90 protein-coding genes and 2 pseudogenes (1 of these 92 running past the window's edge) are annotated in these 115,343 nt (G+C 71.3%); 36 read left to right on the top strand and 56 right to left on the bottom strand.

Features of this window, described 5'->3' with window-relative positions:
• Both AP234_RS12660 and AP234_RS12655 read right to left on the bottom strand, forming a co-directional pair.
• Positions 1 to 829, bottom strand: the 5' portion of a protein-coding gene (locus AP234_RS12660) for a fumarylacetoacetate hydrolase family protein (protein ID WP_055479822.1). 5 nt of this gene lie to the left of the window's left edge; only the first 829 of its 834 coding nucleotides appear in the window; it begins with the start codon at positions 827 to 829; the stop codon falls past the left edge of the window.
• Positions 830 to 871: 42 nt separating this feature from the next.
• On the bottom strand, positions 872 to 1,918 hold the full coding sequence (locus AP234_RS12655) for a hypothetical protein (protein WP_083502045.1): 1,047 nt from the start codon (positions 1,916 to 1,918) through the stop codon (positions 872 to 874).
• 381 nt (positions 1,919 to 2,299) lie between these two features.
• Between AP234_RS12655 and AP234_RS12650 the strand changes: the two genes are divergently transcribed.
• The 3 genes from AP234_RS12650 to AP234_RS34920 all read left to right on the top strand — a co-directional run bounded on the left by AP234_RS12650 (position 2,300) and on the right by AP234_RS34920 (position 5,538).
• Positions 2,300 to 3,775 (top strand): hypothetical protein, encoded by a 1,476-nt coding sequence (locus tag AP234_RS12650; RefSeq protein ID WP_063842884.1) that lies wholly within the window; start codon positions 2,300 to 2,302, stop codon positions 3,773 to 3,775.
• Positions 3,776 to 3,794: 19 nt separating this feature from the next.
• Positions 3,795 to 4,568: an SDR family oxidoreductase gene (locus tag AP234_RS12645; RefSeq protein ID WP_055479820.1), complete on the top strand. Its 774-nt coding sequence runs from the start codon at positions 3,795 to 3,797 to the stop codon at positions 4,566 to 4,568.
• 64 nt (positions 4,569 to 4,632) lie between these two features.
• Positions 4,633 to 5,538 (top strand): helix-turn-helix transcriptional regulator, encoded by a 906-nt coding sequence (locus AP234_RS34920; RefSeq protein WP_235558142.1) that lies wholly within the window; start codon positions 4,633 to 4,635, stop codon positions 5,536 to 5,538.
• On the opposite strand, the pseudogene AP234_RS12635 reads toward AP234_RS34920, so the two are convergent.
• From AP234_RS12635 to AP234_RS12625, 3 genes and pseudogenes are all read right to left on the bottom strand, one after another.
• A pseudogene (locus AP234_RS12635) lies at positions 5,490 to 6,719 on the bottom strand (MFS transporter); the annotation flags it as partial. The gene AP234_RS34920 and the pseudogene AP234_RS12635 sit on opposite strands and share 49 nt — an antisense overlap.
• The gene (locus tag AP234_RS12630; protein ID WP_055479818.1) at positions 6,719 to 7,546 is read right to left on the bottom strand and encodes an alpha/beta fold hydrolase; all 828 of its coding nucleotides are present in this window, start codon (positions 7,544 to 7,546) and stop codon (positions 6,719 to 6,721) included. The pseudogene AP234_RS12635 and the gene AP234_RS12630, both read right to left, overlap by 1 nt.
• Entirely contained in the window at positions 7,536 to 10,769 is a 3,234-nt protein-coding gene (locus AP234_RS12625) for a non-ribosomal peptide synthetase (RefSeq protein ID WP_055479817.1), read from the bottom strand. Before AP234_RS12625 ends, AP234_RS12630 begins: the two co-directional genes overlap by 11 nt.
• A gap of 206 nt (positions 10,770 to 10,975) precedes the next feature.
• Here AP234_RS12625 and AP234_RS12620 point away from each other — a divergent pair, with 206 nt between their 5' ends.
• Positions 10,976 to 12,487, top strand: a complete 1,512-nt coding sequence (locus AP234_RS12620) for a hypothetical protein (protein WP_055479816.1) — start codon at positions 10,976 to 10,978, stop codon at positions 12,485 to 12,487.
• 109 nt (positions 12,488 to 12,596) lie between these two features.
• On the opposite strand, the gene AP234_RS12615 is transcribed toward AP234_RS12620, so the two are convergent.
• The 16 genes from AP234_RS12615 to lysW all read right to left on the bottom strand — a co-directional run bounded on the left by AP234_RS12615 (position 12,597) and on the right by lysW (position 31,599).
• A complete protein-coding gene (locus tag AP234_RS12615) occupies positions 12,597 to 13,601 on the bottom strand; it encodes an acyl-CoA dehydrogenase family protein (RefSeq protein WP_055479815.1) in 1,005 nt (334 codons plus the stop codon).
• Positions 13,602 to 13,606: 5 nt separating this feature from the next.
• Positions 13,607 to 14,764, bottom strand: coding sequence for an acyl-CoA dehydrogenase family protein (locus AP234_RS12610; protein ID WP_055479814.1), 1,158 nt, complete (start codon positions 14,762 to 14,764; stop codon positions 13,607 to 13,609).
• A 68-nt stretch (positions 14,765 to 14,832) separates the two neighbouring features.
• Entirely contained in the window at positions 14,833 to 15,633 is an 801-nt protein-coding gene (locus AP234_RS12605; RefSeq protein ID WP_055479813.1) for an alpha/beta fold hydrolase, read from the bottom strand.
• A complete protein-coding gene (locus AP234_RS12600) occupies positions 15,630 to 16,892 on the bottom strand; it encodes a cytochrome P450 (protein ID WP_055479812.1) in 1,263 nt (420 codons plus the stop codon). Before AP234_RS12600 ends, AP234_RS12605 begins: the two co-directional genes overlap by 4 nt.
• Before the next feature lie 362 nt (positions 16,893 to 17,254).
• Positions 17,255 to 18,046, bottom strand: coding sequence for a sulfotransferase family protein (locus tag AP234_RS12595; RefSeq protein ID WP_268778051.1), 792 nt, complete (start codon positions 18,044 to 18,046; stop codon positions 17,255 to 17,257).
• Positions 17,983 to 18,879 (bottom strand): lysine biosynthesis protein LysX, encoded by an 897-nt coding sequence (gene lysX, locus AP234_RS12590; RefSeq protein ID WP_200926491.1) that lies wholly within the window; start codon positions 18,877 to 18,879, stop codon positions 17,983 to 17,985. Before lysX ends, AP234_RS12595 begins: the two co-directional genes overlap by 64 nt.
• 47 nt (positions 18,880 to 18,926) lie before the next feature.
• Positions 18,927 to 19,946, bottom strand: a complete 1,020-nt coding sequence (locus AP234_RS12585) for a BtrH N-terminal domain-containing protein (RefSeq protein ID WP_055479810.1) — start codon at positions 19,944 to 19,946, stop codon at positions 18,927 to 18,929.
• Positions 19,943 to 20,608, bottom strand: coding sequence for a hypothetical protein (locus AP234_RS12580; RefSeq protein ID WP_152990386.1), 666 nt, complete (start codon positions 20,606 to 20,608; stop codon positions 19,943 to 19,945). The genes AP234_RS12585 and AP234_RS12580 overlap by 4 nt, the downstream gene beginning before the upstream one ends.
• Before the next feature lie 11 nt (positions 20,609 to 20,619).
• Positions 20,620 to 21,366 carry a 2OG-Fe dioxygenase family protein gene (locus AP234_RS12575; RefSeq protein WP_055479808.1) on the bottom strand — a complete coding sequence of 249 codons (747 nt, stop codon included), beginning with the start codon at positions 21,364 to 21,366 and terminating at the stop codon, positions 20,620 to 20,622.
• A gap of 533 nt (positions 21,367 to 21,899) precedes the next feature.
• Positions 21,900 to 27,242 (bottom strand): type I polyketide synthase, encoded by a 5,343-nt coding sequence (locus tag AP234_RS12570; protein WP_235558141.1) that lies wholly within the window; start codon positions 27,240 to 27,242, stop codon positions 21,900 to 21,902.
• Entirely contained in the window at positions 27,235 to 27,453 is a 219-nt protein-coding gene (locus tag AP234_RS12565) for an MbtH family protein (RefSeq protein ID WP_431998488.1), read from the bottom strand. Before AP234_RS12565 ends, AP234_RS12570 begins: the two co-directional genes overlap by 8 nt.
• A 57-nt stretch (positions 27,454 to 27,510) precedes the next feature.
• Complete coding sequence (locus AP234_RS12560) at positions 27,511 to 28,332, bottom strand: SDR family oxidoreductase (protein ID WP_055479806.1); 822 nt, start codon at positions 28,330 to 28,332, stop codon at positions 27,511 to 27,513.
• Entirely contained in the window at positions 28,332 to 29,465 is a 1,134-nt protein-coding gene (locus AP234_RS12555) for a M20/M25/M40 family metallo-hydrolase (protein ID WP_083502041.1), read from the bottom strand. The genes AP234_RS12560 and AP234_RS12555 overlap by 1 nt, the downstream gene beginning before the upstream one ends.
• Entirely contained in the window at positions 29,458 to 30,318 is an 861-nt protein-coding gene (argB, locus tag AP234_RS12550) for an acetylglutamate kinase (RefSeq protein ID WP_235558140.1), read from the bottom strand. Before argB ends, AP234_RS12555 begins: the two co-directional genes overlap by 8 nt.
• A gap of 48 nt (positions 30,319 to 30,366) precedes the next feature.
• Positions 30,367 to 31,347 (bottom strand): N-acetyl-gamma-glutamyl-phosphate reductase, encoded by a 981-nt coding sequence (gene argC / locus AP234_RS12545; protein WP_055479805.1) that lies wholly within the window; start codon positions 31,345 to 31,347, stop codon positions 30,367 to 30,369.
• 72 nt (positions 31,348 to 31,419) lie between these two features.
• The gene (lysW, locus tag AP234_RS12540; RefSeq protein ID WP_055479804.1) at positions 31,420 to 31,599 is read right to left on the bottom strand and encodes a lysine biosynthesis protein LysW; all 180 of its coding nucleotides are present in this window, start codon (positions 31,597 to 31,599) and stop codon (positions 31,420 to 31,422) included.
• A 373-nt stretch (positions 31,600 to 31,972) separates the two neighbouring features.
• Here lysW and AP234_RS12535 point away from each other — a divergent pair, with 373 nt between their 5' ends.
• The 5 genes from AP234_RS12535 to AP234_RS12515 all read left to right on the top strand — a co-directional run bounded on the left by AP234_RS12535 (position 31,973) and on the right by AP234_RS12515 (position 36,890).
• Complete coding sequence (locus AP234_RS12535) at positions 31,973 to 33,328, top strand: DegT/DnrJ/EryC1/StrS family aminotransferase (RefSeq protein ID WP_235558139.1); 1,356 nt, start codon at positions 31,973 to 31,975, stop codon at positions 33,326 to 33,328.
• 45 nt (positions 33,329 to 33,373) lie between these two features.
• Positions 33,374 to 34,255 (top strand): transketolase, encoded by an 882-nt coding sequence (locus AP234_RS36175; RefSeq protein WP_235558138.1) that lies wholly within the window; start codon positions 33,374 to 33,376, stop codon positions 34,253 to 34,255.
• Positions 34,252 to 35,271 carry a transketolase C-terminal domain-containing protein gene (locus AP234_RS36170; protein ID WP_152990385.1) on the top strand — a complete coding sequence of 340 codons (1,020 nt, stop codon included), beginning with the start codon at positions 34,252 to 34,254 and terminating at the stop codon, positions 35,269 to 35,271. Before AP234_RS36175 ends, AP234_RS36170 begins: the two co-directional genes overlap by 4 nt.
• A gap of 101 nt (positions 35,272 to 35,372) precedes the next feature.
• Positions 35,373 to 35,645: an acyl carrier protein gene (locus tag AP234_RS12520; protein ID WP_160330425.1), complete on the top strand. Its 273-nt coding sequence runs from the start codon at positions 35,373 to 35,375 to the stop codon at positions 35,643 to 35,645.
• Positions 35,646 to 35,702: 57 nt separating this feature from the next.
• Positions 35,703 to 36,890, top strand: coding sequence for an acyltransferase family protein (locus AP234_RS12515; RefSeq protein WP_055479802.1), 1,188 nt, complete (start codon positions 35,703 to 35,705; stop codon positions 36,888 to 36,890).
• Positions 36,891 to 36,973: 83 nt separating this feature from the next.
• Here AP234_RS12515 and AP234_RS12510 read toward each other — a convergent pair whose 3' ends face one another.
• The 5 genes from AP234_RS12510 to AP234_RS36165 form a co-directional block, all read right to left on the bottom strand.
• Positions 36,974 to 40,753 (bottom strand): SDR family NAD(P)-dependent oxidoreductase, encoded by a 3,780-nt coding sequence (locus tag AP234_RS12510; RefSeq protein WP_055479801.1) that lies wholly within the window; start codon positions 40,751 to 40,753, stop codon positions 36,974 to 36,976.
• Complete coding sequence (locus tag AP234_RS12505; protein ID WP_055479800.1) at positions 40,750 to 41,574, bottom strand: thioesterase domain-containing protein; 825 nt, start codon at positions 41,572 to 41,574, stop codon at positions 40,750 to 40,752. Before AP234_RS12505 ends, AP234_RS12510 begins: the two co-directional genes overlap by 4 nt.
• Positions 41,571 to 44,879 carry a non-ribosomal peptide synthetase gene (locus AP234_RS12500; protein ID WP_055479799.1) on the bottom strand — a complete coding sequence of 1,103 codons (3,309 nt, stop codon included), beginning with the start codon at positions 44,877 to 44,879 and terminating at the stop codon, positions 41,571 to 41,573. The genes AP234_RS12505 and AP234_RS12500 overlap by 4 nt, the downstream gene beginning before the upstream one ends.
• Before the next feature lie 303 nt (positions 44,880 to 45,182).
• Complete coding sequence (locus AP234_RS12495) at positions 45,183 to 45,947, bottom strand: thioesterase domain-containing protein (RefSeq protein WP_055479798.1); 765 nt, start codon at positions 45,945 to 45,947, stop codon at positions 45,183 to 45,185.
• Positions 45,947 to 48,946 carry an AMP-binding protein gene (locus AP234_RS36165; protein WP_160330424.1) on the bottom strand — a complete coding sequence of 1,000 codons (3,000 nt, stop codon included), beginning with the start codon at positions 48,944 to 48,946 and terminating at the stop codon, positions 45,947 to 45,949. The genes AP234_RS12495 and AP234_RS36165 overlap by 1 nt, the downstream gene beginning before the upstream one ends.
• 193 nt (positions 48,947 to 49,139) lie before the next feature.
• Between AP234_RS36165 and AP234_RS12485 the strand changes: the two genes are divergently transcribed.
• Positions 49,140 to 52,511 carry a condensation domain-containing protein gene (locus AP234_RS12485; RefSeq protein WP_055479797.1) on the top strand — a complete coding sequence of 1,124 codons (3,372 nt, stop codon included), beginning with the start codon at positions 49,140 to 49,142 and terminating at the stop codon, positions 52,509 to 52,511.
• A gap of 228 nt (positions 52,512 to 52,739) precedes the next feature.
• Here the strand turns inward: AP234_RS12485 and AP234_RS12480 are convergent, their stop codons facing one another.
• Positions 52,740 to 53,993, bottom strand: a complete 1,254-nt coding sequence (locus AP234_RS12480) for an MFS transporter (RefSeq protein WP_055479796.1) — start codon at positions 53,991 to 53,993, stop codon at positions 52,740 to 52,742.
• Positions 53,994 to 54,809: 816 nt separating this feature from the next.
• On the opposite strand from AP234_RS12480, the gene AP234_RS12475 reads away from it, so the two are divergent.
• Positions 54,810 to 56,072, top strand: a complete 1,263-nt coding sequence (locus tag AP234_RS12475; RefSeq protein ID WP_235558137.1) for a cytochrome P450 — start codon at positions 54,810 to 54,812, stop codon at positions 56,070 to 56,072.
• A gap of 105 nt (positions 56,073 to 56,177) precedes the next feature.
• Here AP234_RS12475 and AP234_RS12470 read toward each other — a convergent pair whose 3' ends face one another.
• From AP234_RS12470 to AP234_RS12430, 9 genes are all read right to left on the bottom strand, one after another.
• Positions 56,178 to 57,737 (bottom strand): amino acid adenylation domain-containing protein, encoded by a 1,560-nt coding sequence (locus AP234_RS12470; RefSeq protein WP_055479795.1) that lies wholly within the window; start codon positions 57,735 to 57,737, stop codon positions 56,178 to 56,180.
• Positions 57,734 to 61,372 (bottom strand): condensation domain-containing protein, encoded by a 3,639-nt coding sequence (locus tag AP234_RS12465; RefSeq protein ID WP_055479794.1) that lies wholly within the window; start codon positions 61,370 to 61,372, stop codon positions 57,734 to 57,736. Before AP234_RS12465 ends, AP234_RS12470 begins: the two co-directional genes overlap by 4 nt.
• Before the next feature lie 54 nt (positions 61,373 to 61,426).
• On the bottom strand, positions 61,427 to 62,536 hold the full coding sequence (locus AP234_RS12460; RefSeq protein ID WP_055479793.1) for a zinc-binding dehydrogenase: 1,110 nt from the start codon (positions 62,534 to 62,536) through the stop codon (positions 61,427 to 61,429).
• Positions 62,533 to 63,336, bottom strand: a complete 804-nt coding sequence (locus AP234_RS12455) for a phytanoyl-CoA dioxygenase family protein (RefSeq protein WP_055479792.1) — start codon at positions 63,334 to 63,336, stop codon at positions 62,533 to 62,535. The genes AP234_RS12460 and AP234_RS12455 overlap by 4 nt, the downstream gene beginning before the upstream one ends.
• A gap of 90 nt (positions 63,337 to 63,426) precedes the next feature.
• Positions 63,427 to 64,167, bottom strand: a complete 741-nt coding sequence (locus AP234_RS12450) for an SDR family NAD(P)-dependent oxidoreductase (RefSeq protein ID WP_200926490.1) — start codon at positions 64,165 to 64,167, stop codon at positions 63,427 to 63,429.
• A 75-nt stretch (positions 64,168 to 64,242) separates the two neighbouring features.
• Positions 64,243 to 65,067, bottom strand: coding sequence for a 2OG-Fe(II) oxygenase (locus AP234_RS12445; RefSeq protein WP_055479790.1), 825 nt, complete (start codon positions 65,065 to 65,067; stop codon positions 64,243 to 64,245).
• Between the two features lie 388 nt (positions 65,068 to 65,455).
• Positions 65,456 to 65,983, bottom strand: coding sequence for a DinB family protein (locus AP234_RS12440; RefSeq protein WP_055480059.1), 528 nt, complete (start codon positions 65,981 to 65,983; stop codon positions 65,456 to 65,458).
• Between the two features lie 133 nt (positions 65,984 to 66,116).
• Positions 66,117 to 66,515 (bottom strand): PaaI family thioesterase, encoded by a 399-nt coding sequence (locus tag AP234_RS12435; protein WP_055479789.1) that lies wholly within the window; start codon positions 66,513 to 66,515, stop codon positions 66,117 to 66,119.
• A gap of 53 nt (positions 66,516 to 66,568) precedes the next feature.
• A complete protein-coding gene (locus AP234_RS12430; protein WP_235558136.1) occupies positions 66,569 to 67,681 on the bottom strand; it encodes a winged helix DNA-binding domain-containing protein in 1,113 nt (370 codons plus the stop codon).
• Positions 67,682 to 68,413: 732 nt separating this feature from the next.
• Between AP234_RS12430 and AP234_RS12425 the strand changes: the two genes are divergently transcribed.
• The gene (locus AP234_RS12425; protein ID WP_055479787.1) at positions 68,414 to 71,857 is read left to right on the top strand and encodes a non-ribosomal peptide synthetase; all 3,444 of its coding nucleotides are present in this window, start codon (positions 68,414 to 68,416) and stop codon (positions 71,855 to 71,857) included.
• 432 nt (positions 71,858 to 72,289) lie between these two features.
• Positions 72,290 to 72,763 carry a hypothetical protein gene (locus AP234_RS12420; protein WP_152990382.1) on the top strand — a complete coding sequence of 158 codons (474 nt, stop codon included), beginning with the start codon at positions 72,290 to 72,292 and terminating at the stop codon, positions 72,761 to 72,763.
• A 68-nt stretch (positions 72,764 to 72,831) separates the two neighbouring features.
• Here AP234_RS12420 and AP234_RS37210 read toward each other — a convergent pair whose 3' ends face one another.
• Positions 72,832 to 72,987: a hypothetical protein gene (locus AP234_RS37210; RefSeq protein ID WP_160330423.1), complete on the bottom strand. Its 156-nt coding sequence runs from the start codon at positions 72,985 to 72,987 to the stop codon at positions 72,832 to 72,834.
• A gap of 944 nt (positions 72,988 to 73,931) precedes the next feature.
• Here AP234_RS37210 and AP234_RS12415 point away from each other — a divergent pair.
• The 8 genes from AP234_RS12415 (at position 73,932) to AP234_RS12380 (ending at position 79,155) form a co-directional block, all read left to right on the top strand.
• Positions 73,932 to 74,528 (top strand): ABATE domain-containing protein, encoded by a 597-nt coding sequence (locus AP234_RS12415; protein ID WP_200926489.1) that lies wholly within the window; start codon positions 73,932 to 73,934, stop codon positions 74,526 to 74,528.
• 299 nt (positions 74,529 to 74,827) lie between these two features.
• Positions 74,828 to 75,313, top strand: a complete 486-nt coding sequence (locus tag AP234_RS12410) for an Asp23/Gls24 family envelope stress response protein (protein ID WP_055479784.1) — start codon at positions 74,828 to 74,830, stop codon at positions 75,311 to 75,313.
• A 212-nt stretch (positions 75,314 to 75,525) separates the two neighbouring features.
• Positions 75,526 to 75,741 (top strand): hypothetical protein, encoded by a 216-nt coding sequence (locus AP234_RS12405; RefSeq protein WP_235558135.1) that lies wholly within the window; start codon positions 75,526 to 75,528, stop codon positions 75,739 to 75,741.
• Positions 75,738 to 75,923: a hypothetical protein gene (locus tag AP234_RS12400; protein ID WP_055479783.1), complete on the top strand. Its 186-nt coding sequence runs from the start codon at positions 75,738 to 75,740 to the stop codon at positions 75,921 to 75,923. Before AP234_RS12405 ends, AP234_RS12400 begins: the two co-directional genes overlap by 4 nt.
• Entirely contained in the window at positions 75,920 to 76,969 is a 1,050-nt protein-coding gene (locus tag AP234_RS34900) for a DUF6286 domain-containing protein (protein ID WP_055479782.1), read from the top strand. The genes AP234_RS12400 and AP234_RS34900 overlap by 4 nt, the downstream gene beginning before the upstream one ends.
• A 33-nt stretch (positions 76,970 to 77,002) precedes the next feature.
• The gene (gene amaP / locus AP234_RS12390) at positions 77,003 to 77,578 is read left to right on the top strand and encodes an alkaline shock response membrane anchor protein AmaP (protein ID WP_063842881.1); all 576 of its coding nucleotides are present in this window, start codon (positions 77,003 to 77,005) and stop codon (positions 77,576 to 77,578) included.
• Positions 77,579 to 77,798: 220 nt separating this feature from the next.
• Positions 77,799 to 77,993 carry a CsbD family protein gene (locus tag AP234_RS12385; protein ID WP_055479780.1) on the top strand — a complete coding sequence of 65 codons (195 nt, stop codon included), beginning with the start codon at positions 77,799 to 77,801 and terminating at the stop codon, positions 77,991 to 77,993.
• A gap of 340 nt (positions 77,994 to 78,333) precedes the next feature.
• Complete coding sequence (locus AP234_RS12380) at positions 78,334 to 79,155, top strand: sulfite exporter TauE/SafE family protein (protein WP_235558134.1); 822 nt, start codon at positions 78,334 to 78,336, stop codon at positions 79,153 to 79,155.
• A gap of 15 nt (positions 79,156 to 79,170) precedes the next feature.
• Here AP234_RS12380 and AP234_RS12375 read toward each other — a convergent pair whose 3' ends face one another.
• Complete coding sequence (locus AP234_RS12375) at positions 79,171 to 79,755, bottom strand: XRE family transcriptional regulator (protein WP_055479779.1); 585 nt, start codon at positions 79,753 to 79,755, stop codon at positions 79,171 to 79,173.
• Between the two features lie 91 nt (positions 79,756 to 79,846).
• On the opposite strand from AP234_RS12375, the gene AP234_RS39500 reads away from it, so the two are divergent.
• Together AP234_RS39500 and AP234_RS12365 are read left to right on the top strand one after the other, a co-directional pair.
• Positions 79,847 to 81,424: a bifunctional NAD(P)/FAD-dependent oxidoreductase/class I SAM-dependent methyltransferase gene (locus AP234_RS39500; RefSeq protein WP_055479778.1), complete on the top strand. Its 1,578-nt coding sequence runs from the start codon at positions 79,847 to 79,849 to the stop codon at positions 81,422 to 81,424.
• A 653-nt stretch (positions 81,425 to 82,077) separates the two neighbouring features.
• A complete protein-coding gene (locus tag AP234_RS12365) occupies positions 82,078 to 82,878 on the top strand; it encodes a hypothetical protein (protein WP_055479777.1) in 801 nt (266 codons plus the stop codon).
• 250 nt (positions 82,879 to 83,128) lie between these two features.
• Here AP234_RS12365 and AP234_RS12360 read toward each other — a convergent pair whose 3' ends face one another.
• On the bottom strand, positions 83,129 to 83,743 hold the full coding sequence (locus AP234_RS12360; protein WP_055479776.1) for a TetR/AcrR family transcriptional regulator: 615 nt from the start codon (positions 83,741 to 83,743) through the stop codon (positions 83,129 to 83,131).
• 183 nt (positions 83,744 to 83,926) lie between these two features.
• Between AP234_RS12360 and AP234_RS12355 the strand changes: the two genes are divergently transcribed.
• Both AP234_RS12355 and AP234_RS12350 read left to right on the top strand, forming a co-directional pair.
• On the top strand, positions 83,927 to 84,340 hold the full coding sequence (locus tag AP234_RS12355) for an ArsR/SmtB family transcription factor (protein WP_055479775.1): 414 nt from the start codon (positions 83,927 to 83,929) through the stop codon (positions 84,338 to 84,340).
• Positions 84,340 to 85,239: a cation diffusion facilitator family transporter gene (locus AP234_RS12350; protein WP_055479774.1), complete on the top strand. Its 900-nt coding sequence runs from the start codon at positions 84,340 to 84,342 to the stop codon at positions 85,237 to 85,239. Before AP234_RS12355 ends, AP234_RS12350 begins: the two co-directional genes overlap by 1 nt.
• Before the next feature lie 136 nt (positions 85,240 to 85,375).
• Here the strand turns inward: AP234_RS12350 and AP234_RS12345 are convergent, their stop codons facing one another.
• Positions 85,376 to 85,876 (bottom strand): DUF6653 family protein, encoded by a 501-nt coding sequence (locus AP234_RS12345; protein WP_055479773.1) that lies wholly within the window; start codon positions 85,874 to 85,876, stop codon positions 85,376 to 85,378.
• Positions 85,877 to 86,482: 606 nt separating this feature from the next.
• Between AP234_RS12345 and AP234_RS12340 the strand changes: the two genes are divergently transcribed.
• The 3 genes from AP234_RS12340 (at position 86,483) to AP234_RS37205 (ending at position 88,021) form a co-directional block, all read left to right on the top strand.
• Entirely contained in the window at positions 86,483 to 87,211 is a 729-nt protein-coding gene (locus AP234_RS12340) for a glycine-rich domain-containing protein (RefSeq protein ID WP_055479772.1), read from the top strand.
• A gap of 332 nt (positions 87,212 to 87,543) precedes the next feature.
• Positions 87,544 to 87,783, top strand: coding sequence for a hypothetical protein (locus AP234_RS12335; RefSeq protein WP_055479771.1), 240 nt, complete (start codon positions 87,544 to 87,546; stop codon positions 87,781 to 87,783).
• A 76-nt stretch (positions 87,784 to 87,859) separates the two neighbouring features.
• Positions 87,860 to 88,021, top strand: a complete 162-nt coding sequence (locus AP234_RS37205) for a hypothetical protein (protein WP_160330422.1) — start codon at positions 87,860 to 87,862, stop codon at positions 88,019 to 88,021.
• Positions 88,022 to 88,117: 96 nt separating this feature from the next.
• Here AP234_RS37205 and AP234_RS12330 read toward each other — a convergent pair whose 3' ends face one another.
• The gene (locus tag AP234_RS12330) at positions 88,118 to 88,864 is read right to left on the bottom strand and encodes a hypothetical protein (RefSeq protein WP_055479770.1); all 747 of its coding nucleotides are present in this window, start codon (positions 88,862 to 88,864) and stop codon (positions 88,118 to 88,120) included.
• 366 nt (positions 88,865 to 89,230) lie between these two features.
• Here AP234_RS12330 and AP234_RS12325 point away from each other — a divergent pair.
• A pseudogene (locus AP234_RS12325) lies at positions 89,231 to 89,715 on the top strand (transposase); the annotation flags it as partial.
• Complete coding sequence (locus AP234_RS12320) at positions 89,712 to 90,209, top strand: HAD domain-containing protein (protein WP_055479769.1); 498 nt, start codon at positions 89,712 to 89,714, stop codon at positions 90,207 to 90,209. The pseudogene AP234_RS12325 and the gene AP234_RS12320, both read left to right, overlap by 4 nt.
• 339 nt (positions 90,210 to 90,548) lie before the next feature.
• Here AP234_RS12320 and AP234_RS12315 read toward each other — a convergent pair whose 3' ends face one another.
• A complete protein-coding gene (locus AP234_RS12315) occupies positions 90,549 to 91,241 on the bottom strand; it encodes a TetR/AcrR family transcriptional regulator C-terminal domain-containing protein (protein ID WP_055479768.1) in 693 nt (230 codons plus the stop codon).
• Between the two features lie 53 nt (positions 91,242 to 91,294).
• Between AP234_RS12315 and AP234_RS12310 the strand changes: the two genes are divergently transcribed.
• A complete protein-coding gene (locus tag AP234_RS12310; protein WP_055479767.1) occupies positions 91,295 to 92,467 on the top strand; it encodes an FAD-dependent oxidoreductase in 1,173 nt (390 codons plus the stop codon).
• Between the two features lie 309 nt (positions 92,468 to 92,776).
• Positions 92,777 to 93,574, top strand: a complete 798-nt coding sequence (locus tag AP234_RS12305) for a thymidylate synthase (RefSeq protein ID WP_055479766.1) — start codon at positions 92,777 to 92,779, stop codon at positions 93,572 to 93,574.
• 19 nt (positions 93,575 to 93,593) lie between these two features.
• Here AP234_RS12305 and AP234_RS12300 read toward each other — a convergent pair whose 3' ends face one another.
• The 5 genes from AP234_RS12300 to AP234_RS37200 form a co-directional block, all read right to left on the bottom strand.
• Complete coding sequence (locus AP234_RS12300) at positions 93,594 to 94,487, bottom strand: alpha/beta fold hydrolase (protein WP_200926488.1); 894 nt, start codon at positions 94,485 to 94,487, stop codon at positions 93,594 to 93,596.
• A 484-nt stretch (positions 94,488 to 94,971) separates the two neighbouring features.
• The gene (locus AP234_RS12295; protein ID WP_055479765.1) at positions 94,972 to 95,577 is read right to left on the bottom strand and encodes a hypothetical protein; all 606 of its coding nucleotides are present in this window, start codon (positions 95,575 to 95,577) and stop codon (positions 94,972 to 94,974) included.
• A 175-nt stretch (positions 95,578 to 95,752) separates the two neighbouring features.
• Positions 95,753 to 98,293 carry an FtsX-like permease family protein gene (locus AP234_RS12290; protein WP_152990381.1) on the bottom strand — a complete coding sequence of 847 codons (2,541 nt, stop codon included), beginning with the start codon at positions 98,291 to 98,293 and terminating at the stop codon, positions 95,753 to 95,755.
• Between the two features lie 5 nt (positions 98,294 to 98,298).
• Positions 98,299 to 99,099 (bottom strand): ABC transporter ATP-binding protein, encoded by an 801-nt coding sequence (locus AP234_RS12285; RefSeq protein ID WP_055479763.1) that lies wholly within the window; start codon positions 99,097 to 99,099, stop codon positions 98,299 to 98,301.
• Between the two features lie 68 nt (positions 99,100 to 99,167).
• A complete protein-coding gene (locus AP234_RS37200; protein ID WP_160330421.1) occupies positions 99,168 to 99,329 on the bottom strand; it encodes a hypothetical protein in 162 nt (53 codons plus the stop codon).
• A 208-nt stretch (positions 99,330 to 99,537) separates the two neighbouring features.
• On the opposite strand from AP234_RS37200, the gene AP234_RS37195 reads away from it, so the two are divergent.
• On the top strand, positions 99,538 to 99,777 hold the full coding sequence (locus tag AP234_RS37195) for a cation transporter (RefSeq protein ID WP_160330420.1): 240 nt from the start codon (positions 99,538 to 99,540) through the stop codon (positions 99,775 to 99,777).
• A 229-nt stretch (positions 99,778 to 100,006) separates the two neighbouring features.
• Here AP234_RS37195 and AP234_RS12270 read toward each other — a convergent pair whose 3' ends face one another.
• From AP234_RS12270 to AP234_RS38580, 3 genes are all read right to left on the bottom strand, one after another.
• The gene (locus AP234_RS12270; RefSeq protein ID WP_055479760.1) at positions 100,007 to 103,132 is read right to left on the bottom strand and encodes a BTAD domain-containing putative transcriptional regulator; all 3,126 of its coding nucleotides are present in this window, start codon (positions 103,130 to 103,132) and stop codon (positions 100,007 to 100,009) included.
• Between the two features lie 164 nt (positions 103,133 to 103,296).
• A complete protein-coding gene (locus AP234_RS12265; protein WP_055479759.1) occupies positions 103,297 to 104,358 on the bottom strand; it encodes a flavin-containing monooxygenase in 1,062 nt (353 codons plus the stop codon).
• 38 nt (positions 104,359 to 104,396) lie between these two features.
• Positions 104,397 to 104,594, bottom strand: coding sequence for a heavy-metal-associated domain-containing protein (locus AP234_RS38580; RefSeq protein ID WP_055479758.1), 198 nt, complete (start codon positions 104,592 to 104,594; stop codon positions 104,397 to 104,399).
• Between the two features lie 245 nt (positions 104,595 to 104,839).
• Here AP234_RS38580 and AP234_RS12255 point away from each other — a divergent pair, with 245 nt between their 5' ends.
• Positions 104,840 to 108,160 (top strand): heavy metal translocating P-type ATPase, encoded by a 3,321-nt coding sequence (locus AP234_RS12255; protein WP_055479757.1) that lies wholly within the window; start codon positions 104,840 to 104,842, stop codon positions 108,158 to 108,160.
• Here the strand turns inward: AP234_RS12255 and AP234_RS36160 are convergent.
• Together AP234_RS36160 and AP234_RS12245 are read right to left on the bottom strand one after the other, a co-directional pair.
• Positions 108,141 to 108,674, bottom strand: coding sequence for a hypothetical protein (locus AP234_RS36160; RefSeq protein ID WP_152990380.1), 534 nt, complete (start codon positions 108,672 to 108,674; stop codon positions 108,141 to 108,143). The genes AP234_RS12255 and AP234_RS36160 overlap by 20 nt on opposite strands.
• A gap of 265 nt (positions 108,675 to 108,939) precedes the next feature.
• The gene (locus AP234_RS12245; protein WP_055479755.1) at positions 108,940 to 109,890 is read right to left on the bottom strand and encodes a TIGR01777 family oxidoreductase; all 951 of its coding nucleotides are present in this window, start codon (positions 109,888 to 109,890) and stop codon (positions 108,940 to 108,942) included.
• Positions 109,891 to 110,552: 662 nt separating this feature from the next.
• Between AP234_RS12245 and AP234_RS34885 the strand changes: the two genes are divergently transcribed.
• Complete coding sequence (locus tag AP234_RS34885; RefSeq protein ID WP_431998477.1) at positions 110,553 to 110,714, top strand: hypothetical protein; 162 nt, start codon at positions 110,553 to 110,555, stop codon at positions 110,712 to 110,714.
• Between the two features lie 133 nt (positions 110,715 to 110,847).
• Here the strand turns inward: AP234_RS34885 and AP234_RS12235 are convergent, their stop codons facing one another.
• On the bottom strand, positions 110,848 to 111,150 hold the full coding sequence (locus AP234_RS12235) for a PadR family transcriptional regulator (protein WP_055479753.1): 303 nt from the start codon (positions 111,148 to 111,150) through the stop codon (positions 110,848 to 110,850).
• A 508-nt stretch (positions 111,151 to 111,658) separates the two neighbouring features.
• Here AP234_RS12235 and AP234_RS12230 point away from each other — a divergent pair.
• Positions 111,659 to 112,921 (top strand): APC family permease, encoded by a 1,263-nt coding sequence (locus AP234_RS12230; RefSeq protein ID WP_268778055.1) that lies wholly within the window; start codon positions 111,659 to 111,661, stop codon positions 112,919 to 112,921.
• A gap of 389 nt (positions 112,922 to 113,310) precedes the next feature.
• Here the strand turns inward: AP234_RS12230 and AP234_RS37190 are convergent, their stop codons facing one another.
• Genes AP234_RS37190 through AP234_RS12215 form a run of 3 tightly spaced genes read right to left on the bottom strand, consistent with a single transcriptional unit; the run spans position 113,311 to position 114,981 of the window.
• On the bottom strand, positions 113,311 to 113,805 hold the full coding sequence (locus AP234_RS37190; RefSeq protein ID WP_055479751.1) for an HIT family protein: 495 nt from the start codon (positions 113,803 to 113,805) through the stop codon (positions 113,311 to 113,313).
• A gap of 16 nt (positions 113,806 to 113,821) precedes the next feature.
• Positions 113,822 to 114,202 (bottom strand): VOC family protein, encoded by a 381-nt coding sequence (locus tag AP234_RS12220; RefSeq protein ID WP_055479750.1) that lies wholly within the window; start codon positions 114,200 to 114,202, stop codon positions 113,822 to 113,824.
• On the bottom strand, positions 114,199 to 114,981 hold the full coding sequence (locus tag AP234_RS12215; protein WP_055479749.1) for an ArsR family transcriptional regulator: 783 nt from the start codon (positions 114,979 to 114,981) through the stop codon (positions 114,199 to 114,201). Before AP234_RS12215 ends, AP234_RS12220 begins: the two co-directional genes overlap by 4 nt.
• Positions 114,982 to 115,343 lie beyond the last annotated feature (362 nt).

Here is a 115,343-nt window from a genome sequence, read left to right as displayed (position 1 = left end):
CCTTCACCACGTGCGAGAGCGTGCCGACGCGCTCGACCACGGACTTGACGGTGTCCCCGGATCGGAGCGGGACGGCGCCGGGGGTGCCCGTGCAGATCACGGTGCCGGGCGCGAGGGTCCGGCCGGCGGTGAAGTACTCGACCAGGTACCCCAGGTCGTACTTCATGTCCGAGACCAGCGCGGTGGCGACGACCTCGTCGTTCCGCACCGTCGACACCCGGAGGGAGGCGAGCTCGTCCGGGGCGAACTCGTCCATCGTCACCAGCTGCGGGCCGATGCTGCAGAAGGTGTCGAAGCCCTTCGCCCATGGGATGTAGCGCGGGTTCTCCCGAATGACGTCCTCCGCGGTCAGGTCGAGGACGGCGGTGACGCCCGCGATCACCGACCGCCACTCGTCGCGCGGCACGTCCTTGCACTCGCGGCCGATGACAAGCCCGAGCTCCGCCTCCGCCGTCACCGTGCCGGCCCGGGCGGGCAGCACGATCTGCCCGCCGTTGTCGATCAGGCAGTTCCGCGGCCGCAGATAGGAGCCCGGCCCGGACTTCGGCTGCTCGGTGTTCAGATCCTCGGAGTGGCCGCGGTAGTTGAGGCCGGCCCCCCAGATGTCCCCGTGGTCGGAGACCGTCAGCGCGGACTCGAGCGGATCCTCGGCCGGGGCGGTGGATTCCGGCGCCGCGTCGAGCAGCGCCTCGAGTCTTGCCCGTGCGGGGTCCCGCAGCAGGTCCGTGAGGTGGACCGGACCCTCCGTGCCGGAGACCGGCAGCCAGTCTCCGCCGCGGCTCACGCGCACCTCGTCGCCGCGGGCGGTCGCGAATCTAGCCAGTCTCATGCGTTCCTCCAGGGCACCTTGGGCTTTCGGGGTTCACGGTGTTCACAGGGAAGCGCCGGCCGCGTCCCGGCGGGAGATCCGCTCCGCGGCCGCGTGGATGTCGTTCTTGCCGACGCTCGTCTGCGCGAGGCCGGCGGCCGTCTCCATGAGCGAGGCCGCGTCGACCTCGCACTTGACGCACAGCTGCTCGATGAGGGGGAAGAACCCCGAGTGGACGCCGATCACTCCGCCGAGCACCTGCATGTTCCGGTCGTCCGGAATCACCTGCAAGGTGGTGCGGCACAGCTCCGCCAGCCGGGCGAGCTCCTTGTAGTCGAAGCGGTCCTCACCGGTGACCTGCAGGATGCCGGCCAGCGACTCGAGCTGGGCGTTGCCCGCGCCGCGGCCGATGCCGTTGAGCGTGCCGTCGACGATCGTGGCGCCCGCCTCGATCGCGGCCACGCTGTTCGCGGTGGCCATGCCGAGGTTGTCGTGACCGTGGAAACCGACGACGTCGAACAGCTCACCAGCGACCGTCACGTACTTCCGGACGTCGTCGGGAAGCATCGAGCCGTACGAGTCGACGATGTACAACCCGGCGATCCCGGAGGGCACACCGCTGAGCAGGCCGGGCAGGTTCTCGGCGGGCGTGACGCTGGTCTTCATCAGGTTGAGGTAGACCTGGTCGCAGAGCTCCATGGCCTGCCCGATGTAGTCGAGGTTGTCGGCGACCTGCTCCGCCTCCATGCCGATGCGGACGAAGGACATGCCGGCCGAGCACACCTCCGCCAGCGTGCTCAGCCGGCTGAAGCCCGGTTGGGCGAACATGCCCCAGTCCGTGTGCGTGAGCTCGGCTCCGGCGATCTCACACCAGCGGTGGACGTCGATGTTGCACGGGGTGATACCGGTCCGCTCAGCCTCCAGGCCAAGCCCGTGTCCCAACTCGACCTTCCGGATCGGCGTCAGGTCGAGGCGGCCGAGCAGCTCAATCACGAACTTCTCGTCGAGCTGGAAGTCGACGGCATAGGAGCCGTCCCGCAAGGTGGTGTCCAGAAGCTCCACGCCTGCCGTTGTGAGCTTCGGTGTCAGCACGCTTCCCAGTTCGGGCATGATTGCACTCCAAAAGCCGAAGGTCCATGATTGGCCAACTGAAGGCGACGCGAATAAAGGGCGACCGAAAGTCGTTTTCGGAGTTCACCTGCGAAGCCTCGAATTGCGAGTGACGAACGGCGGCAGCTCCAGAGAAGCTAGCACGGCCTCAACAGGGTAATCAACGCATCCGAAGTGAAATCGTCAAAGCACTCTCGGTATACGGCGACGACAACGGCGCAGGTATTCGGCGATCCATGACGCCGGGTCTGGACAGATCATCAACACCTATGATTGGCTGGCCCGGCATGTAAATCGAGGACACGTCAGTTCTCATTATTCGAACTCTGATACCTCTGACCTGGGGTGTTGATTCGGTATACCGTTCTGTGAAGGGTTTCGATGCGTACTACGTTATTAGATGACCTGCGGACCGCCCTCCCCGAACAGGACGTGCCGGCGGTCGAAGAGTGCGCCACCAAGCTCCACAACAGCCTGCCCCGGCCCGACGACCTCCCCTCGAACACGGTGATGGTCGCGTACGGCGGCGGCAAGGACAGCGCGTATGCGGTCGCGTTCATGCGCGCGGTCCATCTCGCGCTCGCCGAACGTCACGGCGCCACATTCCGACTCCGCGTGGTGACCATGCGGCACGGCGGCATGCCCTACCAGGTCATGCTCAACATCGACCGCACCTATCAGGCGCTCGGCCTCTACGGCGACCCCGACGCCGAACTGCTGCTCATCGAGGGCGACCAGGTCAGGCCCTTCGAGCGGGACCGCGGCATGCCCCACCGGCTCATCGAGTTCAACCGGGTCGACATCCTGATGTCCGGTCACCGCACCTACGGCGACGGCCGTGCGACGTTCTGCAACGCCTGCAACGTGAACGTGGCCAACTCCTTCGGTGTGGCGGCCCGGCACGGCGAGGGCGTGGACCTGATCATCACCGGGGACTCGCCGCAGGAGCAGCGGGACTACGCCCTGTGGATCCGGCAGCTCGCCCGCGGCGCCAAGCTGAAGCCCGCCGACAGCCGGAAGGGTTTCAAGGGCACTCTGGAGACCATCGACGGCCTGGCACGCGGCTACTTCGAGGAGATCCACGGCGCGAAGAACGCGGAGCGGGTGCGGGAGCGCGGGGTCGACCACGACATCTCCGAGCGCCTGGAGTTCTTCTCCATCTACGACTACACCAGCTACGCCTCGGGAGCGCACTGGAGCCTGCTGACGGACTTCCTCGGCTTCGTCTTCGACGAGATCGCGTTCAACTTCACCGAGTCCGACTGCGCCAACCCCGCGCTCATGGCCCATCTGCGCGGGCTGCGCACCGAGCACGTGTACAAGCGCGGCTACGACGAGGGCATCGCCCAGTACGCGGACTTCGCGCTGGAGCTGATGCGGCGCAAGCACTTCCCCGAGCACCTCGTCGAGCAGATGCGGCAGCGCTACGCCACCGAGGTCGGGATCAAGTCGATGCGCGAGGCCGCGACCCGGTACGGCGAGGACGCGTTCAACCTGACCACCTCGCACCTGGTGTGCATGGTGTACTCACCCTTCGCCGGACAGGCCGAGAACCTGCACGACTACCTCGCCGGGGAGCACCCCGAACTGCTGCCCGACGAGGACCGGATCCGCGCGCTGCTGGCCGGCGGCGAGGAGGACCGCGAGCTCGCCGCCCGCCTGGAGTGGATCAGCGGTCTGAGCATCACCGACCTGCGGGCCCTGTACGACGGGCCGCTGTGGTCGCCGTTCACCGAGTCCCCAGAGCTGCCCGGGCTGCTACCGAAGATCATGAGCAGCGACCCGCACCAGAAGCGCATCAAGGTCAAGCGCAACCCCCAGGGCGACCAGGTCATGGACCGGGTCGCGGGCCGCTAGCCATCGCCGGGACACGCCCATGGATCTAGGACTTTCCGGGCGTACCGCGCTCGTATGCTCCTCGACGAGCGGGCTGGGAGAGGCGATCGCCCGGACGCTGGCGGCGGAGGGGGCCAGGACGGTGGTCTGCGGACGGCGCGGGGAGCTGGCCAGGCGGATCGCCGCCCGGCTACCCGCCGCCGCGGGCGTCGAGGTGGATCTGCTGGCCGAGGACGGCCCGGCCCGGCTGCTGGAGGCGACGGTCGCCGCCTTCGGCCCGCCTGACGTGCTCGTTCTCAACGGACCCGGCCCCAAGCCGGGTCCGGCGAGCGGTCTCGGCCTGGCCGAGGTGGACGCCGCGCTGGACGCCACGCTGCGTCAGCAGCTGCGCCTGGTGGCACTGGCGCTGCCGGCGATGCGGGAACGGGGCTGGGGCCGCATTCTCGCGGTCGGGTCCAGCGGGATCGCCGCTCCGATCCCCGATCTGGCGCTCTCCAACCTGGGCCGCGCCGCCCTGGCCGGCTATCTCAAGACCCTGGCCGCCGAGGTCGCGGCGGACGGGGTGACGGTGAACCTCCTGCTGCCCGGCCGGGTCGAGACCGAGCGCACCACGGCGATCGACACCGCCAACGCCGAGCGCACCGGCCGCAGCCTCGCCGAGGTGCGGCGGGCCTCGCTCGCGGCCATTCCCGCGGGTCGCTACGGCCGACCGGCCGAGTTCGCGGCGGCCGCCGCCTTCCTGTGCAGCGAGCAGGCCTCCTACATAACGGGGACCGCGATGCGCTGCGACGGCGGCTACGTTCGCAGCCTGTGACGCGGCCGGCGGCGGAGCACACATCGCGTTTATCGGAAATGCGCATTCTTGATAAAATTCGATCGTGCCCACGGTCAAGAGCCGGGAGGTCGCCGCCTGGCGGCCTCCCGTATGCGGAATCAGAGAAGTGCTTCATGCGCGGATAACCGATCACGTCTATCCGATGCACACGCATACGGCGTGGACGCTCCTCATCGTCGACGACGGCATTGTTCGTTTCGATGTGGACCGCCATGAACACAGCGCGCTGGACCAGCTCGTCACGCTTCTCCCGCCGCAGGTCGCGCACAACGGCGATTCGGTTTCCCCGCACGGGTTCCGGAAGCGGGTGGTGTATCTGGATCCGGCTTTGCTGGGCGACGAACTCATCGGCGCCGCCGCGACCAGGCCGGTGATCGTGGACCCGAAGCTGCGGCAGCGGATCGATCTGCTGCACGTCGCGCTGAACCGGGACGGCGAGGCCCTGGAGGCCGAGAGCCGGCTGGGGTTCATCGCGGAACGCCTGCGCGAACATCTGAGGGGTGCCCCGCACAGGTCGCGCAGGCCGACCTCGACGATCGCGCGGCGGCTCCGCGATCTGATCGACGCCCGGCTGGTGGAGGGCCTGACCCTGGCGGAGGCGTCGGAACTGCTGCACACGCACGCCACGCAGCTCGTCCGCTCATTCACCAGGGAATTCGGCCTGGCCCCGCATCAGTACCTGACGAGCCGCCGGGTGGACCGGGCGCGGGAACTGCTGCTGGAGGGCATGCCACCGGGACTCGTCGCGGCTGCCACCGGCTTCTACGACCAGTCGCACTTCGCCCGCCACTTCCGCAACACGCTGGGAACCAGCCCGGGCCGTTACGCACGCTCGGTCTCCGGCTCGGCCTCCGTCTCCGGCATCGACCGCAAGCGGCTGAGCGGCGAGAGCAGCACCCCGCACAGGACGAAGACCACCGAGCCTGCGGTCGACGCCCACAGGGTCTGATGCACCCCGAGGCCGCCCGCGAGCAGCCCCGCGAGCAGGCCGCCGAGCGCGCCGAGCCCGAACATCACGGCACGCACCGCCGCGTTCATCCGCCCGAGGAGGACGGGCGGCGTGACGTTCTGCCGGATACTGATGATCAGGATGTTGACGGTCGTCAGTCCCAGCGGCCCGAGGAACCACGCGATCGTGAACAGCGTGTCCACCAGGACATCCGGGCCGGCCGCGGCCGGCAGGAGCAGCATCGGCACGAACGCCACGACCAGCGCCCAGGCGTAGACGCGCCCGAGAGGCAGCCGCTGGGTCAGCCGCCGGCACACGATGCCGCCGATGATCCCGCCGCAGGCGCCGACAGAGAAGATCAGGCCCAGCACCGAGGCCGGGACGTTCCGATCGCGCACGGCGTACAGGATGAACATCGGCTGCGTCGCGGAGAGGAAGAAGTTCGCCAGGCCGCCGACCAACGCGATCCACCGCACCAGGCGGTTGCCCACGACGAACTTCAGTCCCTGCACCAGCTCGGTGCTGATCCGCCGCCCAGGCGCGGCCGGAGCCGGGGGCTCCTCCCTGGCGCGGATCAGCAGCAGCGAGATCACCGAGCCGAGGTACGTCCCGGCGTTGACGGCCATCGCGACCGGTGCCGTCAGCAGGTTCACCAGCGATCCCGCCAGGCCGGGCCCGACCGCGTCCGCGCTCGCGGAGGTGGTCGCCAGCTTGGAGTTGGCGTCGACCAGGTAGTCGGGGTCGCGGATCAGCGTGGGAACGAACGACATCCAGCTGATGTCGAAGAGCACCGCGCCGATGCCCACACCGAAGGTGATCACCAGCAGCCACGGCATGTCCAGCCGGCCGAGCCAGGCCAGCAGCGGCACCAGCCCGATCAGCACCAGGCGGAGGGTGTTCGCCCCGATCATCGCCGTACGCCGGCGATGGCGGTCGACCCAGACCCCGAACAGCGGCCCGAGCAGCAGATACGGAATCATCTGCAGGAACCGCAGGACGCCGAGCTCCTCGGGCTGCGCGTCCAGGGTGATCACCGCGGTCAGCGGCAGCGCCAGCACGGTGATCTGGGCGCCGAACAGCGAGAAGGTCTCCCCGGACCAGAAGGTGAGGAAGTCCCGGTTGCGCCACAGGCTCGGTCCGGCCGTGGTCCCGTCCGTGGACGCGGGGGTCTGCGTGGTCATCACCGCGCTCCTTCCGGCCGCATGGACGACACCTCGCGCAGCGTCTCCCGGACGGCCGCGCCCAGCGCCGTCAGGCCCGCCCCGCGCCACATCGAGAAGTGGTCGCCGGGCACGGTGACCGTGCGCACGTCCCGCGCCACGTCCGTCCACCGCAGCGGCCCGCGCGGCGAGCCCTCGCTCTCGACGACCAGCACCGGCCCGGGGTAGCCGGGCTCGGGCGCGTACCCGTGCAGGGCCTCGACGTTGCGCCGGAAGACCTCGAACCGGCGGCCCAGGGTCTCGCCGTCCAGATCCTCGGGGATCAGACCGGCCCGGCGGAGGAGACGCCAGGCGTCCTCGGCCGGCGCGTCCGCCGGCCACGCACGCAACGCGTCGGCCACGGCCTCCCCGGCCCGGCCCTCCCCCGCCTCCCTGACCAGGTTGACGGCGAACCCGGCCAGCACCGCCTCCCTCGACGGGACCGGTTCCGCGTGGTGCATCAGTGCGTCGACCAGCACCACGAGGGCCACCGGACACCCCCTGGCCAGCAGCCGGTGGGCCATGGCCCAGGCGACCGAGCCGCCCATCGACCAGCCGAGCAGGCACACCTCCCGCCCCGCGCGATCGTCGTCGACCGTGCGGGCGTATCCGTCCGCGAGCCGGCGCAGATCGGTGGGCGGCAGGCCGTCGCCGTCGTAGCCGGGCGCCTCGATGCCCACCACCGGCCGGCCGCCGAGCAGCCCGGCCAGCGGCAGGTAGGTGTAGGCGGAACCGGAGGCGGAGTGCACGCAGTACAGCGGCGGCAGTTCGTCGCCGCCGCAGAACGGCAGCAGGAGATCAGCGGACACGGCCGGTCCCCACGCCGGCGCCCGTCTGTTTCGCGGACTTCGCCGCCACCAGCCGGTCCACCTCCGCCGCGACCGAACGCGCCGTGGCGTCGGCGAACATCGCCCGCAGCCGGATCTTCACCCCGAACTCCTTGCCGAGGCGGCTGACCACGCGCATCGCCTGCAGCGAGTTGCCGCCGACCGCGAAGAAGGCCGCCGTCGCGCTCACCCGCTCCACCTCGAGCACCTCGGCGTAGATGCGGGCGACCGCCTCCTCCGTACGGCCCCGCGGGGCGACGTAGTCCTCCTCGGGGTCGGCGTCCTCCGGATCCGGCAGGGCCTTGCGGTCCACCTTCCGTGCCGTGGTCAGCGGCAGGCTGTCCAGCGCCACCCACGCGGTCGGGATCATGTACTCGGGCAGCCGCTCGGCCAGATACGCGCGCAGCTCGGCCGCGTCCGGGACCCGGTCGGCGGCCGGCGACGTATAGCCGACCAGGCGGTTCTCACCCCGCCGGTCCGGCCGCAGCGTCACCGCGCCGACGCCGACGTCGGGATGCGACATCAGCGCGGACTCGATCTCCTCCAGCTCGATCCGCAGTCCCCGCAGCTTCACCTGGCCGTCGCCCCGGCCGAGGACCTCCAGCTGGTAGTCCCGGTTCCAGCGGACGAGGTCGCCGCTGCGGTAGACCCGGCCGCCGGGGTGGAACGGGTCCTCGACGAACGCCTCGGCCGTCAGGTCCGGCCGGTTGAGGTACCCGCGTGCCAGGCCCTCCTCGCCGCCGATCAGCAGCTCTCCCGGGACACCGCGCGGCACGAGCCGGCCGGCCTTGTCGACCACGTACATGCGCCGGTCGGTGAACGGCGTGCCGATCGGCGGCGCGCTGCGGGCCGGCTCGTGCGGGCACTCGTAGGAAGTGCAGCCGACGGCGGCTTCGGTGGGCCCGTAGCAGTTGATCAGCCGGCGCCCCGGCAGGTTCCACTTGGCGACCATCTCGGCGGGCACCGCCTCACCGCCCGCCATGATCTTCCGCAGCCGCGGGTACGGCCCGCCCTCGACCAGCGCCAGCATCGCCGGCGACATGCATATGTAGGTGACCTCCCGCGCCCGCATGAGCGCCGCGAGCGCGTCGGGCGAGGCGCCGGTCTCCTTGTCGACCAGGACCAGACTCGCCCCGGCGGTGAGACCCGCGAAGATCTCACCCTGGGACATGTCGAAGGCCAGCGCGGCCAGCTGGAGCATCCGGTCGTCCGGTCGGAGGTCGAACACTCGACGGTAGGAGGCGATGAACGACTGCAGCGCCCGGTGCTCGATGAGCACCCCCTTGGGCCGGCCGGTCGAGCCGGAGGTGTAGATCACATAGGCCAGGGAGTCGCGACCGGCCTCCTCGGCCCACACCTCGCAGTCGATTCCCGCCTTGGCGATCGCCTCCCGCTCCCGGTCGACCTCGATGACCGACCAGCTCTCCGAGTCCGGTATGCCGTCCCGCACCCGGCTCTGCGTCAGCACCAGCGGCGCCGCGGTGTCCCTGAGCATGTACTCCAGCCGGCTCGTGGGATGCGAGGGGTCCAGGATCGCGTACGCCGCTCCGGTCTTCAGCACGGCGAGCAGCGTGACGAGCGCGTCGAGGTCGCGCTCCATGGCCACCGCGACGACCTGTCCGTGCCGCACCCCGCGGCCGCGCAGGAACGCGGCGAGCTCGAACGCCCGCTGCTCCAGCTCCCGGTAGGTCAGGCTGTCGTCCTCGTACATCGCGGCGACGTGGTCGGGCTGCTCCAGCGCGCGCCGGGCGATCGCGGCGTGCACCGGCTCGTCGGCGTGGGCGAGCATCTCGCCGGTGCCGGCGGCGAGAAGCTCCTCGATCTCCTCGTCGTCGAGCAGCGCCAGCTCCGACACCCGCCGGGAGGGCTCCGCGCAGGCCGCCCTCAACGCCTGTGCCAGGTGGCGGGCGAGCGCCTCGATCCGCCAGTCGTCGAAAAGGTCGAGGGCGTACTCGGCGAGCAGCCGCAGCTTGTCGGCCGACTCGACGAAGGTCAGCGCGAGATCGAAGCGCGCACCGAGCGACGGCATCTCGACGGGTTCGGTGGTCAGCCCCGGCAGGTCCAGCCCGGTGCCGGCGGTCTGCTCGGTCAGGAACTGGACGCAGACGCCGAACAGCGGGTTGCGGCCGGGATCGCGATGCGGCCGGAGGCGGTCGACGACGCGTTCGAAGGGCACGTCCTGGTTGTCGTAGGCGTCCAGCAGGGTGTCGGAGATCCGGGCCAGCAGCTCCCGGAAGGTGGGGTCGTCCTGGAGGCCGGTGCGGAGCACCACCATGTTGGTGAAGTACCCGACGACCTGCTCGAGTTCCGGGTCGGTCCGGCCGAGCGTCGCGGTGCCGAACGAGACGTCCTCCTCGCCGGTGTACCGCCCCAGGACCACGGCCAGCGCGGCGGCCAGGACCATGAACAGCGACACGCCCTCGGCCTCGGCGAGCGCGCGCGCCGCCGCGAGCAGCTCCGGCGGCAGGTCGGTGCTCGACGTACCGGCGGCGAAGCTGGGTTCCGCGGGGCGCGGCCGGTCGGCCGGCAGCTCCAGCGGAGTGACGCCGTCCAGCCGCTGCCGCCAGTACTCGAGCTGCTCCTCCAGCTCACCGCTGTCGAGGGCGGCGCGCTGCTCGGCGGCGAAGTCGGCGAAGCGCACCGACGCCGGCTCGTCCGCCGCCGCGCCGCCCGGCTCGCCCTCCGGTGCTTCGGCGCGGAGCGCCGCGGCGTAGGCGTCCTGGAGCTGCCGCAATATCAGGCTGGTCGACCACCCGTCGGTGACGATGTGGTGGAAGACGAGCGACAGCACATGCTCCTCCGCCGAGAGGCGGAACAGCTTGAACCGGTACAACGGCCCGCCCACCAGGTCGAAGGACCGGGAGACGTGCTCGCGCAGCTCCTTCGAGAGCCGGGCCTCGCACGCCTCGGGGGTCTCCTCGTCGAGCAGGCCGACCGGCAGGTCCACGGCGGACGGCGGGGCGAACACCATTCCGGGCGTCCCGTCGAGCGTGCTCACGGTCCCGCGCAGCGACTCGTGCCGCCGTACCAACTCGGTGAGGGCGGCGCCCAGCGCCCGACGGTCCAGCGGGCCGTGAATCCGGTGGGCGACCGCGACGTTGTACGTCGCGAGCCCGGGCGCCATCTGCTCCAGAAACCAGAGCTGCTCCTGTCCGACCGACAGGGGAACCCGCGCTGACGCCTGCGAAACCTGATCAACGACCACTGTGCCCGCTCCAAACCGGTGAGACCTCGGGCAGTCCTGTCGGCTCTGCCCGCTCTACCGTGCCGACTCCCGGCGGCCACGTCTTGTACGTTCTTGACGCTCACCGCGTCGGATCCCGCACCTCCCTCGACGTTTCGTCGGCCGACATGTCGTCAGACGCTTTAACATGCCTGCGTAAACTCGAAGGCACCCGTGTGGAGACGAACATGACGAGTAAGGTCCTGGTGATCGGCACGCCGGTCGACGACCTGCACGAGCGGCGGCTGAGGGCCGTCGCGGCCGCCGGCGAGAGGCTCGGTGCGCTCACCGGCTCCCCGGCTCCGAAACCCTCCGCCCCCGTCGTCGAGCTGCTGCGGGCGCTGGCGTCCGCCGGTCGGATCGCGGTGAGCGCCGACAACGACGACGCCGGGCCGTGGACGCTCTCCTACGTGCCTTCGCCGGCCGCGCTGGCGAGCGTGGCCTCGGGTTCCGCGCCCTCCTGGGGGGCCCGGGTGGACGCCAAGCAGCAGAAGACGCTGCGCCGGACCCGGGGCGCCGAGTTCCGGCTCCCCTTCGCAGATCCCGCGACCGGCGCGGCGAGCGGCGGCTTCCTGAGCACCTTCACCACCGACTGGTCGCCGTTCACCGCGGCCTGCGCCGTCGTGGTCCACCCCGACCACGAGGCGCTGGCGGGCACCGAGGTGCGGCCGCGTCCCTACTTCAGCGGCCGGTTCGTACGCCACCCGCTGCACGGCGATCTGCTGCCCGTCTGGGTCGCGGACTGGGCCAAGCCCGAGTTCGGCACCGGTGCGGTCATCGTCAACCCGGCGCACTCGGTCGCCGACCTTGAGTTCGCGCACGCCATCGGGCTGCCGATCCGTTTCGGCCTCGGCGAGCACGAGCCCGGCGCCGACCCGGAGAGCTGGCTGACGCCACCGGTCATCAAGACCGGCGTGGCCGTACGGGCCGGCCGGCACGACGGCCTGACCCCGGAGGAGACGATGCGGGCCTACCTCGCCGACCTGGTGGCCGCCGGGCACGGCGAGGCCGCCGAGTCCGTCTCACTCGGCCGGGCGCCGCTCGCCGTGCTGAGCGCGGACCCGGCCGGCGAGGTGCGCTGGGCGCCCGCGCTGCGGGCCCGCAGCCTCACCGAGGCGGCGGACGGGACCGCCGCGGTGTCCGTGTCGGTCGAGCCGACGCCGCTGCTCACCGCGGTGGCCGAGTACGCGGCGGGGGCGGCGACGCTGGTCTCCTCGTCGGAGGCGGTCGCGGCCGATCTGCTGTGGCTGCGCCTGCTGACGCTCGACGTCGAGGTCGAGAGCCCGCCGGTCGCGGTGCTGCCGGTGGCCCGGGTCGGCTCGGCGCAGAGCGTGGAGCCGAAGTGGCTGGACGGTTCCCTGCTGGTGGCGGGGCGGATGGACGAGACCGTGTCGGTCAAGGCCCAGCTGGGCGAGCAGATCGGGCGGATCGCCGGTGATCACGAGACGGCGGCCGCGGCCTCCGGAGAGCCGGAGCCCACGGCGTCCAAGGCCGCCGTGAAGATCTGTGCGGCGCTCTCCGCCGCCGACTTCCCCGGCGCCTTCGGCTTGGCCGCCGCCACCGCCAAGACGGTCCGGCGCGGGGGCGCGATCGGCGAGTCGGAGCGCAACGCGTTCCTCGCCGCCCTGCATGTGCTCTTCGGGCTCCCGCTGCCCGAGAACTTCTCCGCGGCGGCGCTGGACGGCTCGTTCGGCAAGTGAGCGTCCGGCGCGGCGACGGAATCGCTCGCCCCGCCCACGACGGCGGTGCCGGGGTCCCGGGGCCCCGGCACGTCGTCGCCGTGCGGATCAGCACGGCGTCCGAGGCGGTTCAGGTGGCGGATGCCGCCTCCAGCCACAGGTCGGCGGGAGTGCCCAGCCGGACGGATTCCACGGCTATCGCCCGGTAGGCGGTCGCGGTCGTCGAATGCGCCAGCATTCCCCGTACGCCGTGCAGCTGGAGCGCGGTACGGCTGGCCAGGCGCGCGTGTTCGGCCGCGACGGCCAGGACCTCCGCCGTGGAGCACCGTTCGCCGCGGTCGATCTCCCATGCCGCTTTGTGCAGGACCAGTCGCCAGCCGACCGCTTCGCCCATCAGCGTCGCGAGCCGATGCGCGACCGTCTGGTGCCGCACGAGCGGTTTGCCGGACTGTATTCGCGTGTTGACGTGTGCCCGGGCCACATCCAGGATCCGGTCGGCCATGCCCAGCAGCAGCGCCGCCTGGCGGATTCTCGCCGCGGCGAGGGCACGCTCCCAGTGAGCCGTGCTCACCGTCAAGGGCCGGGCCGCGGCTCCGTCGAACCGCAACCGCGAGGCGGGCATGCCGAAGTGGTCGATGGACTCGACGGAGCAGGTGCCGGTCTCCGGCACCACCAGGTGCCACCCGACGGTGCCGTCATCGCGTACGGCCCGCGCCACGCACAGTCCAATGTCGCCGCGAGGCAGCGGCTCCGACTCGCCCCACAGCCTCCCGTCCGACGCCACCCGCGCGCTCGCGGGGCCGGGCGCGCCGACCACCACCGCGTGCCGTGCTCCCTTGTTCAGGTCGGCGACGACCTCCGCGAGGTGTTCCGTGGGCATGTCGTCGCCGTCGAGCAGGTCGAGTGCGAACGCGGTCGCGCGGTAACAACCGAGCGGTTCCAGCCCGTACCCCAGGCGTTCGTTCACGACGATGTCGGCGCTGAGCCCCAGCGCGAGGCCGCCGAAACGTTCCGGTGCGTTGAGTGTGGGCACGCCGATGGTCGCCAACTGGGCGTACGGCTCGCCGGTGCGGGTCAGCACCGCGTCCACCGCGTCCCGCAGACGCTCCTGAAGCGGATCGAGTCGCAGGTCCATGGCGGTCAGTCCCCCGTACGGCCGTGGTCGAATACGTGTGCGCTGCTCGCTATGTCGAGCATCACCTCGGAGGCACCGCCGGAGATCGTCATTCCGGGCGCCTCCCGGAACGCCGCCTCGAGCACTCGATCGCCCGCGTCGGGTCCTGGCTCCAGCAGTTCCAGCCCGAGCGTGTCGGACGCCCACCACGCGATTCGCTGGGCGGTCTCGCTGCAGTGCCATTTCGCGAACGACGACTCGGCGATGTCGGCGTCGCCCTCCTGCAGGTGCTGCATGACCTGGCAGCTCAGCAGCTTGCTGGCCGCGATCCTCGTCCGGTGACGCGCCAGGTCGGCGCCGACGAGGCCGGTCGGCGGGCCGTCTCGGGTGAGGCGCTCGGCGGCCACGTCCAGCCAGTGCTTTCCCCGCGCGTAGTAGTCCAGCCCGGTGCGTTCCGCGGCGAACATCTGCGTGATCAGCGACCACCCCGCGCCGACCCGGCCGAACAGCGCGTTCTCGTCCACGTGCACATCGGTGAACCAGATGTCGTGGAACTGCTCGTCGGCCAGGCTGGGGAGGGGGCGGACGACCACGCCGGGTGCGTCCATCGGCACCAGGAACAGGCTGATCCCCTCGTATCGGCTGCCCTGCGGATCGGTGCGCACCGCGCAGAGCGCCAGGTCGGCGTAGGCGCTCTTGAGGTTGTAGGTCTTGCGTCCGTTGATGACCCATCCGGTGCCGTCGCGAACCGCCGTCGTGGTGATGCCCGCCAGGTCGGAACCATGCTCCGGTTCTGTGAACAGGATGCACGCGGTGACGTCCGTGGCGGCCATCGCGGGCAGCAGCGTCCTGCGCTGCCGTTCGCTGCCCGCCGCCAGGATCAGAGAGCCGACGTTCTGCACCGAGATGCAGTACAGGTTCTGTGGTATGCCGTAGGCGACGAGTTTCTCCAGCAGCGCCACGGTCGCGGTGAAATCGGCGTTCCTGCCGCCGTACTCGACCGGCCACGATGGCGCGAGGATGCCCGCGCCGCCGAGGTGCCGGTACAGCTCGCGGACGTCGCCGTCCATCCCGTCATGCCGTTCGCGGACGTCCCGCAGCAGCCGCGCGGTCTGTGGCGCCCTCAGGACCTCGTCGACCTCGGCCGCGAACTCGACGGTCTCCGGTGGGACATCGAAATCCATTGTCGAGAGCTCCTCGTCGGTAGTCTGCCTGGTTCCGCTGATCGCCGTTTCCGGCGCACCCGGACGGCTCAGGAATGCTCCACGACATCGGCGGAGCGGGGCGTCCCCTGAGCCTCCCGGACCGCCGCGTGGACGGCCCGCACGATCTCGGACCGGTTCTCGGTGAGGAAGAAGTGCCCGCCCGGCAGCACGGTGAGCCGGAATCCGCCCGAGGTGTGGTCCGCCCAGGGCCGCATCGCCTCCGGTGACACCTCGGGGTCGCCGTCCCCGCACCACGCGGAGATCGGACACGACAGCGGCGGTCCCGGGCGGTACCGGTAGCGCTCGATCATCGCGAAATCCGCCCGGATCATGGGCATGAGCACGTCCAGCAGGTCGTCGTGTTCGAAGATCGCCTCGTCGGCGGCGCCGTACTCGCGCAGCATCTGGACGAACTCGGGGCGGGGCAGGTCGCTGACGGGGGCCGGCGGGCGGACGATCGTCGGCGTGGGGCGACCGGTCACGAACAGGTGCCGGACCGGCCGGCCGAGGGCGCCGAGCCGCCGGGCGACCTCGAACGCGAGGATGGCGCCCATGCTGTGCCCGAACAGCAGGACCTCGGTCGGCTCGCGCACGATCACGTCGGCGATCTCGTCGGCGAGCGGATGCATGTCGGTCGCCGGCGGCTCGCTCATCCTGGCGCCGCGGCCGGGCAGCTGCACCGGCACCAGCTCGATCGGCCCGGTGAAGTATCGCTTCCAGTCGGCGTAGTAGTTCGAGGAGCCGCCCGCGAAGGGAAAGCAGTACAGACTGTGACTCGCGGCGGCGGAGCGGAGCCGATGGTCGAACCACGACCGCGCGTCGCCGCGCTGGGTCGAGTGGCCGCTCACCGCACGGCCGCTTTCCTCGGCGTCAGCCGCAGCGGCATGCTCTTGTAGCCCGACACGAAGTGCGAAGCGACGTGCTTGACCTCACCGGCGATCTCGACGGTCTCCACCAGGTCGAGCAGCTCGTCGAGGAAGATCTTCAGGCTCGTTCTGGCCAGGCCGGCGCCGATGCAGTAGTGCGGTCCCACTCCGAAGGCGACGTGCCGGTTCGGGTTCCGCGCGACGTCGAACGTGTAGGGATCCTTGAAGACCCGCTTGTCGCGGTTGGCCGCGCCGAGCCAGGCGGTGACCGGTTCGCCGGCCCGGATGGTCTGCCCCCGCAGCTCCACGTCCCGGACGGCGTAGCGCATCAGTGCCGTGACCGGCGACGCCCAGCGCAGGACCTCCTGAAGGCACGTCGGGCGGAGGTCCGGATTCTCACGCACCGCCTGGAACTTCTCGGGGTGCTGGGCCATCAGCGTGAACAGGGTGCCCAGCGCGTGCGGCATGGTGACGTTGGCGCCGATGAGCAGCACGAAGCCGTTCAGCACCGCCTGCCGTTCCGACAGCGGTCCCTCGGTCAGGTCCATCGCCCGCAGCACGCCGATGACGTCGGGGTCGGCGTCGTCACGGGAACGGCGCGCGAACTCGTCGCGGAAATGCTCGAACAACTCGTGCCGGGCCTGGCGGACGGTCGCCTGCGCGCTGCCGACGGAGTAGGACGGGTCGTCGTACGCGATCGTCATCATGACCAGTTCCGACAGCCGCTCCCACGACTCGGGGGGCAGGCCCATGATCTTGGCGGAGACGGCCATCGGGAACATCATCGCCGGCTTGGCCATGTCGTACACGTCGCCGGCTTCGAGCGCGGTCATGATCGTCTGCCGCGCCAGCTTCCGGATGGACCGCTCCTGGCCGGCGACCACGGCGGGGCTGAACGCCTTGTTCAGCGGTTCCCGGAACTCACGGTGTCTCGGCGGATCGGTGTCGGCCAGCATGTCGTCGGTCGCGATGTCCGGCGTGTTGAGGTCGAGCACGCAGAGGATGGTGCCGCGCCGGGAGGAGAACTCCGTGTGGCTGCGCAGGACCCGGCTGACGTCCTCGTGGCGGGTCACCACCCAGAACGGTTCCCGCCCGCCGCCGGGGTCCGCCCGGTAGACCGGCCGGTTGTCGCGCAGGTGCGCCCACAGCGCGTGCATGTCCGTGGAGGCGTGGAAAGCGGAGTCGAGCAGATCGGGATCCTGGAACCGCACGGGACAGAACGGCGGCGTAGAGATGATCATCAACGTGCCTCTCGGATTCGATGAACCTGAGCGCAGCCTTCACGTGCGTCGATCCGGCGTCCGCGTCGGGACTCCACCCCCGGGCATGGACGGTGGTGCGGTCCACGTGGGCGGTCGTGAACTCGTCGGCTTCTGTTCGCCCACCGCGGCGTCGTCACGCGTCCGACGGGATCGGGCGCCGGGAAGGACGGCCCACACCTGGCAGAGCTGCGAGCTGCCACCGGAGCCGGTCACTTCGAACATTCCTCTCCGTCGTTCTCGACATAGCCGCCACGATGTTGTTTTTGCTGATTTTTATCGCTGAGGCAACAGTAATCGAGGAGTCTACGAGAGGCAACCGGTCAGACCCTACAAAACACAGCTCAGACGATCCGTACTCGCCGCTGCCGTAGGTACTCGTAGAACGGCAGATGGTGCTCGTAGAAGCCGCGCAGCAGGGGATCGGTGTCGATCGTCCGGTCGTAGGTCGTCCGCCGGCGTCGCACCGTCGAGCTGGCGCCGACGTCGACGTGCCAGGGAGCGGACTGGCGCCATTCCGGCCGGTCCCCCGGCCGCCAGCTCAGCATGCCGGCGTCGAAGGGCAGGCCGACCGCCGAGCAGTACGCACGCGCGGTCCGCTCCGGATGGTCGACGAAGTCGTCCGAGTCGAGGACCACCGCGTCGCCACCGGCGTCGAGCACCGCCCGGTAGATCCTGTGGAGATACTCGACGCCGACCTCGTGGACGGCCATGTCCGGCTTCATCGCGGCGAACGACGGAATGATCTCCCGCGGATCCCGCAGCAGGAACGCGTGCCGGGTGTTCCGCAGGAAATCCGGGCGTTCGAACACGACGTCGTATCGGCAGTCGGTGGTGTCCTTGAAGAACACCGTCCGCCGCTCGGAGAGCTCGAGCAGGACGTCGATCAGACGGCCGGTGGAATCCAGCACGAGGCCGTCGGCCTCGGTGCTCCCGTCGTTCGCGATGTTGCAGAACGGCTCGTGCAGGCAGAGCAGGTCGCGGCGTTCCAGCATCATCCGGAAGAAGACCGTGGAGCGGGAGCGGGGCGCGCTCCACAGGGCGAGCGGCGAACGGCGGCCGGTGGTCGTACCTATCGCTGCGACACCTCCCGGTGGCCGCCGGCCTCCAGCGACTCGATCTCGGCGACCGCCCAATCGACGATGAATCCCGCGACGTCGACTCCCGTCGCGTCGATGGCGCCGTGGAACTCGGGCGTGTGGTTGACCTCGTTCGCGTACATCCGTCCCTCCCGGTCGATCAGGAGGTCGACGCCGAGGAAGCCGCCCCCGACCGCGTGCGCCGCCGCCACGGCGAGTTCGGTCAGTTCCGGCGTGATCGGGCAGGGCGTCGCGGCGCCCCCGATCGCGGTGTTGGTCCGCCAGTCGTCGACCGCGTTCTTGTAGATGGCGCACACCACGCGATCGCCCGCGACGTAGGACTTGATGTCGCGGCCGGGCTTGTCGATGTGCTCCTGGAGAAAGAACACGTGCTGCTGCGGATTCGGCAGGGCGGCCCGGTGCTCGAGGATGGCCCTGCCCTGCTCGTCGTCATGGACCCGCGCCGTCAGGTGCCCCCACGATCCGGTCACCGGCTTGACGACCACCGGATGGCCGAGCTTGGCCATGGCGTCCAGCGCGGACGGGACGCCCCAGGCGGCCGCCGCACGCGGGATCGGCAGACCGGCGGCGTGGAACGCCAGCGCGGTGCGGAGCTTGTCGCCGCAGACGTCGAGCACCCCCGGGCGGTTGAGCGTGGGAACGCCGAGCGCGCCGAAGGTCGCCGCGACCGACGTGGCGCGGCTGTGGCTGACCTCCCGCATCAGCGCGGCGCGATAGGGCGGCCGGCCGTCGGCGAGCAGCACCGTCAGCTTCCGCGGATCGACGTGTTCGTAGCGCACACCGCGTCGCTCGAACGACTCCAGGATGAGCCGCTCCTCCCGGCGGACCCGCGACGCGACGACGGCTATCGGCATGCCGGTTCTGTCCACGATTCCCCTTCTCGATCTACGCCGTGGCCGGGACCGCCGGCCGTTGATCAGGTCCGGCGGGAGACCGCGTCCGCCGCGAGCTCGAGCCGGTCGAGCGCCACCTCGAGGCGGCGGACGAGCTCGGCGCCGTGTGCGCGCAGTTCGTCGTACCGGTGCCGGCCCCACACCCGCGCGTGCGCGCCCGTCATGCGCACCCCGGTCCAGCCGTGCGCGACGGCGTCCACGCCGGCCGCGGCCTCCGCGAGTTCGCGGATCCCCCATCGCGTCCCCTCGCGGCGGAGGAACTCCGCGTGCAGACCGGCCTGTGCCTGGATGTTCCAGCTGATCACGTACAGCTCGCTCAGCGCCTCGGCGGCGTCCGGACCGGGCGTGAGCGCGTACAGCTCGTCGAGGTAGCGGCGCAGGCCGGCGACCCCCGTCTGCGTGTCGCCGGCGGAGCCCGGCCGGTATCGGGCGAGGTTGTCCCGGATCACGTGCCCGAGCCAGTCGAGGCCGGGTTCCGGTACGGGTCCCCGCATGAGTGCGCGCAGCCAGCGCCGGCCGCTCGGGCTGGCGCTGAAGAACACGTCGGCGTCGTCGGCCGGGTTGAGCGAACCCCAGCTCGCCAGGAAGTCGGCGATGGGGATCGCGCCCTGGAATGCGGGCGGCTGCGCGTCGGAGACGAACACCTCGGTGTCGGTGATGTCGTACACCACCAGCAGATGCGCGGCGTGCACGTCGTGGAAGGCGGGACGGAACGGCAGCCAGTAGTTGTCCACCGCGGCGATGGGCAGCACGCCCTCCGCCAGCGCGTGGCGTAACTCGTCCAGGCCGCCTTCCCCGCTGCGATGCCAGGTCGACTCGAACGGATGGAAGAGCGCGAGCCGTTTGGCGAGCGAGTCGGGTTCGGCGAAGAAGTAGTACTCCTCCGAGGTCCAGGAGCCGGGGCTGCGGCGGAACTCCCACGGTGCGCCGAGCACGGTGACCGGGTCGTGACCGTCGCGTAACAGCACGGTCGCCAGGGTCGCGTGCAGGCAGCTTCCCAGGTCGCGGGTCCACAGCCGGATCGCCTGTGCGGTCTCGCTCATGCCGTCGTCCCGTCCGCCCGCCGTACGTCGATCCCGGTCAGCAGCGTGACGGCGAAGACGTGCAACGCGACCGATCGCGGCAGCCGCAGCGCCAGCGCGCGGCCGTGACGCGGCATCCCGACCCTGGACAGCCACATCGTGGTGGGCAGGCCGTGCTGCACGTGGTGCGGATAGTGCATCCGGGTGGTCCGGAACCCGGGCAGTTCGCCGAACACCGGCGTGCCGTCCAGGAAGTCCGAGACCCCCACCCGCAGCGGATCGGCGTACCCGTCGTCGTAGTACGCCCAGAGCGTGTCCTCGCTGCGCCGTTCGGAGGCGGCGAGCAGGTAGATCCAGTCGTACCGGGCCGGCGGGATGTCGATGATCTGTCCCTCGCACCGCACGTTGTCGCCTTCCGTGTGCGCGTTCGCCCACTGGAAGGGGATGCCGGCCACCTCGACGAGCATGCCGGGCGCGGGGAGCTCCTCGGCGGGGAAGGAGTTCCCCCACGCGTTCAACCGCCCGTCGCCGAGATCGGCGGCGCCGGTGATCGCCCGGTTGTTGAGCAGGTCGTCGATGCCGACCAGGAGGAACTCCGGAGACGACGTGGTCGCCCGCACGCTTCGCACGGGGCGACCGGCCGTCGCGGGAAGGGATGCCGGATGCGTTGACAACTGGCTCATCGAACCTCCGGTCACTGCAGTGAGCGGTACGTGCGCCCCGCCACCCGGGCGGGGTCCGGCACCGTGTTGAAGTCGAGGATCATGGTGTCCCGCCAGCCCGGACCGCTCGGATCCACCGCGCGGATCTCGCTGACCGCGTGCTCCATCGTGGTGTCGCTGAGCACCAGGACCTCCAGCGGCTCGGTCATGGTCACCGAATGACGCGCCTCCGGCTCGCCCCGCTGGAAGATCTGGTTCTCCCCGCCGACACAGTGGTGGCGGCCGATCAGATAGATCAACACGTACGAGTGCCCGTCCGAGTGCCGGCCCTCCGGCGCGGGTTCCGAGGCCTCGTGCGGGTCGGCGATCACGCGGATGAAGTGGACGCCGAGTTCCCAGTCACGTGTCCCCGCCACCTCGTTAACGAATGCCACGGACTCCCGCAATATGTGGAGGAATCCGGGGCTCACGAGCGTCGCGTCGGTCAGGGGCGCGAACACGCGCAACTGGTCGCCGAACACCCGGTTGACCGCTTTCTTCTGGAAGAACTCCGAGCCGCTCAACGGCTCCAGCGTGCCGTCGCGGTGCGCGAGCAGCCTGCAGTATCGGCGATTGCGGCGGCACCGCGCCGAGCCCAGGTAGGCGTCCGGGACCAGGTCGTCCCAGGACGCCGCGAACCGCTGCCAGTCGTGTCCCTCGGCATGCAGGCGGCCGTGCGCCCAGCCGCGCTCGGCGAAGTCGTCGGCGCGCAGACCGCCGAGCATCGATTTTTCGATCATCTCCGCACCCTCACCCGGACGTCCGAGTGCGTCCGAGCGGGTACGGCTCCCGGCGGCCGGCCGCGGCGGCACACCCGGTTGCCCAGTCGGATTCATCCATGAGTGGCTTCCCCTCGGCGGTTCGACGTCAACGAATACCGGCCGGCCCAGAGCCGTGCGCTACTCCCCGGCCCGTTCCCACCGCGGGTGCCGGTGGTGTGGACCCTTCTCACGCAACCACGAGGCGGGACCCACTGTCGACAATATGTCTACACAACAGACCCCACAGTCTTCGTAGTGATAATACTACATACTCACATCATTGTCCTGCCTGATCCGGGAGCGTCCTGTCGCTTCCGAACTCCCGACCAGGAGTTTTCGCCGCACCGGTCGGGTGTGGACAGGAGACCGTCGCACGTGTCGTATCCGCGCCGTCCATCGATCCGTTCACCGCGGCGGCCGTACCCGGGAGCGGCAGGGCGCACCGTCCCGGGCTCCGGCGGGGCCGCGGCGGTGAGATCGTCACCGCCGCGGCCCGCTCATCCGGCCGGCGGTCAGCCGACCGTCTCCGCCACGGCGGCCGCCCGCACCGGCGGCTCCGGTGCCGGGGGCGGGTCCTCCCCGGCGGGTTCGGCCGAGGCCCCGCCGACCTCGGCGACGAGGTGATCCGCCAGTGCGCGTACGGTCGGGTTGCTCCAGAGGATCGTGGGCGGCAGATCCACCGCGAAGCACCGGTGCAGCCGCACCCGCAGGGCCACGGTGAGCACCGAGTCGACGCCGAGTTCGAGCAGCGGCCGGTCGATCGCGATGTCGTCCGGTGCGAGGTTGAGCTCGGCGGCCACCTGCTCGTGCGTCTCCGCCAGCACCTTCTCCGCCAGCTCGTGCGGCGGCACGGCGGACCAGTCCACCGCACCGCCGCCGGAGCTCTCCGCCCCGGACTCGGTGGCCGACAGACCGGCGAGCACCGGCAGGGTGTGGTCGGGCATCACCCGCATCACCGCCACGTACGGCGGATCGAACCGGTCCGCGTAGGTCCAGCTCCGCAGCGCCTCGGTGACGGTGATGCCGCCCATCCCGCGGGACTCGGCCTCCAGGATCGTCGTCCTTCCCGTGCTCTCGCCCATTCCGCGGCCGATCCACTGCGCCCACCCGAAGCTGGCCGTGCCGGTCTCGCCCTGGGCCCGCCGCAACACGGCCAGCCCGTCCAGGAACGAGTTCGCCGCCGCGTAGCTGACCTGGCCGGTGAGCCGGACCAGTTGGCCGCACGAGGAGAACATGGTGAAGAAGTCGAGCGTGCCGGCCGGGAACAGGCGATGCAGGACCATGGCGCCGTCGGCCTTCGGTCCCATGGTCGTGTCCAGGTTCTCCGCGCGGGTGTTCTCCACCAGCGCGTCGGACACCACTCCAGCGCAGTGCACGATGCCCCGAACGGGCGGCATGTCCAGCGCGCCGGGATCGAGCGCGCGGGCCGTCGCCTCGGCGTCGGAGACGTCCAGCCGCAGCACCCGCACCGTGGCTCCGGCCTGCTCCAGCGCGGCCACCTCGGCGATCCGCGCGGCGACCGCCGGGTCGCTCACCCGGTCCCACTCCGACCGCGGCGGCAGTCCCCGCCTGCCGATCAGCACCAGCCGGCGTGCGCCCCGCTCGACCAGGTGCCGCGCCGCCTCCAGGCCGAGCGCGCCCAGGCCACCGGTGATCAGGTACGTCCCGTCCGGGCGGCAGTCCGCCGGCTCGCGCTCGGCGGGCCGGTCGATCTTCCGCAGCCGGGCGGCGAACACGCCCTCGGAGGTGACGGAGAGCACGTCCTCGGTGGGCGGCAGGGCCCCGATCACCGCGGCGGCCGAGGCCGGTCCCGCGCCCTCGGCGACGTCGATCACGCCGCCCCACAGGTCGGGACGCTCACCGGCGACGATCCGGCCGGCGCCCCACAGCGGGGCGTGCGGCAGCGCGGCCTCGGACGCGCCGGCGCGCACCCCCTCGGTGAGCACCCATACCGCGGGTCTGCGCCGCGCGTCCGGGATCGCCGCCACCCGCTGCACGGCGTCGAGCAACGTCAGCGTGCACCGGCGGGCCGCCCGCTCGGGAGGCTCCCCCGGCAGCAGCGCCTGCGGCGCCACGATCACCGCGTCGCCCGCGGCGAGCAGGCCGTCGCCGATCGCGGCCGGATCCGCCACCGTACGGCACTCCACGCCGCGCACGGCGAGCGCCTCGGTCAGCGCGGGCCAGCCGCCGGACCGCCCCACCAGCAGGGCCCTGCGCGGCACCGGCGCGTCGGCGGGAACCTCCACCGGCTCCCAGCCCAGCTCGTGCACCAGCTGGCGCGGGCCGACCGCGCCCGAGCCGACGTCCTGCACCTTGACGTAGCGCAGCCCCCTGGCCTCGCACACCACCGTGCCGCTCTCGTCGGCCACCACCATGTCGATGGTGTCCGGCGTACGCGGGTCGCGGGTGGTGTGCACCATGATCCGGCCCGGTGGGGCGCCGCGGAAGGCGATCCACTCCAGGTGCGACGACGTGCGCAGCACGGACGAGTCCTCGCTCATCACCAGCACGCCGCTGGCGGTCAGCGCGGCGTCGATCACCGCGGTCCAGCTCGACGGGTGCAGCTTCGGGGTGTGGTCCACGGTCACCGTGGCGAACTGCTCGTCCTCGCCGCGTACCAGCTCCTCCACCACCCAGGGGAAGGTGTAGCCGTCCACGCCCATCGCCCGGAAGATCCCGTCCACCTTCGCCCAGGTCCAGGACACCGGGCAGCGGGACCGGATCACGTCCGGGTCCTCCATCGGGGTGTCCCCGACCCGCGGCTCGCGTACCACGGTCGCGGTGGTGTGGGTCAGCCACTCGTCATCGTGTGCGGCCCCGCCGTCCTGGTCGCGCTTGATCCGGCTGGCGATGCGAACCTTGTCCTGTTCCATCACCACCTGCACCACCCGCGGCGGGTGCGCCGCCAGCGGGATGCGGAACACCACGTCGCGCAGCCCGCAGGGCGCCTCGCCTTCGCCGGTGGCCGCGCCGATGAACGAGTTGAGCACCACGGAGGCGGGCACCGTCTCCACTCCGACGACCATGTGCGACTGCACGTAGGGACGGTTGGACATGTCCAGCTCCGTCTGCCAGACCCGCTGCACCGGGGCGCTGGCGACGGTGGTGCGCCCGCCGACCAGTGTGTGCGAGTCCGGGTCGTGCCCCCGGCCCGCTCCCCGCTCCGGTGGCGTGTCCGGGAAGATCCAGTACGGCCGATGCTGCCAGCGCACCCCGGGGACGTCCACCAGATCACCGCCGTACGACCAGGTGACCGGGGCGCCCAGACAGTGCAGCCGGGCCAGGTTGGCCAGCATCGTGCGCTGCTCCGGCAGGTCCCGGCGCAGGGTGATCGCCACCTGGGCGTCGGAGACCCCGGCGTGCAGGGCGGTCTCCGTGATCGAGTGCGCCACCACCGGATGCGAGGAGACCTCGAGGAACACCCGGGCCCCGTCGTCCAGGGCGGCCCGTACGGCCTGGTGGAAACGCACGGGATCGGCCAGGTTCGCGACCCAGTACCCGCCCTCGCGTGGCGTGCCGGAGCGCGGGTCGGCCATGGCGGTGCTGTAGAGCGGCATCCGGGGGGCGACGGCGCGCAGCTCGCCGGCGGCCCGCGCGACCTGTTCCAGGACCTCCACCACGTGCGGACTGTGGAAGGCGACGTCGGTGTTCACCCTGCGGGCCTGGACGCCCTCGGCCGCGAGCTCGGCCACCAGGGCGTCGACCGCGTCGATGTCACCCGAGACCACGGTGGACAGGGGGCTGGCGGCGATCGCGGCGACCACGCCGTCCCGGCCGGCCACCCGCCGCTCGGCGTCGTCGAAGGCCATCGGCACCATCGCCATCGCGCCGCGCCCGGCCACCTGCTCCAGCGCGCGGGCGCGGCGGCAGGCGAACCGCGCCGCCTCGGCCCGCTCCAGGCAGCCCGCCACCGTGGCGGCGGCGATCTCGCCCACCGAGTGCCCGATCACCGCTCCCGGGCGCAGTCCCAGGTGCGACCACGACTCGGCGAGAGCGACCTGCATCGCGAAGGTCATCGCCTGGGTGCGGGTCACCGTCCACGGGCCGCCCGCCTCGATCGCCTCCCGCGGGGTCCACCCCAGCTCCTCCGCGTACACCGGGGCGAGTTCGTCGATCACCCGGGCGAACACCGGTTCCGCGCCGAGCAGCTCCCGGCCCATCCCGGACCACTGCGAGCCGTGCCCGGAGAACACCCAGACCGGTCCGGCGGCTCCGCCGTCGCCGAACGCGGACGCGGCCCCCGACCGCACGGCCGGCGAACTCTCGGCGTTCGCCAGCGCGTCCAGCCCGGCGAGCAGTTCGGCGGCGTCGCCGGCCACCACGGCGGCGCGGCGGGCCAGGTGCGAACGGCGGACGGTCAGCGTGTGGGCCAGCGAGTCCAGGTCGACGCCGGGGTTCGCGCGGATCCAGTCGGCCACCGCGCCCGCGAGGCCGCGCACGCCCTGTTCCGAAGCGGCGGACACCGGGAACACCCACGGCCGGGCCGGTCGCCCGGCGCGGTCTCCCCGGCCGTTCACCACGCCGGCACGCGGCGGCGCCTGCTCCAGGACGGCGTGCGCGATGGAACCGCCCACACCGTAGCTGGAGACCCCGGCGCGCCGGCCGTACGTGCCCTCGGGCCACGGCGTCGGCCGGCCGACCAGGCGCATCCCGTTGGACTCCAGGTCCAGCTCGGGGTCGACCTCGTGATGCAGGCTGGGCGGGATCTCGCCGTGCCGCATCGCGAGCAGCACCTTGAGCACGCCGGCCATGCCGGAGGCGGCCTCGACGTGACCCACGTTGGGCTTGAGCGTGCCGATCAGCAGCGGGTCGGCGCCGTCGCGGCCCGGGCCGAAAACCCGGCCGAGCGCCCGCGCCTCCGCCGCGTCGCCCAGCCGGGTGCCCGTGCCGTGCGCCTCGACGTACTGCACCGTACGAGGGTCGATCCCGGCCCGCTGGTAGACCTCCTGCAGCATCCGCCGTTGCGCCTCGTCGTTCGGCGCCATCATCCCGTCGGAGCGCCCGTCCTGGAACACGCCGCTGGCCAGCACCAGCCCGTGCACCGGGTCGCCGTCGCCGACCGCGTCCGACAGGCGCTTCACCACGAGGACGACGCCGCCCTCACCGCGTCCGTAACCGTCGGCCGCCTTGTCGAACGCCTTGCTGCGCCCGTCCGGCGCGGTCGCGGAGGCCGCGTCCAGCGCGACCACCAGGGCCGGCGAGGCCATGATGTTGATCCCGCCGACGATCGCCAGGTCGGTCTCCCCGTTGCGCAGGCTCTGGCAGGCCACGTGCAGGGCGGTCAGCGAGCCGGCGCAGGCGGTGTCCACCGCCATGCTCGGGCCGTGCGCGTCGAGGAAGTAGGAGATCCGGTTCGCGATGCCGTAGAAGGTGGTGCCGTTCACCGCCCAGGCGCCCGTACGGCCCAGGTCCTCCAGCAGCCGGCGGCCGTAGTCGTTGGAGTTCGCCGCCACGTACACACCGGCGTTGGAGCCCGCCAGCGAGGCCGGCGGCAGCCCGGCGTCGCACAGCGCCTCCCAGGCCAGCTCCAGCATGATCCGCTGCTGCGGGTCGATGTACTCGGCCTCCCGCGGCGTGATCTGGAAGAACTCGGCGTCGAAACCCTCGATGTCCCGCATGAACGACCCCTTGCGGGTGGTCCTGCGCAGGATCGCGCGGGTCTGCGGGTCGATCTCGTACGGATCCCACCGCCGGGCGGGCATCTCCCCCACCGCGCTGCGCCCGGCGCGCAGGAACTCCCACAACTGGCCCGGAGTGTCGAGATCGGGGGCGAACCGGCAGCTCATGCCGATCACCGCGAGCGCCTCCCCGGCCGGATCCCGGATCACCGGAGAGGTCCGCGAATTCTCAGCCAACGCGTATGCCTCCTTCTTCGCCCATCGCTCGGCGCAGGCTCAGCGGCCGCAGGTCGGTCCACACCTCGGCGATGTGCGCCAGGCAGTCGTCCTTCGGCCCGGCGAAGCCGTCGGCCGTCCAGCCGTCCGGGACGTCCCGCCCGGCGGGCCAGATCGAGTACTGCTCCTCGTGGTTGCGCACCACCACGTACGTGCGTTCGTCCGTGCTCACTGTCACTCCCATCGCGTGCCGCCGGCGGCGCCGGCCTGTCGGTCGGTCGTTTCCGGTTCAGTGGGCGGTGAAGCCGCCGTCCACCACTACTTCCGTGCCGGTGACGCCACCGGAGTGCGGGCCGGCCAGCCACAGGCAGGCCGCGGACACCTCGGCCGCGGTGACCAGCCGGCCGATCGGGTGCAGGGAGGCGGAACCGCGCTCGTAGTCCCGCAGCTCCGCACCCATGGCCGCGGCCACCGCCCGGGTGCTGCGGGTGCCGAGCGAGGCGTCGTCGGCGACGGTGCTCGGGCACACCGCGTTCGCCCGCACGCCGTGCCGTCCGTACTCCAGCGCGATGGACTTGGTCAGTCCGATCACGCCGTGCTTGGCGGCGACGTAGCCGGCGTACATCTCGAAGGCCACCCGGCCGCCGGTGGACGCGGTGTTCACGATCCGCCCGCCGCCCTGTTCGACCATCAGCGGCAGCACGGCCCGGCAACACCGCCAGGTGCCGCTCAGGTTGACGTCCAGCGCGAGCAGCCACTGCTCCTCGGTCAGCTCGTGCACCCGCCGCCCGCCGGGCCCGAGTATCCCGGCGTTGTTCAGCAGCACGTCGATCCGGCCGAACTCGTCCAGCCCCGCGGCCACCGCCTTGTCCACGCCGGACTGGTCGCGCACGTCGGCCACGCGGGTCAGCACCCGGCTGCCGAGCCTGCGGCAGGAGTCGGCGGTCTCCTCCAGCTCACGCCGGCCGGACATCGGATACGGCCCGGCGTCCGGATCGCAGAGGTCCACCAGGATCAGGTCCGCGCCCTCCGCCGCGAACGTCAGCGCGTGCGAGCGGCCCAGCGCGCGAGCCGCTCCGGTGATCATGGCGACGTTCCCGTCGAGCAGCATCAGGCCTCCAGGGGGTGAGCGCGGGCGTGCGGCACGCGGGCCAGTTGCCGCGCGAGCCTGGGCAGGGCGAGCGAGAGCACGTCGATCGCGCGGTACAGGTCGCTGAGCGGGATGTGCTCGTCGCTGGTGTGGTCGAGGTGGGCGTCCCCCGGCCCGTAGGCGGCCATCGGCACCCCCCACGGGTCGAGGGTGTTCATGTCGGAGGTGCCGGCCTTGAACTTGAGCACGGGACGGGCCCCCTGGGCGGCGATCGCGGCGCGCAGGTGGCTCACCACCGGATCGGCGCGCGGCCGGGTCACCCCGGGCACCCGCTCGTCCACCCAGATGCGGCTGTGCGGGCGGCTGCGGGCGAAACGCTCCAGCGCCGCGAAGTCGAACCCGGGCGGCACCCGGCAGGTCAGGAACGCCTCGGCCCTGGCCAGGTCGCCGTCCAGCCGGGTGAGCGTGCCGGTGGCCACACCGAACGCGACCGGGTCCTGTTCCTGCGACAGCCCGCGCAGGTAGCCCTGCACGTCCTGGGTGAAGCGGACGGCCCGCTCCACGGCGGTCGGCTCCGGGCTGCTGGTGTGCAGCGGCGGCTGCCGCATCTCGTAGCCGATGCCGATGCGGCCCTTGTAGCCGAGGCAGACACCGTCCCAGCCGCTCGGCTCGCCGATCACCACCGCCGCCGGGCGCGGCACCGTGGCCATCACGTACCGGGCCCCGCGCGAGCCGGCCACCTCCTCGCCGACCGCGCCGACCACGTGCAGCCGCACCTGGCCGGTGCGCGCCGCGGCGCAGATCATCGCCACCATGGCGCCCTTGGCGTCCACGGAACCACGGCCGTACAGGAGGTCGCCGACCTGGCACACCGGCACCCGGCCGGGGACGGTGTCGATGTGCCCGAGCAGCAACACCGTCGGGCCGGCGGCCGGGCCGATCACGCCGTGCACGTTGCCGACCTCGTCGATGTGCGAGGTGAAGCCGAGCGCGGTCATCTGTTCCGCCAGGAAGCCCGCGACCGGCAGCTCCCTCCCGGAGACCGAGGGAATGCCGATCGCGGCCCGCAGCAGCCAGGCCGGGTAGTCCCCCCGCAGGTCGCTCGGGCGGACCCGGCCGACGGTCCGGACGAGGGAGGGCCGCCGGTCACCCATGCCGTCCTCCCTCGCGCACCCAGGTGCCGTCGCCGGCGAGGGCCCGCCGGATCGGCCGCTCGCGGTGGGCGGCCGCGATGGTCACCAGGGCGACGGTCCTGCTGGCCCGCAGCCCCGCTCGCACCTTGTGCCGCATCCGGCCCCGTACGACGTCCCCGGTCAGGTGGTGCGGGCCCACCTCGGGGATCCGGCTGGACGGGTCGCCGGGGTCGGCCAGGACCCCGGCCACGTCGGTGAGCAGCACCAGAGCGGATGCGTCCAGCGCCGCGGCCAGGCGGGCGGCCACCTCGTCGGCGTCGACGTTCAGCAGGTTGCCCGCGGCGTCGCCGGCCGGCGGGGACACCACGGGGACGTTCCCCCGTTCCAGCGCCAGGCGTACCAGGGTGGGATCGACGTGCTCGATCCGGCCGGACCGGTCGTCGCGGATCAGCACGGTCCGCCCCTCCCGCACCGACCGGATGGCCGTTTTGCGTGACGCGGTCACCAGCGCGCCGTCGGCGCCGCACAGGCCCACCGCCCGCACGCCGCGCGCCGTCAGCCCGCTGATGAGCTGCGGCTTGACCTGCCCGAGCAGGGCCATGGTGAGCACCGTGATCATGGCAGGGCAGGTGCGCCTGCTGTGCGTGCCGTCCGGGGACTCGATCACCTCGCGGCGTACGCCGAGCCGGTCGGCCAGCCGGTCGGCGGCGGCTCCGCCGCCGTGCACCAGCACCGTCGGAAGGCCGGCGGCGGCACGCTCCGCCACCTCGTCGAGCACCGGTCCCGGGTCGGCGCCGCCGCCGATCTTGACGACGATCACCCCGCCGGCGGCGGCCGGCGCGTCCCCCACCGGGGCCTGAGCCGGGTCGCTCACGACTCCGCCACGTTCATGTCTCTGGCCGTCACGTCCCGCTCTCTCCGATCAGGCAGGGTGCAGGCCGGGGAACCCCAGGCCCGCGTCCTCCGGTAACCCCATGGCCACGTTCAGGCTCTGCACTCCACCGCCGGCGGCCCCCTTCACCAGGTTGTCCAGCGCGGCCACCAGCACGATCCGCCCGCCGTCCTCGTCCACCGCGCATCCGATGTCCACGAAGTTGCTGCCCGACAGGAACTGCGGATCCGGCATCCGGTGCACCCCGCGGCCGCGCGCCACCACCCGGACGAACGGGAGGTCGCGGTACGCGCGCCGCAGCACCCGCAGCACCTCCTGGCGGGTGACCGGCCGCGGGGGCGTGACGTGGCAGATCACCTGCACACCGCGCACCGCCGGGACGGCCGTCACGGTCATCCGCGCCCGCACCCCGGCCAGTGCGGCGATCTCCGCCTCGTGCCGGTGACCGGCGGGCCGGTAGACCCGGAAGGCGTGCCCGCGTTCGGCGTGATGCGAGGCGGGCACCGGCTCGGCGCCGGAGCCCGAGGAGCCCGCGCGGGCGTCCACCACCACGTCCCCGGCCACCAGCCCGGCCCGCCGCACGGGAGCCAGGGCCAGTACGGCGGCGGTCGCCGTACAGCCGGGAACGCTGATCCGGGTGGCGTTCACGAGCTCACCGGCGAACAACTCGGGCAGGCCGGTCCGGTACGGGCCGCCGGACGCCGAGAGGGCACCGCCCCGGAAGTCGGGGCTCAGGTCCACGATCGTCCCGGCCCGCTCGACGACGCCGGCCTCCACCTCCGCCGCGGCGCCCGCCGGCAGCGCCAGGAAGGCGGTGTCCACCCGGTCCAGCTCCTGCGGGGCGTGGAAGGTCAGCCCGAGGTGATGCAGGTTGGGGTGCACCTCCGCCACCGGCCGGCCCGCGTGCCGGCGCGAGACGGCCTGCACCAGCTCCAGTTCCGGATGGGCGTGCACCAGCCGCAGCAGTTCGCCGCCCGTGTATCCGGCCGCGCCGAGGACGCTCACCTTCACCGGGCCGGTCCTCCGTGGTCCGCCATCAGGCCGTCGGCCGATGGTCCGGGACGGCGTGGCGTCGTCCCTTCGCTACTCACCCCAGTCCTCTTCGACCTCGGGGGCCAGCGCAAGCACCACGGGATCGACGGCCACCACCTCGAGTTCTGTCGAGCACTGCCGGCAGATCACGATCTCGGCGACCAGCAGGTCATCGGACCCGACCACGGTGCCCTGGCACTCTGGACACTGCGCACTCAGTGCAGTAGTCATGGCTTGCCTCCCGCAGATTGCGTGACTACTGTCTATATTCACAACACTGCAGAAACTAACACATGCTTCAACGACAACACACCCCTGAGAAATCCGCACTCTGAGAGATCGGGATTGCTCGATCGCGGACACGGCCGAAGCGATCGCAACCCGTCGGGGGCTGCCTCAGTGCTCGGTTTTGGCTGCTTCACATGCTTTTATGGCGCGATCAGGTGGGAGGCTCAGCCGGTGATGAGCGAGTTACGTGGTCCCACGGCGGGGGTGGTCCCCACCTTCGGCGTCGCCCCGCCGGCCCACCGGCACCGGGATGACGACTATGCAGAGTCTACATCGCGGCGGATCTCGTCTCGGGGGCGACAGTGTGGAGACTTCGGTGGGTGAACCCGCACGCGCCACGCTCCGTACGCCGGTGACCGGCGTCGGCGGCGGAAGCGGCCTGGCCCTGCTCGGCGGGCCCCGGGCCGTGCCGAGGGACACCCCGGGCGGCCGCTGGCCGATCGTCACCCCGGCGGACGAGCAGGCCGTGCTCCGGGTGCTGCGCAGCGGAAAGCTGAACGCGGCCACAGCGGGGGAGACGGAGGTCGTCGCGCTGGAGGAGGGATGGGCGCTGGCGACCGGAACCCGGCACTGCGTCGCCGTCGCCTCCGGCACCGCCGCCCTCCACCTGGCCCTGCGCGGCCGCGGGATCGGTCCCGGCGACGAGGTGATCGTCCCGGCACTGACCATGAACGCGACGGCCCACGCCGTGTACGCCGCAGGCGGCACCGCCGTGTTCGCCGACGTGGAACCGGACACCTACACCCTGGATCCGGCGGCCGCCGCCGCGGCCGCCGGGCCGCGTACGGCGGCGCTGCTGCCGGTGCACCTGCACGGCCTGCCGGCCGACATGCCCGCGCTGGGCGAGCTGGCCGACCGGCTGGGCGTACCGGTCGTGGAGGACGCGGCCCAGGCGCACGGGGCGCGGCTCGGCGGCCGCCGGGTGGGCGGGCTCGGCGCGGCCGGCTGCTTCAGCCTGCATCCCAACAAGAATTTGCCGACCTGTGGCGAGGGCGGGCTCATCACCACCGACGACGACGATCTGCGCGAGCAGCTGGTCCGGCTGCGCAACTTCGGCGAGTCGGAGCCGACCGGCGCGCGCGGCTACATCGCCCACCGGACCGCGCTCAACGCCCGGATGGCACCGGTGGCCGCCGCGTTCACCCGATCCCAGCTGGCGCGCTTCGACGAGAACGCCCGCCTGCGGGAGCCGGGGATCCGTGACTTTCTGGATCGGCTGGCCCAGCTGCCCGGGCTGCGGGTGCCGCGGATCCCGGCCGGGCGGACCCACGCCTGGCACATCCTGCGCCTCATGCCCGAGCCGGAGGAGCTCGGCCTCGGCCCGGAGCATCGGGCCGGTCTGCGGGCCGCCCTGCACCGGGTGTTGCGTGCCGAGGGCGTGCCGGTCTCCCAGTATCAGGTCGCCCCGCTGCCCGCGCATCCCGCGTTCCGGCGGGCCGGGCCGTCCGAGCCGGTCGCGCTGGAGGAGGTGGCCGAGCGCTTCCCGGTGACGGTCGCCGTCGTCGAGGGGTCGCTGTGCCTGCAACGCCGGCATCTCGACCCGGCCGCGGGGCCGCTGCTGCGGCGGTACGCCGACGGTTTCGAGAAGGCATGGCGGCACCTGGACCTGATCCGCCGGATGGCCCGCTCCCGCCCGGCCCCCGGCTGGCGCGAGGCGCTGAGCCGCGGCTGACCCGCCCCCGTGACCCGGATCGACCCCCACCGGAAGGAGCCCGACATGGCGGTGGCGACCACCGGCCCGTCGCATCCCCCGCCCCGGCCGCACGCGCCCGTCGACACGGACTCCCCGGCCCGGAAGGACCGTGCCCCCGCACCGTCCGCGGCCTCGATGGCTCAGCGCATCCGCCAGGATGTGATCCGGATGGCCGGCGGTCCGGAGGGCGCGCACGTCGGCGGCAGCCTGTCCTGTGCCGACCTGGTGGCCGTCCTGTACGCCGAGCTGCTGCGCCCCGGCGACTCCTTCGTGCTCAGCAAAGGGCACGCGGCGCCCGCGCTGTACAGCGCGCTGGCGCAGCTCGGCCTGATCCCGGCCGACGAGCTGGACGGCTACGCCCGGCCCGGCAGCCGGCTGTTCGGGCATCCGCCGTACGACCTGCCGGGGGTCGACTTCGCCACCGGCTCGCTCGGCCACGGCCTCGGCCTGTCGGTGGGGCTCGCGCTGGCCGAGCGACTGCGCGGCGGCGACCGGCACGTCTACACCCTGCTGGGCGACGGCGAGCTGCAGGAGGGCAGCGTCTGGGAGGCCGCCCTGCTGGCGGGGCACCGCGGGCTGCCCGGGCTCGTCGCGGCGGTGGACCGCAACGGACTGCAGATCACCGGCGCCACCGAGGACTGCGTCGCGCTCGAACCGCTCGACGCCAAGTTCGCCGCCTTCGGCTGGCAGGTGCGCGGCGTCGACGGGCACGACCTGCCCGCGCTGCGCGAGGCCCTGCGGCCGTCCCCGTCCGGTCCGGTCGCGGTGATCGCCCGGACGGTGAAGGGCCGGGGGGTGCCGTTCCTGGAGCGGCGGGTGGCCGGGCACTACGCCAAGCTCAAGCCGGCTCTGGTGCGCCGGGCCCTGGCGGCGCTCGGCCGGCTCGCGACGGACGGCGCGTCGTGAGCCGCGCCCCGGCCGCCGCGGACGCCGCCGGCCCGCCTGACGCGGCCGATCCGGCGGCGGAGCAGGACACGCAGGCGGCACTCGGGCCCGACCCGCGCGCCGCCTACCGCGAGGCCCTGCTGACACTGGCCGCCGCCGACCCGCGGGTGATCTGCCTGGACTCCGACACCGGCGGCCTGGAGAACACCTTCGGCGAGCGGTTCCCCGAGCGTTACATCAACGTCGGGATCGCCGAGGCCAACCTGATGACGGTGGCGGCCGGGCTGGCCCGGCGCGGCTTCATCCCGTACGTGCACACGATGGCCGCCTTCGCCACCATGCGCGCGGGTGAGTTCCTGAAGCTGGACGTGGTCGGCAACCGGCTGCCGGTGCGGGTGATCGCCACGCACGGCGGCGTGTCCGCCGCGCATTTCGGCACCAGCCACTTCGCCCTGGAGGACCTGGCGGTGACCCGCGTCCTGGCCGACCTGGCCGTCGTCGTCCCGGGAGACGCGCGCCAGATCGGCGCAGCCGTCGGCCAGTTGCACGAACTGCCCGGTCCCGGCTACCTGCGGCTGGGCCGCTCTGCCACGCCGGCGCCACCCGGTCCGGCGCCCGGCCTGCTGCTGGGCCGGGCCCGGGTGCTACGCGAAGGAGCGGACGTCACGCTGGTCGCCGCCGGCCCGCTGCCGCTGCTGTTCGCGCTCGAGGCGGCCGAGGTCCTGGCAGGCGACGGGATCGGTGCGCAGGTCCTGGATCTGCACACGCTGCACCCCGTGGACCGGGACGGGCTCCTGGCCGGATGCCGCGGCCGCACGGGAGTCGTGACCGTGGAGGAGCACCGCCCGCAGGGCGGCCTGGGCGACGCGGTCGCCGAGGTGGTGTCGGCCGAGCTGGCCGTGCCGCTGCTCCGGGTGGCCGTACGCGGCCGCCCGGGCACCCGCGTGGCCGACCAGCGGACCGCGCTCGAGGCACATGGCGTCAGCACCGGCGCGGTGGTGGACGCCGCACGAGGGCTTCTCGCGCGGGCCCCCTGAACCGGCCGCCCACTGCCAGGACAGGCGGACCCCAGGGCCCGCGAAACCCAACGACCGACCGGCGCCCCCGGTGCCGGTGACCCGATGACGAGGTGATGACGATGGCCGACGCGGCCCGGTTCCAGGACGAGGACCGCATCCGTTATGTGCAGAGCGTTTTCCGGCGAGTCCTCAAGCTCAAGCAGGAGACGTCCCCCGACGACGACTTCTTCGCCCTCGGCGGCACCTCGCTGACCGCCATAGAGGTGCTCGACCTGATCGAGGCGGAACAGGGCACGCGCCTGCCCGTACGGAACTTCTACCGGTCCACGGTCATCCGCGAACTGGCCGGTGAGCTCGCCCCGGACACCACCGAGTCCGCCGGAGGTGCCTGAGCATGCCGCCCCTGGCCCGCTTTTCCCGTCACCACATCGGTCGCTGGAGGTAGTCAGATGCAGGAACCCGCTCTCAACAAGGCGGCGGCGCCACCGGCGCAGGTGAGCCTCGGTCAGAGGTTGCCCTCCCTGACCGGGTTGCGTTTCGTCGCGGCGTTCATGGTCGTGCTCTGCCACATCGGGATCAACCTGCTGCCGCGGGTCGCCCCGGACCAGATACCCCTGATCGGGCTCTTCCACGGATTCGGTGCCGTCGGGGTGTCGTTCTTCTTCATTCTGAGCGGATTCGTCCTGACGTGGGTCGCCAGGGACACGGACACCGCGCCCCGGTTCTGGCGGCGCCGGTTCTTCAAGATCTACCCGAGCCATCTGGTGACGTTCGTCGCCGCGTGCCTGCTCGCGGCGACCGCCGGCCATGCCCTGTCGGCACGCGACACGACCACGACGCTGTTCCTGGTGCACTCGTGGATCCCGGACCAGCAGCTCCAGTACAACCTGTGGTCGAACACCCCGACGTGGTCGCTGGCCTGCGAGGTGCTCTTCTACCTGTCCTTCCCCCTGTTGCTGCCGCTGGTACGGAAGATCCGGGCAGGGCGGCTGTGGTTGTCGTTCGCCCTGACGTACGCCGCGATCTGGGCCGTTCCCCTCGTGGCCGGCGCGCTGCTGACCACCGGGGAGGTCCAGCCGGGCACCGGCCTGCCCTGGCTGCCCGTGTGGCTCATGACGTTCTTCCCGCCGGCGCGGATGCTGGAGTTCGTGCTGGGCATGGTGGTCGCGCAGATCGTCATCAACGGACGGTGGATCCGCCTGCCGCTGCCGGTGGCGATCGTCCTTCCGGTGATCGCGATGCTCGCGCAGGGCGTCGTCCCGCTGCGTTTCGGCTTCGTGGTGGTCACGGCCGTTCCGCTCGCCCTCCTGATCGGGGCTGCCGCCAACGCCGACGCCGTCGGCCGCGGCAGCGTGTTCGGCGGGCGGACGATGGTGTTCCTGGGCGAGATCTCCTACGCGCTTTACCTGGTGCACTGGCTGGTCGTGGCCTACGGCTGGATCGGCCGCACCTCCCCGACCTGGGGCGGGGATCCGGCGACGACCTCGACGTGGCCGATGGTGCTCACGCTGGCCGGGCTGACGATCGCCGCCAGCCTGGTGCTGGCCTGGCTGCTGTACACGCTGGTGGAACGGCCCGTGATGCGCCGGTGGAGTCGTCCCGCCAGACCTCGTCAGGACGTACCCGTCGCGACCTGACCTTCAGGCGAGAGAGCGTGGTCCTTCCGGCCGCAGATCCGGTCCGGGAGGACCACGTCACGTCTGAGACGCGCCGGCCGCGTTCAGCCCGCGATGCCGGCCGCCAGCGTGCGCACCGTCGGCGACTCGTAGATCGAGCCCACGCCGACCCGCCCGCCGAGGCGCTCGCTGAGCGCCTCCGAGAGTTGCACCGCACGCACCGAGTCCAGCCCGAGGCCGAAGAACGAGTCCTCCCGGCCGATCCTGGGCACTCCGAGCACGTCCGCCACGACGCCGGCCACCATCTCCTCCAGCCGCCCCTCCGGCGCCGCGTAGCCGGCACGGTCGGCGCCGAGGACGGCCAGCACCGCAGCGGGGTCGGGGGCGCCGCCGCGGTCGCGCTCGATCCGCGAGGTCACCGCCACCCGGGCGAAGATGCCGTGGCCGGCGAGCCTGGCCGCCACCGCCGCCCGCACCCGCTGCGGGTCCGCACCGGGCTCGGGCACCACCGCCACCGCGATCGTGCCACCACGCAGCTGGTCAGCCGCCAGGAACGGCTTGATCTGCTCGTTCGCCGGATCCGCGCCGATCAGCAGGTGCACCGCTCCCACGTGCAGGGCGCGGAGCAGCGCCAGCATGCCCAGCGCCGGATCGATCAGGGTCAGCCCGCGATGCCGGGCGGCCGCCACCAGGGGGCTGCCCTGGTTCATCCCCGGCCCGTCCCACATGCTCCAGGCCAGGCTCTGCGCCCGCCGCCCGGCCGCGGACCAGCGCTGTGCCCAGCCGTCCAGCACCGCGTTCGCCGCTGCGTAGGCTCCGAAGCCGGTGCCGCCGAACGTTCCGTTCACGGACGAGAACACCACGACCGCGGTGTCGGGCCGGGTGGCGAGCAGCCGGTCGATGGCCGCGCAGCCGCCGGCCTTGGGCCGCAGCATCCGGTCCAGCCAGTCCGCGGACTCCGACCGCAGCTCGTGCTCCGACAGCCGCTCCCACTGCGCCGCGACGGGAGCGCCCGCCAGGTGCAGCACCAGGTCGAGCGTACGGCCCCAGCGCGCCTCCGCCCCGGCCACCTCACGGGCCAGCGCCTCCGGGTCGGCCACGTCGGCCTGCCGGTACATGACCTCGCCTACCGTGCTCAGGATCTCCAGCTCCCGCCGGGCCTCCGCGTCCAGCGACGCCGCGGGGGTGCGCCCGACGATCAGCAGCCGGACCCCGTGCGCGGTCACCAGGTGCTCGGCCACGGTCCGCCCCAGGCCGCCCAGGCCTCCGGTGAGCAGGCAGGTGCCGCCACGCGGCAGCGCGCCGGCGGGCACGTCGAACGCCTCCGGCAGCGGCACGGCGCGCAGCCGCTGCCGCAGCGGGGCGCCGTCCCGCACGGCGACCACATCGTCGTCATGTCTCCGGCTCGCCAGCGCGGACAGCTCGTCCTCCCCTGCGCCGGGCGGGGCGTCTATCAGCATGCAGCGGGCGACCAGGCGCTCGGCGCGTGCGGTGCGCACCAGGGCGGTCAGCCCGGCCCGGCCGGGTACGACCCGGTCGCCGGGGGCGGCGTGCACGGCGCCCGTGGTGAGCACGGTGAGCTCGGCATCCGGCCGGATCCTGGCCACGGCCGCGGCCACGGCGAGGAACCGCGCCAGGACATCGGCGTCCCCGTCGGCAGGGGCGGTCGCGGGATCGCCGGTGGCCACGAACAGCACCTGCGGCACGTGGTCGCCGGCCGTGTCCAGCGCCCGCTCAAGGGACCGGGCGAGCAGCGCGGGGTCGGCGTCGGCCGCGACCCTGGCGTCGGCCACCCGGTCCGGCCAGCCCGCCGCCGGACCGTGCACGCAGGCCACCAGCGGACCGGCCGGTCGCTGCCGCAGCGGCGTCCCGGCCGGCTCCCAGCCGGTCGCGAGCGCCGCGACGCCGGTCCCGTCGGGGGCGACGTCCGGGGCGGCGTCGTCCGCCTCCCCGCCGTAGCACCGGTCGTCGAACCGACCGGCGCGCCAGCCTTCGAGCAGCCGCTCACGCTGGACCTTCCCGCCCTGCTGCCTCGGGAACTCCCGCTCCGTCACCGGCACCAGGTAGGTCGCGCGCAGGGCCAGGTCGCGGGCCAGGGCCGTGCGGATTGCCGCCACCACGGCGGGCACGTCATCGGTGCCGGGTACGAAGAACACCACCAGGGCGTCGGTGCCGGCGTCCTCGTCGGGCACCCCGGCCACCGCCGAGCAGGCCGGCCGTACACCGGGGACCTGCTCGACCACCGCCTCGATCTCGTGCGCGGGGAAGTTGGCCCCGTTGACGATGACGGTGTTCTTCTGCCGCCCGGTGAGGAACAACCGGCCGTCCCGGAGGAATCCGAGGTCCCCGGTGTCGAACCAGCCGTCCGCGGTGAAGCTCTCCCGGTTGGCCCGTTCGTTGTGGACGTATCCGTTCTGCACGGTCCGGCCGGACACGTGCAACCGGCCGACCCGGCCCTCTGGCAGCACGTTCCCGTGCGGGTCCACGATGCGCAGCGCCACCCCGGGCACCGGCGCGCCGACCTCGGTCACCACCACGGCGCCGGGGGTGCCGGCCGGCAACTCCCGCAGCACGCCGTCGAGCGAGGCGGGCTCCAGCGTGATGGTGCCCGCCGCCGGGTCGTCACGGTGCATGCGGGCGTAGGTGACGCCCGAGGAGGTCTCCGACATCCCCCAGCAGGGCACCATGGCGTCGGCCGGGAGCCCGTGCGGGGCGAGCAGTTCCAGGAAGCGGCGGGCCGTGCGGGCGACCACGGCCTCGCCGGCGTTGCAGATGTTGGTCAGGCTGCTCAGGTCCCAGGAGCCGGCGGCGAGCTCCTCGGCCCGCCGGCACACCAGCGAGAACGCGAAGTTCGGCGCCCACGTGCAGGTGGCCCGGAACCGGTCCACGCAGTCCAGCCACAGCAGCGGACGGCGGATCACCGACTCGGTCGGCACATTGACGTGCTCGCAGGTGAGGAACACGTCCCGCAGATTGAACATGATCATGCCGCCGACGTGGTCCAGCGGCATCCAGTTCAGGGAGATCTCGTGCTCGGTGAAGTCGTTCGCCTCGATCGCCGCGTAGGTCCTGGCGACGATGGTGCGATGGCGGTGCTGCACGCATTTGGGCGTGCCGGTGCTGCCGGAGGTGAGCAGGTTGACGATCAGGTCCTCGGGGTCGGGGACGTGCCAGTCGGCGGGTTCCGGGTCGGACAGCGTGCCGGCGTCCAGCACGCGCAGCGCCGCACCGCCGGGCAGCCGACCGGCCAGCGAGCGCACCCCGTCGAGCGGCCCGGCATCGGCGATCACCGGCGGACGGTCCAGCAGTTCCCAGGCCGACACCAGCTTGCGCACGCCCGAGTTGTCGGTGGCGTACTCCCGCGCGGGGGCGACCGGGGTCGGCAGGAATCCGCCGAGCACGCAGGCCCACCAGGCGGTGACGAAGGTCCGGTTGTCGGCGCACTGCAGCAGGACGGCGTCGCCGGGGACCAGGCCGTGCCGGCGCAGCCCGCCCAGCATCCTGCGGGCCTCGTCGTACAGTTCGGCGTACGTCTGCCGGTCGGTGCCGCCGTCCGGCAGCACATAGGTGGTGCCGCGGTCCGGGGCCACCCGTGCGGCCCTGGCCAGCGCCTGCGGCAACGTCGCCACCGCGTCCGCGGGTGGCACCGGTTCCGGCCCGCGCGTCAGCGCCGGCCGGTCGGCCGGGATCTCGGTGCCCGCCGGGACGTCGCCGGCGTGCCGCCCGGCCGCCGCTCGCCGCGAGCCGCGGGAGCGCAGCTTGCGGTCGTACACGGCGGCGGCGTCCTGCACGCCCGCCGTGCCGGCCGCGATCCTGGCGATGGCGTCCGGAGGGATCGGCGCCGTGGCGAGTGCGGGAACGGGGCCTGCGGTGACCGTGCTCATGCGGGTGTCCTCCCGTCCTGGGCCGCCGGAGCGCCGGCGGAAAGCTGCTCGCCGATCCGCCGGGCCGCCGCCGCGGTCAGATCGAGGACGAAGTAGTGACCTCCCTCGACGCTCACACCGGTGTGACCGGCGCTGGTCTGCTCGGCCCAGCCGGCCATGCCCGTCTCGTCCGCCAGGCCGGAGAGCGCGCGGATCGTGGTGATCGGAACCGGCAGCGGCGGGCGGCGCCGGTGCCGGTAGTTCTCCCAGAGCGCGAACTCGCCGCGCAGCAGCGGCAGCAGGAACTCCTGAAGCTCCGCGTGGCGCGCCACCGCGTCGGGCAGCCCGCCGCGCCCGCGCACGGCGGCGAGCAACCGCTCGTCCGGCAGCAGGTGCAGCGGCTCGGCCGGTGGCGCCGCCTGCGGAGCCGGCTGCTCCGCGACGATCAGCCGCCGTGGCCAGGTCCCGAACCGGCCGCCCATCTCGTGCGCGATCTCGAAGGCCAGCAACCCGCCGGCGCAGTGCCCGTACAACGCGTAGGGCACGGTGGTGTACGGGCGCAGGGCGATGGCGCACGCGGTGACCAGCCGGGCGATGTCGGTCGGCGGGGCCTCCCCCGACCGGTCCTCGCGTCCCGGGAGCTGGACCGCCAGGAGCTCCACCCAGGGCGGCAGCAGCGCCGCCATCCGCCGGTACACCGACGCGCCGCCACCGGCGAACGGCAGGCAGATCAGCCGGATCACGGCGCCGGGCCGGGGCACCCGGCGTACCCAGAGCGAGTCCGTGGCGTAGCCGACCGGTCCGATCTCGGCGGGCGCGCCCGAGGCGGCGACCGTGCTCATCGTGATCTCCTCCCCTCCAGTTCCGCGGCGAGTTCGGCGATCTCGGCGTCGCTGCGCCCCTCCACCAGCTCGAGTGCCTCGGCCAGCGCGTCCTGCTGCGACTCCCGCCTGGACTTCTCCGCGTCGACCAGCGCGGCCAGGCCGGACACCGTGGGGTCGGCGAAGAAGTCGGCGATCGACGGCGCCACCCCGAACACCGCGTTGACCCGGGAGGACAGCTGGATGGCCTGCAGGCTGGTGCCGCCGGCGGCGAAGAAGTTCACGTCGTTGCCGATCCGGGCGCCCAGCAGCGGGGCGAACACCTCCGCGCGCATGACGCGCTCGGTGGGCGTGCTGTTCTCCTCGTCGGCATCGGTGAGCTCGTCGACCGCGAACTCCACGGCGGGCAGCCGGCGCCGGTCGATCTTGCCGCTCGGGGTGAGCGGGACGGCCTCGATCGGCACCAGCACCGATGGCACCATCGCGGCCGGGAGCCGCCCGGCCACCGCGGAGCGTACGGAGTCCAGCTGCAGCTCGCCGGGGCGCTCGGGCACCACGTAGGCGATCAGCATGACGCCGGTCCGCGGATCGGTGACGACGGCCGCCACCGCCTGGGCGACATCGTCCACGGCCTGCAGCGCGGCCTCGACCTCGCCCAGCTCGATCCGCACGCCGCGGACCTTCACCTGCCGGTCGGCCCGGCCGACGAAGCACAGGTCCCCCGCGTCGTCCCAGACCGCCAGGTCACCGGTGAGATAGCGGCGCGACCCGGGCGGTCCGTCCGGGTCGGGCCGGAACCGGTCGGCGGTCAGGTCGGGCCGGCCCAGGTACCCGCGGGCCACCCCGAGTCCGGCGACGGCGAGCTCGCCGATCGCGCCGGGCGGCAGCGCGCCCGCCCCGGCGGCGTCCACGACGTAGGCGCGATGGTTGGCCATCGCCCGGCCGATGGGCGGCGACGAGGTCCACTCGCCCTCGCATTGCTTGGCCACCACGGTCACCGTCGTCTCGGTCGGGCCGTAGCCGTTCCAGAACGCGCATCCGCGGGCCCACCGGGTGGTCAGCTCGCCGGTGAACGCCTCGCCGCCCACGAACGCCACCCGCAGGTCGGGATACCTCTCGGGGGCGAGCAGTTCCATGACGGCCGGCGGCAGGTCGATCACGGTGATCCGCTGCTCGCGCAGTACGGCGTCGAGCTCGTCGACCGACCGGCGTTGATCCTCGCTCATCACGTACAGCACGGCGCCGCTGAGCAGCGTGCCGAAGATCTCGAACACCGAGACGTCGAAGCCGGGTGAGGCGAAGTGCAGGACGCGATCCCGCGGGCCGAGGTCGAACATCTCCCGCACGGTGCGGACGAAGTTGGTCACGTTGCGGTGCTCGACCACCACGCCCTTGGGCCTGCCGGTCGAACCGGACGTGTAGATCACGTACGCGGCGGACGCGGGCGGAACCACGGCCGGGACATGGCCCGGCACGTCGGGCGGCCCGTCCTCCGGCCCGGGGCCGACGACCACCCGCTGCGGCAGCGGCACCCGCTCGGCGGTCGCCGGGGAGACCACGACGGTCTTCGCCTCGGTGTCCTGCAGGATCATCGCCAGCCGCTCGTCGGGCTGAGCGATGTCCAGCGGAACGTAGGCGGCTCCGGCCCGCAGCACGCCGAGCGCGCCGGCGATCAGCGCCGGGCCGCGCTCCATCACCACCGGTACGAGATGGCCGAGCCCGACACCGGCGGCGACGAGCCGGTCGGCGATGCGCCGCGACCAGGCGTCCAGCTCGCCGTAGCTCAGGCTGCCGTCCTGCCAGACCAGTGCGGTGTGGCCGGGGTCGGCGGCGGCGACCTCGGCGAACAGCTCGTGCACCGGCGCGGCGACCGGCTCGCCGATCGGCGCGTTCCACCGTTCGAGCACGTCGGCGAGCTCCTGTGGGGTGCCCAGCGAGGCGTCGCCCAGCGGCCGCTCCGGCCGCGCGCAGAGATCGCCCAGGGTTCGCAGGTAGCGATCCAGCAGGCGGGCGGCCGTGGCCCTGCCGTAGAGGGCGGCGGCGAACCGCACCGCAACGGTGGGCCGTTCGCCGCCGCCGACCTCGACGGCCAGCTCGAACGCCCCGGCACCGGCGTCGACCTGCTCGCACCCGATCCGCACCCCGTCCGCCTCGACCGTCCCGGCCGGCTCGCCGGTGCCGATGAAGCCGATCTGCACCAGGGGCAGCCGTCCGGGGTCCGGCTCCACCCCGAGCGCGTCCAGGATCAGTTTGAACGGCAGGGCGGCGTGCTCGGCGCCGGCCAGCCGGGCGGCGCGCACCCGGGAGACCACGGCGGCGAAGGCGTCCGCCTCGTCCAGCTCGACCCGCAGCGGCATCAGATTGCCGCAGTCGCCGACCAGCCGGTCCACGTCGAACGGGCCGGTGACGTCGACCGGCAGCCCGATCGTGAGGTCGCCCCGGGCGGTGTGCCTGGCGATCACCACGAGCAGGGCGGCCAGCAGGACGTCGTCCCGGTCCGCGTGCGCCGCCCCGGCGAGGGAGTCGGCGGCAGCGACCAGTTCTGGCGGCATCGGCGCGGAGACCACGTCGCTGCTCAGGTCGAGCAGCCGCGGGCGGCGGCCGTCGGTGGGCAGTTCGGTGGCCTCCCAGCCGGCCAGGGCGCCGCGCCAGTATTCCGTGGCCTCGCGTGCGGCGTCCTGCCCGCACCAGTCCCGTTGCCAGCCCGCGTAGGCGCCGTGGTCGACCGCCTCCTGCGGCCACCGCGGGGCCTCGCCCGCCGCCCTGGCCCGGTACGCGAAGGCCAGATCGCGCTGGAGCACCCGTGCCGAGCGCGGGTCCAGCACGATGTAGTGGCTGACCAGGACCAGCAGGTGCCGGTCGGGGGCGGCGCGCAGCAGCCGGAACCGGGCCACCGGGCCCGTGTTGAGCTGCAGGCCGCGGCGCAGTTCGTCCTGCACCACCTCCTCGGCGCGTGGACGCAGCCGCCCGTCGGGGACGTCCTCCACCGGCAGACGTATCTCCGGTACATGCTGCACCTGCTGGACGCCGCGCGGATCCTCGTCGGGGAAGGTCGAGCGCAGCACCGTGTGGCGCCGCAGCAGGTCCGTCAGCGCCGCGCGCAGCGTGTCGGGTTCGAGCGGGCCCTCGATCGGGAAGACGAAGCCGAGCCCGTACGCCAGGCTGCTGGGGGCGAGCCGGTCGAACAGCCAGAGCTGTTCCTGCCGGTATGACAACGGTGCGGATCGGGCCCCGGAGGAGACGCCCGCCAGCCGGGCCAGTAACTCGTCCCTGCGCTCCCCTGGGAGCCGGCGCAGCCGGCGAAGCAACTCGCTCTGGTGACCCATGCGACGGTCCTCCCGGTCGGCAACTCACTACGGTCAGATACAGCCTTCGCGCAAAGTGCAGATAAATACAGCCTTAAGCGAACAGACGTCCCGAAGTCAACACACTATTCAAATCGACCACGGAACAGTACGCAGATAGACGACCGTCGACTCGATGAACACTGCACGGAAGCCCCTGCGGCCGCGCACGGGCGACCGGCCGACCGCGGGCCGGCCTTCGCGACCCGCGTCCGGCAGCGACACCCCACCGGCGCGATCCTCAGCGGCCGTGCGACAGCCCCGGGCGGCGGCCGCCGGACGCGCTCAGTCGGCCGGTTCCGGCGCGCGGGCGACGGATCCGAGGCTGAGCCGGCGCGCCAGCACCTCGAGCAGCTCCGGAGGCGCCTTCAGGAAGCTGTAGTGCGTCCCCGGCAGGACCTCCTTCTCGGTGTCGGCCCAGACCTGCCAGCCGCCCATCAGGGTGTGCGGCACCTCGACGTCGTCGCTCCAGCCCAGCGCGGTGATCGGGCAGGGCACGGAGCCGGCGGGGCGCCGGTACTTCCGGTTGGCCTCCAGATCGGCCTCCATCACGTCGATGAAGAGGTCGACCAGTTCGCCGGCGGAATCCGCGGCGCCCATCTCGGTGAGCAGCCCGGCGATCTCGTCGCGCAGACCCTGTTCGCTCAGGCCGAGAAAGCGTCCCCAGGGACCGTCCTGCGGCGCCACCTGGCTGGACACGAAGTACCTGTCCGGCGCGGGCAGGCCGCGTTCCGCGATCTCGACCACCAGCTCGAACGCCGGGAGCGCGCCGCCGCAGTGCCCGAACAGCGCGTACGGGCGAGCCGTGACCAGGTCCCCGACGTCGTCCAGCAGGGCCGCGGCCAGCTGCTGGTAGGTGCCGAAGTGCGGCTCTCGCGACCGGTTCTCGCGGAAGGGCAGTTGCAGCGGGACCACCTCGGCCGCGCCGATGGTGGACGGCCAGGCCCGGTACATGGACGCACCGCAGCCGGAGTACGGCATGCAGAGCAGCGACATCGGCGCGTCGGGAGACGGCTCACGCAGGAACCAGCGCCGCTGCCGCGGATCCATCACGCCTTCTCTCCGATCACCACGCCGTTGGCCCCGGGCGCGTCGAAGCGGACCGTGCGCACCCGGGCGCAGCCGGCGTCGCGCAGCCACCCGGTGTACTCCGCCGCGGTGTAGTTGCGCCCCAGGGTGCCGACCAGCATGTTCATGCTCATCAGGGCCGCGTCCACCGGGCCGGACTTGTCGTCGGCGACCAGCAGCTCGCTGATCACCACGAGGCCGCCGGACGGCAGCGCGTCCATGCAGGCGGCGAGGAGCCTCCGGTTCCTGGCCTCGTCCCAGTCGTGCATGATCATCGATAGCAGTACGGCATCGTGCCCGGCCGGCAGCGGATCGGTGAAGAAGTTCGCCGACGCGGTGGAGATCCGTCCGGACATCCCGGCGGCGTCGATGCGTTTCCGCGCGATGCCGCACACGTGCGGCAGATCGAGCAGGGTCGCGCGCAGGTGCGGGTAGTGCCGGCACAGCGCGATCAGGGTCGCCCCCGACCCGCCTCCGACGTCGAGGATCCGGCCCACGCCGGACAGGTCCACGGCCTCGGCCATCCGGCGGGCGGTGAGGGTGGAGTACGCCCACAGCGCGTCCCAGAAGTAGTCCGGGGTGTTGCCCTCCTCGAATATGGTCCGGTTCGGATCGCGCACCGGCCTGCTCGGCGCGTCGGCCCGCACCGCCTCGGCCGCGCGCGTCCACCCCGGCGCGGTGTGCTTGGCCACCATCAGCACGTAGTCGCCGAAGTAGTCGGGCCTGCCGGGCACCAGATAGTGATCGGCCACGGCACTGTTGCGGTAGCGCCCGTCCTGCTGCTCCAGCAGTCCCAGCGCGGCGCACGCGGTCAGCAGGATCTCGGCCGGACGCTCGGCGACGCCGAGGCGGTCGGCCAGTTCCCGCGCCGTCGCCGCGCCCGTGGCCAGGGCCTGGAACATCCCGGTCTCGATCGCCGCCGTCAGGGTGTGCGTCCGCCACATGCCGGTCGCCAAGTCGATCAGCAGGGTGGGCGGCGGCGCCGTCCCTGACGCGTCCGTCGCATCGCCGATCGTCTCAGCGTCAACGGTCATACCCGCCTCCGTAGTAGGTTCGTGACTCAGTGTGTCATCCGTGGCGTTCCCGTGGCGGTCCTGTCGCCGATCGGCGGGGCCCGGCGGCCACAGGTGCGGCGTGCGGACCGCGGCGGAGGGGGTCGTGGTCGCGTCGTGGAGCAGCTTCGCCAGGCCGCTGACGGTCGGGTCGGCCATCAGGTCGGGCAGCTCGATCCAGCGGCCGGTCTCCTGCTCGATGGCGCCCTGTAACTGGGCCATCTGCAGGGAATCTCCGCCGAGTTCGACGAAGTGGTCGTCCGCGCCGACCCGGTCCACCCGCAGCAGGTCGGCGAACAGCCGGGCCAGCATGGTCTCCGTCCCCGACGCCGGCGCCCGCCACGTGCTCGCCGGTCGCCAGCGGGTCCAGTCGGCCGGCGGCAGCCGGCGGCGGTCGACCTTGTTCGAGGTGTTCAGCGGAAGCTCGTCCATCTGCACGTAGGCGACCGGGACCATCCAGTCGGGCAGCCGTTCCACCGCGTGGTTGCGCAACTCCAGCGGCGCGATGTCCCGCGTCCCGACGAAACAGGCCACCAGCCGGCGTTGGTCGCCGTCCGTCGTCGCGACCACCGCCACCTGGCCGACGTCCGGGTGCCGGCCGAGCACCCACTCGACGTCGCCCAGTTCGACCCGGTGGCCGCGGATCTTCACGATGTCGTCGATCCGGCCGTGGTGCTCGAGGACGCCGTCCGGGCGGAACCGGCCGGCGTCGCCGGAGCGATAGATCCGGCTGCCGGGACGGCCGAACGGGTTGGGCCGGAACCGGTCCGCCGTCTGCGCCGGATCCCCGAGATACCCCAGGCTCAGGCAGTCGGAATCGATCCACATCTCGCCGATGCCGTCCGCTGCCGGGGTCAGGCCGTCCTCCTCCAGCAGGTGGACGGTGACCCCGTCGATCGGGCGGCCCACCGGCGGAGCGGCCTCGCGGTCGGCGTCGGTCGCCGTGGCGGGGGTGCACCGCCGATGCCAGGGGTGGCAGGAGTTGGCGATCTGGAACGCCTCCAGGCTGCCGTAGGAGATGGCGACCTCGAACGGCAGGTCCGCCGGCCCCCACCGGTTCAGCCGTTGGCCGCCCACGGTGAGCAGCCGCAGGGCGCAGTCGCGCGGCCAGGGCAGGTTCTGCAGGACCTCGGCGACCGGGGCGACCACGAAGCACTGCGTGATCCGCTCGGCCACCACCCAGTCCCGCAGCGCCCGCGGGTCGGCGTACACGTCGTGGTCGCCGATCACGACGTGCGCGCCCTGCCAGAGCAGGCCGCTGACCTCGTGCAGCGCGATTCCCGCGCCGGCCGCGCCGAGCCAGGAGCCGCGGTCGTCGCCCGTGGTGGCGTTGATCGCGGCGCTGCGTGCGGCGCTGAGCGCGAGCCAGGAGTGCTGGGCCAGAACGATCTTCGCCGCCCCCGAGGAACCCGAGGTGTACATGGCGTAGGCGAGTTCCTCCCGGCGCGGCGCCGGACGGGGGTCGGGCACGTCGCCCTCGGAGACGGCGACGCCGTCGAGCGCCACCACGGGCAGCCCGCGGGGCACGGACGGCATGGGGCGCCCGATGCCGCGGCCGGGGGCCGCGGTGACGACCGCGGCGGGCCGCCCGGCCTCGATCGCCCGGCGGAAGCGCTCGGCCGGGGCCGCCGGATCCAGCGGCATGGCGACGCCGCCGGCCTTCAGGCAGCCGAGCATGCCGACCACCCATTCGATCGAGCGGCCCAGGTACATCGCGACGATGTCGCCGCGCGTCACGCCCGATCCGGTCAGCCGCATGGCGAGGTGGTTCGCCTGCCGGTTCAGCTCTTCATAGGTCAGCTCCCGGTCGCCGTGTGCGACCGCCGGCGCCCGCGGGGTGGTGCGGGCGAACTCCTCGACACGGGAGACCAGGGTCGAATCCGTGCTCGCCTCGTGGATGGCCGGTAGACGGGTCGATGGTGAGGTCATGCCCTGTGACTCCTCTGCGGGGAAGCCGGTGCGAGCGGTACGTGTTCCGTTGTGGATGCGCGCGTGCGTCTGCGGGGTTTCCTCAACACACCACATGTCACGGTACAGCCTCTCTGCCGAGAAGGCACTAGCCGCGACCTGTGCCGTCGACAGGCACTACTGCGGTGGCTGCACACTGGGTTATGTTTTTCACATGAGATACTACGTAGACTCCATACCTCTCGCGGCCGTTCAGGAGCACTTCTGGGTCGCGGACGGTTCGGCGGCCGAGCAGGCTCCGCTGACCGAGTGTGTGGGGCTCGCCGTGCCGGGCTGGCTGGATCCGGACGCCCTCCGCGTCGCGGTCCGCGCGCTGCTGTCCCGGCACGAGATTCTCCGCAGCGCCGTACGGCAACGCGACCGGCATCCGGTTCAGGTCGTGCTGCCGGTGCCCGAGCCGCCGCCGCTGACCGAGATCGCCCTCCCGCACCGGGATCGCGCCGCGGACGCGGAGCGGGACCTGCATCGGGAGCTGTCCCGGTTCGCCCTCGCCGGGATCGACCCCGCGGCCGGCGGCGCCGTCGCGTTCCTGCTGCTGCACGGCGGCGGCCCGGCGGGCGGCGACGTCCTCGCCCTGGCGGCGCATCACGTCTTCCTGGACGCCACCGCGGTCCGGCTGCTGCTGGCCGAGCTCAGCGCGGACTACGCGGCCGCGCTGGCCGGAGAGCCGTCACCGGTGCCCGCGCCCGAACTGCAGTATCGCGACTTCGTCCGGTGGGAGCGCGACACGCTGTTCCCGGCCTTCGAAGCCGCCGACACCGCCTGGTGGCGGGAGACCCTGCGCGGCGTGCCGACGAGCCTGGACCTGCGGCCGGACCGGCCGCGCCGGCGGATCCGGCGCGGGGTCGGCCGGCGCACCGAGTTCGTCCTGCCCGGAGTCCGCGGTCCCGTCCTGCGCGGCATGGCCAGGACCCTGCGCTGCTCGCCGTACACCCTGTGCCTGGCCGGCTGGGCGGCCATGATCACCGGCTCGACCGGCCGCGAGGACCCGGTGCTCGGCGTGCTCGCGGCCAACCGCGGCGTTCCCCGGCTGGCGTCGCTCGTCGGGCAGCTGTCCAACACCGTCCCGCTGCGGCTGGACCTCGGCGGCGGCCCCACGCTGGCCGAGGCGGTGTCGCGTTGCTCCGCCGCGGTGGCGGGGGCGATCGAGCACGCCCGGTTGCCGTTCGGCCGGATCGTGCAGGCCGTGGCCGCGCCGCGCCCGACCGACAGGACCACGCTGATCCAGCACCTGTTCCTGCCCCGGGTGGACGCGGTCGGCGAGCTGAGCCTGGCCGGACGGCCGGTGCGGGTGCTGGACGTCGAACGCGACCGCGGCCGGTTCGACACCGTCGTCGAGGTCGGATTCGCCGAGGACGAGGTGCGGCTGTGGCTGGAGTACGACAGCGATCTCTACACGCCCGACGGGGCGCACGCGCTGGTGGCGGACTACGCCGGGGTGCTGCGGCAGTGGCTGGAGCGGCCCGAGCTGCGGGTGCCCGAGCTGGAACTGCAGGCACCTGACCCGGCGCCGCTCGGCACGACCACGATCGAGCCCGCGGAGACGCTGCGGATGGAACTGCCCGACGGCACACCGGTCACGCTGCGGCTCGACCGTTCCCGCGGGGAGGAGCACTGGCCGGTGCTGGCCGGACTGACCGTGGCGGCGGGACCGGCCCGGGCCGAGGACCTGCGGCTGGAGCCCGGGCGCTCGGTGCACCAACCGGCCGCGCTGCTGCTGGCCGGGGCCCCCACCGGGCTCACCGCCCGCCGGGACGCGCGGGGCCGGTTGGAGATCGTCGCCGGGCTGCCCGCGACCGGATCTCCGCACGCCGAGCCACCGGGCGTCCGCGGCACGACGGGCCAGGACCGCCTGCTGGAACTGGTCACGGAACTCTGGGCACACGCACTGGAGCAGCCCGGGCTCGGCCCGGACGACGACTTCTTCGTCTGCGGCGGGCACTCGCTGCTCGCCACCCGCCTGACGGCCGACATGCAGGAGACCCTCGGGGTTCGGGTGCGGGTGCGGACGCTGTTCGAGAACCCCACCCCGGCCGAGCTCACCGCCACCCTGCGGGCGGCCAACCCGCAGCTCGACAGCATGCTCGAACTCGTCGCCGGGCTGCCCGACCTGCCCGCCGACGCCGCCGACGAGGAGGCCGACACGGGAGCGGCGGGCGTGGCTCAGACCGTCTCGGCCGCACCCGATCGCCTCGACGCGGTGATCGAGACGCCGTTGCTGTCCGGCCAGCGCCAGATCTGGCTGGCCGAGCAGGCCGACCCGGGCGCGCTCACCCACACCATCCCACTGGTCCTGGACCTGTCGGGACCGCTGCGGCCGGACGCGTTCGCGGCGGCGGTGAACGACGTGGTGGCGCACCAGCCGGGGCTGCGCGGAACGTTCGTCGAGGTGGCCGGCCTGCCGGTGCAGCGGATCCATCCGCACACGGAGATCGACGTTCCGGTGGTCGACCTCACCGGCCTGGACGACGCCGAACGGGACGCGGAACTGAAGCGGCTGGAGCAGGAGATCGCGTTCATCGGCTTCGACATCACCCGCTACCCGCTGCTGCGGGCCCGGATCATCCGGCTGGACGCGCGGCGCCACCAGGCCCAGTTGCTGTTCCACCATCTGGTCATGGACGAGGTGTCGATGACCCTGCTGATGCGGGAGCTGAGCGCCGCCTACGAGGCCAGGGCCGCCGGCCGTGAGCCGATCCTGCCCCCTCATGAGATCGACTTCGCCGCCCTGGCCAGGGCCGAGCAGCGGATGCTGGACGGTCCCGAGGGCGAGCGGCTGCGGCGGTTCTGGATCCGGGAGCTGGCCGGCGCGCCGCCGTTGCGGCTGCCGACCGACCGTCCCCGCGGTGACCGGGCGAGCTTCCGCGGCGAGTTCCTCGAGCGGCCTCCCTCGCCCGCCGCGGCCCGCGCCGTACGCGAGCTGGCCACCGCCGGTCGGACCACCCCGTTCGCCGTGTTCTGCACGGCGGCCGCCGTCGTGTTGCACCGGCTCAGCGGCCAGCACGACATCCTGATCGGCATCCCCACGGCCAACCGCACCCAGCGCGGCGCCGAGCAGCTGATCGGCTGCTTCCTCAACGTGGTCCCGGTCCGGCTCGACCTTTCCGGCGGCCCCCGTTTCGACGAGCTGGTCCAGCGGGTCAGCGCGGCCGTGCTACGCGCCTACGAGCACCAGCAGGCGCCGTTCGCCGACATCGTGCAGACGCTCCAGCCTCGCCGGGTGCCCGGGATGCACCCGATCTACCAGGTCACCTGCGAGTTGCAGCTCGAGTCCTGGATCCCGGCCCGGTTCGCCGGTCTGGAGTGCGACTACCGCTTCCTCACCCACGGTACGGCCCGCTACGACATGGCCTTCCACGGGCTGCTGCGCCCCTCCGGGCTGTCGGCGATGCTGGAGCTGAACACCGACCTGTGGGATCACGCGTTCGGCTACCGGCGGATCGACCAGGTGCTGGAGATCCTGCTGGCCGCCGCCGAGGCGCCGCACACTCCGATAGGCGACCTCCCGGCGGCGTCGCGCGTCTGACCCTGCCGAGGTGTCCCGGCCCGGCCAGTGCCCCTCCCGCCCGCCTTTGCCCGGGCGTCGCGGCACTACGTCGTGTTTCAAAAGTCATGTCCTGCTACGCGCGGCCAGATGGCGCCTCGCGGCGTCGGACTCGTCGCCCGTAGCCTCCCGGCCACGAGCTCCTCCTCCGCCTTGCGATGCATCCATCTGGATCCACGCTCGCGACGGACAGCACTTTTTCAACACTCCCTAGACCACGACGACCCGCAGGTCTTCCGGAACGTCGTCGGCGAGGCGGTGGACCGACCCGAGGACGATCCAGAACACGGCGCAGAACGCCAGCGCCGCTCCCACGACGAACACGACGGACGTGGCGAAGACCGCCGCGATCGCGCTGCCGAGCAGCGGCCCCGCGGCGTGTGCCCCCCAGACGAACGGGAGCGCGACACCGGCGACGCGTCCCATGGCGGCGGGCGGTGTCGCCTTCTGGATGAGGGTCATGATGCCGACATTGCCGATGGGGGTCGTGAACGACGCCAGACACTGCGACGCGACGATCACGCCGAAGGCGAAGCCCGTGCCGCCGATCGTCGCCAGGGGAAGCAGGAGGAGCGCGATGCCCAGCACGATGTGCGTGAAGATCAACGTCCGCCCCATGCCGAGGCGCTCGTTGATCTTGCCCGCCAGGATCGCGCCGAGCATGACGGTGACCCCGCCGAGGCCCAGCGCGAGACCGACCTGGGCGGCCGAGAAACCCAGGTCCTGGTACGCGAACACGATGACCATCGCCAGGCACATCGACACCGCGATGTTGCCGAAGGTGGACATGAGCGTGAGGTAGCGCAGCATCCTGTTGCCGAAGGTCATCACCGCGCCGTCCTTGGCGTCGCGCAACGTCGCGCCGATGCCGCGATTCGACGGCGCGGGCTCCGGCTCCCGCATGCGGATGAAGAACAGGGTGATGCCGGCGACGAGATAGGACACCGCGTCCAGGAGGATCGCCCGGGCCGCGCCGACCAGGCTGACCAGCCCGCCGCCGAAGGATCGGCCGAGAATCAGCGCCAGCGACCGGCTGATCTGCGTCTTCGCGTTACCGTCGATCAGATCGGCCCGGTCGAGGACCTGCGGCAGGTAGGCCTGGTACGCGAGCTGGAACACGACGTCGAAGATGCCCTTGAGCAGGGCGGCGATGTAGAGATGCGTGAGCGTGAGCTGGTCCAGGACCGCGGCCAGCGGAAGCGACCCGAGAATGACGAACCGCGCGACGTTCGCCACCTGCATCAGGAAGCGGCGCCGCATCCGGTCGGTGATGACGCCGAATATCGGCCCGAGCACCACGAACGGGATCCACTGCAGCGCCATCAGCAGGCCGACGGCGAGGGCGCCCTCGCCGAACGCGAGCACGGCCAGCGAAGGCAGCGCGATGACGCTGACCTCGCTGCCCAGCAGGCTGACGGTCTCACCGGACCACAGCCACCGGAAGTCTCTGTTGCGGAAGAGCACGGATCTCTGTCTCGGCTTCTCCTCTAACGCGCGGGAGTCCGTAGCTTCCTGGCCGCTCATTCGCATCACTCCGTATACACAACATCGGGGGGTACTGTCTGTGCAAAAGTGCGCTGATAGGCAGGCCGGGATCCCCTGCCGCGATACGTAGCCAGTCACCGCGGCGCGGTGCAGGCGTGCGTAGATACTACACCGGAAGAGGTGTTCGAGAACGGCGTTTGACAACAGGACCGGCCATCGGATGCGCCGGTGAAAGACGTCGGTCAGGGGTGAGGCTACGACCGGGATCCGGTGGTGTCGCCGGTGTCTCCCGGCGACCCGGATGCCCATGACGCCCGCGGTCGATCTCGGGTTCGCCCGGAGTCCGGTGTGGACGACAGCGGTTCGGCCAGAGGGGACGCGTCACTCGCGTGGTACCGGACCACTCGCACGGCCGTCACTCTCCGTGACGCGAGGCGGGCCGTCCGTCGCCGATCGGCGGCGCCGCACGGCGGGGCACACCCCAGAGATGCTATATATACGACGGCCGGAGTCTACACAATATTGCCTTTGTCGATGACATGCTGATTCAATAATACTCAACACTCGGCGCGCCGAACCCTTGAGAGGGGCCTGCCATGGACGACTCCCGGCGAACGGCCCCGGGCTCGCCCGTCACGGCAGGCGAGCCGCTCGCCGGAGGGCGCGCACCGGCTTCGCCCGGCACGACCGCATCGGCGGCGGCGCCCGGCTGCGAGGAAGGGGGCTCGACGAGCTCCCGGACATCCCTCCCCCAAGCCCAGTCCTAGGCGCGGCGCGACGTGGTCAGGAGGAAATGTGACAGCGACAGAGGAAACAACGAAGCACGACGTCATCGACCGGCTCACGACGACATTCGACTACCACGACCCCGAGTACACTCCGGAAACCGCCGAGATCATCAACCGCGTGATCCGTGACCGGACCCCGGTCGCCTACTCCCCCGCGCACGGGGGCATGTGGGTCCTGTCCCGTTACGAGGACGTCAAGGCGGCGTTGCGGGACCACGAGACCTTCAGCTCGGCCGAGGGCGTGCATTTTCCTCGCGCAAAGGGCATGCCGCCGTTCACCCCCATCGACTTCGACCCGCCGGAACAGGCACGGATCCGCGCGCTCATGGCGCCGCCGATGAAGAAGAAGGCGATCCGCGACCTGGAGTCCCGCGTACGCGCACTCGCAGCGGAGCTCATCCCGCCGATCGTCGAGCGCGGCCACGGAGATCTCGTCGCCGAGTTGTCCCAGCCCTTCGCGATCAGCGCGCTGGGCCTGGCCCTCGGGTTGTCCGACGAGACGCAGCACGAGATCCGTGCGATGACGAACACGATGTGGCGGTACCTGTCGACGGAACCCGACGCCAGCAGGTTCTGGGGACAGTATCAGCCCATCCTCGCCGGGGAGATCAGACGAGCCAGGGAGAACCCCGGAGACCACTACCTCTCGTGGCTGGCCAACGTGCGCGTCGACGGCGAGTTCCTGTCGGACGACCTGCTGTGCTCGATCATGGTGTCGTACTGCGTCGCCGGGCACGCCAACACGATGAACACCGTCAACCGCGTCCTGTGGTGTCTGGGCAAGGACGTCGACCTGCAGTATCGGGTCAGGCGGGAGCCCAAGCTCCTGACGCAGCTCCCGGACGAGGCGCTGCGGCGGTGGTGCCCGACCGACCGGTTCACCCGGGTCACCACCCGCGACGTCACCATCCGCGACATCACGATTCCCAAGGGGTCACGCGTCGTATTGATCTTCGACTCGGCCAACCGCGACCCCGAGCAGTTCCCCGACCCCGAGGAGTTCTCCGTCGACCGGGCGAACTCGCACCTGCACCTGACCTACGGCCACGGCATCCACCGCTGCCTCGGCGAGCACTTCGCGCGGATGGAGTTCAAGGTGCTGCTGTCGGAGATCGCCAGGCATCCCGTGTTCCGGCTCACCGAGGAGCCACCGGTGCACTTCGACAACGGCAGGCACATCATCTTCGACAGACTGATGGTGCGGTTCGGCGAGACCGGCGGCCCGTACGGCGAGACGGGCCTTCAGGCGGACGCCTCCCCCACCGGCTGACCCGCGTCCTGCTCAGGGGTGCCGCCACCGCCGTGGCGGCACCCTTCGGCGCCGTACGCGACACGGCCCGGCGCACCGGCAGGACCGATGGGCGGCGGCCGGGCGTCAATGTGAGGTGCTGTCCACCACCGTCATGCCGGTCTCCGCCATCACCCGGAGCCTGCGCCGATCCAGCTTGCCGCTCGGCACCTGGGGCAGCGCGTCGACGACGTGCAGCACGGCCGGAACCATGTGCTCGGGCAGCCTGGCCCGCAGGTCGTCGCGGACCGCCTCGGTGTCGATGCCCTCCCCGGCCACGACGAACGCCACCAGGATCCGGTCGATGCCCTCGTCACCGGCCACCGTCACGCCGCAGGCGCGCACGTCCGGGTGGTCGCTGAGCTCCGCCTCGACCTCGGCCAGTTCCAGCCGGAACCCCCGGACCTTCACCTGGTCGTCCGCGCGTCCCAGGAAGTCCAGGGTCCCGTCGTCGCGCCGGCGCGCCAGGTCGCCGGTCCGGTACATGCGCTCGCCATGACCGTCCGGCGCGGGCAGGAACCGCTCAGCGGTCTGGTCGGGCTGACGCCAGTAGCCGTACGACACCTGGGCCCCCGCGATGTACAGCTCGCCGATCTCGCCGACCGGCGCTTCCCGGCCGTCGTCGTCGAGCACGTACGCGCGGTTTCCCGGGATCGGGACGCCGATCGGGGGAAGCGACGGCCATTGCGCCGGGTCCGCCCCGAGCGGGTGGCAGGTGACCGCGTGCGTCTCGACCGGTCCGTAGTGGTTGATCAACCGGCAGTCCGGCAGCCTTCTCATCAGGTCGCGCAGGGCCCTGGTGCACTGAAGCTGCTCCCCACCGGGGATGATCTCCCGCAGTCGCGCCGCGCCCAGGTCGACCTCGTCGGCGACCATCACCAGCGACTGCAGCCCGACATAGGGCAGGTAGATCCGGTTGATCTCCTCCCGGATCATCAGGTTCCACGTCAGCACCGGGTTCCTGCGTGTCTCATCGTCGATGCACACCAGGGTGCCGCCCGACGCCATGGTCGCGAATATCTCCTGCAGCGCGACATCGAACGAGATCGCCCCGTACTGGAGTGTCCGGCTCCCCACGCCGCACGCCGACGCGCCCACCTGCCAGCGGACCAGGTTGGCGATGCCGGCGTGCGGCATGAGCACCGCCTTGGGCCGGCCGGTGGACCCGGACGTGTAGAGCAGATAGCAGCCGTACGCCGGATCGGGTTCGGTGAGCGTGTCCCCGTCCAGGTCGTCTCCGCCGCCGAAGACCCGGGGAATGATGCAGGATTCCCGTCCGTCCGAGACGAACGGCTCGACGGTGTGCGCGTGCCCGACCACCATCGCCGCGCCGCTGTCGTCCAGCATCATCCGCAGTCTGGCCCGCGGATAGGTGACGTCGAGCGGGAGCACCACCGCACCCGCCCGGATGATGCCGAGCAGGCCCACCAGAAGTGCCGCCGACCGCTCCGCCGCCAGCGCGACGATGTCGCCGGTGGTCACGCCGCGCGCCCGCAGCCGTTCACCGATCCGCGCCGACTCACGCCACAGCTCTGCGTACGAAAGGGTCTGCGCTTCGTCCACGATCGCGGGCTCGTCGGGGTACGCCGCCGCGGCCGCGCCGATCGCGCCCACCACCGTGCCCGAGGTGAATTCGCCGTGTTTCACCGTACCGACCCCCGCTCAGCGTCGAGATCCGCCAGTTGCCGTTCGATCTGCGCCACCACCGTGGTCAGCCCCGGATTGCGCATGATGCTGTAGTGGTCGCCGTCGATCCGGCCGACCGTGAGCCGGGGCGCGTACTCACGCCAGACCGCCTCCGTCCCCTCCGGGGACCGGGTGGCCTGGAACAGGTGGACCGGCCCGGGGTATCGCCCCGGCGGCCGGTACGCCGCCAGGTTGAGGATGTGCGAGCGGTACACCGAGTACTGCCGCATCATCTCCTCCAGGTCGAGCACCTCGGGCGCGGCCGGGCCGAGCCGCTCCAGCACGTCGGCGAACACCCGTCGCGGCGACAGCCGGTCGAGGCCGGGCAGCGGAGGCAGGTCGAGCCCGAAGTCGGCGCAGACGCTCTGGAGGTAGCCGTCGATCAGGCGCGTCTCCGCGTCCCGCGCGGCGGGATCGCCCTCGAACAGCGCCGAGTCGATCAGGGTCAGCGGGACGACCCGCCCGTCCCGCTGCGCGTGTACGCGCGCCATCTCGAACGCCACCACACCGCCGAGCGACCACCCGGCCAGCGCGAACGGCGCGCTCAGCACCTCCTCCGGCAACTGGTCGAGATAGCGCTCGGCGAGCGCGGTCAGCGAGGGCCCGGGATGGCGGCCTTCGAACGCGTATACCGTGCGGTTGGTCAGTGCGGTGGCCATCGCCACGTAGCAGAAGACGCCACCGCCGGCGGGATGTACGACGACCACGGGCACCGGCTCGGGCCCGGCCTGGATCTGGACCAGGTTGCCGCCCGCGGCTCCGGCCTCCCCGGACATGCCGACCACCCGCGCCGCGAGATCGGCCACCGTGCGATACCGGAACAGCGCGCTCACCGGCAGATCTATCCGCGTGGCCTGCCGCAGCCGGCTCATCAGCTGGATAGCCAGCAGCGAGTGGCCGCCGAGCAGGAAGAAGTTGTCGTGGACGCCGACTTCCTCGACCTCGAGGGTGGATCGCCAGATGTCGGCGAGCAGCCGTTCCGTGTCGTTGCGCGGCGCCACCCGTTCGACGCGGCCCTCGTCGCACTCGATCGCGCGCAGGGCCGCCAGATCGACCGTGCCCCGCGCGGTCAGGGGCAGTTCGTCGAGGAAGACGTACGTGGAGGGCACCACGACGCCGGGCAGCAACCGCTGCGCGTGCGCCCGCACGTCGTCACGGAGGCGGGCGCGATCGTCCCCCCCGCCGTCCGTCCACGTCTCTCCGGCGGGGGCCAGATAGGCGATGAGCCGCACGGCGTCGCCGGTGCCGGCCGCCGGCAGCACCCGAGCGTCGCCCACGGCCCGGTGCGCGATCAGGGCGGACTCCAGCTCTCCCCGCAGCACCCGGACCTGCCGGACACGGATCTGCGCCGTTTCCGCGCCGAGGATCTCCAGCGTGCCGTCCTCGCGGAACCGGCCGAGGTCGCCGGTCGCCGCCTGCCCGTCCGTCGTGTCGCCGGCCCAGACCCGTCCGGGAGCGCCGATGGGGAGCAGGCCGCCGTCGGCGTCGCGGATCCGGACCGCGACGCCCGGCAGGACCGTGCCCGCGATGTCATGGCCGGCCGGCACGTCACCGGTGCATCTGCGGGCCGCGACGTCGCCGACCCCGGCGGCGCGGTAGACCGACCAGAACTCGGTGTCCGGCAGCGCGCGCAGGCAGCGTGTCTCGAGCTCCGCGCTCAGCGGCTCGTGCGTGATGAGGACCCTGCGCACGCGCGGCGACAGGTCCCGCCGCTCGACGGCGTCCACCACCCTGCCGAGCAGCCCGGGCGCGATGCAGAGGGTATCGACGTCCTCGTCGGCGAGCGTGCGCAGCACCGCGGCCGGCAGCCCGCCGGTGGCGTCGACCAGCACCAGCTGCGCGCCGCAGTCCAGTGCCCACATGGCCTCGTCGGGCTCGATCGTGGCGGCCTCGGCGGCGAACACCACGACGCCGCGCGGCGGCAGGCCGAACCACGCACGCCGGCGGTCCGCCGCCCTGCGCGGTCCCGGGCCGGTCTCGGGCGCGCGCCAGGCGGACACCAGCTCGTCGACCACCCGGCGCCACGCCGGCCCCGCCGCGTCGTCCGGAGCCGGAGCGTCCTTTCCGAACACGATCCTGCGCCCCACCCGGATGACCGGCGCGGGCGACTCCGGCGTGTCCGGGGACGGCCCGGAGACCGCGGCATCCGGCTCCGCCGTACCACCGACCCGGGCGAGCTCCTCCGCGTCCGCCGCGTCGAACAGGTCCAGGGCGCACAGCGGCACGTCCGGTCGCGCGATCGCGGCCGTGAGCATCCGCTCGAGCAGCGTGGCCATCCGGGCGACCGCGGACCCGCTGAGCAGATCCCGGTTGTACAGCCAGGTGCCCCCCATCCCGTCCTCGCCGACGAAGACGTTGAACTCCAGATCGAACCGTACGATCCCGCTGTCGAACGGCACGAGGTCGGCGTCCAGGTTCGGCAGCCGCACCCTGTCGTTCGACGCGGTCTGGAAGTTGAACAGCACCTGGAAGATCGGCGTCACGGTCGGATTTCGGTCGGGCTGGAGTTCGACCACGAGCTTCTCGAACGGCATGTCCTGGTGCGCGAACATGCCGAGCGTGCACTCGTGCCCGCGGCGGACCGCCTCGTCAAGGCTGGGCCGCCCGGACATGTCCATGCGCATCACCAGTGTGTTGACGAAGAACCCGATCATTCCCTGCAGCGCGCTGTGGGTCTGACCGGCCGCGGGTACGCCGACCACGATGTCGTCCTGCGCGCAGTAACGCTGCAGGAGCGCGTCGAAGCACGCCAGCACCACGACGAACGGGGTCGTCTTCGCCCTGGCGGCGAACGCGAGAATGTCGTCGCGCAGCCGATCGGAGTAGGCGAACTCGTGGACTCCGCCGTTCGCCCTGTGGTGCACCGGCCGGGGCGCGTCGAGAGGAAGTTGCAGCAGCCCGGGCGCCCCGTCGAGGCGGGCGCGCCAGTAGTCGTTCAGCTCGCTCAGCCGTTCTCCCGACAGCCGCGCACGCTGCCAGATCGCGTACTCGATGTACTGCTGTTCGAGTTTCTGCAGTTTCGCGGGGGTTCCGTCGCGCATCTGCGCGTAGAGCCCGTCGAGCTCGCGGAACAACGTCACGATCGACCAGCCGTCGCAGACGATGTGATGCACGGTCAGCGCGATCAGGTGCTCGTCCGGCGCGACGCGGATCAGCAGCACCCGGAGCAGCGGCCCGGTCGCCAGGTCGAACGGCCGCCTGATCGAGGTGCGGACCAGCCGGTTCGCCGCTCCGGCCGGGTCGGGTTCACCGCTGACGTCCTGGATGTCGATCTCCGGCCGATATTCCGGGCAGACCCGCTGCACGGGGACGCCGTCCCTGCTCACGAACACGGTACGGAGCACCTCGTGCCGCCGGATCACCGTCGCCAGCGCGTTCGCCAGGGCCACCGGGTCGGGGGGCGTGCTCGTCCGCAGCACGACGGGGACGTTGTAGGCGCTGCTCCCGGGAACGAGGCTGTCGAGAATCCACAACCGGCGCTGCGCGAAGGACACCGGCCCCGTCCGGCCGGCCGACGTTCGATCCGTACCGGCGAGCATTTCCGCGAGCAGCCGGCGTTTCTCCGCGATGTCCATGGTCGCGGCCTGGTCCTGCATGTGGTCCTCGCTCCTTTCGTCCCGTCCGCGTCAGCGCGACCGCGATCGGTGGGACTAGCCGGTCAGCACCGCCTTGATCACAGATCCGTTCGCCACCGCCGCCATCGCGGCGGCATGCTCGGCGAGCGGATACGCCGTCACCAGGCTCTCCAGGTCGAACCGCTCGGTCAGGGCCGGCAGCAGCCGTACGTACTCGACGAGATGCGCGCCGCTGAACGCCCACGAGCCCACGACGTCGAGCTGCCGGTAGACGATCTGATGAGGATTGATCATGGTGTCGCCGCTGTCGGTGTACTGGCCGACGACCAGGTACGAGCCGCCGCGCCGGGCCAGGCGCAGGCCCTGGCCGACGGCCGAGGGAACGCCCGTGCATTCGACGACGAGGTCGGCGCCGCCGCCGGTCAGCTCGACGACCTCGGCGAGGGCGTCCGCCGGGTCGTCCGCCTCGACGACGTTGACATGGTGGTGACCGATGCCCGCCTTCGCCGCGATCGACAGCCGTTGCGCCGGCCCGCCCGCGAGGACGACCGTCTCCGCACCGGCAAGCTGCGCCAACGCCGCGGCGGCCAGGCCGACCGGGCCGCTGCCCTGGACCACGACGACCTCCCCCACCCGGACCGGCCGGCGCTCGAACATGGCGTGCACCATGGTCGGGCCGGCGCACGCCAGCGACATCGCGGCGAGATGGCTCACCCCGGACGGGACCCTGACGACGGTGCTTCCCGGCTGCAGGACGATGTGGTCGGCCCACGAACCGGACAGGGCGGACTCCGCCGAGATGGGCCGGTTCACCCCGCAGGTCCTGCGGTTCCGGCACAGCGTCGGCTCTCGATACCGCAGGCAGAACACACACTGCCCGCAGGCGATCGACGACGCCCACATCACGGCGTCGCCGGACCGGAGCGCCGCCCCCGTCGCGTCCGTGTCGGTGCCCTCCCCCAGCCGGTGCACCGTGCCCAGTCCCTCGTGACCGAGCACGAGTGGGGTGGGAATGTCCAGATGCCCTTGCTGCAGGTGCAGATCGGTGCCGCAGACGCCGCCGAAGTGGCAGGCCACGACCAGACCTCCGGCGACCGGCGGGGGGACCTCGAACTCGCGCAACGCCAACGGTTCGCCGAACCGTTCGAGGACCACCGCTCTGCTCATCGTGACGTCTCCGGTCATGACGGTCCGCCTCCGAGAGTGACCAGCGGTTTGTCCTCGATCCGCAGGGGTGCGGTGTCACGGCAGATCAGATACTCGGGGCGGGGTTCGCCGCGCGGCAGGTTGCCCACGTCGTTGTAGGTCGCGATCAGCAACTTGCGCGGGAACGGCGACATGTTCGGCGCCGATCCGTGTGCGATCTGCGGGTCGAAGAACAGCACGGACCCGGCGGGGCCCTTGGGGCTCACCATCCCGTGCCCCGCCACCAGTGACCGGAGCTGATCGGCCGTCAGGCTGATGTCGTCGGGATCGAGATGCTGCCGCGACCTGACCTCGTCCCGCCGGTGATCCCGTACCAGTCCGTGCCGGTGGGAGCCCGGAATGAAGATCACCGGACCATTGAACTCGGTGGCCTCGTCGAGATAGACCCCGACGTTGATCAGGCGGGGGGACGGCAGGCCGTCCGCGATCTTCCACGCGAGATAATCCTGGTGCCAGGCCCAGTGACCGCCGGTGAACGGCGGCTTCGAATTGATTTTGAACTGGTAAAGGTAGACATCGTCGGCCAGCAGTTGACGCACCGGGCCGAGCACCCGCGAAGCGCTCACCAGAGCGGCGAACTCGGACTGTCGGCGGTGTGAGCTGTAAATAGCCCTGACCCCGGAGCCGTCGTCCTCCAGAATCCGCTGCTCACCGCCTATCCGGCTGTCCCGGTGAAACGCCTCCCGAAGCGCCTCGACCTCAGCCGCGTCGAACGCCGACTCGACCAGCAGAACGCCGTTATCGCGATAGTCTCGCACCTGTTCATCGCTGAGTCGCATGTTTCCTCTTCTCCCGGACTCTGAGCATGGACAATCGTCTGGTGGACGACGCAGACATGCGGATGTCCGAGATACCGAGCGCCGCCCGCATCACCACATGAAGTTCCCGCCGTCGACAATGAGCTTCTGTCCCGTGACATAACGGCTCGCGTCCCCGACGAGGTATTCCAACGCGTCGGCCATGTCCTCGGCCGTGCCTATACGCCGCTGCGGAATCTGCTCCAGGACGGCGGCCCGTTTCTCCGGGTCGGCCAGGCCGTAGCGCTCGACCACCTCAGGCGTATCGGTGAACCCCGGGATGAGACAGTTCACTCGAATCTTCGGCGCCAGTTCCAGCGCCAGGCACTTGGTCAGTTGCAGCACACCGGCCTTGCTCGCGCAGTAGTTCGCCCCGCCGGCCCTGGGGCGTATCGCGGTCGTCGCGCCGACGGTGACGACCACCCCGCCTCCGGCGTCGATCATCGCGGGTGCCAACGCCCTGGTCAGGTGGAAGACGCCGGACAGATTGGTCCCGACGACCCGGTCCCAGTCCTCGTCGCTGAGTTCCAGGAACGGCCGATCGCGATTGATCCCGGCATTGTTGACCAGGACGCGTGGAGGGCCGAACTCACCGAGCACGTCGGCGCAGACACGGCGCACCGCCACCGGGTCGGACACGTCGACCTGGCGCGGCAGCAGGAACTCCGGATACGCCGCGGCCGCCTTCGCGGCCGCCGCCGCGTTCTGCCGGTAAAGCGCGATCACCTGGTATCCGAGCTTGCCGAGGCGTGCGCTCAGGGCGAGCCCGATTCCCCGGATTCCCCCGCTCACCACCGCGACGTGCCCGGTCACGGTCCATCCGTCCGCATGTGCCGCCATATACCGTGCCTGCTTCCCGGAGTCCCGATCACCCGGCCGTACCGAAGATCACGACCAGATCGCGAGCGGCCCCCGGCCGGTGACGCCGAGGAAGAACGACAGCGTGACCCTTCTGCCGTTTCCGCGGACCTGCCGCACCGCGTGGTAGTTCCGCGAGTCGAAGATGACGGCGTCACCGGCGGACGGTCGTACGTCGACGAACGGGTCGTCACGCACGACCTCCTCCGAATAGCCGTATCCGTCGCGGTACGGCTCGTCCACCGGACGCCACGGGTGACGCCACACGAGCGTTTCACCACCCTCTTCCGGCATCGACAGATACCAGTTGAACGTGAGAAAACTCGCCACCGTCTCGTCGAGCGCGCCGGGAAACTCCCGTACGATCTCGTCGAAATGAAGTTTCGCGCCGCTGGCGATCTCACGGATCATCCCGGCGAACATGTCCCGGCCGCCGGAGCGCGCGGGGACCAGGTCGTCTCCCCACGCGGACCGGATTCGCCCAACCGCGAACTCCAGCGGATCTCCACCGCGCAGCAGCGTCGACCGCGCCGCGACGGCCCGCTCGGATTCGACCCAGTACCGTTCGTCCAGCCCACCCGAGGCGTAGAAGTCGTACGCCGCCGGCCCCAGCTTGGCTATGCGCGGATAGATCAGAGCTTCGTCGTAGGCGCCCAGCGGGCACGCCTCAAGGCCCTTCATGATGTCCGTACAGTCGTCCGGCGAGGAGAAGTTCTTGATGTGCACCGCGCCCAGCACCCCGACCGCCAGGCGAAGTATGTGCTCCCTCGTCAGTTCCTCGACCGTCTCGGCATCGAAGAGCGTGTAGATCGGCGAATCGTTCGTGCTGACGTTCTCAAGCCCGCGCTCCGTCACCTGCCCACCTGACACAGACGTTCTCCCCTCAAGGGATGAGTCCGCGGAGTTCGTTCCCCCGCGGGACCGTTCTGTCTTCTGTGGCCGTGTTCAGTCTTCTGAGACCACACAACAAACTCATCGAAGGCACACCATGTATGTCATACGAGGTCATGCACGTCAAGACCCAGGACACGACGTGTGGTGTAGCCTGTGGCATCGTGTAGTGTTGTCTGAAAACTTACGACATCCGGTAGTGGATCGTGGCGTACCGGAGGTCCCGTGGAGGTGACACCGATGATCGGGGTCATGGCGGGCGCGTGTCGCCCGCCGGCGGGATCGCCGGCTCTGCGGTTCTCACTTCACCGGCGGAGCGGCCGTACGCATACGGAGGCGGCGCCAGGGGGTGTCAGGAGAACTTGGCCCGGTAGAGGTCGCGAAGCAGGGCGATCTCCGCTCCGTGGTGCATGACTTCACGATTGATGTGCAGGATCAGGGTGGCCATCGATCGGTCCCCCCACTTGCCTTCGGATTCGCCGACCGGGCGTTCCAGCGACGCGTCGTCGAGCGACATGACTCCATCGCGCCATCTGCGATAGTGCTCGTACAGCACGTCGACGCTCTCCTTGGCGGTGGTCGACGGCGTCGCGGTGGCCCTGGTCAACGAACCGTCTCCGAAGTGCGTGCTGACCCGGACACCGATCACGTCCACGGCCATGTGGGCCAGGCGCCAGGCGATCGTGGTCACCGGAGGCGGCTCCGGGACCGGGTCCTGCCAGTCCATCGTCACCCGGCCGTCCGCGCCGGTCCGGATCGTCCAGCAGTCCGGCACCGGTTCCCAGAGATACTCCTCGTCGGTGAGGCCGGCCAGCCGGGGCATCAGGTGGTACTCCCAGTAAAGGTCGAGCTGATCGAGGACTTCAGCACGCCAGATCATCGAGTACTCCCATCGGATCGGTCGGCTCATGCTACTCGCCGATCGCTACCTTCGGTGAAGTTTCGATGACACAATGCGACATTCGCCCTGCCGAGGAACCTCCGGACGACCGGCGGCCGGAAATCCGTCCCGCTCACCGCATGTTCTGCAGCCGGACCTGTCCTCGGGCGACCAGGGAGCCCACGGCGTCCACGGTCTCCACGGCCCAGACCTGCTGGGTGGCGCCGCGGAAGATCGGCACCGCCGTCGAGGTGAGCCGGCCGTTGGCCTCGGTCACCGCGACGAAGAAATCGGTGGTGTTGCTGACCCCGACCACGGTGCCGCGATCACCGAGCCAGCGGCCGGCGGCCACACTGGCCACGGACTCGACCACCGCGCAATGCACGCCGCCGTGCAGGATGCCGTGCGGCTGCAGCAGGTCGCGGCGGACCGACCATCCGGCCACCACGCGATCCGGGCCGATCTCCTCGAACCGCAGGCCCAGATGCTCGACGTACGGTCCGAGATCCTGTTCCGCCCTGTCGTTCGTCATATCCCGAGCATCCCTGTGTCCACCGGTCCGTGGTCCGTCGTTCCGCCCACCGCTCAGGCGACGCGCACCGTCATCCGGCTCAGCCCGCTCGCGCGCGCGACGTGCGCCGCCTCTTTCTCGAGCTCCTTCAGCGGCAGGGGACCGCCGCCGGGGAACGGGGACACGACCACCTCGTCGCCGGAGACATCCCACACCGCGACGATCCGGCCGTCCACCACGAGGATCGGGGATATCCACCCGGAGGTCCGGCTCACGGCGGCCCGATGCTCTTTCGGAAGCAGCACCTCGTCCTTGGTGCCCGGACCGAGAACGTACTGGTCGAACCCGCCGAGCAACCGGACGCCCCGGCACTCGGCGATGCCGGCGAGCTCGTCCACGTGCTCGGTCAGCATCAACGCGCGGCGTCCTTCGACATCGACCTCGGTCAGTCTGTCGCCCATGTCGCCGAACCACTGTCGAAGTCTCGGCTTGCTCGAACCGTTGAGCGACAGCCAGCGGTCGAACACCTCGGGAGTGGCGGGGCCGTACGCACCCAGGTACGCCTCGATCACCACGGGCGCCGCCTCATCGGGTTCCGGTCGCTTTCTCCAGTCAGGGAACTGACTTTCCGGACGGGCGAACGTGATCTTGTTGCCCTGATTCGGGCCGTGGCACAGCACCCCCCGCCAGGCCAGCGGCTTGAGCACCTGGCCCCATCCCGACCGGAGCCGGTCCTCCATGCCCGCGAATCGTTTGTCCGCCACGACCTGCGTGACCAACTGGTCCCGGGTGAGCACCGCACCGTCGAGGATGTCCGACACCTTGTCGGTCAGCTCGTCGATCTGCCGCGGGGTGACACCGGAGACCCGCTGCCAGGAGGGCTTGAGCCAGAAGGCCGTGGTCTCCATGAGTGACAGATAGGCGCCCGCCTCACTCGGCTTCAGCAGGTGCAGGGTTCCACGCATCGCCCAGGTCTTCATCAATGAGAGATCGGCGAACTCCCGGTTGACGCTCTCCCTGTCGGGTGCCGACTGCCGTAACGCCACGGCCAGCTCGGCGGCACTCCAGACCTGCGCCTGCACACCGCACAGCCTGCCGGCGATCTCGCTCGCGGTGGGCTGGCTGCGCGGGTCCAGGTACTGCCGTCGCATCCGCCACGCGAAAACCTGCCCCCAACTGACCTTCACGTAGCCTCCTCACATCGAACGGGGCCCCCACCCTACACCTGCTCTGTGGCCTTCGCCTGTCACAGTCGGGAGTGGGCGGGCGGCCGCGCGCGGAGGTCGCAGAACCGCGTTGCGCGCGGGGGATCCCGGCCGGAGGGACCACCGCCGCGCCGTAGTGTCGACATCGAGTCACAACGTGGATTTCACCGTCCGCCCATCGGAATCACCTGTCGACTGTTGCGACATGGCGGCCTGAAGCGGGGAGACGGATGACGCCTGCGAGGACAGGACCGCACCTCACAGGTAGGCCGCTGGCGCCCTCCTCGCATGTCGAGTACGATGCGCAGCAAGAGACTCCACCGAGACTGTGGCGGCGCTCGAGGAGGGATTCGACGGAAAATGCCGCAGAATCTGCACTCCATCTCGATGTGGATCAACGACGCCGGCACACGGTCCGGGCCCGGAAAGCCCAGTGCTTCTCACGCGGCGGCGACTCACCGCCTGACGCGCTCACCGTGTGCATCATGATCACTGAACCCGTGCCGTGCCGCGACGCGATCCGTACGGCGCCCACGCCGGATCTCCATCCTCCTCGAGATTCCGACGAACACGTTCGACCGGTGCACACGGCACCACGTGTCCGCGGCGGGCCGGCTCGGATGCAGGCGGCGCCGTCACACGGCCCCGTCATGGACGGCCGGATCACGGCGCGCCGCTGCGGTCGCTGAGGCCACGGGAGAGGAATGGGGAGAGATGAGCGAGCAACGAGACGAGACGGCCCGCGACGACACGCTGCAGCGGCGGCTCTCGGCGCTCAGTCCCGCTCAACGGGCTCTCCTGGAACGGATCATGGCCGACCGGCGGGCGGACCCGGAAGGGAGCATCCCACGGCGCCCGGAGGGTCTCGCCGACGTGCCCGCGTCGTTCGAGCAGGAGCGGTTGTGGTTCATGAACGAACTGCTCTCACAGCGCCAGATCTTCAACGTGCCCACCGCGCTGCGGCTGCGCGGCCCACTCGACGTCGACGCGCTGGGCAGGGCGATCGGCCGGCTCGTGGAACGGCACGAGGCCCTGCGTACGGTGTTCGTGCTCCGTGACACCACGCCTCGCCAGGTCGTGCTCGAACGCATGGACGTGCCGCTCGTCGTGCACCGGTTCCGCGACCTGCCCGACCCGGAACAGGCCGCGCGCAGCCACGCGTCGGCGTCCGTCGCCGAGCCGTTCGACCTGCTCACCGGACCGTTGCTGCGGTGCGTGCTGTACGAGATCGGCGAAGAAGACCATCTCTTCCTGATCGTCCAGCACCACATCGTCTCCGACACCTGGTCGCTGGGGATCCTGCTGAACGAAATCGGCGCCCACTACTCGGCCGAGTTCGGCGCGCCGGTGACGCTCGCGCCGCTGGCGGCGCAGTATCCGGACTTCGCGTACTGGCAGCGGGAGACCCTGGACGAGTCGACGCTCGAGCGGCAGCTCGACTTCTGGCGTGCCCGGCTCGCGGATCTTCCCGGGCTGCTCGATCTGCCCACCGACCGTCCCCGGCAGCCGATCCGGACCAGTCAGGGGAAGTTCTGTCACGTAGAGTTCCCCGCCCACCTGGTCGCGGCGGCGCGCCGGCTCGCCAAAGAGCACTCCACGACTCTCAACGTCGCGTTTCTCGCCGTCTACTTCGGACTGCTCGGCCGGCTGACCCGCCAGGAGGATCTGGTCGTCGGAGTGCCCATCGCCGGTCGCTCGCGGCCCGCACTGCAGCAGATGCTGGGCTATTTCCTGAACTGGCTGCCGATCCGGGTACGTCTCGGCGGCCGCCCTTCCCTGCACGAGCTCATCCGGCGCACCCGGGACGCCTTCACGGGCGCGCTCGTCAACCAGGACCTGCCCTTCGACATGCTGGTACGTGAGCTGGCGCCGGCCAGGGTGCCCGGCGTCACCCCGGTGTTCCAGACGTCGTTCAGCCTCCGCGACGCGGCCCCGAGGCCGCCGGACCTGGCCGGTCTCGCGGTCGACTTCGCGGATCTGGACGGCGGCGCGACGCATTTCGACCTGATGGCCGAGCTGTGGTGTGAAGACGACCGCGTCGTGGGCTACTTCCCGTTCGACGACGCGCTCTTCGACGAGGAGACGGTCGAGTCCTACGTACGGTGGATGACCCGGCTGCTGGAGGAGGGCACGGCCGATCCGGATCGGCCGTTGTGCACCGTGCCGCTGCTGACCGAGGCCGAACACGACGAACTGATCGGCGGCAGGGCCGGCCTCGAAGCGGTCGACGCCACATTGCACGAGCTGTTCCACCGCCAGGTCGCGCGTCGCCCGGACGCCGTCGCCGTCTGCGACGAACACACCCGGCTGTCCTATGCCGACCTGGACCGGCGGGCCGATCGGCTGGCGAATGTGCTGCTCGGCAACGGGGTCGGACCAGGATCGATCGTGGGCCTCCTCGTCGACCGTACGGTCGACCTGCCGGCCGCCGTCCTCGCCGTACTGAAATGCGGCGCGGCATACCTGCCCATCGATCCGGACAATCCGCGCGACCGGACCGCGATCCAGTTCGCGGACTGCGCGGTGACCGCGGTGCTGGCCGGCACCGGACTGGTGGACCGGCTCCCCGACACCCCGGCACCGGTCATCCCGCTGGACTGGCAGGCCGCCGCCCTCGCGGACGCCGCGGAGACCGCGGTCGCAGCGGCGGTGCCCCCGTCGGCTCCCGCCTACGTCATTTACACCTCCGGCTCGACGGGCACGCCGAAAGGCGTGGTGGTCTCGCACGCCAACGTGGTGCGGCTGTTCACCGCGGCGGAGCACGTGTTCGACCTCCGCGAGGACGACGTGTGGACGTTGTTCCACTCTTACGCGTTCGACTTCTCGGTCTGGGAGCTGTGGGGAGCGCTCCTCCATGGCGGCCGCCTGGTCGTGGTCCCACAGTGGATGACCAGGGCCCCGGACGCGTTCCTGGAGTCGCTCGAACGTGAGGGAGTGACGGTGCTCAGCCAGACGCCGTCCGCGTTCGCGCAGCTCACCCCGGTGGCGGTGGCCAAGCCGGTCGAGCTTTCCCTGCGCTATGTGGTGTTCGGCGGCGAGGCATTGAACTTCGCCGCGCTGAGCGAGTGGTTCCGGACTTTCGGAGATCGCCGTCCCGAGCTGGTGAACATGTACGGAATCACGGAGACGACGGTTCACGTGACCTTCCGGCGGCTCACCGACGAGGACTCCGGCCGGTTCGCGTCGCTGATCGGACGGCCGCTGGCGGACCTGACGCTGTATCTGCTGGATGACGAGCTCGCCCCGGTGCCGGCCGGACTACCCGGCGAGATCTTCGTCGGAGGCGCCGGAGTCGCGCTCGGCTACCAGCGGGCCCCGGCGTTGACGGCCGCCCGAATGCTCCCGGACCCCTACAGCCCGATGCCCGGCGCCCGGATGTACCGCAGCGGCGACATCGCCGTACGCAGGCGCGACGGAGAGCTCGCCTACCTCGGCCGCGCGGACCGGCAGTTCAAGATCCGCGGTCACCGGGTGGAGATCGGCGAGACCCAGTCCGTGCTGCAGAGGCTTCCGGAGGTGGCGCAGTGCACGGTGTTCGTCGCCGACGATCGCGTGGGCGCCAAGGCGCTCATGGCCTGCGTGGTGCCCGCCGAAGGTGAGACGCCGACTCCGACTCGGCTGCGGCGCGCACTGTTGCGCTCGTTGCCGGACTGGATGGTCCCCACCACGATCCTGGTGCGGGAGGAACTGCCGCTCACCCGCAACGGAAAGATCGATCAGCGTGCCCTCGCGTCCCTCCAGCGGACGGAGGCTCAGCAGCGGGGGTCGGTGACCCCGCCGGACGGGGAGACCGCCGAGGCGCTGGCCGCCATCTGGGAGGACATGCTCGGCATCCACGGCATCGGCGCCGAGGACAACTTCTTCGAGCTGGGCGGGCATTCCCTCATGGTCGTGCAGCTCGTGTCGCGGATTCGCGCCACCTTCGACGTGGAGGTGCCGATGGAGACGCTGTTCACGACGTCGAACCTGCAGGCGATGGCCGACATCCTCGGCGAGCTCGACCAGGACGCGCACACCGGTCTGGACGTCGACGACCAGAACTGGATCGCCGGTCTGTCGGAGGCCGAGCTCGACGCGATGCTGGCGGCACTGACCGATTCCGCGCCCTCGGGCGGCGCCGGGAGGCCGGACGCCGTCGATGGCGCTGACGGTTCGTGACCTCGGGAACGGCCGGATCCGCGCCGATCGACATGGCGCCTGTGCTCGAGTCGCTTTCGGAAGACACACCACAACCGGGAGCCACCACACCAAACGAGCACACTGACTGCGACACTCGCGAGATCGTAAGTTGCCTGGCCGGAGCTCGTTCGGCTCGCGCATCGTGTCCGGCCGTGACGACTCCGTAACTTACGCGCACAGAATCGATACCTGAAGTCGTCACTGTGCCGATCCCTGGGTATCCTGGTAGGCAGACGACAGAGGAAAGCGTAGTGATCCGTGGCGGTTCGGCGCCGGTCGTGCGTCCGATCAGCCCCATGGGCGGCTCCACCGCAGGTGGAGAGGCCCGGTAACAACTAGCAAGACTGGATGACGACGCGTTCCTCGCCTGGAGCGCGCCAGACTCCATAGACTCCAGATGGAGTGATGTACATGACCGGCGACACGCGGGAGTACGTGATCACTGTGAGGCCGCATGACGGTGATCACGCCACGGCTCTCCAAATCAGCGCAATCGTCAGATTGGACGAAGAGTCCATACCGCACATCGTCGAGCTGACCGTTCGCAGCTCCGACCGAGGCGACGACAACATGTCACGCTCTATGGGCGCTATCGACTTCGAACGGCTGACGGACGCTCTGCTGAGCACCGTGACGGCGTCGGCGCACATGACCGCCGTACCCACCACATCGCGCCGGCAGGAAAGGCCGGTAAAGCGGGGAAGCGACACGGGCCAGCGTCCCTATCGCAAGATGCCGGCCGTGGACGACGTCAAGGCGGTGTTTCTGAGGACAGGAAGCGTCGGCCAGGTCGCCAAGCATTTCGATGTCCCTCGCTACACAGCGCAGGCTTGGGTCGACCGGCTGCGGCGCGAAGGAGTGTTGACGGCTCCAGCCGCCAACTAGGACGAGACACCTCCTGTAACTCAGACTCAGAGTCTGCGCTCAAAGGCATTCACTCCTAACCTATTCGGCTATACCGCAGTTTTCAGCGTCAGGCGCGTGCTGTCAAGTGGCGATTTGGGACGCTTTGCTGGAGTAATAGTCAATACCCAGAAATCAAGATCTTTTAGAGATAGATCCGTATAGGGAGTTTCGTCCAGTTGTTCGACGAGCTTGCCGTTGATCAACGTCACTCCGGTGCGGACAAGGGTTGACGATGTGGGGTGCGTCGACCGTGCCCGGCGGGCCTGCGCGCCTCGATGACTCAGGCCCGCTTCGGCGACCTCGATGGGTGCCGGACCACGGCGAAGGTCCGTTCAAATCGTCATCCGGGCCTGTCTTCAGGGTGTGGTACGGGTGTGCGGGGCGCTGGAGCCCACGATGAGCGTGGTCGTTCCATGCCTGTCCGGCCATGCGGGACGACCGCGACAGTGGCGATGACCTGCGCCGATGGGGCCGCCGTGACGGGGCCGGGAGCACGTGACCGCTGCCGGACCGGCCCGGGCGATGCGCCTCCCCCAGGCCTACTCACCGGGCAAGGAACGGCTGCACCACTCCCATTTCGGACATTGGTGCGAGCGGACCGAAAATCCCCCGGCCGCCTTGACAGAAAAGCCGGTCCCGCAGTGCCGAAGTAGCAGCACCGGCTCGGCCGCAGGTCCGAGAACAAGAATCCGAAGGCCGCGGACATGGAACTTTCCGGTGATCTCGGCAAGACCAAAGCGTCCTGGAGATCGAGAGAGAAGCATTCGCACTGCTTACGGCATCTCAAGCCGCGCTAACTCCGGCCGAGTCCTCGACGAGCATTTTCAGGTCTTCACATTGGAGCGAAGTCGTGTTATCGCTTAATCGCCGAGCATGATCCGTTCTTGGTCACGCCCCGTGCCGAGCGCCGGGTCGCGTGTGGTCACGCGGCCGGAAGGCGACACCGGTCGGCCGCGTCGCGGAAGCCGAAGGCGACCGCCTCCCCGGCGACGTGGCCGGTGGCCGGCAGTCGCCCCTATGAACGCGATGGGATCTTCCACCTCAGCGGCCCGCGTGTCGCCACTCAGAAGTTCACGAGCGCGGATCGTGTTCCCTCTGTCGAAAACCACTTTCCTCCTCGATGGGGGACAACTGGTACTTTTGTTACGTGGAGCCCCCCGCGACCCGAGGACTGATGCTGCACTCCCGCACCGGCGTCGCCTACCGCTTCGATGCCGGCGCCCTGTGCCTGGAACTGCTCACCACCGGCGGGCCCGGCCTCCACCACCGGTTCGAGGTACTCCACCGGCCCGCCGACCTGACCGCCTGGACCGAGCGTTCGCGGCTGACGCCGACACCGGAATTGCGGATCTCCGACGTCGAGGTGGCCGACGCGCGCCGGTTGCGTGACGCGCTGTTCCGGGCGGCCGTCGCCCACATCCGCGGCGAGTCGCCCGCGGCATGTGATTTCGAGATCATCAACCAGGCGGCTTCTCACCCGTCCTTGGCGCCGGTCATCGGATCAGACGGAAAGCGGCGATGGTCGGAGACCGCCAGCGGCACGCACCTGCTCGCCACCGTTGCGCGCGACGCCGTCGACCTCTTCACCGGCACCCTCGCACGCCGCATCCGCACCTGCGCGGACGAGGACTGCGGACTGATCTACGTCGACACCTCACGCCCCGGCCGCCGCCGCTGGTGTTCCATGGAGTACTGCGGCAACCGCCATAAAGTACGCGCGCTGCGCGCCCGGCAGGATGCGTGATCACAATGCGGGCTCCTGCCCCGATCCCGCGCTCAGGCGGCCGGCTCGATGGAGCCCGATCAAACGATGGTCACGCGCCAAAGGCCTGATCACTTCTCGGGAGACCGGCGTCCGGCCTGATTTCCGGAGGCTCTGGTCATAGGGCTCGGCATATTCCTTATGAGTCGAGCAGTTTGACGGAGTCAGGGGTTTCCGATGGCCCAACCTTGCCTCGCACCCACGATTATCTGGAACAAATCGGGTATTACGCCCACGAAACCCGAGGCAATGCCTCACGGAGGTCAAAGCGGGGAAGTCACATGACCCACAGCAACACATCGGCCGCCGGGGGCGTGGCGGTGCAGGAGGGGCAGGGCGGTACGCGAGTGCGCCCCCACGGAGAAGCCGGTCTGGTGACGGAGCACGGCCGCACCACGATCGCGGACGAGGTCGTCGCCAAGATCGCGGGGATGGCGGCCAGGGAGATCCCCGGTGTCTACGACTTCGGCACCGGTGCCGCCCGGGCCTTCGAGGCGATCAAGGGCAGGCTCGGCGGCGAGGAGAGTCTCACCCGCGGCATCGACGTGGAGGTCGGCGAGCGGCAGGCCGCCGCGGACATCCACCTCATCGTCGAGTACGGCACCGCGATCCCCGATCTCGCTGAGGCGGTTCGAGGCAACGTGACCAACGCGGTCGAGCACATGTGCGGCCTGGAGGTCACCGAGGTCAACGTGGCGGTCGACGATGTGCACCTGCCGCGGCAGGAGGCGGCGACGGGCACCGAGGCCGAGCCGCGGGTCCGATGAACCGCGCGCAGGCTCGGCCCCCTGGAGCGGCCAAGACGTCCAGGCCCGCTCAGGCGTCCCCGGCACCGGCGCCCGGGGAAGCGGAAGCGCCCGCCGGAACGGCGGGGTCCGCGGGTTCCGGCACGGGCGGGGTCTCCGCCAGGGACGTCGCGGCGCGCGTGGTGTCGTGCCCCGGTGTCGCCGGTCTCTCCACCGGGCCGTTCGGGACTCTGGTGACCTACCTCCCGAGGGAGGTCGTCCCCGGCGTCACGGTCCGCGACGACGAGATCGAGGTTCACCTGGTCGCGCGGTACGGCACGCCGTTGCCGGAGCTGGCCGCGTCCGTACGCGACGCTCTCGGCGACCTCTCCGCCGGCAGGCGCGTGAACGTCACCATCGAGGACCTCACGCCCGCTGAGAAGAACACCGGAAAGGAAGAACGATCATGAATGGGTTCCCCGTATGGGCCCTGGCAGGGCTGGCGTTCGGCACGGTGCTCGGTGTGGTGGGAGCGTTCGGCGGCCTCAACGCCTTCCTCATCGTCCTGGTGCTCGGCGTGATCGGCTTCTTCGTCGGCCTCGCGATGGAGGGCGGCGTGCAGATGCCGACGCTGCGCACGCGACGGCAATGAGCGCGCCCGGCGGGCGCGGCGGCACGACCGTGTCCGACCGTGCCCTGGTGAAGATCGCCGAACAGGTCGCCGCGGAGGACGACCGGCTGGCCGGCCGACCGCACGCCTCCGCCTCGGTGAGCGGGTCGATCGCCGCCGTGCACCTGGACCTGGCGGTCCGCTATCCATCGCCGGCGCCGGTGCCACGGCTCGCGGCCGAACTGCGCGCCAACGTACGCCGCCGGCTGCGCGAACTGACCGGGCTGTCCGCCGAGAACATCGACATCGAGATCGTACGGCTTCCCGGGGCGGCGGACATGCCCACACCCCGCCACCTGCGCGCGCCCGGTCCGGCAGCGGGCCGGGAAGACCGCTACGCGGGCAGCCGACCGGAGGAGCATGCCGCGAGCGAGCCGGAGCGATGGGCGGAGGGCGGCGCGCAGGCCCCGTCCCAGACCGCCATGCCGAGCGCGGGCGCCGGTCATCGCGGTGGCATGTTCATGGCTGTCCGTCATCCCGGCTACCGGAGCGGCAAGCGGGCCTTCCGGCCCACGCGCGCCGTTCCCTCCGCCATCGCGGCCCTGGTGCTGCTGGCCGTCGGCGTACTGGCCGCGGTCCACGTGGTCTCCGCCCTGTTCGGCCGCCCCATCAGGCTCGTGCCGTACGAGGCGGTGCTGGGGTGGGCGCGCACGACGACCTGGGACGGCGGCACGGCGCTCGCGGCGGCGAGCGTGCTCATGCTGCTGGGAGCGCTGCTCCTGCTGCTGGCCGCGGTGCCGGGCCGGGGGCACCTGCTCGCGTTGCGCACCGCGGACCCCGACCTGGTCGTCGGGATGTCGCGGCACGCGCTGGCCCGGCGACTGCGGCACGTGGCCGGCGCAGTCGACGGTGTACGGCGCGCCAGGGTGCGGGTGTCCGGTCAGAGGGCGAAGGTGCGGGCGTGGACGGATCTGCGCGACACCACCACCGTCTCCGGGCGGGTGCGGGCGGCGGTGGACCAGGAACTGGCCAGGCTTTCGCCCGTCCACCGGATGTCGGTGAGTGTACGGGTCAGCGGCCTGCCGTGAACCCGGCCGGAAGTCGTCGAAAGGGGGTCGGCGGTGAACCGAGGTGCCTCTAGGGTCAACCGTGTGGGGCTGACCCTGCTCGGGCTGATCCTGCTGACGGCCGGTGGACTGGCGGTCGCGCGGTCCCTGGGCGCCTTCGGCGCCGCCGCCGCCGGTCGGCCACTGCTGACAGATGACGTCGCCGCGTTCGCCCGGACCCGTCCGTGGTTCTGGCCCGCCGCGGCCGCCGCGGGCATCGTCATCGGGGTCATCGGGCTGTCCTGGCTACTCGCCCAGTTCCGGCGCGACCGCAGGGATCGCTGGCGTGTGGAAACCGATTCGTCGGGCGTCACCGAGGTCGACTCCCACCCGGCGAGCCAGGCCCTGGCGGCCCAGGTCGGCGCCTATCCCGACGTGCGGCGGGCCCACGCCGCGCTGCGCGGCCCCTCCGACGCCCCCCGGCTCGACCTCGGGATCACCGCGCGGGAATCGGCCGATCTGAGCGACCTGGTCACCCGGCTGCACGACGAGGCGGTCGCCGACCTGCGTACCACGCTCGGCCTGACCCGCCTCCCCGCGCGGGTGCGGCTGCGTCTCGTCCCCGGCGGGCACGCCCGGCAGATCCGCTGACTCTTTTCACGAGGGATCCGGGGACTCGGGCGACACTCGGTCCGATTCGGCGTACGTCACGGAACTGCACGATGAACGGCGGTAAAAGTTCTATTGCCGTTGATTTTCCTCTTACCGCCAAACGAGCGGCAGATATGACACGGACGTTGATTAACAGTGTTTGAGCGGCTTGCTACCGGAAAGGGACAGCTCTCGGTTCGACGACAAGGAGGTGTTCCCGATGGGGAACGAGGACAAGTTCCGCGACAAAGCGGAAGAGCTCGGCGGCAAGGCCAAGGAAGGGCTCGGCAAGGTAACGGACGACGAGGATCTCGAGGCCCGCGGACAGGCCGAGCAGAGCAAGAGCAAGCTCAAGCAGGCCGGCGAAAAGGTGAAGGACGCCGCCGGCAAAGTGAAGGACGCGTTCAAGGACTGACCGGTCATACGGAGAGGCCCGGCCCTGCCGTCGACAGGGCCGGGCTCCTCCGCCGGCAGGGCCAGGACGGCCTCGCACCCCCAGAAAGCACACTCTCCGGTCGCCGTGACCGATCCCTGCTCGCCCCAGAGCCGGGTACGCGACACGCGGCGAACTCTCCATGGCAGGCCCGGCGCGACCGCGTCATGGCTTCGCGAACCTGGAGGTCGGACGTTCACCCCGGTCGAAGCGGATGGCGTGACTCCGACGTGACAACGCCCGGATAGCGTCGCCAAGGGCCGGCCGACCCTCCACATCCCAGCCGCCGGGCGGTCCGTCCGGCGTTCCCTCTCACCCGAAGGTGAACCATGACCTCCGCCTGCTCGAACGCGCCGCGATCTCGCCGTACGGGGGTGCGGTGATGGAGGACCTGTCGCCTGCGCTGCTGGTGCTGCTGGGACTGTTCGGCTTCGTCGGAGGGGTCGGCATCACCGCGCTCGGCCCCGGTGGCGTCCTGCCCACGATCGGGCTGTTCGTCCTGACCGACCTGTCCCCCGCGGAGGTGGCCGGCACCTCCATCGTCACTCACGTCGCCACCGGCGTGCTGGCCACCGCCGCATACACCCGGTCGGGACAGCTCCGCGAGCCCGGGACCCGTCGTACGGCGCTGATCCTGGCCGGCACCGCGGTGATCGGCACTCCGGTAGGTGTGCTGATCAACAGCATGGTGTCCATACGCGCGTTCGGGCTGGCACTCGGGCTGCTCCTGGTCCTGGTGGCCGCGCTGGTGTGGCTTCGCGAGCGGCACCGGCCCGCCGCCGGAGCGGCCCCGGCGGCGCCTCTGGTGGCCGGGCTCGGCTTCGCGGTGGCCGTCGCCGCCGGTGTCATCGGCATCGGGGGCCCGATGCTGACCGTGCCCCTGCTGATCACTCTCGGCGTCCCCGTGCTGGAATCCCTCGCATCGGCGCAGGTCCAGTCGATCGTCATCGCCGCGGTGGGGACGCTCGGCTATCTGGCGCACGGCGCGGTCGACTGGCCACTCGCCGCCCTCATCGGCGTCCCCGAACTCGCCGGCGTGCTCCTCGGCTGGAAGATCGCCCACGCCCTGCCGGCCCGAGGGCTCAAGTATGGGCTCATCGTCGTGCTGCTCGCCCTGGCCCCCTATCTCGCCCTCCACGGCTGACCCGTCGGCCGGACGTCACCTGGCGGCGGCGGCGGGGCGGGCGCGTACGTGCATGCGCTCGCCCTGCGGCCCGAACAGGGCCAGCACCTCGGTGGGCTCACCGCCGGGGTTGGTGAACGCATGCGGTGTACGGGTGTCGAACTCGGCCGCCTCGCCCGCTTCCAGCACCACGTCGTGTTCGCCGAGCCGTACGCGCAGCCGCCCCGACAGCACGTACAACCACTCGTAGCCCTCGTGGACCTGCTGCTCCGGCTCGTAGCCCGGCCAGTGCGGCGGGTAGATCTGCTTGAACGCCTGCAACCCACCGGGCCGGCGGCTCAGCGGGATGTACGTCATGCCATGCCGCTTGACGGGCCGCATGTGCACGCGCGGATCACCCGTCACGGGCGCGCCGATCAGCTCGTCGATCTGCACTTGATAGGCCCTGGCCAGCAGCAGCATCAGCTCCAGCGTGGGCTTGCGTCCCCCGGACTCCAGCCGCGACAGCGTGCTGACCGAGATGCCGGTGCTCTTGGACAGCTCCGCCAGCGTCATGCCGCGCTCCCGGCGCAGCCCCCGCAGCCGCGGGCCCACCGCCACCAGCACCTCATCGAGTTCCATCGCCCTAGATTGCCATTTCGGCAAGGAAAATTGTCAAATCGGCCCCAAGCCGCGGACAGTGGCGCGAAAGCGAACGAGCGAGGAGCCGCGCATGGATGCGACGTACGACGTGGTGGTGATCGGCGGCGGGGCCGCCGGGCTGAGCGGGGCGCTCACGCTGTCCCGGGCCCGCCGCAAGGTGTTGGTGATCGACTCCGGACAGCCGCGCAACGCCCCCGCGCAGGGCGTGCATGTGTTCCTCGGACACGAGGGTGTGCCGCCGCGTGAGCTGCTGGCCGCCGGCCGCGAGGAGATCGTGAAGTACGGCGGGCAGATCGTGACCGGCCTGGTCACGGCGGCGGAGCGGCTCGCCGACGGGCGTTTTCGCGTCACCTTGGCAGACGGATCCGCGGTCGGGGCGGCCCGGTTGCTGGTGGCCACCGGCCTGGTGGACGAGCTGCCGCCGGTGCCCGGCCTGGCCGAACGGTGGGGCCGCGAGGTGCTGCACTGCCCGTACTGCCACGGCTGGGAGGTACGTGATCAGGCCATCGGCGTTGTCGGTACCAGCCCGCTCGCCGCGCACCAGGCCCTGCTGTGGCGACAGTGGAGCGACGACGTGACCCTCTTCCTGCACACGGCGCCCGAGCCCGGGGAGGAAGCCCGCGAACAGCTCGCCGCCAGGGGCGTCACCGTGGTCGAAGGCGAGCTGGTCGAGGCCGTGCTGGACGGTGACCGGCTGACCGGAGTGCGGCTGGCCGACGGCCGGGAGATGCCACGCCAGGCGCTCGCCGTCGGCACCCGGCTGAACGCCCGGCTGGACGGGCTCGCCGGCCTCGGCCTGGAAACGGCCGAGCAGGACATGAACGGGTTCGTCCTCGGCACCTACATTCCCGGCGACCCCATGGGCAAGACCGGCGTGCCGGGTGTGTGGGTGGCGGGCAACGTGACCAACGTGATCGATCAGGTCATCAGCGCCGCCGCGGCAGGAGTACGGGCCGGGGCGGCCATCAACGCCGACCTGGTCACCGAGGAGGCCCGCGCCGCCGTGGCCGCCCACCGCGCCGCAGGCACGGCAACGGAGGAGGAGTTCTGGGACGACCGTTACCGCCAGAGCGAGCGGATCTGGAGCGGCGCCCCCAACGCCGTGCTCGTCCGCGAGGTCGCCGACCTCCCTCCCGGCCGTGCGCTGGAACTGGGCGGCGGCGAGGGCGGCGACGCCATCTGGCTCGCGGGCAAGGGCTGGCGGGTCACCGCCGCCGACATTTCCGGGGTCGCGCTGCGCCGCGCGGCGCGGCACGCCCAGGAGGCCGGCGTGGCTGACCGGATCGACTGGCAGCGGCACGACCTCGCAGAGTCGTTCCCCGAGGGCGTCTACGACCTGGTCACCGCCTGCTACCTGCACTCTCCGGGCGACATGCCGCGCGAGAAGATCCTGCGCCGGGCGGCCGCCGCGGTCGCGCCCGGCGGGGTGCTGCTGGTGGCCGGGCACGCGGGCTGGCCGGCCTGGCAGCAGGACGACCGACCCGACGTGCACTTTCCCACGCCGCAGGAGGTGTTCGACTCCCTGGAGCCGGCGGAAGGGGAATGGGAGCTGCTGCGCTGCGAGGAGTTCGAACGCGTCCAGAACGACCCGGACGGGAGGCCGACCACCCGCACCGACAACGTGCTCAAGATCCGGCGACGCCTGTGAGAACGACGAGCCGGGCCGAGTCGCACGCCGTTCGAACCGTCCCCTTGTCAGCGGGCTCCCGGCACCGGCTCTGACGCTGATTCCAGCGCTGGTCGGCCCCCTCTCCATGGCCGGTTGCGCAGAGCCGCTCGACCACGGCCCAACAGGGCGTGGCTCCTCCGATCGAACGCCTGACGGCGGCATACGCGCCTAGTTCGCGTCCGGGGAGATGGGATGCGGGTGATCAAGCCCTGCAGTCGATGCGGATGAGATCGACGCGACAGGGGACGGCCACTTCGTCATCCTTCGATTCGCTCACACCAATACGAAGGGGACGAAGTCCCACTGATGGCAGGCGGACAGACGACCGGGTGTCGAGAAAACTCGGTGGCGCGTTCGGGTGGCGGGTGGCTAGCCTCGTCTGTGTCCGACCGATCAGGGAGGCCGATATGACGTGCAAGGTCTACGGCGAGGTAGCCGCCGCCGCTACGACTCGTGAGTTCACCGCGATCTGACCTCCGCGCCCCTTTCTTCAGGGCCTGTCGTTCGGCCAGGTCCATGAACTCCTCATGCGTAGCGGCCGCTGCCGGTCGCGGATTCATCCGCGCCGCCGGCCACCGGCGCCTTAACCGGGCGCTCCGTCACCGCTTACCGCGCTAACACGAGGAGAATTCGTGCACTCCGCATCATCCTTCGAGCCGCTGACAGCGGCCGAAGGCGGACCCAGTCATGTCATCCGTGCCGGCCAGACCGTCAGGCGTTCCGCCCGGCCCTGGACCGGCACCGTCCACGCGCTGCTGCGCCACCTGGCCGACGCCGGGTTCACCGGCTGTCCCCGGGTGGTCGGCGAGGGCATCGATGCCGACGGCAACGAGGTGCTGACCTATATCGAGGGCAGCATCGCCCACCCGTACGCCTGGTCGGAGGAGGGCATCTGGCAGGTCGGCAGACTGCTGCGCGACCTGCACACCGCAACCGCCGGCTTCCGGCCACCACCGCAGGCAGCCTGGCAGCCGTGGTGGATGCACCGCACCGGTCCCGACTCCGTCATCGGCCACTGCGACGCCGGGCCGTGGCACACCGTCGCCCGCGACGGTATGCCGGTGGCGTTCATCGACTGGACCCTGGCCGGGCCGGTCGATCGTCTCGACGAGGTCGTCGCCGCCGCCTGGTGGCACGCTCAACTGCACGATGACGACGTCGCCGAACGCAACGATCTGCCGGACGCGGCTTCCCGTGCGCGGCAGCTGCGGCTGTTCCTCGACGGCTATGAACTGCCGGCCGCCGATCGGGGCGGACTGGTCGACCGGATGATCGAGTTCGCGATCCGCGATTGCGCCGCCGAAGCGACTCGGGCCGGGATCACTCCCGACTCGACCGACCCGGCGCCCCTGTGGGCGCTGGCTTGGCGGGCCCGCGCCGCCGACTGGATGATCCGTCATCGGACACTGCTGGCAGGCGCCGTTCAGGCGTAGGGACGGGTGCTTGAGGCCGGGGCGCCGACCGTCTCGATCGGCGCCCCGGCCGCTGCCGGAGCTCCCCCAAGGTCGGCGTCAAGCAGAAGCGAGCGTGAAGATCGCCGCGCCAGCCCGGCGCCTGAGGCGCTGCGTCACGACGGGCGAGTACGCGCCGCTCCCGGCCCATCCATAGACCAGAGCGCTGTTCCCTGTCGGCCCCGCTGACCGGAGAATCTCACGTACGGGCACCGCGCACCTACATAGGAAGTCAATCTTCGTGCCGGGCCAGTCCCGAGGTCACGATGTCGATGAGCAGGTCGAGGATCTTGGGATAGAGGGCCGGGTCGCCGAGCCGTTCCGCGAACATCGGCACCAGCAGCACGCACCGCATGACACCGATGATGACGGCGGGCTCGGCGGCGACCAACTCGCCCTGAGCTCTCTGTGCGGCGACGTACTCGGTCAAGGCGGCGGCGGGACTGTCGGACATGGCGGCGACCCGTTCTGGGGGCAGCTTGCGGGCCACGGCCTGCATCTCCTCCGGATGGGTCATCAGGCGGCGCCACAGCGGGTTGACCCTCAGCTCCTCGATGGTGGCGCGCAAGAAGCGGCGCAGCCCTTCGCGGGGGTCGTCGGCGCTCAGCAGCGCGCTGTCGACGACCCGGCGTTTGACCTCGCCGGATTGGCGCAGCATCAGCTCCAGATACAGCGCCTCCTTGGAGTCGAAGAAGACATAGAAGCTGCTCTTGGCCACCCCGGTGGGTGCCATCAACTCCTCCAAGGAGGTCTTGCGCAGCCCTTGGCCGGTGAACAGCTTCGCGCCGGTCTCCAGCAACAGGGCGGTGATGCGGGCCTTCTCCTCGGCGGTGAACGCGGGCGGCATCAGGGACGACCTTCCTGCGAATGACCATCTTGTTCATATGTTTTCACGGGCACGTCCGGCCACGGCCTGTCCGGCTGATGTCTCAAGGCCGCCACCTGCCGTCGATCACCTCCTGCGGGACGCTCCCCTGGGGTGCCGTCAGGATCTTGACGGTACGCGAGCCGACTTCGCTATGCTGAACGTATGAATAGTTATTCAGATGAGCGGGTTTCCTCCATAGGTGGCTGCGTGGTGCGCGTGGTCGACGCCGACCGGGTCGCCGCCGTGCGTGAGCGGATGCCGGCGGCCGTCGATCTGGCGGACACCGCCGACGTCTTCGGCCTGCTGTCGGATCAGAACCGGCTGCGGCTGCTGGTGGCGCTGCTGGAGGGCGAGCTATGCGTGTGTGATCTGGCCGCGGTCAGCGGGTTGAGCGAGTCGGCCGCCTCACACGCGCTGCGCCTGCTGCGCGCGCACCGCATCGTGGCGGTACGCCGCGCCGGGCGGATGGCCTACTACCGGCTGGAAGACCCGCACGTGCGAATGCTGCTGGACCTGGCGCTGGCCCACACCGAGCACACCGAGATCCTGCACCCAGAACGCGACGGGGGCCTCTGATGGGCGCCGGACACGGACACGGGCACGCGGGGGCCCGGCACCGGTGGCGACTGGCCACCGCCTTCTGCCTGGTAGGGGCGTACTTCTTCGTCGAACTCGGCTACGGCCTGGTCTCCGGGTCGCTGGCGCTGCTGTCGGACGCCGGGCACATGGCCGCCGACGTCGTCACCCTGGGCGCGGCACTGGTCGCCACTCGCATCGCCGCCCGCCCCGACACCACCGGCCGGCGCAGCTACGGCTCCTACCGCGCCGAGGTGTTCGCCTCCCTGCTGGCCGTGATCATGATGCTGGGCGTCGCCCTCTACGTCGTCATCGAGGCGATCGGGCGCATCGGCGGCCCCGCCGAGGTCTCCTCCGGCCCGATGCTGGTCGTCGGCGCGATCGGCCTGGCCGTCAACCTCGCCGCACTCATGATCCTGCGCGCCGGAGCCGGGGAGAGTCTCAACGTCAAGGGCGCCTACCTGGAGGTCATGGCCGACACCGCCGGATCCGTCGGCGTCATCGCGGCCGGCGCACTGGTGGCGACCACCGGACAGGCGCTGTGGGACACACTGGTGGCACTGGCCATCGGCGCGTTCGTCGCCGTACGCGCCGTCTCGCTGGGCCGTCAGGTGCTGGCCGTGCTCGGCCAGCACGTGCCGGAGGGCATGGACGCCGCCGCGGTGGCCACCGACCTGGCCGCCATCGACGGCGTCAGCGACGTACACGACCTGCACCTGTGGACGCTCACCTCCGGCATGCACGTGGCCACCGCCCACCTGGTCACCGCCAACCCAGACGACAACCACGCCGTCCTGGACCGGGCCCGCGACCTGCTGCTGCGCCGCCACGGCGTGGCCCACGCCACCCTGCAGATCGAACCCGCCGACCACCGCGGCTGCGACGAACTCGGCTGGTGACCTGGCAGGCCGTTCTCACCCGCCAACGCCACGGGCCGGCAGCGATCAGCGCGCTGTCTGCGACGCCCGACCATCGGCCGGCACCCGGCTGAGTCTCTCGTCTTCTTTCGGGTACGGCGCACCGGCGCGCGATGCGTCACTCGGCATGGCCCACGGCGGCGGCGCGGCGCAGGCCCTCCTCGTAGATGGCGACGAAGCGGTCGATCTGCCACAGCTGGGAGATGAAGATCAGCGCCCAGCCGAAGACCGCCGGCCAGGCCTCGACGCGGACCAGGCCGTACAGCATGATCGCCGCGCCGACTGCGGCCATGGCGATCAGCCAGCGGATCGCCGGCCGGTGCGCCTCGGCCGCCAGTGAGCGGTCGGCGGCGTACATCTTCTCGCCGTAGATGCCCTTCTCCGCCCAGCCGCGCGGCTCGTAGACCGGCTTGAACGCGTGCGGATTGATCCACATCCAGGTCACGCCCGCTGCGATCGGGGCGAGCGCCCACCAGCCGAGGGCATCGCGGAAGTAGATCGGCAGCAGGATCGGTGCCAGACCCGCCATGCGGGTCCACACGCTCCAGGCGTTGGCGTGCCGCTTCCAGGAGTCGTCGTTGAGGCCGAACATGGCGGCGGCGGCCTGGGTGAGCTTCATCGTTGCTCCTTCGGAAGGGGAACCGCCGGGACGCGCCCGAGAGTGAATCCATAAAACCAGGATGAAGTTTTGGTTTCAAGGGATCCACCGCGACCATCGATGGGCGAGTTCGCATCGTTTCAGGCGTTTCCGACGGTCCTTGTGAGCAGGTGGCGGCTACGGTCGCGACGATCCGCTGCGCCGGCTGACCGCCCGCCGGCCGGACTACGAGCTAGGTCGGCCTCCAGGTCCGCCGGCGTCCCGTCGATCTCGGCGGGCCCGTCACTGTTCGCGTTCTGTCTCCACTGCAGCCAGACCATGGCCACGACCCCGAAGGCAGCGCCGCCGGCGTTCCGTATCCGCGGCCGTCCGCACCGAAGCCGGCCTTCTCCGCCACGCCCACGCGACGAAGGACCAGGCAGGCTGTCACGTTACCTTGCGTGCTTGTGAACCCCTTCGATGGAAGGGATTCCGGCTCTCGTGCTCTCGGCGTCGGTCGGAGGTTCACCGCCTCCGCGATTCCCTCGCCCCCGCCGCCCAACTTCTTATAGTGGTCACTCGAATGCGCTGTGTAGTCATAATCTCGGGAGTGCACACGCCAGATCCCCAACCACCACAGGAGAGCGCATGCACACCGCCACCCCCCGGCCCGGCGGCACCACGCCAGGCCGTCTTCCCGCCAGAACCGCGCGAGGCGTCGCGGGAGCCGCGGCGGCGGCCGGGCTGCTGCTGGCCGCGGCCGCCCCGGCCCACGCTGCGATCACGAAGCCTTACACCAAACCGGGCACCTACACCTTCACCGTTCCCAAGGGGATCTTCAAGATCAGAGCGGTCCTCACCGGGGCCGGGGGCGGCGGCGGTGCCAGCGCGTACGGCTCCCGGAACCGGCCCACAACCGGGGGCGCAGGCGGAGGCGGAGGCGCCACCGCAGCCTGCACGCTGGCCGTCCGCCCCGGCGACAGGCTCACCATCACCGTCGGCGCCGGAGGCACCAGCGCGGGCGCCCAAGACGGCAAGCCCGGAACGAATTCGACCATCAGCTATCCCAACGCCGGCGGCGCGAGCGCCGAGGGCGGCCGCGGCGGTGGCGGGTACATCAACCACAACGGAGGCGCCGGAGGCTACGGGGCCACGTGGTGCATCGGCACCGACGGCGGCCTGACCTTTGGCCAGCCCGGCACCGGTAGCGAAGAACGCTCCGAGGGGCAACCCGGAGGCGCACCGGGGGCCGGGGTGCACAGAGCCTGTCCCCCCGGCACCGGCGTAGGCGGAAAGGGAGGCGACGGACACGGCGAAAATGTCGTCACCAATCCCGGCACCCCCGGTGGAAACGGCTGCGTCGTCCTCACCTACTGACACCACACGACGGGAACGGCGTCGGGCGTCCAGGTGATCCGGGTGCTTCTCCCTGATCCGCCCTCGACGAGGTGGTCGTCGAGGCTTCCCGCGTGTGCGGCATCGCCACCTCGTACATGGCACCATCGGACAGAGGCCGTCGCCCCTCAGGCCCCCCGGCAGCGGATCCGTGGGGCCGTATCGTGCATCCGCGCTGTTGGACGCCGCGTTAGACGCACGAAGGCCCCGCACACGGCGGGGCCTCAGCCTCATCGGCCGATCGCCGATGGAGCTGCGGCCGCGTCCCGGCGACACCGCCCTGCGGCTGGAGCGGGTCCGCGAGTTCCCGCCTGATGGCGGGGACCGGCCGCCTCGAGCGCACCGCGACCGAGCGGGCCGCTCGCACGCTGTCTGCCTGGTCGGTGACGACCAAGGTCTCGACCGCGCTCCTGACGGCCGCATGGGGCGTGCTGGGCGGCCTGCTCGGCCCCCGCACGGCCATCGGCCTGGCCGGCGTGCTCCTGCTGGCGACCCCGCTGCTGCTCCCCCGGCGCCCGGCCGCCCTTCCCGCCGAGCCGGAGCCGGCCACCTGACACGGAGTGATCAGCGAACTCTGCGTACCGCCGGCGCCCTCATGAACGCCAACCCCGGTTCCGGGAACCCCGGGGTGTGAACACCCATCTCACCGGCCATGGTCCCTCGGGCTCGTCCAGAAACCGGGCCGGACTGCGGGTCTGTGGCGTACGGCTCGTGCTCGACGCCGACGAGTGCGAGTTCGATGGGTCGCCGTCGTACTCGGGAAAGAATCGGGCGGATACGGCCCTGCTCTGAGGTTTCGCCGATCCGGGCAGACCAGGTCAACGGGGACGACATGGAAGAGCCCCCGCCGTGACGGGGGCCGGCCCGGTTTCGGTGCCGTCCGGGGTGTCAGTAGGTGACGGCGACGCAGCCGTCGCGGCCGGGAGAACCGCCCTCGGCCGAATAGCGGTTGGTGACTCCGCCGTTGCCGCCGTTTCCGCCGTCGCCGGTGCCCGCGGGGCAGGCGCTGGGCACCCCGACCGCGGCCGCGCCTCCCATCCCTCCCCGGCTCGATCCGCTGGAGGTGCCGGCCTTGCCCATGGCGAGGGTACGGTCGGTACCGGCGCATCCGGAGGCTCCCCAACCGTCACCTCCCAGACCGCCGTCTCCGCTCCGGGTCTTGTGGGCCGTCTCACCGCCGTGACCGCCCTCGGCGCTGCCTCCTTTGCCGAGGATGGTTGCTCTCGATCTTCCTCCCGCTGGGGCGCTTTCGGCGAAAATGGAGCCGCCGGCACCGCCGGCACCGACATCGATGAGCAGCGCGTTGCCGGGACGTACGGTAAAGGTGCAGGACACGGTGGCGCCGCCGCCTCCTCCGCCGCCGCCCCATGCGGGTTTGGCGTCGTCGCCGGGGTGGGCGCCGCCGCCACCACCACCGGCCCCGGTCAGGGTCACTCTGATCTGGGACACACCGGCGGGCACGACAAAGGTGTGCTCCCCCGGTGTGGTGTATGCCTTCGTGGTCTCGGCGTGGGCGGGGGCGGCCATGGTCAGCAGCAGCCCGGCGGCCGCCGTGGCGGACGCGACGCCTCCTGCGGTTCGGGCCAGAAGACGGCCTGGCGTGGTGTGGCGGGGCCCGGGGGTGGCGGTGTGCATGCGCTCTCCCGTGTGACGGTTACGGATCTTGCAGGTGCACTCCAAGACTATGACTACAGAACGCATTCGCGTGACCACTGTTCGAAGTTGAGCGACGCAGTCGATGCGAGGGGTGGACAGCGGGCGGCCGTGCTTGGTCAACCAGCGTCGGCACGGGTGAGCCTCGCCATAGCGGCCCTCAGATCGTCCACGAGGGCGCCAGCCGCATGCCGGCCACCGCTATTGCAGGCCGAAGCCGACGCCGGCAGCGCCGCCTTCGCCGACGACCTCGACACAGGCGACCGTCGCCTGGTGGTGCGCAACGGCTCCCGCTCCCCGCGCGAGGTTCTGATCGCGACGCGATCGAGGTTCACGCGCCCCGGGTCGACGACAAGCGCACCGTGCTGGTTTCATAAGATCGCGAACGTTCTCGGGGCCATGACGAAGTCGCGCACCCGGGAGCGAAGAAGGCTCTGGCGGAGATCTGGAACGCCGAGGCCAAGGAGCACGCGCCGGCGGCGGTGGCGGCGTTCCGGGCGGCTTACGGCGCCAGGTACGGCAAGGCGGTGGTCAAGGTCGTCGATGACATCGAGGAGTCGCCGGCGTTTTACGACTTCCCGGCCGAGCACTGGATCCATCTGCGCACGACGAATCCGATCGAGTCGGCGTTCGCAACCGTCCGGCACCGCACCAAGATCGCCAGGGGGCCGGGCTCGCGGGCGGCCGGGTTGGCCATGGCGTTCAAGCTGATCGAGTCGGTCCAGGCCCGCTGGCGCACGGTGAACGCATCGCATCTGGTGGCTCTCGTACGTGCCGGAGCCCGCTTCGAACGCGGCGTACTCACCGAGTGTGACGAGGTCAGCGCAGCATGACCGGTCACGCCGAACGTCCGCTGCTCTTCCTCGACGTCGACGGACCGCTTCTCCCCTTCGGCGAGGACCCGCGACGCGCACCGCGGGGTACGACACCCGACTCGCGTTCGGCGCGGCTCACCTCCGAGGTGGGGAGTCGACTGGCAGCGCTGCCCTGCCGACTCGTCTGGGCGACGACCTGGGAAGAGGAGGCGAATGGCGAGATAGCGCCCCGGATCGGGCTGCCGCGACTGCCTGTCGTGAGCTGGCCGGAGCCAACCGACCACCACCAACGTGAGGACCAATGGTTCGGGCTCTGCTGGAAGACCCGGACCCTGGTGAACTGGGCGGGCGGACGCCCGTTCGCCTGGGTCGACGACGAGATCACCGACGCCGACAGGGAGTGGGTCTCCGCGCACCATAGCGGTCGGGCTCTCCTTCACCACGTGGAGTCATACCGGGGACTCGCCGACGAAGACTTCGTAGCCCTCGATCAATGGCTTCGAGCTGTGTGAACCACCCACGATCCACAGATTTTGACAATGCTCCCGTGTCGAAGAGAACCGGAGCCCCCGATGTTGTGCCGCGCTGCTCCTCCCCTTCTTCTCGACCTTGGGCCCGGCAGCCGATAGTGCTGTCGATCCCCCATCACCACCCTGACCGCTGGTGCTTCCTACGTCCCCGGATTCGTCAGCTCGCTGTCGTCGACCTGGTACATGAACGACCCCGCCGACTCCTTCCAGCGCCGTCCGCTCGTCCGGCGTCAGAACCTGCCGCTGAACCACTCGGGCAGGTAGGCGCGCAGGCCGGCGGCGCCATTCAGTGCCACGGACATCACCTGGAGATCCTGAGCGTCACGACGGTGGCCGGGCGAGTTTCGCGGCCACGGCGTCGAGGATCCAGTCCAGGCCGGTCGCGAAGGACGTCTCGGCGTCCACCTCTGTGCCTTCGTGCACGACCTTGGCCAGCGCCGGGAAGCGGCCCGTGGCCAGCATCCTCATCACATGCGGTCCGGAGGCGCGCTGCCAGTCGCGCTTGGACAGGCCCGTGGCGCGCTCGGCCCGCAGGTTCGCGATCTCGTGCCTGATCGCGCCAGTGAAGTAGGCGCCGACGGTCTCCACGGCGCGCATGACGGTCTCGAGGTCGGCGAGGCCGTCGAAGGCGGCCAGCGTGGCCTCGGTCACGGCGAGGGCGTTCGGACCCAGGGCCGGACGGCCGCCGAGCAGGTCGGCCAGCCATTCGTGACGGAGTGCGGCCTTCCTGGTGCCGTCGGCGAGGACGCGCAGCGCCTCCCGCCAGTCATCGGGCCGTTCCGCGGGGAGGATCTCGGCGTAGACCTCGTCCACCATGAGGTCGAACAGCTCCTCTTTGGTGGAGATGTATCCGTACAACCGCATCGGGCCGACGTCCAGCCGGGCGGCGACCTTACGCAACGACACCGCCTCGAGCCCGCCCTCGTCGGCCAGCGCGACGGCGGCGGCGACGATTCGCTCCCGATCGAGCGGTGCGGGGCGAGACGGCGGCTCCGGCCGGTCCCACACAGTCATGAATACATCGTACTGTTGCCATACACTGTCTCAGCAAAATACAGTGTATTTACGTGAGACATCGTATCGCCGTGATCGGAGGCGGCCCCGCCGGCCTGACCTTCGCCCGCGTCCTGCACCGCCACGATCACCCCGTCACCGTCATCGAACGTGATCCCGCCCCCGACGCTCGTCCTCCGGGCGGCACGCTGGACCTGCACGAAAAGCTGGGCCAGCTCGCGCTGAGCAAGGCAGGGCTGCTGGCGGAGTTCCAGGCGCTGTCCCGTCCCGAGGGGCAGGCCATGCGCATCCTGGACACGGACGGGACCGTGCTTCGCGACTGGCGACCCCGTCCGGATGACCGGGCCAATCCCGAGATCGACCGAGGGCAACTCCGCGACCTGCTGCTCGGCCCCCTCGACGTTCGGTGGGGGCAGCGCGTGACAGAGGTCGTGCCGGGAACCCGGGACGGCGTGCTGGTCCATTTCGCGGACGGGCGACAGGAGACGTTCGACCTCGTGGTCGGCGCGGACGGCGCCCGGTCCCGGGTCCGCCCGGCGGTCTCGGCCGCGACGCCCCACTACACCGGCGTCACCTTGATCGAGACCTCCCTGGACGACGTCGACACCCGCCACCCCGACCTCGCCCGTTTGATCGGCGACGGTTCCGTGGCCGTGTACGGCGTGAACCGCGCACTCGTCGCCCAGCGCAACAGCGGTGGCCACGTGAAGGTGTACGCCCAGTTCCGCGCGCCGCTGGACTGGCACACGGACCTGGACCGCCATGTGAACCAGAACCGGCGCGCGGGCATGGACGCGAGCTTGGACCTGGCCGACGCCGACGCCGTGCGATCAAGCCTGCTGGCCATGTTCGACGGCTGGGCCGCCCCCGTCCTTGATCTCCTCCGCCATGGCACCGCTTTCGTCCACCGCCCCCTCTACGTCCTGCCCGTGTCCCACACCTGGACCCACGTCCCCGGGGTGACGCTTCTGGGCGACGCCGCGCACCTGATGCCCCCGTTGGGGGTGGGCGCGAACCTCGCGATGCTGGAAGGCGCCGAACTCGCCGAGTCCGTCGCCGCCGCCCCCGGACCTGGCGATCTGGACGAGGGTGTCCGCGCCTTCGAGGAACAGATGTGGGCACGGGCCGGCAGGTGGGCGAAGATCACGGCGGTCGGTCTGGAACGCCTCGTGAGCCCGGACCCCGCCGAAGCCCTCGCCCTCTTCGATGAAGTTCAGCCATCCTGACTGCCGAATGAGGTCCCCCCTGTTCTCCGGACACCTCGCCTGAGGCCACGCGCTGGACCCTCGGCGACCAGATCGGCTCCGCCCAGCGCGTTCCCCGTCCGGAACCACACGCCGCCTGACCTCCAAGGAGCCGACGCGCGGGAAAGGGGGAAGTAGGAGCGGCCCGGCACGTTGATGCGGCGGCGGCCGGGCGCGTTGTCGGCCTCGCGCATGGGCCGGTGGATCATCCGCGTGATCGCGGCCCAGGTGATGTGCATCGCCGACGGCTCTGATAGGCCCCCGTAGGAACACCGCTTCTAAACTTGCGGTATGCCCGATACGCAGTACGAAGACCTGCTCCGCCGTGTGCTCGCCACCGGCGCCCGTAAGGCGGATCGCACCGGTACGGGGACACGGTCGATCTTCGGTCACCAACTGCGCTACCGGCTGTCCGACGGCTTCCCGCTGATCACGACGAAGAAGGTCCACTTCCGCTCGATCGCGTACGAGCTGCTGTGGTTCCTGCGTGGCGACGCGAATACCGCATGGCTGCGGGAAAACGGCGTCACGATCTGGGACGAGTGGGCGGCGCCGGACGGTGATCTCGGCCCGGTCTACGGCGTGCAGTGGCGGTCGTGGCCGACCCCGGACGGCGGACACATCGACCAGATCAGCGAGGTGTTGCGCACGTTGCGCGAGAACCCCGACTCTCGGCGGATCATCGTGTCCGCGTGGAACGTCGCCGACATCCCGCGGATGGCGCTGCCGCCGTGCCACGCGTTCTTCCAGTTCTACGTCGCCGACGGCGAACTCTCCTGCCAGCTTTACCAGCGCAGCGCTGACCTGTTCCTCGGCGTGCCGTTCAACATCGCCGGCTACGCGCTGCTGACGCACATGATCGCCGAGCAGGTGGGGCTCGGCGTCGGTGACTTCGTCTGGACCGGAGGCGACTGCCACATCTACGACAACCACGAGGACCAGGTCCGCACGCAGCTCGCACGCCGGGCACGGCCGTTCCCCACGCTGTGCCTGAAGCCGGCCGACAGCCTGTTCGACTACACCTACGGTCACTTCGCGCTCAACGGTTACGACCCGCACCCCGGCATCCCGGCGCCGGTGGCGGTGTGATCGGGCGAAGTGGATCGCTTCACATCGCAGTCGCCCCGGCCGTCATCCAGATCAGGTCGGCGAGCTGCTCGGGAAGGCCGGGAGAGAAGTAGACATGACCCATGCCCTCAACGATGTGCAGGTGGGCGTCCGGGATGGCGGCGGCCAATGCCTCAGCATGGGCGAGCGTGAAAAGCGGATCCTGGTCACCGTGGACGATCGTGGTCGGGGCGGTGATCGTTGAGAGCGGTGTGTACAAGTCCGGGCCCTTCTTCCTGCCGATGAGGCCGTGGTGGGCGGCGGCGGACGGGTCGGTCGCCCTCGCCCGGCATCGCCGGAGAATCGCTTCGGCGGCCGGCTCGTCGAACGGGCGGACGTCGCCGTTCATGACCCGGAAGCCGGCCAGGTCGGCTTCCACCCCGGGCGCGGTGTCGGCCGTGCCGGCCAGGTGCCTGAGGAAGCGGGGGGTCGGTGGGGGCAGGTCATCGGGGTCGGCGGGTTCGCCGGCCATGGCGCGTCGCAGGACCGGCCCCGGGTCGTGGCTCATCACCGTGGTGGAGAGCAGGGTCAGCGAACGTACCCGGGCCGGCGCGTGTACGGCCAGCCACTGCGCGATCACGCCTCCCATCGACGCGCCGGCCACATGGGCGGACGGCAGGCCGTAGGCGTCGAGAACAGCCAGCGCGTCGGTGGCCAGGTCGGACAGACCGTACGGATGCCGGTCGACGTCGATGATGCTCGACCGGCCGGTGTCACGATGGTCGTACCGGATCACCTGCATGCCGCGGGAGACGAGGCGGTCGACCAGCGCATCGGGGTAGACGATGCCCTGGGCCGACGCACCCGCGATGAGCAGGACGGCGGGGCGGTCGGGGTGTCCGGTCCGTTCGGTCCACAGGCGCAGCGGACCGGAGCTCACGAAGGTCTCGGTCATGATCTGTGACAGTAGACGAGCCGGCGACAGGAGCCGACGACTTTTTCCATTCACGGGAGTGACTCACCAGCGGACGCAGCCTCATCGCAGTGCGGTCGGCGTTGACGCCACAGCCCGACGGCGAAGGCCGCCGAACGTGTGGATTTCGTGATCTGGCCGTCCGGTGGGATCGGTTCTACTCCTCGGCCGTCGCGTCGGGCTCACGCAGGGGCAGCCCCGATGGGCGTCGGCGTCGACACCACCCCGCCGGACGCGCCGACCCCCACGGTGGTCGCGCTGCCGACCGCCGGACGGCAACGGCAAGAACCACGACAAGGCCAGGGTCGTGGTCGGCGACGGCCGCTGACCACGCCCATCGACCGCCGGCCCCGGGATGCCCCCTCATCGGCCGTCCCGGGAGCCGACGACGCCGAGGCGGTTCCCCTGACCAGGGGTAAGGGCATGACGCCCGGCCCGCCCGCCGGAATCGTGGCGGGATGCCCGATCAGCTCCAGGTGGCCTTCTTGAGCACGCCGGGCAGCTCCTTGTGGTCCCACAGGTCCACCACCAGGATCTTCGAGGTCCGCAGGAACCACTCTCGCTGCCTGAACCTCACCTTCCGCCCCGAACTGCCCTGCGCCTCGCAGTAGCCGGGCCAGGCGGTGTACGCGGCCGTGTGCCCCCGCCCGACCTGCCGCAGCCCTCTCGCACCGGCCTTGTCTCCGAAAACCGTGAGGCTCATGCCTCCGAAGGGACACGACGGCTGGGCGAGCGTGGGTATGTACTGCTTCTTTCCGTTGTAGCCCCACTGGGACAGCGTCTTGGGGCCGACCAGCCAGAAACCCCTGCAGTCGGCGTAGAAGTACTCGGGATCGGTGCAGGCACCGGTTATCACCCTGGCCGTGTCGCCGTAACGGCGCACCTTCCACGCCGACGGCATCCTCAGGTTCATCCCCCGGAAGGAGAAGGTCGTGGTCCCGCGGGCCGACTGGGCGGACACGCCCGACGGGATCCCGGCCGGCGGCGCTCCCACGGCGGCCGAGGCGGCGGCGGGAACGGCCAGCGTGGCCGCGGTGGTCAGGACGGCCAGAACGGCAGATCGTTTCCTCATGCCCCGGAAGCTACCGATCAAGACTTGCGAGTCACTTGAGGGTGAGCAGCAGCGTGAGTGGAATCGCCTCGACGGAAGAAGTTCCCAGGGCACCTCGTCGGGGAGGAGAAGGGCGGCGGCCGCCGTACCGAACAGGTGAGTTCGGTACGGCGGCGCCCCCGGAGGGCGTGTCCCGTCAGGTCGCGGCGACAGCCGTCAGCACGTCCAGCTTCGCGGCACGACGCGCGGGCAGCAGTCCGGCCAGCAGTCCGGCGACGACGGCCACGGCGACGACGGCCAGGAGCCGGCCCACGGGCAGCACCAGCGGAGCGTCGATGGTGCTGCCGAGCGCCGCGACCGTCCCGGCCGCGAAGGCGATGCCCATGCCGACGCCGAGGATGATCGCCAGAACCGTGATGAACACCGCCTCGCCGCGGATCATCCAGCGCAGCTGGCGGGCGGTCATGCCGACCGCGCGCAGCAGCCCGATCTCACGGGTGCGCTCGATGATCGACAGGGCGAGGGTGTTCGTGATGCCCATCAGGGCGATCAGGATGGTGAGCATCAGCAGGGCGGTCACCATCCCGAGGACCTGGTCGATCATGAGGGTCCGCCCGGCGACCGCCGCGGCCTGGTCGCGCAGCTGGGCGGTCGGGTGGTCGGCGAGGACGCCGTTGATCGCCTTCTTCGCCACGGCGGCGCCGACGCCGGGGGCGATCTTCACGAAGACGCTTGCGTCGACGTGCTCCCGGTAGTTCTTCGAGAACGTCTCCAGCGAGATCAGGTAGTCGGTGGACAGGGCGTGCGCGTCACGGTCGAGCACGAGACCGACGATCGGGAGGCGCTGGGTCCCGGTGCGCGAGAACGTCATCGGCAGGCTGTCGCCGACGGAGAGATGCCGCTGCCGGGCGACGCTCTCGGCCAGGATGACGCCCCCGCCGGAGAGCGCGTCCAGGCTGCCCGCGACCATGTGCGGGGAGGCGACCCGGGGCAGTGTCACCGGGTCCACGGCGGTGAGGGCCCTCGTGGCCTGGCCGTCCTTCCAGTGGCCGTAGCGCAGGCGGGAGGCCACCGCGACCTCGGGCAGCTCGCTGACGTGGTGGTGCACGTGGTGGGACAGACCGCCGAGCATCTCGTTGCGTGCGCTCTCGATGACGTAGTCGGCGGAGATCACCTCTTTGTACGACTGCGCGATCGAGGCCTTGACGGAGGTGGCCAGCACGGTCATGAAACTGATCAGGGCGAGGCCGACCGCCAGGGACAGCGCGGTGGCCGAGGTACGCCGTGGGGACCGGGCAGCGGACTCGCGGGCCAGCCGGCCGGGGACTCCGGCGAGGTCCAGCGGCCGTCCGATGAACCGGGCCAGGGCCGGAGCGACCGCCGGACCCAGCAGGACGAGCCCCACGATGACGCTCAGCGCGGCCGCGCCGACTGGGGCGATCATGCCGGCCGACGGCCGTACGGCGATGACGGCGGCCAGTCCGGCGACGCCGAGCACGGTCGCGAGCGATCCGATGACCGTACGGCCCCGCCCCCCGGCGGCCGGTGCGGACGACCGGCGCATCGCCTCGACCGGGGCCACGGAGGCGGCACGGCGGGCGGGCCCGATCGCGGAGGTGACGGTGACGCCGATGCCGATGGCAAGGGCGACGATCACGGTACGGGGTTCCACGATGAGGGAGCCGTCGGGCAGGGTGATGCCGAAGGCCCCGGTGAGGTTGCGCAGTCCGGCCGCGGCGGCGACGCCGAGGCCGACCCCCGCGATCGACGCGGCGATCCCCACCAGGAGTGCCTCTCCGAGCACGGATCGGAGGACCTGACCGCCGGTGGCGCCGGCGGCGCGCAGGACGGCCAGTTCACGCGTGCGCTGGGTGATGACGATCGAGAAGGTGTTGGCGATCAGGAACGCGCCGACGAGCAGGGCCGCCGCCGCGAGGGCGAGCAGCATGAGCTGCAGGTATCCGACCTGGGTCTTCGCCGCCTCCGCGCTCGACGCGGCGATGTCGCGGCCGGCGGTGACCGCGTATCCGGTCCCGAGCGCGGTGGCGACGCGGTCCTGCAACCGCTGGGGGTCGAGGCCGTCGGCGGCGATGACGGCGACCTCGGTGACCCCGTCGCCCAGCCCGAGCAGGCGCTGCGCCGTGGGGAGGTCGACGAGCCCCACGGTGCTGTCGGGCAGGCCGGGGCTGCCGCCGAACCCGGCCAGCCCCACCACCCGCAGCCGCGCCGTGCTCTCCGCCTGGATGGTGATGGTGTCACCCACGTCGATGTGGTGACCGCCGGCGGTAGCGGCGTCGATCACCACCTCGTCGTCGGCGGCCGGCGGACGGCCGGCCCGCAGGGTGAACGCCCCGATCGGGGCGGGCTCCCAGGACATCAGCAGCGAGGGACCGGAGGGGACGATCGCCTTGCCGTCGGTGCGGAGCAGCCCGCTGCCCCGGACGACGGGACGGGCGGCCGCCACGCCGGGCACCGCGCCGATCCGGTCGACGGCCACGGAGGGCAGCGGGTCGCGCTCGACCTCCACGCCCATGGCCGAGTCGAAGGCCGCTGCGTCGCGCACGACCAGATCGACCCCGGCGGAGGCCGTACGGAACTGGTCGTCGAGCAGCCGCTGCGAGGTGTCGGTGAGCACCAGGCTGCCGGTCACGAAGGTGACCCCGAGGATCACGGCGATCAGGGTCAGCGCCAGCCTGGCGCGGTGTGCGAGAGCGTTGCGGAGGGCCAGACGCCACATCGGGATCACTTCTCCTCGTCGAGCGCGGACGCGGGAGCCGAGGTGTCCAGGCTCGCCATGCGGGACAGGATGGCCGGTACGGCAGGCGCGGTCAGCTCGTCGACGATCCGCCCGTCGGCGAGGAACACCACGCGATCGGCGTACGCGGCGGCGTTCGGGTCATGGGTGACCATCACGATGGTCTGGCCCAGCTCGCGGGCGGCGCGGCGCAGGAAGCCCAGCAGCGCTTCCCCCGCGCGCGAGTCGAGGTTGCCGGTCGGTTCGTCGGCGAACACGATCTCGGGCCGGGCGGCCAGGGCACGCGCCACCGCGACGCGCTGCTGCTGGCCGCCGGACAGCTCGGTCGGACGGTGCCGCAGCCGGTCGGCCAGCCCGAGGATGGCGACGAGCTCGTCGATCCACTCCTGGTCCGGCCGCCGTCCGGCGAGGGTGAGCGGCAGCGCGATGTTCTCCGCCGCGGTCAGGGTCGGCACGAGATTGAAGCTCTGGAACACGAAGCCGACGCGCTCACGGCGCAGCAGCGTGCGCTGCCGCTCGCCGAGCCCGCTCAGGTCCGTGTCGCCGAGCAGCACCTGGCCTCCGTCGATCGTGTCGAGCCCGGCCAGGGCGTGCATCAGTGTGGATTTGCCGGAGCCGGACGGCCCCATCACGGCGGTGAACCGGCCGGCCGGGATCGACAGGGTGGCGCCGTTCAGCGCGCGGACGGCCGTGTCGCCACGGCCGTAGATCTTGACGACATCACGCGCCTGTGCCGCGATGACCGATTCGGTGGGGGACGCTCGGTGGAGGGTGACGCCGATGGACATGTGAAGCTCCTCGGTCGAGGGAGTGAAGTAAGGAAGGAGTGGGTGGGGACACGCGGAGAAAGGGCGGTTCAGAAGGGGTCGGGACCGGCGCGTCGGCGAGCCGCCCTGCGGGCCGCGCGGGCGGCGGCGCACGAGCGCCGGACGACGGCGGCCTGACGACGGCTCTCGGCCTCGCGCAGCAGCTCGGCGTGCCTCAGCAGGATCAGCTCGGTCATGAGGTTGAAAGGCACGGTGTGCTCCTCGGTCCAGATCGGGTGTGACACGAGGAGCGTCGCGGGCGGCGCTGTCCGCCGGCTGGCCGCGAACTGGCCGTGCACTGGCCCGCCCGCCGACGGTGTCCGTACGGCCCAGCGCTGCCGGACAGCGGACGGACAGCGGACCGTCAGCGTGCCCGGGCAACCTGGTCGCATGGCAGAGGGGAGCCGTCAAGAGGCGGGCATGTTGACCGTATCCGTACGAGCCAGGCTGTGCCGGCGGTGCGTCCGCGCGGTCAGCCGCCTGGTCAGGGATGTTCCGGGCGTGGTGTCGTTCGAGGTCGACGCCGCGCGGGGCCTCCTGCTGGTCCAGGGAGACGTGGACGAGCGGGAACTCCTGGACGCACTGGGATCAGCGGTGTGTCTCGGCGATGGGAACTGCACGGGGTGCTCCGGCAGGGGATGCACCAGGGGGTTTCCCTAGAGCGGCGGTCAGGTAACCGATGTCCGGGGGTGGGGAGCGGAGCGGGAGGGGGCGAGGACCGCACGCGAAACCCGCGGCCGGCGGGTTTCGCAGACGGACCCCGAGCTTCCTCCCGGCGCATCCCGGGCCCCGCGGAAATTCCGAGCCTGCGAGGAATGTCCGCGGGTGGAGGGACCGAAGCCGCCGAACACCGGTGACATTACGTGACGGATGCTCTGGAGCGGCGCCTTCACCGGGTCGCCGTGGGATCGGCAGCCGGCGAGTCGGCTGTCAGTGCCGCGCGGCGTGCCCGCTCGGCCTCGTCGGGCCGGCCCACGGCCTCGGCGCAGTCGGCCATGAGCGACCACAGGCGTGCCCTGGCCCACGGGAACTCGCGCTCCTCCAGCAGCGTCAGCGCCCGGCGGCATTCGTCGTAGGCGAGCATGCCGCCGCCGTGTGCGTGGGCGATGCGGGCGCGGCCCCACGCGGCCCAGGCCTGGCAGCGCGGATTGCGTGCCCGCCGCGCGACCTCGTCCGCCTCGTTGAGCACGGCGGCGGTCTCGCCGTCCGTGTCGTCGCCTTCCCTCAAATCGAGCTGTGTGTGCGCCAGTTGGACCAGGGCGAAGGCCAGCCCGTGCGGGGACCCCAGCCGACGGGTATCGTCGACGGCTTCCTCCAGTGCGGCGCACGCCTCCGCATGGCGCCCGGACTCGCGCAGGGCGACACCGAGGTGCGCCAGGATCGCGTTGCCCATCATCAGATCACCGCTGGACCGGATGAGGTCGAGGCTGTGCCCCCACTGGTGGACCGACTCCTCGAACTCGGCCAGCCGCAGGGACAGCGTGGCTTCGACATAGTGGGTCATCGCCTGCCACCAGCCGTCGTCGGAGTCGCCCAGCTCGTCGCGACTTCTCACGATCATGCGTCGATACCTGTCGGCGTCTCCGCCGTACTGGCCGGCCCATGCCACGATGAGACGAGAGACGGCGGCGTTGCGGTGATCGCCCATCTCTTCGAAGAGCGCGAGGCTCTCCTCGGCGGCCGCCTGCGAGCTCGGGGTCGGGTAGTAGACGCTGAGCGTCCCGATGCCCTGCAGGGCGAGAGCCCGGGCCGTGGCCGACCCGCCGCCGGTCTCCAGCAGCGCGGTCAGCGCCCGGGTGCCCTCGTGGCGGAGGCCGTAGCTCCAGAACCAGAGGAGCGCGCCCGCGAGCCGGAACCCGATCTCGACGGCGTCCCGGTCGCCGGACTCCCCGGATCGACCCTGGTCGCCGGCCTCGCCGGACTTCACTGACCTGCCGGCTTCCAGGGCATGGTCCAGCGCGGCCCGGAAGTTGTCGTGCTCCTCGGTCAGCCGCGACCACACGAGCTCCCGCGAGCGGACCTGCGGGCCGTACTCCTCGGCCAGCCGCAGATAGTGGTCCAGATGCCGGTCATGGCAGGTGGCCGCCTCACCGGCCTCCTCCAGCCGGGCCCGGGCGTACTCGTGCACCGTGACGAGCAGCCGGAACCGCCCGCAGGCCGGGTCGGGCACCACGAGGGACCGGTCGACCAGGCGGAACAGCAGGTCGAGCACCTCGTCGGAGGCGATGCCGGCGAAGGAGCAGACCTCCTCCGCCGCCTCCACGGTCCAGCCGCCCCGGAACACCGCGAGCCTGCGCAGCAGGCGGCGCTCGGCGTCGGACAGCAGGTCGTGACTCCAGTCCAGGGTGGCCCGCAGCGTGCGGTGGCGTGCCTCGCTCGTGCGCGGTCCCGCCGTCAGCAGCGAGAACCTGTCGCGCAGCCGCGCCGCGATGTCGGCGGCGGACAGCGCCTTGATCCGCGCCGCCGCCAGTTCGATGGCCAGCGGCATGCCGTCGAGTCGTCGGCAGATGGACGCCACCACGGGCGCCGTCTCGGCGTCCAGGACGAAGGTGGGACGCACGGCCCGGGCCCGGTCGAGGAACAGTCGTACGGCCGGGGCCGCCGAGATCGTCGCGGCCGATGCCTCGGTCTCCTCGGGCACGGCGAGCGGGCCGACGGCCACCTGGACCTCGCCGGGGATGGCCAGCGCCTCCCGGCTGGTCGCCAGCACCCGCAGCCCGGGACAGCGCCCGACCAGTCGTTCTATCAGAGCGGCCACGTCGTCGATGACGTGCTCGCAGTTGTCCACGACGAGCAGGGTGCGGCCGAGCCCGAGATGCTCGGCGATCGTCTCGGCCGCATCCGCCCCGGGCCCGCCGCTCATCAGGCCCAGTTCCGAGGTGAAGGTCTCCGCTGTCCCGGCGCCGGCCTCCAGCCCGGCCAGGCGGACCAGGTGGACCCGGTCGGTGAGCGTGTCGTCGGCGCCGCGGGCGATCTCCAGCGCCAGCGTCGTCTTGCCGACGCCGCCGGGGCCGGTCAGCGTCACCACTCGCGCCTCGCGTAACCGCCGCAGCGCCGTGCCCATGTCGTCGTCCCGGCCGATCACCGAGGTCAGCCGCTGGGGTAGCCCGTCGCCGCGGCCCGCGGCCGTACGTGCTCCGCCCTCCGCCCGTGCCGCCGGGGAGGCAGCCGGCGCCGGGGCGGGTGACGTCCGAGCGGGTGGCGCGGGTTGTACGGCGGTCGCGGGCACGGCCGGTGCCGTACCGGCCGGGCGGCCTGACGGCACCTGCTGGCGCAGGATGGCCTCGGCCAGTGCCTGGAGCTCCGGCGCCGGGTCGATCCCGAGCTCGTCGGCCAGGTGGTGGCGCAGCGCCTGATAGGCGGCGAGCGCCCCGGCCTGGCGCCCGCTTCGGTAGAGCGCGAGCATCAGCAGCCGGTGCAGCCGCTCGCGCAGCGGGTTGTCCGCCACCAGCCGTTCGAGGTCGGCGACGGCTTCGGCATGCCGGCCGGTTTCCAGCAGGAGTTCGAGCCGGTCCTCGACGGCGCCCAGCCGCAGCTCGTCCAGGCGTGCGCTGTCCGCCAGCGCCCAGTCGGTCTCCCCCACGTCGGCCAGCGCCGGGCCACGCCACAGCCGCAGGGCCTCGTCGAGACGGTCGAGCGCCGGGCCGGCCAGGCCGCTCGCCGCGGCCCTGCGCGCCTCACCCACCAGCTGTTCGAACCGGTACGCGTCGACGGCCTCGGCGGGGACGGCCAGCAGGTAGCCGGGCGCCCTGGTGACCAGGACGTCCCCGCCGACACCCGCGGCCACGAGGGCCCGGCGGAGCTTGGACACCCGGATCTGCAGCGCGTTCGTGGCATCGGCCGGCAGGCTCTCGCCCCACAGCGTGTCGGTCAGACCGTCGACCGACACGACGCGACCGGGGGCGAGGGCCAGGCGGGCCAGCAGGACGCGTACGGACGGGGGCAGCGTCGCCGGTTCGCCGCCGGGGGCCTGGATCTCGACGGGGCCGAGGACCCGGAAGGTCACGGCCGTCACGACAGGCCCTTCGGTGAGACGGACGGGTGTCCCATGTCGCTCCTTGACAGTGCCCAGCACGGTTTCCGGCACAGTTTCCGGCCCAGTGCCCGGTTCACCGCACAGTGTCCGATGTGCCCGACATGGTATGCGTACACGGACGGCATCGGACAGCCGCGGCCCGATCAAGCCGGCACGGCGCGGCGTGCGGAGGTCAGCCGTTCTGCGAGTGCCGCCGCGTCCCGTCCGACCCAGCCGAGCAGCGCCGAACCGCGGTTGCGCTGCCAGGGAAGTCCGAGGAAGTACAGGCCGGGCCAGGTGGTCACCCCCTCGCGGTGGACGGGCGCGCCGGCGGTGTCCAGGACGGGCAGGTGAAGCCAGGGGTAGTGCGGCCGGAACCCGGTCGCCCACACCACCGCGTCGGGGCCGTGCCGTGTGCCGTCGGCGAGGACCACATCCGGCCCGTCGGCGTCAACCACGCGGTCCAGCCTGCGCACCCTCCGCATCAGGGCTTTCACGTCGGTACCGAAGATCGGGTCCTGTCCCTTGAGGCGGTGGCCGATCCGGCTGTCGCCGCCGATGTCCATCATGCCGAGCAGCGAGCACCACCAGAAGATGTCCCGGCCCAGCAGCCGCTGCGGCAGCGCCATGCCCAGCGTGGGGGCCGACAGCGCGACCCGCCGACCGTGGTCGGCGAGCTCGGTGGCGATCTGCACGCCGGTGTTGCCCGCGCCGACGACGAGGACGTCACCCTCGGGAAGCCGGCCCGGATTGCGGTAGTCGCCGCTGTGCAGCCGCACCACGTCGCAGGACAGTCTGGACGCGAACTCGGGCGTACGCGGGGTGTGGAACGGCCCCGTCGCGATCACCACCTGCTCGGCGGTGAACGACCCCGCCGACGTCTCGACCGCGAACCCCGTGGGCCGGTCCGGCCGTACGGAGGTCACGGTGTGGTTCAGCAGAACCGGGAGGCCGAACCGCGTCGCGTAGCTTTCGAGGTAGTCGGCCGCCTCGTCCTTGCCCGGATGGCCGTCCGGATCCCCGGGGAACGGCATGCCGGGCAGGGCGTCGTACCGGCGCGGGGTGAACAGCGTCAGCGAGTCCCAGCGCCGCCGCCATGTGTCGCCGACCCGGGCGTGGGCGTCGAGGATGGCAAAGCGGCGACCGGTCCGCCGGAGGTGGTGGCCGAGCGCCAGCCCGGCCTGCCCACCTCCGATGATCAACGTGTCGAGTTCTGTGGTGGTCATCGAATCTCCTGGAATCCCTACGGCTCGGGCGGCGCGAATCAGACGGTCTCGTATCCGGCGTCGCCGATCGCCGCGCGGACGGCGGACGGGTCGGCGGCGTCGGCGACCGTCACGGTCTTGGCCGACAGGTCGACCTCGACCGAGCCGACGCCGGGAACCTTGCCGACGGCCTCGGAGATGGCGTTGACGCAGTGCCCGCAGGTGATGCCGGGGACGGAGAGAACGAGCCGACTCACGGAATGCTCCTTAATCGTGAAGGTGGGATCTCGGTGGGGTCCGGATGCGGCCCGCCGGAGATGAGAGCAGCCTGCGTGTGTGCGCTGTCCGCCCGCTGTCCCGGTGATTTCGGCCGCGCATGGGCGCGAACAGCCGTACGGACAGCGGCATGGACAGCGGCCCGGCAGCGGAGGGAAAGCGCCGGCCGGGACAGTCGCGTCGACGGCCCGCGCCGGCGGGCCCATGTCGATGAGGAACTGGAGCCATGACGACAGCGACGAAGGCTTCCTGCACGCTGGACATCGGCGGCATGACCTGCGCGTCCTGCGTGCGGCGGGTGGAACGGGCCCTCGGCCGGGTCGAGGGCGTCGAGGTGGCCGAGGTGAACCTCGCCACCGAGGTCGCCACCGTCACCTACGACGCCACCCGTGTCACGGTCGAGGCGCTGACGGACGCCGTGAGCCGGGCCGGATACACCGCCACTCCGCAGCGCGAAGACGTACGCGCCGAAACAGGCGGGGAAGACGCCGGTGACACGGGAACGGCCGGGCCGGCCGCCGCCGCCGATGACGCCGCCGAGGCGGCGCGTGAGCGGGAGATCACCGGCCTGAAGCGGAAATGGCAGGTCACCCTCCCCGTCGGCCTGTCGATGATGGTGCTGATGTACCTTCCGTTGCCGATCGACGCGATGGACTGGCTGATGCCGCTACTGCTGGTCGTCGCGACGGTCGTGCAGTTCTGGGCGGGCAGGCCGTTCTACCGCGCGGCCTGGGCGGCGGGTCGCCACGGCGCGGTCAACATGAACACGCTCATCGCCATGGGCACCACGGTGGCGTACGGCTACAGCGCGTTCGTCACGCTGTGGCCGACCGCGGCCGAGTCGTCCGGGCTGCCGCTGCACGTGTACTTCGAGATCTCCGTCGTGGTCATCGCGCTCGTCCTGATGGGCCGGTGGCTGGAGGCCCTGGCCAAGCGGCGTACGACCACGGCGATCAGGACGCTGATGGAGCTGCGGCCGAAGACGGCCCGCGTCCTGCGGGCCGATGCCGAGGGGCCCGATGCCGGGGGACGCGGTGCGGAGGTGGAGGTGCCGGTCGACGAGGTCGTCGTCGGCGACCTCGTCCGCGTCCGTCCCGGCGAGAAGATCCCGGTCGACGGTGTGGTCGCCGAAGGCGTCTCCACGGTCGACGAGAGCATGATCACGGGTGAGAGCCTGCCGGTGCGCAGAGTCGTCGGCGATCCGCTGATCGGGTCCACCCTCAACCGCACCGGTTCCGTCGTCATGCGGGCCACCGCCGTGGGCCGGGACACCACACTGACGCAGATCGTCCGGCTCGTGGAGGACGCCCAGGGCGCCAAGGCGCCGATGCAACGCCTGGTCGACGCGGTGTCCGGGTGGTTCGTCCCGATCGTCATCGGCATCGCCGTGCTCACCTTCGCGTTCTGGGCCGTCTTCGGGCCCGATCAGGGACGGCTGGCGATGGGCATCGGTACGGCGATCGCCGTGCTGATCATCGCCTGCCCCTGCGCCCTCGGCCTGGCCACCCCGACCGCGATCATGGTGGGCACCGGGAAGGCGGCCGAGCTCGGGATCCTGATCTCCGGAGGAGAGGCCCTGGAGCAGGCCCGCCGCATCACCACCGTGGTACTGGACAAGACCGGCACGATCACCCGTGGCCGTCCCGGCGTCACCCACGTCGGGACCGTCGCCGGGATCGCCGCCGACGACCTGCTCGGGTACGCCGCCGCGGCCGAGACGGGATCCGAGCATCCCCTCGGCGAGGCGATCGTGACGGAGGCGCGCGATCGCGGTCTCGACCTCCCGGCGGCCGAGTCGTTCGAGGCCGTGCCAGGCCACGGCGTCGAGGCGCGGATCGGCGGCCGTGCCGTACTCATCGGCAACGCCGCGCTGATGCGGCGCCACGACGTGGACACGGACGGCATGACCGCGGCCGCCGGAGAGATGGCCGCGCAGGGGGCGACGCCCATGTACGTCGCCTTCGACGGCCTTCTCGCCGGGGTGATCGGCGTCGCCGACACCGTCAAGCTCGAGTCGCGCGACGCCGTCGAACGGCTCCGCGCGCTCGGCCTCGACGTGTGGATGCTGACCGGCGACAACCGGGTCACCGCGAACGTCGTCGCCCGCCAGGTCGGCATCGGGAGCGAGCGGGTGATCGCCGACGTGCGGCCAGAGGAGAAGGCCGCACGCATCGCCGAGTTGCGGAACGGCGGCACCGTCGTCGCGATGGTCGGCGACGGGATCAACGACGCCCCGGCGCTCGCCACGGCCGACCTCGGCATCGCGATCGGCACCGGGACCGATGTCGCCATCGCCGCCTCCGATATCACTCTGGTCGGCGGCGACCTGCGGGGGATCGTCTCGGCGATCGCGCTGTCCCGCCGCACCGTGACCACGATCAAGCAGGGCCTGGCGTGGGCGTTCGCCTACAACGTGCTGCTGATCCCGGTCGCCGCCGGGGTGCTCTACCCGATCGACGGCGTTCTCCTCGACCCCTCGCTGGCCGCCGCCGCGATGGCCATGAGCTCGGTCAGCGTCGTCACCAACGCCCTGCGCCTGCGCGGCTTCCGCCGTACCGACGCGGATCGGACGGGACGCGCCCGGCTGTCGGCCAGGATCGCCGATTACGGCTACCTGACGGGCATCGCCGCGCTCGCGGTCTGCGTCGGCGCCGGCCTCACTGCGCTGAGCCGTACGGACATGGCCCAGCGCGGCATGAACGGCGTCCTCGCCTGGGTGCAGGACACCGGCATGCCGATGCGCCCGACGATGAGCGTCATGATGACGGCCGAGACGGAACCGCGTCACGCCGACGACGCCGGGGTGAAGGTCGACCTCCAGGTCCCCCGTGACGTCGCTCCCGGCGTGCCGGCCACCATCCGCGTCCGCGTGACCGACGCCTCGACCGGGCGTCCCGTCGACGACATCGGGCGCAGCCACGAGGCCTGGATGCACTTCATCGCCACGCGGCTCGATCTGGGCACCTTCGCCCACGTCCACCCGGCGCCCGACGGCCGGCCCGGCGAGTTCGCCGTACGGCTGACGTTCCCGACGGCCGGCACCTATCTCATCCACACCGAGTTCCGGCGGCGCGGCGAGATGACCGACATCCTGGAGCGCCACGCGATCGTCGTCGGTGACCCGGCGCGGCAGGACGGGTCGGCGCGGTCCGTCGGCGAGCCGCCCGCGCCGTCGCCGCGTGAGCAGGTCGTGGACGGGGTACGCGTCACGCTCACCGGTGACGCCGAGGTGGGTACGGGCAGCCGTTTCACCTTCCGGTTCGCCGACGCCGCGACCGGCAGGCCCATCGACGGCCTCAGGCCGTACCTGGCGGCGCCCGGGCACGTGGTGATCATGCCGCTCGACGGCAGCGGGTTCGCCCATGAGCACACCGAGGTGAAGGACGACCAGGGCCGGCCCGTGTTCGCGCTGCCGGGCCAGACCTTCGGACCCGAGCTCGGGCTGCACGCCGACTTCCCACGGGCGGGTCTCTACCGGTTGTGGGGCCAGTTCCGTACGCCGAACGGGCACGTCATCACGACGACCTTCACCGTCGAGGCCCGCTGAGGCCCTGGGGTCGGGCCCGCGCCGGCACGGATGGCGGCGGCGCGGGCCCGTTCACGGCATGGTGTCCCGGTTCGGAGCGAAGAGCTTCACGACGATGGCCGAGCGCTTGGGCGAGCTGACGGCGGCGCCGTTGATTTCCTTGTTTCAGGCGCTGGTCGCGGTCGAGGCGTGGACGTGCCCGCAGTGATGCGTCGGAGACCTGCCTCAGGTAGTTGTAATGCTCGAGCACGGTGATGACCAGCAGGTCAAGCCCCACGCCGCGCTTCCATGGCCGACCTCGCCGACGCGTTCCCGGTGCTCCTCGATGGCGAAGGCGGCACGCCATGCGTTGTCTCGGCGGGTCCGCGATCTCCACGTGCGGTGTGCGCGGGCCGGTCATCATGAAGCCGACGTGCGCGTGCATGTCGATCACGCCGGGGACGATCGTGCCGCCGGGGCACTCGACGACCTGGGCCGCTCCGGCATGCCGGAGCGGGGGGCCGGCGGCCACGATCCTGCCGCCGTCGACGATCACGGCGGTGTCCCGTACCGGCTCGGCGCCGGTGCCGTCGATGAGCCGGTGCCGTCGATGAGGAGTCCTGCTCCGATCAGCAGCACAACATCAATGTCCTGAACCACCACCCGGTGCGCTCCCCCTGGTCAGTGAGCGAAGACAGAAACTCGACGACGTGCTCACCGCATCAGGGCGTGGCGCCGGGAAGCTCTCTCTGTCCACATGCACGTTTTCGCCACAGCCGTGGAAAGGCCGAAGAGGCACTCCGCAGGCTCCTGTGACCCGCTCACCGGTTACGCGGGCCGCGCACGCGCCGCACAAGGTCGTCGGCGGCCTCTGGCCATTGGGCGTAGTCGAAAGCGAAGCCCGCTTCGAGTAGACGGCCGGGGACGACTCGGCGGCTTTTCAACAGGAGTTCGGTGTCCGAGCGCAGCGCGAACGCGCCGAGCTCGGCCACCCACTTCGTTGCGGGCAGGCCCACCGGAACACCCCACGCGGTACGCAGCACGCGCATGAACGTGCGCTGTGGTACAGGAACGGGAGCAGCGAAGTTCACCGGCCCGGCCAGGTCGTCCCGTTCGGCCACGAACTCGACGGCGCGGACGAAATCGCGGTCATGGATCCACGACACGTACTGCGCGCCTCCCGCGACCGGGCCGCCGAGGCCGAGCCGTGCCAACCGCAGCAAGACGTCGAAGACGCCGCCGCGATCGGGACTCATCACCATGGCAGCGCGCATGGCTACCTTGCGCGTGTACGGGGTTTCGGCTCGCTCCTGCACCCGTTCCCATGCTTTTGCGATCTCGACGCTGTAGGCCCAGTAGCCCGGGACGTCGACTTCAGTGCCGCCGAGTACGCCGGTCGCCTCGTCGTTGGGCGCGTCGAAGCGGTGGGAGTAGACAGTGGCAGTGCTCATCTGCAACCAGACCCGGGGAGGCCGTACGGCGGCCGCGATCGCCTCACCCACAACCCGGGCGGAGCGCACGCGCGAATCCATCATGGCCCGCAGATTGGCTGCGGTGTAGCGACAGTTGACGCTGCGTCCGGCCAGGTTGATCACGATGTCCGCGCCGTCGATCTCCTCCGCCCATGGACCCAGGGTCTCGCCGTCCCAGCGAACTTCACGATCGCGCGCCGGCCGTCTGGTCAGAACGACAACGTCATGGCCTGCGGCGGTCAGCGCGCGATTCAGGATCGTGCCTACCTGCCCGGTTCCTCCGGGTATCACTATCTTCATAAGGCTTCCCCCTATGAGTAGGGACTGTACGGTCGGTCTTCGGCTCTGGCCCGAAATCGGTGGTGGCTCTGAGCGATCTTCAGTGCAGCAGGATGCGGTGACGCAGCAGGCCGAACCCGGCGTCGTTGCCTGCGGCCGGGGTGAGGAGTTCGGCGAAGCTGCGGACATGGCGCGCGAGTCCGGCCAGTTCAGCGCAGGCGGGCGTGAGTTCCTGCAGCAGCCGGGTGTCGTCGGCCGTGCAACGTTGGCGAAGGCCGTACAGAGACCCGCGCCCTTTACAACGTAGATTCGCTGCCTCTGATACTCATCAGAACGAAGTGTGATCCCTGCGGTGGTGGAGGGTGTCATGCTTTGTGCAACCCTCATCTGTTGCGTGAGTTGCGGCAGGTCGTCGACACCGCCCCGGCGGCCAGTGGTGCTGGGCCGAGCAAGCCGCAATGCGTTGTGAGAGGTGAAGACCCTGGTCGAGGCGGCCCTGGAGGCGGGCGGGCTGGAGCATCTGGACCAGACGGCGTTGGCCGGGCAGGTCCGCCTGTGGCGCTCGGCCGCCCTGATCGGCAAGAACGACACGGTCGCGCGGTCGGGCACGCTGATGAAGAAGCACCACGCCCCGGCCACGCGGATGCCGGCCCGTCACGACGACTACCTGCGATTGGTCGGACGTGCGGTACGGGCCGGGCGTCGTCCGCGACCGGCTTTCCCTCGACTGGGCCCTGGACGACCCTGCCGGCAAGGGCGTCGAGGCCGTCCGCCCGATCCGCGACGAGATCAAAGCCCGCGTCCGGGCCCTGATCGCCGAGATCGACGCCCAGACCGGCGGCTGACCTCCTGACGCCACCGACGCGCCGTCCTCGCCGGCATGCGGAGCGCGGCCGCTTCGACGTGCTGGGGTCCGCATGCGCTCGTTTGGCCGCCGTCGGAGTCCGAACTCGCGAGCCGTGGCGCGGGCAGGTGGGGCTACTGCTGGCCGGGCAGGACTTCGCGGGCGAGCTCGGCGAGGGCGGCGCGGTCTTCGGCCAGCGCTTGGCGGCCGGCGTCGGTGGCCCGGTAGACCCGGCGCATGCGTCCGGCGACGGTGCGCTGCTCGGACACCAGCAGGCCTTCGGCTTCCAGACGGTGCAGGGTCGGGTACAGCGTGCCGGGGCTGATCGCGTATCCGTGCCGCTTGAGCTCCTCGGTCATCCACGCGCCGTGGATCTCCTGCTCGGCGGCGTGGTGCAGGATGTGCAGCCGCACCGCGCCGCGGAGGAATTCCCGCACCTTCTCACCCCCGGGTTCCCGTGCCGTTATGAGCGGCATCGGATGTGACGAAACCGATATCGGCATTCGATGTTACCGCCTGCCGGTTCCACGGGCGGCGGCCCCGCTTCCCTCGATCGAGCAGGGCAAGGGGGATTCCGGGCCGTGATCGCCCGCTCCTGGTCTTCGCGGCCGGGTGGCAATGTTCATCCGCCGGACTGTTTTATCGCTGCCCGATATCGTCCGGCGATGCACCGGGCGAACGCGACGCGCGCCGCCGGTGAGTTGCGATCGTCCACGGCATCTTCGTCTTCACCCGGTCCCGGCGCATGTCCACGCGTACGGCCTGCCGCCGGGACACTCCCCCCGCATGGGCGGCCCGCACGTCGCCGCCTGGGTAAACGCTTCGCCCAGCCTCGCCCGGCTACCAGGGTGTTGAACCGCCCCGTCCGGCCTGGCGGCTCCCAGCCCCAAGAAAGTATCGTGGACCGATATCGGATTCCGTTTTATGGGGGTCGTCATAGTGGGCATACCGACCCGTACTGGGTCCGGTCGGCTGGAGCGTCGGCTGGGGCCGGCCGACGCGGTGGTCATCGGGCTGGGGTCGATGATCGGCGCCGGTGTCTTCGCCGCCTTCGCTCCGGCGGCGCGGGCGGCCGGTTCGGGGCTGTTGCTCGGGCTGGCTGCGGCGGCGGTGGTCGCCTACTGCAACGCGACTTCCTCGGCCCGGCTGGCCGCACGCTACCCCGCCTCGGGCGGCACCTACGTCTATGGGCGGGAGCGTCTGGGGGATTTTTGGGGCTACCTGGCCGGGTGGGGTTTCGTGGTCGGCAAGACCGCCTCGTGTGCGGCGATGGCGCTGACGGTCGGCGCGTACGTGTGGCCGGAGCAGGCGCCCGCGGTGGCGGTGGCGGCCGTGGTGGCGCTGACCGTGGTCAATTACACCGGGATGCACAAGACGGTCTGGCTGACCAGGGGAATCGTGGCCGTGGTGGTGGCCGTGCTGGCGGCGGTGGTCGCCGCCTGTCTGACCTCCGGCGAGGCGCAGGTGGCGCGGCTGGAGGTAGCCTTCGGCGCCACCGGTGCCGGGGTGCTGCAGGCGGCGGGTTTGCTGTTTTTCGCCTTCGCCGGTTACGCACGCATCGCCACTCTGGGTGAGGAGGTGCGCGACCCGGCCCGCGTCATTCCCCGGGCGATTCCGCTCGCGCTCGGCCTCACCCTCCTGGTGTACGCGGCGGTAGCGGTCGCCGCACTGGCCGCGCTGGGCACCGCCGGTCTCGCCCAGGCCGCCGCCCCGCTGGCCGACGCCGTCCGCGCCGCCGGACATCCGGGCCTGGCGCCGCTGGTACGGGCGGGCGCCGCGCTGGCCGCGCTCGGTTCGCTGCTGGCGCTGATCCTGGGCGTCTCCCGCACAACTCTGGCGATGGCCCGCGACCGGCACCTGCCGTACGTGCTGGCCGCCGTCCACCCCCGCTTCAATGTGCCTCACCGGGCCGAGTTGGTCATCGGTGTGGCCGTGGCGGTCCTGGCGGCGACCGTGGATCTGCGCGGCGCGATCGGGTTCTCCTCCTTCGGCGTGCTGGTCTACTACGCCATCGCCAACGCGAGCGCTTGGACCCTCACCCCGGTCGAAGGCCGCCCGCCACGGGTCGTACCCGCCCTCGGCCTGGCCGGGTGCCTGATCCTCGCCTTCGCGCTGCCGGCGTCCTCGGTCATCGCGGGAATCGCGGTGCTCGCCGCCGGTGCCGCTGCCTACGGGGCGCGGCGCGCGATCAGGGCCCGCCTCCCGTGACCCGTTGGCCAGGAGGTCCATAGTGGAACGAACGGCGATATCGGCATCCGATAGATCGCTTTTCGTGGTCGCGCGGCGGGAGAGGGGGCGCCGATGAGTGACCACGCGGGGCTGCCCTTATCGGGATCAGGGGACGACCCGCGCCACCACACGGGCAAGCTGCACGACATGCTGACCCGGGTAGCCGAGCACGCCCGCGAGGATGTGGGAAAGATCAGCGAGCCCAAGGCGCAGGCTCTGTTTGAGACCGCCGCGGAGGTCTGCCCGGGGCCGGCGACAGCGTTCGAGCACTATGAGCAGGAGTCGCAACCGGCCCGGCGCCGACGAGCCGCTGTGGGGGTCAACCCCACTGGCGGGACCTGCACGCGCCCGTCGATATCTGTTGAATGTCAGCGGCGGCCGGGAAGATCTCCTGAGACTGCATCCGGCTCTGGGAAGGCGGGCGTGGACACCTGGAGTCGGTCACGGACAGCGTGGACGGTGCGTTCCGCGTCTTCGGTGAGACTGTGCTGCGGCGCGTTGAGGAACTCGGTGCCCCGCAGCGGATGCGTGGCGGGCCGGGGATAGAGCCAGGCGTGGAAGTGCTGGAGACGGTCCCGCGTCGAGAGCACATGCACCCGCTCGGCACCGGTCGCAGCACGCAGCGCACGGTCCAGGACAGTCACCAGCAGGCCGAAGGAGGTCGCTTCCTCGATGTCCATATCGGCGAAGTCGACGTAATGGCGGCGGGAGGTGATCCGCACTCCGCCCGCCATCGTGGTGTCCGGGTCCCCCTGGCCGACCAGCCAGTGCTCATCGCGGAGTATCCATCCGCCGACCGGCTCAGGCCGCGTCGGGTCATCGAGGTCGCAGTAGGGGCACGGGCAGTGCCGGGGTTCGGCCACCTCGGGCTCCTTCGCGTCAGGCGGGTTGGAACAGTTCGATCAGGTTGCCGGCAGGGTCGGCGAGCAGGATCTGCCGCCCGCCGGGGCCAGAGACCATGTCGCTGCGGAACGACGAGAGGCTCGCGGCGCGTAGCCGGGCGATCTCGGCGTCCAGGTCGTCGACGACCAGGTGGATGCGGTTGCGGCCGGCGACGGTGGCGTCGGCGGGTGTGGCGCGGGCGCCGGAGCTGGCGGGCCCGGACAGCAGCAGCCGTAGTGGCCCGCGCACCACGTCGGCGAACGCGGGCGCGGCGCTGCTGATGAGGGTGAAGCCGAGGTGGGTGGTGTAGAAGCCGATGGCTGTCTGGACGTCGTCGACGAGGTAGCGGACGCTGGCGTAGCGGTCAGGTGCGGTCATGAATGGGCCTCCGGGGTCTGGGCGAGGACGGGCAACAAGTGGCGGACGCGTGTGTCGATGTCCGCCGTGGCGTGGCCGAATGCGGCAGTGCTGTCCTGCTCGGTGCGGCCTGCGGTGGCCGGGTCGGGGATGCTCCAGTGGACCCGCTGCGCGTGGTCGCCGAACTCAGGGCAGGCTTCGCGGGCCCTGTCGCACAAGGTGATCATGTAATCGAACCGGCGGCCGCGCAACGTGTCCAGATGGCGGGGCCGGTGGCCGGCGATGTCGATGCCGTACCGCTCGCGCAGCACCTGCACGGCGTGGGGGTGCACACGCGCTTTGGGCCGACTGCCGGCGCTGGTCACGCTCACACCGCCGGTGGTGTGGTGACGCAACAGCGCTTCGGCGATCGGTGAGCGGGCGCTGTTGCCCGTGCACACGAACAGCACCGCCAGGCGCGGCCATTGCTGCCAGCCGTCCGGGGACGGCGGTGGCGCGGCGGCGCGGCGCAGTGCCGGATGCAGAGCGGCCCCAGCATCGGCCAGGGCCTGCGCGCAGCGGTCCAGGTCCAGACGGTAATAGCTGTCGCGGCCGTCGAAACTGCTGCGGGTGACGGCGACCAGGCCGCCGTCGCGCAGCAGCCGCAGATGGTAGGAGACCAAGTTCTGCGGTGCTTCGACCAGCGCCGTGAGCTCCCGCACCCGCAAGTCGCCGACGGCGAGCTCAGTCAACAACCGCCAGCGCAGCGGGTGGGCGGCCAGACGCACGAATCCCGGCACCGCCTCACTCGATAAAGTCACGCCTCCGACGATACATCAAATGTATTTGATGGAATAGCCTCGCCTGGAGGTGAACGGACAGGAGAGTTACCGCTAAGCGGGCCGCTACCGGCACTCCCGGCAAGAGCCCAGACCGTCACCGCCATCCGGGGTGCTGCCGGATCCCCGACGAGCAGCCGTAGGCCAGACCACCCCACCGACGCCATACACCCGCTGCCCCCGGTCTCTGAGGGGGACATCGGATCTGACGACCTCAGGCACAGGGCTGATGAGACATGCGCTGCCGCTACACAACCTGGGTGCTGAGAGCTCGGAGTCTCGATGATCACGCTTCTGAATCTGCCGCCCCTTTAGACGAGAGCATTGTCAACGGCCATGAGCGT

Origin of the sequence: Sphaerimonospora mesophila, assembly GCF_001417795.1 — a bacterium.
GTDB classification, from domain to species: domain Bacteria; phylum Actinomycetota; class Actinomycetes; order Streptosporangiales; family Streptosporangiaceae; genus Sphaerimonospora; species Sphaerimonospora mesophila.
Note: the sequence above shows the minus strand (reverse complement) of the source record. Positions and strands in the feature narration are given on the sequence as shown.

What these genes read in the sequence shown, in the direction of transcription:
- AP234_RS12360 (WP_055479776.1), bottom strand. Translation starts at nt 83,743, where the DNA reads ATGCCGCCCGCGTTCACCGCCGAGGAGAAGGCCCGCATCACCGCCCTG.
- AP234_RS12245 (WP_055479755.1), bottom strand. Translation starts at nt 109,890, where the DNA reads ATGAAGATAGTGATACCCGGAGGAACCGGGCAGGTAGGCACGATCCTG.
- AP234_RS12610 (WP_055479814.1), bottom strand. Translation starts at nt 14,764, where the DNA reads ATGGATTTCGATGTCCCACCGGAGACCGTCGAGTTCGCGGCCGAGGTC.
- AP234_RS12575 (WP_055479808.1), bottom strand. Translation starts at nt 21,366, where the DNA reads ATGATCGAAAAATCGATGCTCGGCGGTCTGCGCGCCGACGACTTCGCC.
- AP234_RS12520 (WP_160330425.1), top strand. Translation starts at nt 35,373, where the DNA reads ATGGCCGACGCGGCCCGGTTCCAGGACGAGGACCGCATCCGTTATGTG.
- AP234_RS12300 (WP_200926488.1), bottom strand. Translation starts at nt 94,487, where the DNA reads ATGACCGAGACCTTCGTGAGCTCCGGTCCGCTGCGCCTGTGGACCGAA.
- AP234_RS12585 (WP_055479810.1), bottom strand. Translation starts at nt 19,946, where the DNA reads ATGAGCGAGACCGCACAGGCGATCCGGCTGTGGACCCGCGACCTGGGA.
- AP234_RS12440 (WP_055480059.1), bottom strand. Translation starts at nt 65,983, where the DNA reads ATGATCTGGCGTGCTGAAGTCCTCGATCAGCTCGACCTTTACTGGGAG.
- AP234_RS12320 (WP_055479769.1), top strand. Translation starts at nt 89,712, where the DNA reads ATGACCGGTCACGCCGAACGTCCGCTGCTCTTCCTCGACGTCGACGGA.
- AP234_RS12455 (WP_055479792.1), bottom strand. Translation starts at nt 63,336, where the DNA reads ATGCGACTCAGCGATGAACAGGTGCGAGACTATCGCGATAACGGCGTT.
- AP234_RS12340 (WP_055479772.1), top strand. Translation starts at nt 86,483, where the DNA reads ATGCACACCGCCACCCCCCGGCCCGGCGGCACCACGCCAGGCCGTCTT.
- AP234_RS12345 (WP_055479773.1), bottom strand. Translation starts at nt 85,876, where the DNA reads ATGAAGCTCACCCAGGCCGCCGCCGCCATGTTCGGCCTCAACGACGAC.
- AP234_RS12305 (WP_055479766.1), top strand. Translation starts at nt 92,777, where the DNA reads ATGCCCGATACGCAGTACGAAGACCTGCTCCGCCGTGTGCTCGCCACC.
- lysW (WP_055479804.1), bottom strand. Translation starts at nt 31,599, where the DNA reads ATGACTACTGCACTGAGTGCGCAGTGTCCAGAGTGCCAGGGCACCGTG.
- AP234_RS12510 (WP_055479801.1), bottom strand. Translation starts at nt 40,753, where the DNA reads ATGAGCACGGTCACCGCAGGCCCCGTTCCCGCACTCGCCACGGCGCCG.
- AP234_RS12485 (WP_055479797.1), top strand. Translation starts at nt 49,140, where the DNA reads ATGAGATACTACGTAGACTCCATACCTCTCGCGGCCGTTCAGGAGCAC.
- AP234_RS12400 (WP_055479783.1), top strand. Translation starts at nt 75,738, where the DNA reads ATGAATGGGTTCCCCGTATGGGCCCTGGCAGGGCTGGCGTTCGGCACG.
- AP234_RS12220 (WP_055479750.1), bottom strand. Translation starts at nt 114,202, where the DNA reads ATGACCGCACCTGACCGCTACGCCAGCGTCCGCTACCTCGTCGACGAC.
- AP234_RS12255 (WP_055479757.1), top strand. Translation starts at nt 104,840, where the DNA reads ATGACGACAGCGACGAAGGCTTCCTGCACGCTGGACATCGGCGGCATG.
- AP234_RS12600 (WP_055479812.1), bottom strand. Translation starts at nt 16,892, where the DNA reads ATGATCATCTCTACGCCGCCGTTCTGTCCCGTGCGGTTCCAGGATCCC.
- AP234_RS12435 (WP_055479789.1), bottom strand. Translation starts at nt 66,515, where the DNA reads ATGACGAACGACAGGGCGGAACAGGATCTCGGACCGTACGTCGAGCAT.
- AP234_RS12615 (WP_055479815.1), bottom strand. Translation starts at nt 13,601, where the DNA reads ATGGACCTGCGACTCGATCCGCTTCAGGAGCGTCTGCGGGACGCGGTG.
- AP234_RS12330 (WP_055479770.1), bottom strand. Translation starts at nt 88,864, where the DNA reads ATGCACACCGCCACCCCCGGGCCCCGCCACACCACGCCAGGCCGTCTT.
- AP234_RS12460 (WP_055479793.1), bottom strand. Translation starts at nt 62,536, where the DNA reads ATGACCGGAGACGTCACGATGAGCAGAGCGGTGGTCCTCGAACGGTTC.
- AP234_RS36175 (WP_235558138.1), top strand. Translation starts at nt 33,374, where the DNA reads ATGGCGGTGGCGACCACCGGCCCGTCGCATCCCCCGCCCCGGCCGCAC.
- AP234_RS12555 (WP_083502041.1), bottom strand. Translation starts at nt 29,465, where the DNA reads ATGGGTGACCGGCGGCCCTCCCTCGTCCGGACCGTCGGCCGGGTCCGC.
- AP234_RS12385 (WP_055479780.1), top strand. Translation starts at nt 77,799, where the DNA reads ATGGGGAACGAGGACAAGTTCCGCGACAAAGCGGAAGAGCTCGGCGGC.
- AP234_RS12265 (WP_055479759.1), bottom strand. Translation starts at nt 104,358, where the DNA reads ATGACCACCACAGAACTCGACACGTTGATCATCGGAGGTGGGCAGGCC.
- AP234_RS12295 (WP_055479765.1), bottom strand. Translation starts at nt 95,577, where the DNA reads ATGAGGAAACGATCTGCCGTTCTGGCCGTCCTGACCACCGCGGCCACG.
- AP234_RS12650 (WP_063842884.1), top strand. Translation starts at nt 2,300, where the DNA reads ATGCGTACTACGTTATTAGATGACCTGCGGACCGCCCTCCCCGAACAG.
- AP234_RS37195 (WP_160330420.1), top strand. Translation starts at nt 99,538, where the DNA reads ATGTTGACCGTATCCGTACGAGCCAGGCTGTGCCGGCGGTGCGTCCGC.
- AP234_RS12315 (WP_055479768.1), bottom strand. Translation starts at nt 91,241, where the DNA reads ATGACTGTGTGGGACCGGCCGGAGCCGCCGTCTCGCCCCGCACCGCTC.
- AP234_RS12580 (WP_152990386.1), bottom strand. Translation starts at nt 20,608, where the DNA reads ATGAGCCAGTTGTCAACGCATCCGGCATCCCTTCCCGCGACGGCCGGT.
- AP234_RS12655 (WP_083502045.1), bottom strand. Translation starts at nt 1,918, where the DNA reads ATGCCCGAACTGGGAAGCGTGCTGACACCGAAGCTCACAACGGCAGGC.
- AP234_RS12420 (WP_152990382.1), top strand. Translation starts at nt 72,290, where the DNA reads ATGACCGGCGACACGCGGGAGTACGTGATCACTGTGAGGCCGCATGAC.
- AP234_RS12465 (WP_055479794.1), bottom strand. Translation starts at nt 61,372, where the DNA reads ATGCAGGACCAGGCCGCGACCATGGACATCGCGGAGAAACGCCGGCTG.
- AP234_RS12375 (WP_055479779.1), bottom strand. Translation starts at nt 79,755, where the DNA reads ATGGAACTCGATGAGGTGCTGGTGGCGGTGGGCCCGCGGCTGCGGGGG.
- AP234_RS12355 (WP_055479775.1), top strand. Translation starts at nt 83,927, where the DNA reads ATGAATAGTTATTCAGATGAGCGGGTTTCCTCCATAGGTGGCTGCGTG.
- AP234_RS12515 (WP_055479802.1), top strand. Translation starts at nt 35,703, where the DNA reads ATGCAGGAACCCGCTCTCAACAAGGCGGCGGCGCCACCGGCGCAGGTG.
- AP234_RS12495 (WP_055479798.1), bottom strand. Translation starts at nt 45,947, where the DNA reads ATGGATCCGCGGCAGCGGCGCTGGTTCCTGCGTGAGCCGTCTCCCGAC.
- AP234_RS12410 (WP_055479784.1), top strand. Translation starts at nt 74,828, where the DNA reads ATGACCCACAGCAACACATCGGCCGCCGGGGGCGTGGCGGTGCAGGAG.
- AP234_RS12285 (WP_055479763.1), bottom strand. Translation starts at nt 99,099, where the DNA reads ATGTCCATCGGCGTCACCCTCCACCGAGCGTCCCCCACCGAATCGGTC.
- AP234_RS36165 (WP_160330424.1), bottom strand. Translation starts at nt 48,946, where the DNA reads ATGACCTCACCATCGACCCGTCTACCGGCCATCCACGAGGCGAGCACG.
- AP234_RS12290 (WP_152990381.1), bottom strand. Translation starts at nt 98,293, where the DNA reads ATGTGGCGTCTGGCCCTCCGCAACGCTCTCGCACACCGCGCCAGGCTG.
- AP234_RS12350 (WP_055479774.1), top strand. Translation starts at nt 84,340, where the DNA reads ATGGGCGCCGGACACGGACACGGGCACGCGGGGGCCCGGCACCGGTGG.
- AP234_RS12500 (WP_055479799.1), bottom strand. Translation starts at nt 44,879, where the DNA reads ATGGGTCACCAGAGCGAGTTGCTTCGCCGGCTGCGCCGGCTCCCAGGG.
- AP234_RS12425 (WP_055479787.1), top strand. Translation starts at nt 68,414, where the DNA reads ATGAGCGAGCAACGAGACGAGACGGCCCGCGACGACACGCTGCAGCGG.
- AP234_RS34900 (WP_055479782.1), top strand. Translation starts at nt 75,920, where the DNA reads ATGAGCGCGCCCGGCGGGCGCGGCGGCACGACCGTGTCCGACCGTGCC.
- AP234_RS12505 (WP_055479800.1), bottom strand. Translation starts at nt 41,574, where the DNA reads ATGAGCACGGTCGCCGCCTCGGGCGCGCCCGCCGAGATCGGACCGGTC.
- AP234_RS12335 (WP_055479771.1), top strand. Translation starts at nt 87,544, where the DNA reads ATGGCGGGGACCGGCCGCCTCGAGCGCACCGCGACCGAGCGGGCCGCT.
- AP234_RS39500 (WP_055479778.1), top strand. Translation starts at nt 79,847, where the DNA reads ATGGATGCGACGTACGACGTGGTGGTGATCGGCGGCGGGGCCGCCGGG.
- AP234_RS12560 (WP_055479806.1), bottom strand. Translation starts at nt 28,332, where the DNA reads ATGCTGCTCGACGGGAACGTCGCCATGATCACCGGAGCGGCTCGCGCG.
- AP234_RS12620 (WP_055479816.1), top strand. Translation starts at nt 10,976, where the DNA reads ATGACGAGTAAGGTCCTGGTGATCGGCACGCCGGTCGACGACCTGCAC.
- AP234_RS12645 (WP_055479820.1), top strand. Translation starts at nt 3,795, where the DNA reads ATGGATCTAGGACTTTCCGGGCGTACCGCGCTCGTATGCTCCTCGACG.